At 66.6% G+C, this 111,912-nt stretch carries 110 protein-coding genes and 1 riboswitch (1 of these 111 cut by a window edge); of the genes, 60 read left to right on the top strand and 50 right to left on the bottom strand.

All coding sequences use genetic code 11. The annotated features are described in order from the left end of the window. Nucleotides 1–10: 10 nt before the first annotated feature. Nucleotides 11–337 carry a DUF732 domain-containing protein gene (locus ACX12F_RS21970; RefSeq protein ID WP_459366447.1) on the top strand — a complete coding sequence of 109 codons (327 nt, stop codon included), beginning with the start codon at nucleotides 11–13 and terminating at the stop codon, nucleotides 335–337. A 6-nt stretch (nucleotides 338–343) separates the two neighbouring features. Then, the gene (locus ACX12F_RS21965; protein WP_459366446.1) at nucleotides 344–1,093 is read left to right on the top strand and encodes a hypothetical protein; all 750 of its coding nucleotides are present in this window, start codon (nucleotides 344–346) and stop codon (nucleotides 1,091–1,093) included. Nucleotides 1,094–1,160: 67 nt separating this feature from the next. On the opposite strand, the gene ACX12F_RS21960 is transcribed toward ACX12F_RS21965, so the two are convergent. After that, nucleotides 1,161–2,249: an NADH:flavin oxidoreductase/NADH oxidase gene (locus ACX12F_RS21960; RefSeq protein ID WP_459366445.1), complete on the bottom strand. Its 1,089-nt coding sequence runs from the start codon at nucleotides 2,247–2,249 to the stop codon at nucleotides 1,161–1,163. Nucleotides 2,250–2,444: 195 nt separating this feature from the next. Then, entirely contained in the window at nucleotides 2,445–2,690 is a 246-nt protein-coding gene (gene mbp1, locus ACX12F_RS21955; RefSeq protein WP_459370460.1) for a microaggregate-binding protein 1, read from the bottom strand. A gap of 498 nt (nucleotides 2,691–3,188) precedes the next feature. Here mbp1 (ACX12F_RS21955) and ACX12F_RS21950 point away from each other — a divergent pair, with 498 nt between their 5' ends. Next, nucleotides 3,189–3,935: a TetR/AcrR family transcriptional regulator gene (locus tag ACX12F_RS21950; protein ID WP_459366444.1), complete on the top strand. Its 747-nt coding sequence runs from the start codon at nucleotides 3,189–3,191 to the stop codon at nucleotides 3,933–3,935. Nucleotides 3,936–4,134: 199 nt separating this feature from the next. Beyond that, nucleotides 4,135–4,581: a response regulator gene (locus tag ACX12F_RS21945; RefSeq protein WP_459366443.1), complete on the top strand. Its 447-nt coding sequence runs from the start codon at nucleotides 4,135–4,137 to the stop codon at nucleotides 4,579–4,581. Nucleotides 4,582–4,622: 41 nt separating this feature from the next. Here ACX12F_RS21945 and ACX12F_RS21940 read toward each other — a convergent pair whose 3' ends face one another. Together ACX12F_RS21940 and mbp1 (ACX12F_RS21935) are read right to left on the bottom strand one after the other, a co-directional pair. Then, the gene (locus ACX12F_RS21940; RefSeq protein WP_459366442.1) at nucleotides 4,623–5,300 is read right to left on the bottom strand and encodes a hypothetical protein; all 678 of its coding nucleotides are present in this window, start codon (nucleotides 5,298–5,300) and stop codon (nucleotides 4,623–4,625) included. Nucleotides 5,301–5,524: 224 nt separating this feature from the next. Continuing rightward, nucleotides 5,525–5,770 carry a microaggregate-binding protein 1 gene (gene mbp1, locus ACX12F_RS21935; RefSeq protein ID WP_459366441.1) on the bottom strand — a complete coding sequence of 82 codons (246 nt, stop codon included), beginning with the start codon at nucleotides 5,768–5,770 and terminating at the stop codon, nucleotides 5,525–5,527. 276 nt (nucleotides 5,771–6,046) lie between these two features. Between mbp1 (ACX12F_RS21935) and ACX12F_RS21930 the strand changes: the two genes are divergently transcribed. The 6 genes from ACX12F_RS21930 (at nucleotide 6,047) to ACX12F_RS21905 (ending at nucleotide 11,023) form a co-directional block, all read left to right on the top strand. Further along, on the top strand, nucleotides 6,047–6,202 hold the full coding sequence (locus ACX12F_RS21930; RefSeq protein WP_459366440.1) for a hypothetical protein: 156 nt from the start codon (nucleotides 6,047–6,049) through the stop codon (nucleotides 6,200–6,202). Between the two features lie 278 nt (nucleotides 6,203–6,480). Beyond that, nucleotides 6,481–6,900: an ATP-binding protein gene (locus tag ACX12F_RS21925; protein ID WP_459370459.1), complete on the top strand. Its 420-nt coding sequence runs from the start codon at nucleotides 6,481–6,483 to the stop codon at nucleotides 6,898–6,900. Beyond that, nucleotides 6,897–7,646, top strand: a complete 750-nt coding sequence (locus ACX12F_RS21920; RefSeq protein WP_459366439.1) for a SigB/SigF/SigG family RNA polymerase sigma factor — start codon at nucleotides 6,897–6,899, stop codon at nucleotides 7,644–7,646. Before ACX12F_RS21925 ends, ACX12F_RS21920 begins: the two co-directional genes overlap by 4 nt. Before the next feature lie 148 nt (nucleotides 7,647–7,794). Then, nucleotides 7,795–9,006, top strand: a complete 1,212-nt coding sequence (locus tag ACX12F_RS21915) for a PP2C family protein-serine/threonine phosphatase (RefSeq protein ID WP_459366438.1) — start codon at nucleotides 7,795–7,797, stop codon at nucleotides 9,004–9,006. After that, nucleotides 9,003–10,580: a sensor histidine kinase gene (locus tag ACX12F_RS21910; RefSeq protein WP_459366437.1), complete on the top strand. Its 1,578-nt coding sequence runs from the start codon at nucleotides 9,003–9,005 to the stop codon at nucleotides 10,578–10,580. Before ACX12F_RS21915 ends, ACX12F_RS21910 begins: the two co-directional genes overlap by 4 nt. Beyond that, nucleotides 10,577–11,023 carry a response regulator gene (locus ACX12F_RS21905; RefSeq protein ID WP_459366436.1) on the top strand — a complete coding sequence of 149 codons (447 nt, stop codon included), beginning with the start codon at nucleotides 10,577–10,579 and terminating at the stop codon, nucleotides 11,021–11,023. Before ACX12F_RS21910 ends, ACX12F_RS21905 begins: the two co-directional genes overlap by 4 nt. Before the next feature lie 3 nt (nucleotides 11,024–11,026). On the opposite strand, the gene ACX12F_RS21900 is transcribed toward ACX12F_RS21905, so the two are convergent. Both ACX12F_RS21900 and ACX12F_RS21895 read right to left on the bottom strand, forming a co-directional pair. Continuing rightward, nucleotides 11,027–11,485: an ATP-binding protein gene (locus ACX12F_RS21900; RefSeq protein ID WP_459366435.1), complete on the bottom strand. Its 459-nt coding sequence runs from the start codon at nucleotides 11,483–11,485 to the stop codon at nucleotides 11,027–11,029. Between the two features lie 41 nt (nucleotides 11,486–11,526). Then, on the bottom strand, nucleotides 11,527–11,910 hold the full coding sequence (locus tag ACX12F_RS21895) for an STAS domain-containing protein (protein WP_459366434.1): 384 nt from the start codon (nucleotides 11,908–11,910) through the stop codon (nucleotides 11,527–11,529). A 417-nt stretch (nucleotides 11,911–12,327) separates the two neighbouring features. Here ACX12F_RS21895 and ACX12F_RS21890 point away from each other — a divergent pair, with 417 nt between their 5' ends. Beyond that, nucleotides 12,328–12,495 carry a hypothetical protein gene (locus tag ACX12F_RS21890; RefSeq protein WP_459366433.1) on the top strand — a complete coding sequence of 56 codons (168 nt, stop codon included), beginning with the start codon at nucleotides 12,328–12,330 and terminating at the stop codon, nucleotides 12,493–12,495. Nucleotides 12,496–12,614: 119 nt separating this feature from the next. Here ACX12F_RS21890 and ACX12F_RS21885 read toward each other — a convergent pair whose 3' ends face one another. Next, a complete protein-coding gene (locus ACX12F_RS21885; protein WP_459370458.1) occupies nucleotides 12,615–13,982 on the bottom strand; it encodes a TIGR00366 family protein in 1,368 nt (455 codons plus the stop codon). Nucleotides 13,983–14,317: 335 nt separating this feature from the next. Here ACX12F_RS21885 and adhP point away from each other — a divergent pair, with 335 nt between their 5' ends. Next, nucleotides 14,318–15,385 carry an alcohol dehydrogenase AdhP gene (gene adhP / locus ACX12F_RS21880; protein ID WP_459366432.1) on the top strand — a complete coding sequence of 356 codons (1,068 nt, stop codon included), beginning with the start codon at nucleotides 14,318–14,320 and terminating at the stop codon, nucleotides 15,383–15,385. 48 nt (nucleotides 15,386–15,433) lie between these two features. Here the strand turns inward: adhP and ACX12F_RS21875 are convergent, their stop codons facing one another. Genes ACX12F_RS21875 through ACX12F_RS21865 form a run of 3 tightly spaced genes read right to left on the bottom strand, consistent with a single transcriptional unit; the run spans nucleotide 15,434 to nucleotide 18,677 of the window. Continuing rightward, a complete protein-coding gene (locus ACX12F_RS21875; protein WP_459366431.1) occupies nucleotides 15,434–16,090 on the bottom strand; it encodes a MadR family response regulator transcription factor in 657 nt (218 codons plus the stop codon). Continuing rightward, nucleotides 16,087–17,469, bottom strand: a complete 1,383-nt coding sequence (locus tag ACX12F_RS21870) for a MadS family sensor histidine kinase (protein WP_459366430.1) — start codon at nucleotides 17,467–17,469, stop codon at nucleotides 16,087–16,089. The genes ACX12F_RS21875 and ACX12F_RS21870 overlap by 4 nt, the downstream gene beginning before the upstream one ends. Continuing rightward, nucleotides 17,466–18,677: an iron-containing alcohol dehydrogenase gene (locus ACX12F_RS21865; RefSeq protein ID WP_459366429.1), complete on the bottom strand. Its 1,212-nt coding sequence runs from the start codon at nucleotides 18,675–18,677 to the stop codon at nucleotides 17,466–17,468. Before ACX12F_RS21865 ends, ACX12F_RS21870 begins: the two co-directional genes overlap by 4 nt. Before the next feature lie 339 nt (nucleotides 18,678–19,016). Between ACX12F_RS21865 and ACX12F_RS21860 the strand changes: the two genes are divergently transcribed. The 3 genes from ACX12F_RS21860 (at nucleotide 19,017) to ACX12F_RS21850 (ending at nucleotide 21,819) form a co-directional block, all read left to right on the top strand. Next, nucleotides 19,017–19,928: an MBL fold metallo-hydrolase gene (locus ACX12F_RS21860; protein WP_459366428.1), complete on the top strand. Its 912-nt coding sequence runs from the start codon at nucleotides 19,017–19,019 to the stop codon at nucleotides 19,926–19,928. Between the two features lie 132 nt (nucleotides 19,929–20,060). Further along, nucleotides 20,061–21,302 (top strand): GNAT family N-acetyltransferase, encoded by a 1,242-nt coding sequence (locus tag ACX12F_RS21855; RefSeq protein ID WP_459366427.1) that lies wholly within the window; start codon nucleotides 20,061–20,063, stop codon nucleotides 21,300–21,302. Nucleotides 21,303–21,426: 124 nt separating this feature from the next. Beyond that, on the top strand, nucleotides 21,427–21,819 hold the full coding sequence (locus ACX12F_RS21850) for a histone-like nucleoid-structuring protein Lsr2 (protein ID WP_459366426.1): 393 nt from the start codon (nucleotides 21,427–21,429) through the stop codon (nucleotides 21,817–21,819). A 10-nt stretch (nucleotides 21,820–21,829) separates the two neighbouring features. Here the strand turns inward: ACX12F_RS21850 and ACX12F_RS21845 are convergent, their stop codons facing one another. Further along, nucleotides 21,830–22,258, bottom strand: coding sequence for a BlaI/MecI/CopY family transcriptional regulator (locus ACX12F_RS21845; protein ID WP_459366425.1), 429 nt, complete (start codon nucleotides 22,256–22,258; stop codon nucleotides 21,830–21,832). Between the two features lie 110 nt (nucleotides 22,259–22,368). Between ACX12F_RS21845 and ACX12F_RS21840 the strand changes: the two genes are divergently transcribed. The 4 genes from ACX12F_RS21840 (at nucleotide 22,369) to ACX12F_RS21825 (ending at nucleotide 28,894) form a co-directional block, all read left to right on the top strand. Next, complete coding sequence (locus ACX12F_RS21840; RefSeq protein ID WP_459366424.1) at nucleotides 22,369–25,668, top strand: error-prone DNA polymerase; 3,300 nt, start codon at nucleotides 22,369–22,371, stop codon at nucleotides 25,666–25,668. 285 nt (nucleotides 25,669–25,953) lie between these two features. Then, nucleotides 25,954–27,507 carry a succinic semialdehyde dehydrogenase gene (locus ACX12F_RS21835; protein WP_459366423.1) on the top strand — a complete coding sequence of 518 codons (1,554 nt, stop codon included), beginning with the start codon at nucleotides 25,954–25,956 and terminating at the stop codon, nucleotides 27,505–27,507. Nucleotides 27,508–27,587: 80 nt separating this feature from the next. Continuing rightward, complete coding sequence (locus ACX12F_RS21830) at nucleotides 27,588–28,160, top strand: TetR-like C-terminal domain-containing protein (protein WP_459366422.1); 573 nt, start codon at nucleotides 27,588–27,590, stop codon at nucleotides 28,158–28,160. 92 nt (nucleotides 28,161–28,252) lie between these two features. Further along, on the top strand, nucleotides 28,253–28,894 hold the full coding sequence (locus tag ACX12F_RS21825) for a nitroreductase family protein (protein WP_459366421.1): 642 nt from the start codon (nucleotides 28,253–28,255) through the stop codon (nucleotides 28,892–28,894). Nucleotides 28,895–28,966: 72 nt separating this feature from the next. On the opposite strand, the gene ACX12F_RS21820 is transcribed toward ACX12F_RS21825, so the two are convergent. Together ACX12F_RS21820 and ACX12F_RS21815 are read right to left on the bottom strand one after the other, a co-directional pair. Continuing rightward, complete coding sequence (locus ACX12F_RS21820) at nucleotides 28,967–29,371, bottom strand: tRNA (cytidine(34)-2'-O)-methyltransferase (RefSeq protein ID WP_459370457.1); 405 nt, start codon at nucleotides 29,369–29,371, stop codon at nucleotides 28,967–28,969. A gap of 270 nt (nucleotides 29,372–29,641) precedes the next feature. Next, nucleotides 29,642–30,265, bottom strand: a complete 624-nt coding sequence (locus ACX12F_RS21815; protein ID WP_459366420.1) for a TetR/AcrR family transcriptional regulator — start codon at nucleotides 30,263–30,265, stop codon at nucleotides 29,642–29,644. An 85-nt stretch (nucleotides 30,266–30,350) separates the two neighbouring features. Here ACX12F_RS21815 and ACX12F_RS21810 point away from each other — a divergent pair, with 85 nt between their 5' ends. From ACX12F_RS21810 to ACX12F_RS21790, 5 genes are all read left to right on the top strand, one after another. Next, complete coding sequence (locus ACX12F_RS21810; RefSeq protein ID WP_459366419.1) at nucleotides 30,351–30,716, top strand: DUF4345 domain-containing protein; 366 nt, start codon at nucleotides 30,351–30,353, stop codon at nucleotides 30,714–30,716. 233 nt (nucleotides 30,717–30,949) lie between these two features. Then, complete coding sequence (locus tag ACX12F_RS21805; RefSeq protein ID WP_459366418.1) at nucleotides 30,950–33,622, top strand: HAMP domain-containing sensor histidine kinase; 2,673 nt, start codon at nucleotides 30,950–30,952, stop codon at nucleotides 33,620–33,622. Then, nucleotides 33,622–34,020 carry a roadblock/LC7 domain-containing protein gene (locus tag ACX12F_RS21800; protein ID WP_459366417.1) on the top strand — a complete coding sequence of 133 codons (399 nt, stop codon included), beginning with the start codon at nucleotides 33,622–33,624 and terminating at the stop codon, nucleotides 34,018–34,020. Before ACX12F_RS21805 ends, ACX12F_RS21800 begins: the two co-directional genes overlap by 1 nt. A gap of 12 nt (nucleotides 34,021–34,032) precedes the next feature. Beyond that, a complete protein-coding gene (locus ACX12F_RS21795; RefSeq protein WP_459366416.1) occupies nucleotides 34,033–34,419 on the top strand; it encodes a DUF742 domain-containing protein in 387 nt (128 codons plus the stop codon). Then, on the top strand, nucleotides 34,400–34,978 hold the full coding sequence (locus ACX12F_RS21790) for a GTP-binding protein (RefSeq protein WP_459366415.1): 579 nt from the start codon (nucleotides 34,400–34,402) through the stop codon (nucleotides 34,976–34,978). The genes ACX12F_RS21795 and ACX12F_RS21790 overlap by 20 nt, the downstream gene beginning before the upstream one ends. Here ACX12F_RS21790 and ACX12F_RS21785 read toward each other — a convergent pair. After that, nucleotides 34,975–35,775: a DUF1906 domain-containing protein gene (locus tag ACX12F_RS21785; RefSeq protein WP_459366414.1), complete on the bottom strand. Its 801-nt coding sequence runs from the start codon at nucleotides 35,773–35,775 to the stop codon at nucleotides 34,975–34,977. The two genes, ACX12F_RS21790 and ACX12F_RS21785, sit on opposite strands and share 4 nt — an antisense overlap. Before the next feature lie 20 nt (nucleotides 35,776–35,795). On the opposite strand from ACX12F_RS21785, the gene ACX12F_RS21780 reads away from it, so the two are divergent. The 3 genes from ACX12F_RS21780 (at nucleotide 35,796) to ACX12F_RS21770 (ending at nucleotide 38,907) form a co-directional block, all read left to right on the top strand. Beyond that, complete coding sequence (locus ACX12F_RS21780; RefSeq protein WP_459366413.1) at nucleotides 35,796–36,365, top strand: pentapeptide repeat-containing protein; 570 nt, start codon at nucleotides 35,796–35,798, stop codon at nucleotides 36,363–36,365. Between the two features lie 216 nt (nucleotides 36,366–36,581). After that, nucleotides 36,582–37,127: a hypothetical protein gene (locus ACX12F_RS21775; RefSeq protein WP_459366412.1), complete on the top strand. Its 546-nt coding sequence runs from the start codon at nucleotides 36,582–36,584 to the stop codon at nucleotides 37,125–37,127. Between the two features lie 109 nt (nucleotides 37,128–37,236). Next, nucleotides 37,237–38,907, top strand: coding sequence for a S15 peptidase family protein (locus tag ACX12F_RS21770; protein WP_459366411.1), 1,671 nt, complete (start codon nucleotides 37,237–37,239; stop codon nucleotides 38,905–38,907). A gap of 21 nt (nucleotides 38,908–38,928) precedes the next feature. Here the strand turns inward: ACX12F_RS21770 and ACX12F_RS21765 are convergent, their stop codons facing one another. Both ACX12F_RS21765 and ACX12F_RS21760 read right to left on the bottom strand, forming a co-directional pair. Then, nucleotides 38,929–41,631: an FHA domain-containing protein gene (locus ACX12F_RS21765; RefSeq protein WP_459366410.1), complete on the bottom strand. Its 2,703-nt coding sequence runs from the start codon at nucleotides 41,629–41,631 to the stop codon at nucleotides 38,929–38,931. Nucleotides 41,632–41,896: 265 nt separating this feature from the next. Next, nucleotides 41,897–42,514: a TetR/AcrR family transcriptional regulator gene (locus tag ACX12F_RS21760; RefSeq protein WP_459366409.1), complete on the bottom strand. Its 618-nt coding sequence runs from the start codon at nucleotides 42,512–42,514 to the stop codon at nucleotides 41,897–41,899. A 74-nt stretch (nucleotides 42,515–42,588) separates the two neighbouring features. Here ACX12F_RS21760 and ACX12F_RS21755 point away from each other — a divergent pair, with 74 nt between their 5' ends. The 6 genes from ACX12F_RS21755 to ACX12F_RS21730 all read left to right on the top strand — a co-directional run bounded on the left by ACX12F_RS21755 (nucleotide 42,589) and on the right by ACX12F_RS21730 (nucleotide 47,376). Continuing rightward, entirely contained in the window at nucleotides 42,589–43,125 is a 537-nt protein-coding gene (locus tag ACX12F_RS21755; RefSeq protein ID WP_459370456.1) for a peroxiredoxin-like family protein, read from the top strand. Nucleotides 43,126–43,349: 224 nt separating this feature from the next. Then, on the top strand, nucleotides 43,350–44,201 hold the full coding sequence (locus tag ACX12F_RS21750) for a bifunctional methylenetetrahydrofolate dehydrogenase/methenyltetrahydrofolate cyclohydrolase (RefSeq protein WP_459366408.1): 852 nt from the start codon (nucleotides 43,350–43,352) through the stop codon (nucleotides 44,199–44,201). Beyond that, nucleotides 44,198–44,521 (top strand): DUF3017 domain-containing protein, encoded by a 324-nt coding sequence (locus ACX12F_RS21745; protein WP_459366407.1) that lies wholly within the window; start codon nucleotides 44,198–44,200, stop codon nucleotides 44,519–44,521. Before ACX12F_RS21750 ends, ACX12F_RS21745 begins: the two co-directional genes overlap by 4 nt. Before the next feature lie 147 nt (nucleotides 44,522–44,668). Beyond that, nucleotides 44,669–45,043 (top strand): DoxX family protein, encoded by a 375-nt coding sequence (locus tag ACX12F_RS21740; protein ID WP_459366406.1) that lies wholly within the window; start codon nucleotides 44,669–44,671, stop codon nucleotides 45,041–45,043. Nucleotides 45,044–45,208: 165 nt separating this feature from the next. After that, nucleotides 45,209–45,844, top strand: coding sequence for a TetR/AcrR family transcriptional regulator (locus tag ACX12F_RS21735; protein WP_459366405.1), 636 nt, complete (start codon nucleotides 45,209–45,211; stop codon nucleotides 45,842–45,844). Nucleotides 45,845–45,846: 2 nt separating this feature from the next. Next, the gene (locus ACX12F_RS21730; RefSeq protein ID WP_459366404.1) at nucleotides 45,847–47,376 is read left to right on the top strand and encodes an FAD-dependent monooxygenase; all 1,530 of its coding nucleotides are present in this window, start codon (nucleotides 45,847–45,849) and stop codon (nucleotides 47,374–47,376) included. 82 nt (nucleotides 47,377–47,458) lie between these two features. Here the strand turns inward: ACX12F_RS21730 and ACX12F_RS21725 are convergent, their stop codons facing one another. From ACX12F_RS21725 to ACX12F_RS21715, 3 genes are read right to left on the bottom strand one after another with little or no spacing between them, the layout of a single operon-like run. After that, complete coding sequence (locus tag ACX12F_RS21725) at nucleotides 47,459–48,175, bottom strand: class I SAM-dependent methyltransferase (protein WP_459366403.1); 717 nt, start codon at nucleotides 48,173–48,175, stop codon at nucleotides 47,459–47,461. After that, on the bottom strand, nucleotides 48,172–49,311 hold the full coding sequence (gene metX / locus ACX12F_RS21720) for a homoserine O-acetyltransferase MetX (protein ID WP_459366402.1): 1,140 nt from the start codon (nucleotides 49,309–49,311) through the stop codon (nucleotides 48,172–48,174). The genes ACX12F_RS21725 and metX overlap by 4 nt, the downstream gene beginning before the upstream one ends. After that, nucleotides 49,308–50,645, bottom strand: coding sequence for a bifunctional o-acetylhomoserine/o-acetylserine sulfhydrylase (locus ACX12F_RS21715; RefSeq protein WP_459366401.1), 1,338 nt, complete (start codon nucleotides 50,643–50,645; stop codon nucleotides 49,308–49,310). The genes metX and ACX12F_RS21715 overlap by 4 nt, the downstream gene beginning before the upstream one ends. A 118-nt stretch (nucleotides 50,646–50,763) precedes the next feature. Continuing rightward, nucleotides 50,764–50,884, bottom strand: a riboswitch (SAM riboswitch). Between the two features lie 262 nt (nucleotides 50,885–51,146). Here ACX12F_RS21715 and ACX12F_RS21710 point away from each other — a divergent pair. Further along, the gene (locus ACX12F_RS21710; protein ID WP_459366400.1) at nucleotides 51,147–53,384 is read left to right on the top strand and encodes an NADP-dependent isocitrate dehydrogenase; all 2,238 of its coding nucleotides are present in this window, start codon (nucleotides 51,147–51,149) and stop codon (nucleotides 53,382–53,384) included. Nucleotides 53,385–53,481: 97 nt separating this feature from the next. Beyond that, nucleotides 53,482–54,285 (top strand): exodeoxyribonuclease III, encoded by an 804-nt coding sequence (locus ACX12F_RS21705; RefSeq protein WP_459366399.1) that lies wholly within the window; start codon nucleotides 53,482–53,484, stop codon nucleotides 54,283–54,285. Nucleotides 54,286–54,314: 29 nt separating this feature from the next. On the opposite strand, the gene fdxA is transcribed toward ACX12F_RS21705, so the two are convergent. Continuing rightward, the gene (gene fdxA / locus ACX12F_RS21700) at nucleotides 54,315–54,656 is read right to left on the bottom strand and encodes a ferredoxin (protein WP_459366398.1); all 342 of its coding nucleotides are present in this window, start codon (nucleotides 54,654–54,656) and stop codon (nucleotides 54,315–54,317) included. A gap of 81 nt (nucleotides 54,657–54,737) precedes the next feature. Beyond that, complete coding sequence (locus tag ACX12F_RS21695; protein WP_459366397.1) at nucleotides 54,738–55,370, bottom strand: TIGR03086 family metal-binding protein; 633 nt, start codon at nucleotides 55,368–55,370, stop codon at nucleotides 54,738–54,740. Between the two features lie 51 nt (nucleotides 55,371–55,421). Here ACX12F_RS21695 and ACX12F_RS21690 point away from each other — a divergent pair, with 51 nt between their 5' ends. Continuing rightward, complete coding sequence (locus ACX12F_RS21690) at nucleotides 55,422–55,844, top strand: MarR family winged helix-turn-helix transcriptional regulator (protein ID WP_459366396.1); 423 nt, start codon at nucleotides 55,422–55,424, stop codon at nucleotides 55,842–55,844. Between the two features lie 16 nt (nucleotides 55,845–55,860). On the opposite strand, the gene ACX12F_RS21685 is transcribed toward ACX12F_RS21690, so the two are convergent. Then, nucleotides 55,861–56,868, bottom strand: a complete 1,008-nt coding sequence (locus tag ACX12F_RS21685) for an SIS domain-containing protein (protein WP_459370455.1) — start codon at nucleotides 56,866–56,868, stop codon at nucleotides 55,861–55,863. Between the two features lie 180 nt (nucleotides 56,869–57,048). Here ACX12F_RS21685 and trpS point away from each other — a divergent pair, with 180 nt between their 5' ends. Both trpS and yhjD read left to right on the top strand, forming a co-directional pair. Next, a complete protein-coding gene (gene trpS / locus ACX12F_RS21680) occupies nucleotides 57,049–58,077 on the top strand; it encodes a tryptophan--tRNA ligase (protein WP_459366395.1) in 1,029 nt (342 codons plus the stop codon). A gap of 75 nt (nucleotides 58,078–58,152) precedes the next feature. After that, nucleotides 58,153–59,175, top strand: a complete 1,023-nt coding sequence (gene yhjD / locus ACX12F_RS21675; RefSeq protein WP_459366394.1) for an inner membrane protein YhjD — start codon at nucleotides 58,153–58,155, stop codon at nucleotides 59,173–59,175. On the opposite strand, the gene ACX12F_RS21670 is transcribed toward yhjD, so the two are convergent. After that, nucleotides 59,073–59,651, bottom strand: a complete 579-nt coding sequence (locus ACX12F_RS21670; RefSeq protein ID WP_459366393.1) for a hypothetical protein — start codon at nucleotides 59,649–59,651, stop codon at nucleotides 59,073–59,075. The two genes, yhjD and ACX12F_RS21670, sit on opposite strands and share 103 nt — an antisense overlap. Further along, nucleotides 59,651–60,100: a DM13 domain-containing protein gene (locus ACX12F_RS21665; protein ID WP_459366392.1), complete on the bottom strand. Its 450-nt coding sequence runs from the start codon at nucleotides 60,098–60,100 to the stop codon at nucleotides 59,651–59,653. The genes ACX12F_RS21670 and ACX12F_RS21665 overlap by 1 nt, the downstream gene beginning before the upstream one ends. 165 nt (nucleotides 60,101–60,265) lie before the next feature. Here ACX12F_RS21665 and ACX12F_RS21660 point away from each other — a divergent pair, with 165 nt between their 5' ends. Further along, nucleotides 60,266–60,976 (top strand): response regulator transcription factor, encoded by a 711-nt coding sequence (locus tag ACX12F_RS21660; protein WP_459366391.1) that lies wholly within the window; start codon nucleotides 60,266–60,268, stop codon nucleotides 60,974–60,976. Next, nucleotides 60,973–62,100 (top strand): sensor histidine kinase, encoded by a 1,128-nt coding sequence (locus tag ACX12F_RS21655; RefSeq protein ID WP_459366390.1) that lies wholly within the window; start codon nucleotides 60,973–60,975, stop codon nucleotides 62,098–62,100. The genes ACX12F_RS21660 and ACX12F_RS21655 overlap by 4 nt, the downstream gene beginning before the upstream one ends. A gap of 3 nt (nucleotides 62,101–62,103) precedes the next feature. Here the strand turns inward: ACX12F_RS21655 and ACX12F_RS21650 are convergent, their stop codons facing one another. Further along, nucleotides 62,104–63,363, bottom strand: a complete 1,260-nt coding sequence (locus ACX12F_RS21650; RefSeq protein WP_459366389.1) for a PucR family transcriptional regulator — start codon at nucleotides 63,361–63,363, stop codon at nucleotides 62,104–62,106. Between the two features lie 139 nt (nucleotides 63,364–63,502). Between ACX12F_RS21650 and ACX12F_RS21645 the strand changes: the two genes are divergently transcribed. The 6 genes from ACX12F_RS21645 to ACX12F_RS21620 are packed head-to-tail and all read left to right on the top strand — an operon-like array spanning nucleotide 63,503 to nucleotide 69,865. Next, the gene (locus ACX12F_RS21645; protein WP_459370454.1) at nucleotides 63,503–64,984 is read left to right on the top strand and encodes a flavin-containing monooxygenase; all 1,482 of its coding nucleotides are present in this window, start codon (nucleotides 63,503–63,505) and stop codon (nucleotides 64,982–64,984) included. Between the two features lie 9 nt (nucleotides 64,985–64,993). Beyond that, nucleotides 64,994–65,929, top strand: coding sequence for an alpha/beta hydrolase (locus ACX12F_RS21640; RefSeq protein ID WP_459366388.1), 936 nt, complete (start codon nucleotides 64,994–64,996; stop codon nucleotides 65,927–65,929). Nucleotides 65,930–65,942: 13 nt separating this feature from the next. Next, nucleotides 65,943–67,049 (top strand): NDMA-dependent alcohol dehydrogenase, encoded by a 1,107-nt coding sequence (locus ACX12F_RS21635; RefSeq protein WP_459366387.1) that lies wholly within the window; start codon nucleotides 65,943–65,945, stop codon nucleotides 67,047–67,049. Between the two features lie 26 nt (nucleotides 67,050–67,075). Then, nucleotides 67,076–67,885 (top strand): prolipoprotein diacylglyceryl transferase, encoded by an 810-nt coding sequence (locus ACX12F_RS21630; RefSeq protein WP_459366386.1) that lies wholly within the window; start codon nucleotides 67,076–67,078, stop codon nucleotides 67,883–67,885. Beyond that, the gene (locus ACX12F_RS21625) at nucleotides 67,866–68,303 is read left to right on the top strand and encodes a hypothetical protein (RefSeq protein WP_459366385.1); all 438 of its coding nucleotides are present in this window, start codon (nucleotides 67,866–67,868) and stop codon (nucleotides 68,301–68,303) included. Before ACX12F_RS21630 ends, ACX12F_RS21625 begins: the two co-directional genes overlap by 20 nt. After that, nucleotides 68,300–69,865 carry a radical SAM protein gene (locus tag ACX12F_RS21620; protein WP_459366384.1) on the top strand — a complete coding sequence of 522 codons (1,566 nt, stop codon included), beginning with the start codon at nucleotides 68,300–68,302 and terminating at the stop codon, nucleotides 69,863–69,865. The genes ACX12F_RS21625 and ACX12F_RS21620 overlap by 4 nt, the downstream gene beginning before the upstream one ends. A 220-nt stretch (nucleotides 69,866–70,085) precedes the next feature. Here the strand turns inward: ACX12F_RS21620 and nagA are convergent, their stop codons facing one another. The 4 genes from nagA to ACX12F_RS21600 all read right to left on the bottom strand — a co-directional run bounded on the left by nagA (nucleotide 70,086) and on the right by ACX12F_RS21600 (nucleotide 75,456). Then, a complete protein-coding gene (gene nagA, locus ACX12F_RS21615) occupies nucleotides 70,086–71,246 on the bottom strand; it encodes an N-acetylglucosamine-6-phosphate deacetylase (protein ID WP_459366383.1) in 1,161 nt (386 codons plus the stop codon). Nucleotides 71,247–71,259: 13 nt separating this feature from the next. Next, nucleotides 71,260–72,507, bottom strand: a complete 1,248-nt coding sequence (locus ACX12F_RS21610) for a D-alanyl-D-alanine carboxypeptidase family protein (protein WP_459366382.1) — start codon at nucleotides 72,505–72,507, stop codon at nucleotides 71,260–71,262. Between the two features lie 162 nt (nucleotides 72,508–72,669). Next, on the bottom strand, nucleotides 72,670–73,659 hold the full coding sequence (locus tag ACX12F_RS21605; protein WP_459366381.1) for an SMP-30/gluconolactonase/LRE family protein: 990 nt from the start codon (nucleotides 73,657–73,659) through the stop codon (nucleotides 72,670–72,672). A gap of 51 nt (nucleotides 73,660–73,710) precedes the next feature. Beyond that, nucleotides 73,711–75,456 carry an APC family permease gene (locus ACX12F_RS21600; protein WP_459366380.1) on the bottom strand — a complete coding sequence of 582 codons (1,746 nt, stop codon included), beginning with the start codon at nucleotides 75,454–75,456 and terminating at the stop codon, nucleotides 73,711–73,713. 81 nt (nucleotides 75,457–75,537) lie between these two features. Between ACX12F_RS21600 and ACX12F_RS21595 the strand changes: the two genes are divergently transcribed. Further along, a complete protein-coding gene (locus ACX12F_RS21595; RefSeq protein WP_459366379.1) occupies nucleotides 75,538–76,443 on the top strand; it encodes a sigma-70 family RNA polymerase sigma factor in 906 nt (301 codons plus the stop codon). Nucleotides 76,444–76,473: 30 nt separating this feature from the next. Here the strand turns inward: ACX12F_RS21595 and ACX12F_RS21590 are convergent, their stop codons facing one another. Next, on the bottom strand, nucleotides 76,474–77,298 hold the full coding sequence (locus tag ACX12F_RS21590) for a phosphatidylethanolamine N-methyltransferase family domain-containing protein (RefSeq protein WP_459366378.1): 825 nt from the start codon (nucleotides 77,296–77,298) through the stop codon (nucleotides 76,474–76,476). A gap of 97 nt (nucleotides 77,299–77,395) precedes the next feature. Next, the gene (locus tag ACX12F_RS21585; protein WP_459366377.1) at nucleotides 77,396–77,983 is read right to left on the bottom strand and encodes a carboxymuconolactone decarboxylase family protein; all 588 of its coding nucleotides are present in this window, start codon (nucleotides 77,981–77,983) and stop codon (nucleotides 77,396–77,398) included. A gap of 75 nt (nucleotides 77,984–78,058) precedes the next feature. Here ACX12F_RS21585 and ACX12F_RS21580 point away from each other — a divergent pair, with 75 nt between their 5' ends. Further along, entirely contained in the window at nucleotides 78,059–78,793 is a 735-nt protein-coding gene (locus ACX12F_RS21580) for a TetR/AcrR family transcriptional regulator (RefSeq protein WP_459366376.1), read from the top strand. Here ACX12F_RS21580 and ACX12F_RS21575 read toward each other — a convergent pair. After that, nucleotides 78,769–80,199, bottom strand: coding sequence for an FAD-dependent oxidoreductase (locus tag ACX12F_RS21575; RefSeq protein WP_459366375.1), 1,431 nt, complete (start codon nucleotides 80,197–80,199; stop codon nucleotides 78,769–78,771). The two genes, ACX12F_RS21580 and ACX12F_RS21575, sit on opposite strands and share 25 nt — an antisense overlap. Continuing rightward, entirely contained in the window at nucleotides 80,199–81,191 is a 993-nt protein-coding gene (locus tag ACX12F_RS21570) for an AurF N-oxygenase family protein (RefSeq protein ID WP_459366374.1), read from the bottom strand. The genes ACX12F_RS21575 and ACX12F_RS21570 overlap by 1 nt, the downstream gene beginning before the upstream one ends. Nucleotides 81,192–81,333: 142 nt before the next feature. Between ACX12F_RS21570 and ACX12F_RS21565 the strand changes: the two genes are divergently transcribed. Further along, nucleotides 81,334–82,191 (top strand): hypothetical protein, encoded by an 858-nt coding sequence (locus tag ACX12F_RS21565; protein WP_459366373.1) that lies wholly within the window; start codon nucleotides 81,334–81,336, stop codon nucleotides 82,189–82,191. A gap of 61 nt (nucleotides 82,192–82,252) precedes the next feature. Here ACX12F_RS21565 and ACX12F_RS21560 read toward each other — a convergent pair whose 3' ends face one another. The 4 genes from ACX12F_RS21560 to sdhC are packed head-to-tail and all read right to left on the bottom strand — an operon-like array spanning nucleotide 82,253 to nucleotide 85,710. Further along, nucleotides 82,253–83,029 (bottom strand): succinate dehydrogenase iron-sulfur subunit, encoded by a 777-nt coding sequence (locus ACX12F_RS21560; protein ID WP_455980183.1) that lies wholly within the window; start codon nucleotides 83,027–83,029, stop codon nucleotides 82,253–82,255. 1 nt (nucleotide 83,030) lies between these two features. Then, entirely contained in the window at nucleotides 83,031–84,785 is a 1,755-nt protein-coding gene (sdhA, locus tag ACX12F_RS21555; RefSeq protein WP_459366372.1) for a succinate dehydrogenase flavoprotein subunit, read from the bottom strand. A gap of 8 nt (nucleotides 84,786–84,793) precedes the next feature. Then, on the bottom strand, nucleotides 84,794–85,213 hold the full coding sequence (locus tag ACX12F_RS21550; RefSeq protein ID WP_459370453.1) for a succinate dehydrogenase hydrophobic membrane anchor subunit: 420 nt from the start codon (nucleotides 85,211–85,213) through the stop codon (nucleotides 84,794–84,796). Nucleotides 85,214–85,272: 59 nt separating this feature from the next. Further along, nucleotides 85,273–85,710, bottom strand: coding sequence for a succinate dehydrogenase, cytochrome b556 subunit (gene sdhC, locus ACX12F_RS21545; protein ID WP_138231865.1), 438 nt, complete (start codon nucleotides 85,708–85,710; stop codon nucleotides 85,273–85,275). Nucleotides 85,711–85,935: 225 nt separating this feature from the next. Here sdhC and ACX12F_RS21540 point away from each other — a divergent pair, with 225 nt between their 5' ends. Further along, nucleotides 85,936–86,331, top strand: a complete 396-nt coding sequence (locus tag ACX12F_RS21540) for a cytidine deaminase (protein WP_459366371.1) — start codon at nucleotides 85,936–85,938, stop codon at nucleotides 86,329–86,331. 83 nt (nucleotides 86,332–86,414) lie between these two features. Next, nucleotides 86,415–87,731 (top strand): thymidine phosphorylase, encoded by a 1,317-nt coding sequence (locus ACX12F_RS21535; protein ID WP_459366370.1) that lies wholly within the window; start codon nucleotides 86,415–86,417, stop codon nucleotides 87,729–87,731. On the opposite strand, the gene ACX12F_RS21530 is transcribed toward ACX12F_RS21535, so the two are convergent. Next, nucleotides 87,732–89,783, bottom strand: a complete 2,052-nt coding sequence (locus ACX12F_RS21530) for a hypothetical protein (protein WP_459366369.1) — start codon at nucleotides 89,781–89,783, stop codon at nucleotides 87,732–87,734. Between the two features lie 190 nt (nucleotides 89,784–89,973). Between ACX12F_RS21530 and ACX12F_RS21525 the strand changes: the two genes are divergently transcribed. Together ACX12F_RS21525 and ACX12F_RS21520 are read left to right on the top strand one after the other, a co-directional pair. Further along, nucleotides 89,974–90,795, top strand: a complete 822-nt coding sequence (locus ACX12F_RS21525; protein ID WP_459366368.1) for a dienelactone hydrolase family protein — start codon at nucleotides 89,974–89,976, stop codon at nucleotides 90,793–90,795. Nucleotides 90,796–90,823: 28 nt separating this feature from the next. After that, the gene (locus ACX12F_RS21520) at nucleotides 90,824–91,909 is read left to right on the top strand and encodes an adenosine deaminase (protein WP_459366367.1); all 1,086 of its coding nucleotides are present in this window, start codon (nucleotides 90,824–90,826) and stop codon (nucleotides 91,907–91,909) included. Here ACX12F_RS21520 and ACX12F_RS21515 read toward each other — a convergent pair. The 7 genes from ACX12F_RS21515 to ACX12F_RS21485 form a co-directional block, all read right to left on the bottom strand. After that, nucleotides 91,888–94,848, bottom strand: coding sequence for an MMPL/RND family transporter (locus tag ACX12F_RS21515; protein WP_459366366.1), 2,961 nt, complete (start codon nucleotides 94,846–94,848; stop codon nucleotides 91,888–91,890). The genes ACX12F_RS21520 and ACX12F_RS21515 overlap by 22 nt on opposite strands. Continuing rightward, nucleotides 94,845–95,273, bottom strand: a complete 429-nt coding sequence (locus tag ACX12F_RS21510; RefSeq protein ID WP_459370452.1) for an MmpS family transport accessory protein — start codon at nucleotides 95,271–95,273, stop codon at nucleotides 94,845–94,847. Before ACX12F_RS21510 ends, ACX12F_RS21515 begins: the two co-directional genes overlap by 4 nt. A 235-nt stretch (nucleotides 95,274–95,508) precedes the next feature. Then, nucleotides 95,509–96,348 (bottom strand): alpha/beta fold hydrolase, encoded by an 840-nt coding sequence (locus tag ACX12F_RS21505; RefSeq protein ID WP_459366365.1) that lies wholly within the window; start codon nucleotides 96,346–96,348, stop codon nucleotides 95,509–95,511. 58 nt (nucleotides 96,349–96,406) lie between these two features. Next, a complete protein-coding gene (satS, locus tag ACX12F_RS21500; protein ID WP_459366364.1) occupies nucleotides 96,407–97,696 on the bottom strand; it encodes a protein export chaperone SatS in 1,290 nt (429 codons plus the stop codon). 10 nt (nucleotides 97,697–97,706) lie between these two features. After that, nucleotides 97,707–97,916 (bottom strand): hypothetical protein, encoded by a 210-nt coding sequence (locus ACX12F_RS21495; protein WP_459366363.1) that lies wholly within the window; start codon nucleotides 97,914–97,916, stop codon nucleotides 97,707–97,709. Then, entirely contained in the window at nucleotides 97,913–99,013 is a 1,101-nt protein-coding gene (locus ACX12F_RS21490; protein WP_459366362.1) for a C40 family peptidase, read from the bottom strand. Before ACX12F_RS21490 ends, ACX12F_RS21495 begins: the two co-directional genes overlap by 4 nt. Next, the gene (locus tag ACX12F_RS21485; protein ID WP_459366361.1) at nucleotides 99,013–99,315 is read right to left on the bottom strand and encodes a type VII secretion target; all 303 of its coding nucleotides are present in this window, start codon (nucleotides 99,313–99,315) and stop codon (nucleotides 99,013–99,015) included. Before ACX12F_RS21485 ends, ACX12F_RS21490 begins: the two co-directional genes overlap by 1 nt. A 50-nt stretch (nucleotides 99,316–99,365) precedes the next feature. Between ACX12F_RS21485 and upp the strand changes: the two genes are divergently transcribed. Continuing rightward, nucleotides 99,366–99,989 carry a uracil phosphoribosyltransferase gene (gene upp / locus ACX12F_RS21480; RefSeq protein WP_459366360.1) on the top strand — a complete coding sequence of 208 codons (624 nt, stop codon included), beginning with the start codon at nucleotides 99,366–99,368 and terminating at the stop codon, nucleotides 99,987–99,989. 122 nt (nucleotides 99,990–100,111) lie between these two features. On the opposite strand, the gene ACX12F_RS21475 is transcribed toward upp, so the two are convergent. Continuing rightward, complete coding sequence (locus tag ACX12F_RS21475; protein ID WP_459370451.1) at nucleotides 100,112–101,581, bottom strand: phospho-sugar mutase; 1,470 nt, start codon at nucleotides 101,579–101,581, stop codon at nucleotides 100,112–100,114. A 52-nt stretch (nucleotides 101,582–101,633) separates the two neighbouring features. After that, nucleotides 101,634–102,449, bottom strand: a complete 816-nt coding sequence (locus ACX12F_RS21470) for a purine-nucleoside phosphorylase (protein WP_459366359.1) — start codon at nucleotides 102,447–102,449, stop codon at nucleotides 101,634–101,636. A gap of 77 nt (nucleotides 102,450–102,526) precedes the next feature. Here ACX12F_RS21470 and ACX12F_RS21465 point away from each other — a divergent pair, with 77 nt between their 5' ends. Both ACX12F_RS21465 and ACX12F_RS21460 read left to right on the top strand, forming a co-directional pair. Next, a complete protein-coding gene (locus ACX12F_RS21465; RefSeq protein ID WP_459370450.1) occupies nucleotides 102,527–103,738 on the top strand; it encodes a M20 family metallopeptidase in 1,212 nt (403 codons plus the stop codon). Beyond that, on the top strand, nucleotides 103,735–104,904 hold the full coding sequence (locus ACX12F_RS21460) for a M20 family metallopeptidase (RefSeq protein ID WP_459366358.1): 1,170 nt from the start codon (nucleotides 103,735–103,737) through the stop codon (nucleotides 104,902–104,904). The genes ACX12F_RS21465 and ACX12F_RS21460 overlap by 4 nt, the downstream gene beginning before the upstream one ends. A gap of 58 nt (nucleotides 104,905–104,962) precedes the next feature. Here ACX12F_RS21460 and ACX12F_RS21455 read toward each other — a convergent pair whose 3' ends face one another. Both ACX12F_RS21455 and ACX12F_RS21450 read right to left on the bottom strand, forming a co-directional pair. Further along, complete coding sequence (locus ACX12F_RS21455) at nucleotides 104,963–105,850, bottom strand: type IV toxin-antitoxin system AbiEi family antitoxin (RefSeq protein WP_459366357.1); 888 nt, start codon at nucleotides 105,848–105,850, stop codon at nucleotides 104,963–104,965. Nucleotides 105,851–106,048: 198 nt separating this feature from the next. Further along, nucleotides 106,049–106,516: a gamma-glutamylcyclotransferase family protein gene (locus ACX12F_RS21450; protein WP_459366356.1), complete on the bottom strand. Its 468-nt coding sequence runs from the start codon at nucleotides 106,514–106,516 to the stop codon at nucleotides 106,049–106,051. Nucleotides 106,517–106,576: 60 nt separating this feature from the next. On the opposite strand from ACX12F_RS21450, the gene ACX12F_RS21445 reads away from it, so the two are divergent. The 4 genes from ACX12F_RS21445 to ACX12F_RS21430 all read left to right on the top strand — a co-directional run bounded on the left by ACX12F_RS21445 (nucleotide 106,577) and on the right by ACX12F_RS21430 (nucleotide 111,658). After that, a complete protein-coding gene (locus ACX12F_RS21445) occupies nucleotides 106,577–107,992 on the top strand; it encodes an NAD(P)H-quinone dehydrogenase (protein WP_459366355.1) in 1,416 nt (471 codons plus the stop codon). Nucleotides 107,993–108,065: 73 nt separating this feature from the next. Beyond that, nucleotides 108,066–109,823, top strand: a complete 1,758-nt coding sequence (locus tag ACX12F_RS21440; RefSeq protein ID WP_459366354.1) for a glycerol-3-phosphate dehydrogenase/oxidase — start codon at nucleotides 108,066–108,068, stop codon at nucleotides 109,821–109,823. Continuing rightward, nucleotides 109,820–110,677: a pseudouridine synthase gene (locus ACX12F_RS21435; protein ID WP_459366353.1), complete on the top strand. Its 858-nt coding sequence runs from the start codon at nucleotides 109,820–109,822 to the stop codon at nucleotides 110,675–110,677. Before ACX12F_RS21440 ends, ACX12F_RS21435 begins: the two co-directional genes overlap by 4 nt. Nucleotides 110,678–110,887: 210 nt before the next feature. Beyond that, nucleotides 110,888–111,658, top strand: coding sequence for an SDR family NAD(P)-dependent oxidoreductase (locus ACX12F_RS21430; protein WP_459366352.1), 771 nt, complete (start codon nucleotides 110,888–110,890; stop codon nucleotides 111,656–111,658). Between the two features lie 12 nt (nucleotides 111,659–111,670). Here the strand turns inward: ACX12F_RS21430 and ACX12F_RS21425 are convergent, their stop codons facing one another. After that, nucleotides 111,671–111,912, bottom strand: partial view of a geranylgeranyl reductase family protein gene (locus ACX12F_RS21425; RefSeq protein WP_459366351.1) — the end only. 940 nt of this gene lie beyond the right edge of the window; only the last 242 of its 1,182 coding nucleotides appear in the window; its start codon lies off the right edge, out of view; its stop codon occupies nucleotides 111,671–111,673.

Genomic DNA, 111,912 nt, shown 5'->3' with positions numbered 1-111,912 from the left:
TGGGGGAGAGATGATCGCAAAAATTCGTCTGGCGGCCGGTGCTGTTGCCGCGGCCGCCGCGCTGTCCGTGGCCGCTGCGGGTCCCGCGTCGGCGTGGCCAATGCCGTTTACGCCGGAACAGCAGCGGTTCATCAACCAGGCCCGCAATGCGGGCTTCCCCGGCGATGACGACGCGGTTATGCAGGCCGGTTTGCAGGCTTGTCAGATGGCGTTCAGCGGGCAGGCGCGACCCGACGTCGTCGGTGCGCTGGCCGGGCAGTACGGGGCCGACGCGGGCCCCACCGGGGCGCTCGTCAAGGCGGCGCACGGCATCCTGTGCACCTCGGCCCCGAACTGACCGCCCGTGACGCAACCACCACCGCACCAAGGCCCGTGGGGCGATCCGCAGCAGGGACCGTCGGTCGGCCCACCGAGCCCACCGAACCCAGCACCGGCGTGGCAACCGCAGCCCGGTTGGCCGGCGCCGACCCCGCAACCCTGGGCCGGCCAGCAGCCGTACTACGGTCCGTCGACCCCGCTGCCGGGTTATCCGCCGCCGCGCAAGTCAGGGCTCAAGCCGTGGATGTGGATTGTGGGTGTAGTGCTGTTGCTGGCGCTGGTCGGTGGGGTATTCAATGTGGTCCGTAAAGGACTGCACACCAACGCCTTCGGCGCCCAGCTGAAGTCGGGGCAGTGCGTCACCACCACCGACTACGAGAAGTTCCACTTCACCTCGACCAGCTGCGAATCATCGGATGCCGTCTACGAATTGGCGGGCGAGACGTCGAAGGGTCTGTGTCCGGATGGCAAGGCGCCGTCGGACGGCCCGTACTTCTACGCCACCAGCAATCAGGATGACCCCAAGGCCGCGACCTTGTGCTTCGCGCTGAACCTGCATGAGGGGGACTGCTACGCGCTGGACCTCACGGGCAAGAGCATCAGGAACATCGATTGCGCGCAGGCTCCGACTATCGCGAACTCCCACACGGGCGTGTTCAAAGTGACCCAGCGCCTCGACGGCAGCGTCGATGAAACGGCCTGCGCCACTGCGGCGAAGGCGATGGTGTTCACGTCACCGCAGCGGGTGTACTGCTTGACCAAGCTTGTCGACTGACGCTCCGGTCGGCACCTGGGAAGGTTGGCTCACTGTGCCGGCAGCTGAGCCTGGCCGCCTCGGGGTGTCATCGGAATGCCCGTGAGTACTGGGGCGGGTATGGCAGCGAGACCCCGACGTGTTGAGCGGCATCGCGAACCCAGTTGGGATTGCGCAGCAGGGCACGGGCCACGAAGACGGCATCAGCCTCGCCGCCGGAGACGATCGCTTCGGCTTGTTCGGCCTCTGTGATCAATCCGACCGCGGCGGTTGGGATGTCTGCCTCAGCGCGGACCCGTTTCGCGAATGGCACCTGATAACCGGGGGCCACCGGAATCCGTGCGTCGGGGACGGCTCCGCCGGTGGAGACGTCAATGAGGTCGACACCGGCCTGCTTCAAACGGGTGGCGAGAGCGACCGTATCGGCGACGGTCCAGCCGGGGCGCGGGTCGTCGGTGTCTCCGGCGAGCCAGTCAGTGGCTGAAACCCGAAAGAACAACGGCAGGTGCTCAGGCCACGCGGCGCGCACAGCTTCGGTGACCTGCAGCGCGAATCGCATTCGGTTATCGAGCGAACCGCCGTACGCATCGGTCCGCGTGTTCGACTGCGGAGACAGGAACTGGTGGATGAGATAGCCATGCGCGCCGTGGATCTCGAGGACCTGGAAGCCGGCTGCTGCAGCGCGTTGGGCGGAGTCGGCGAAGCTTGCCACGACTCGTTCGATGTGGTTGACGTCGAGCTCGGCGGGAACGGGCCGATAACCGAACGGAATTGCGCTGGGGCCCAGCGTCATCCAGGACTCGGGGGTCCGGATGGGGTCAGGCCAGGGTCGACCGGTGGATGCCTTGCGGCCGCCATGCACGATCTGAATGCCCGGCACCGAGCCATGGGAAGTGATGAAGCGGGTCAAGCGCTGGAACGCCGGGATCTGCTGGTCGTTCCACAAACCGAGGTCGTAGATACTGCTCCGGCCGACGGGGTCCACGGACGTGGCTTCGACCATCGCCAGCGCGACGCCGCCGACGACCCGCGAACCGAAGTGCTGCAGGTGCCAGTCGGTCGGGGTACCGGCTTCCGGTCCCTCGGCAACGGCGGAGAATTGCATCATGGGCGACATCCACGCCCGGTGAGCGAACGTTACCTCGCGCAGCGTGAGCGGTGTGAAGAGCGTTGACATCGGTTCACTCCCAAGAATATTCGGGCCGGACGGGCAATGGTCCGCATAGCGTCCGATCCGGACTTCTGAAGGGTAGCTGCTGCCGCAGGCTCGCGCCTCAGGTCCATTGGCGGCGATGCCGTCCCCACATCTGGGCTCCGACGCGCAAGACGCCCAGCCCGGATGAACCGGGCTGGGCGTCTCGTCGGTACACAGTCAGCGCCGCTGTTCGGCCTGCTGTCGCCGCTCGGCACCTTCGGCGCCGGCGCGCGCTGCATCGGCCTCTGCTTCCTTTTTTGTGGCGTCGCGCTGCGCGTCGGCCTTGTCCTGCTGGGCCTGGCCCTCGCGCACGACGTCGTCGCGACCTGTCACGGTGCCGATGACTTCTTTCGCTTTACCCTTCACACCTTCCACCACGCCACGCACGGCTTCCTCGGGTCCGGTGTTCTTTTTCTCGGTCATGCCTGCCTTTCCGCTACTCATGAATGGACGGATTGCCTCAGGAGCGGCGTCTGTGCCACGCCCTGCTGTCAGAATTTCCGGCCTGGACGGCGACGAAACGCGGCAGAACTGTGACCTGCCGGACATGGGATCTACCTCAATGGACGAGGCATCCCGGATCTGGACGAACGCGGGCAGCGGGTCGTCGACGACTCGTTTGAGTTGTGTTTCAACGCTCACCATGAAGCCATCGAATTCACGCTGCCGCCAGGGCAATTCGGTTCGAGATGGCAGCTACTTCTCGATACCGCCAGTGGTCTGGCGACCGCTGATGACGAGGCAACGCCGCTGGCGGCGGAGGCCACCGTCACGGTCGACGGCCGTGCCCTGAAGGTATTTCGGACCTCTTCCTGAAACCAGCACGCTGCACGCGGTGACGCTCCGCCGTTTCGTCGCCTTCTGCGGCTAGCGTTGGGGCGGTATGTCACGAGTGCTGGGAGGTCGGGCGAGTTGTCGGAATTGAATGACTCTGATGTCGCCTCAGCGGGCTCGGGCGGCTCTGATGGAGTGCCCGGCCATGCGGTGCGCGACGGCCACTCCGCCTCGTTGACCCGCGAGTACATCTTGGACACCGCGATCGCGTTCATTGACCAGCATGGGCTGGAGAAGCTCACCATGCGCCGGTTGGGCGCCGCGTGCGGTGTCGAGGCGATGGCGCTGTACCGGTACGTGCACAGCAGAGGGGATCTGCTGACCGGCGTGGTCGACCATGTCATCGACCGCTTGTACGCCGACCAGCTGGCGGCTCGTAGGCAGGAAGACGGCTGGCAGGACTATCTGATCCGCCTTGGCCACGGCGTGCGTCAGATCGCGCTGCAGCATCCCGAGGTCTTTCCGCTGGTGGCCACGCAGGCGCCTGAGGCGCCGTGGGTGCGCCCACCGCTGCGCAGTATGCGCTGGATGGAGAGCTTCCTCGACACCCTGCTCTCGTATGGGTTCGATGACGTCGCGGCCGTGGCGGCGTATCGGGCGTACACCACGTTCCTGCTGGGACAGCTCTTGCTGGAGGTGTCTGCCCGCGGCGCCCGGTTGAGCCCCGCCGAGGCGATCCTTGACGAAGTCGAACATCCAAAGGCCAGGCTGTCGGACTATCCGCAGCTGCAGCGACTGCAAACCCTGCTGTCGGAAGATCACGGCGAAGCCGAGTTCGAGGAAGCTCTCGAAGCGCTGCTGGATCGGCTCGAATCGTATTTGCCGCGGCGCTGACCAGGCGAGCCACCGTAACCTGGCGGACAGCACCCCTGTTTACAATGTAAACTGACTGTGGTCGGGGGTCGCATGCCATGGCAGGAGACTGTCGGCAGGCGCCGTAGAAGGAAGGCCGAACCCGCCGTGTATTCATATTCCCGGCGCGGCCGGACGATGGATCGAACGTCGTCTACGTATGGGTTGGGAAGGTGTGCACGTGACAGTGCCGCGCGACAGCAGGGCGATCGACATCTTGTTGATCGAGGATGATCCGGGGGACGAATTGATCACCCGGGAAGCCTTTGCGGACAACAAGATCAAGAGCATTCTGCATGTCGCCCGCGATGGCGAGGAGGGCTTGGACTTCCTGTATCGACGCGGTGCCCATGCAGGTGCGCCGCGACCGGACTTGATCCTGCTCGACTTGAATCTACCGAAGTATGACGGACGGCAGTTGCTCGAGAAGGTCAAGTCGGACATCGAACTGTGCGACATACCCATCGTCGTGCTGACCACGTCATCGGCGCAGGACGACATCTTGCGCAGTTACAAACTGCATGCCAACGCCTACGTGACCAAGCCGGTCGATCTCGAGCAGTTCTTGAGTGCGGTGCGCCAGATCGATGACTTCTTTGTCCAGGTGGTGCGGCTGCCGCGGGGCTGAGGCCTGCTGGTTCGTCCTGTGCCGGACGCTGCGGCCCCGCGCTAGACCTGCATCGTCAGACACAGCTCGGTGCCGGTGGCCGCGATGGTTGTCGGACCACCGAAGCGGTCCATCCAGTGCACGCCACCGGCATCGTCGGGTGATTGTTCGCTGCCCTGTTCGGCAGCGCTCATGGCCGCCTGTCGCTGCAGGTCCATGGCGCTCACGGCGTTGACGACGGGGGCGGGTCGCGCCGGTCCGAATGGTGAGGCGGTGCAGTCCTCGAGGTATTGCGCGCGATGGCGAACAACCGCGCTTCGCAACGTCGGATGGGCCGGCCGCGCCAAGGTCAGCACGTAGAACGATCCTGCCGCGACGGAGTTGATGGCAAGAACCTCTTCGCCCATGCCCTCGAGCAGATCGATGAAGTCAGCCGCCTCGTGGCCCCCGATTGCGTCGCCGGCGATGCCGGTGGTCACCGCTATGCCCAGGGCCGCCCGGCCGTCGCGGTCCGCGGGGATGAACCGGAAAGCCCGCCCGCCCACCGAAGGCAAGCTGTCGCCGGCGGGACACTGCACTGCACCGGCTGGTTGTTCGGTATCGAACAACCAGCGCAGCCCCACCAGCAGTACCGGCAAATGGGCGGTCACGCCGGGCGTCACGGCCCTGTCGGTCACTCGCTCACCGGCTATCGCCTTCTCGTCTGCACTTCGTGGCGCCGCCATCGGTTCGAGTGCCATCCCTAATTCCTTCGAGTCGGGCGACGCTCGAGTGCGTCAGCTAGCTTCCCGGTTACCCACTCCGTCGGCCCGCAAAACAACTTGTCGGAGCGACGCAGAATGCGCGACTGTCAGTCACGTGATTGCCGAAATGCATTGCAGTGCATTAGGTTTCAGCATCGGTCCTCTAAAGAGGACGGCCCAGTCCAGCATGTCGCTGGACTGGGCCGTGCCCTTGCTGTGCGCTATTTCTGCTGCTCTGCCCGCTCACGGGCCTCAGCCGCCTTCACCCCGGCGCGCGCCGCTTCGGCCTCGGCTTCCTTCCTGGCCGCCGCGCGCTGCCCGTCTGCTTTGTCCTGCTGGGCCTGACCTTCGCGAACCAGGTCGTCACGGCCAACCACGGTGCCGATGACTTCCTTGGCCTTGCCCTTGACCCCTTCGACGACTCCCTGAATGGCTTCCTCGGGTCCGGTCTTGTTGTTCTCGCTCATGGCTACCCTTCCGCTGGCGGATCGGATTTGATGCACGGAGAACCGTTCCCCACGCCTGCCGAGAATTCCCGGCTTTGGCGAAGGTCAAACCGCGACTATTGCGATCTACGCCACACGGATACGGCTGCCCCACAGCACATTCCGGTGGTCGTGACCCGAAATGTTTGAGCAGACGATGGTTGTGGGTATGGAAAGGACTGCTGGCTGGCCGACGGGGTCAGACGGGGCAGGCACCGCGACGAGGCGCGTGCGCTGCCCGCAACGGAAAGAGGCACCATGATTCTGGTCGGAGCTGCATTGCTCGCTCTTGGGCTGATCTTCAACATCTACCCCTTGTGGGTAGCCGGCGTTGTTGTGCTGGTGGTGGGTGCGGTTTTTTGGCTGCTGGGGGCGACCGGACGGCCGGTCGCCGGCCGCCGCTACTGGTATTAGCCGAGCGTGTGGCAATGAGGTCACCTTGGTGCTCGAGAATCGTTGCCGGTAAGCGAAATAGACTGCGACGCAGGATGAATCGAACGGCCGTGCAGACTGCGAGGCGTGCTGATGCGGTCGTGTATCTGCGGGCATCGGCGTCGTCACGAAGGGGCGGCGGCGGGCGATGCACGTTCGGTTGAGCAGCCATGGACAATGGGTACACAAAGTGCGACGTGGAGTGGCCTGCACGGGAACGCTGGAGGATATACGTGGTTGAGGCAGTGGGGCGGGGCGACATGGCGTCGAGCGATCGGTCGGTTGAGTTGATCGTTGCGGCGTCTCCGGAAAGCCTGGCCGTCCTGCGGACGCTCGTGGCAGCGGTTGCCGCCTTCGAGGATTTCGATCTGGACGCCATCTCCGATATCCGGCTGGCGGTCGATGAAGCGTGTACCGGCCTGATCCGCGCCGCGGTGCCGGGGTCGAGCCTTCGGGTGGTCGTCGATCCGGCGAATGATGCTGTCGTGATTCGCGCTTCGGCGCGCTGTGCGGCTGATGCCGATCGCGGCAGTGCGGTGGTCAAGCCGGACACCTTCAGTTGGCATGTGCTCAACTCGCTGACTGATGAGGTATCGACTTTCGCCGACGAGCAGGCTATCGACGGCACCCAGGTGCTGGGTGTTTCGTTGACCTCGAGACGAGTGAGTCTGCAGCGGTGACGGCGGAGTATGCGGACGTTCTCGAGATGTTCCGTCAGCTCCGGAACTCCACCGAGGACTCAGCTGAATACCTCGAGCAGCGGGACGCGATCATCGAGCGCTGTTTGCCGTTGGCCGACCACATTGCGCGGCGCTTTGAGGGCAAAGGCGAAGCCCGCGATGACTTGCTGCAGGTCGCGCGCATCGGCCTCATCAACGCCGTGAAGCGATTCGACGTCGAGATGGGTTCGGACTTCGCGTCTTTCGCGGTCCCTACGATCATGGGAGAGCTCCGCCGCCACTTCCGTGACAATAGCTGGTCGGTAAAGGTCCCGCGGCGGATGAAAGAGCTGCATCTGCAGATCGGGTCGGCTACGGCCGAGATGTCGCAACGCCTCGGGCGCGCGCCCACTGCGTCCGAACTGGCCGCAGAGCTGAATATCGATCGGGACGAGGTGTTGGACGGTCTGATGGCCGGGAGCTCCTACAAGACCACCTCGATCGACGGTGCCGCGGGTAGCGAGGAGCGCCCATCTCTTGCTGAGACGCTGGGCGACGTCGACCCCGGCCTGGAGAAGGTCGAGTATCGCGAGGCGCTCCGGCCGCTGCTGGCCGAACTGCCCGAGCGTGAGCGGACCGTGCTGGTGCTGCGATTCTTCGAGTCGATGACGCAGTCACAGATCGCGGCGAAGGTGGGCATCTCCCAGATGCACGTGTCACGGCTACTGGCGAAAACCCTGGCGCAGCTACGAGAGAAGTTGGAGTAGGTCGGGGCAGGGGCCGGCGACGTGCGGCGCGCATCAATGGTCCAAGCGGCGTGGGACCAACTGGTAACGTCCGCAGCGGTAAACACACGAAACAAGAAGGTCAGCGCGACGTAGGTGGCCCCTTGGTGAAGGATGTGACCACTTGTCCATGCCGGCAGAGCCGCGGATGAACCGCTCCATTCCTCCCAGAGTGGGACCCACCGCGGAGCGGCCGCTGTCGCTGCTGTTGGTCGAAGACGATCGTGGCGATGCCCTCCTGGTCGAAGAGCTGATCGCCGATGCCGCGATCGAGATCGACTTTCACTGGGCCCCTACGCTGACCCAGGCGGCGACCGCGCTCGAAACCATCCGTCCGGATTGCGTGCTGCTCGACCTGCACCTGCCCGATGCCGGCGGGGTCGACGCCCTCGATCGCTTGGGCGCGCTGGCCCCGAGCCTGCCGATCGTCGTTCTCACCGGTCTGAACGACGAGCATTTCGGCGTTTCTGCCATGGCGTCCGGTGCCCAGGACTACCTGGTGAAGGGCCGCGTGGACCCCGACACGCTGCGTCGCGCGGTGCTCTATGCGATCGAACGCAAGCGTGCCGAGGTCACCGCGGTGGACCTGCGCGCCAGCCGACTGCGCGCTCAGGAGAATGCCCGCCTGGAACGTGGCCTGCTGCCCTCTCCGCTGCTTCTGGACAGTCCCGGCGTCGAGATCGTCACGCAGTCGTTGCCTAGCCGGCGTGACGCTCTGATCGGCGGCGACTTCTACGACGTCGTACAGACAGCGGATCGCACCGTACACGTCATGATCGGTGACGTGGCCGGACACGGGCCCGATGAAGCCGCGTTGGGGGTGGCGCTCCGAATCGGTTGGCGCGCACTGACTTTCGCCGGTCTGCGCGGTAACGAGCGGATGCGTCAGCTCGACCGCATCCTGACCACCGAGCGTCCCAGCCGCGGCACTTTCGCGACCCTGCTCAGTGTGGCACTGGCACCCGATACGGGGCAGTTCGACGTGGTGCGGGCGGGACATCCCGGGCTGCTCATGCACGGCGCAGGTACCGTCGACTGGCTGGAGCCGGCCGCCGGCCCGGCACTGGGACTCGGCGCCACCGAATGGCCGGTCAACCGGCTGCAGTTGCGACCGGGCGACGGTTTGATGTTGCTGACGGACGGACTGTTCGAGGGACCCGCAGGGGCCGCCGGCGAACGTCTCGGGGAACCCGGACTGCTGGCGACGGCCCGCTCACTGGCCCACCTGCCCGGGGTCGAGTTCGTCAAAGCGCTGATCGGCGAGGCGGCGACGCGAGCCGAGCCCTTCGGCGGTCTCACCGACGACATCGCCGTCATTCGAGTGGAGCGCTCGGCATCATGAAGTTGACAGTGCAGGGCTGGCAGAACCTGGTTCTCTCGGCGATGGGCGTGGTGGTCGTCTCCGGCGCCGTCGGTGGTGCCCTCCTGATGAACCAGACCGACAGGGTTTCGAGCGAACTGATCGAGCACCTGCAACCCGCGCGCGTGGCGGCCTACCGGTTGCAAGCCGGACTGCGCGACCAAGAGACCGCGGTCCGCGGCTACGCGAGCGCCGCCGACAGCCAATTCCTGGCGCCGTATACGGCCGGACAACACGCTGAAACTGTTGCAGCGCAGGATATGCGGAAAATGCTCGGCGGTCGCGATGCTCTGATCGCCGACCTTGATGCGATCGAACGAGCCGCTGCCACCTGGCGCAGCGCCTATGCCCAGCCGTTGATCGCCAGCGTTGTCGTGGGACATCCAGCCGTCGTCGACAGCGGTACCAACGAGGACGGCAAGAAAGCGTTCGACAACCTGCGCGTGCTGTTCGATGCACAGAACCGGCACCTGGAACAGGCGCGCGATGCCGACACCGCGCGGTTGGCGTCGATACGCCAGTGGCGCGACCGAGTGCTGGCCACCATGGTCGGTGCGTTCGTCGTCATGGCGGTGGTTCTGGCCATGCTGGTGCGCAGTTCGGTAACCCGCCCTTTGGGGGCCCTCGCCGCGGCATGCCGCCGGATCACGCAGGGTAACTTCGACGAGCGCATAGTTCCCCAGGGGCCCAGTGACATTCGAGCTATCGCCGTCGATGTCGAGGAGATGCGGCAGCGCATCGTCGAGGAACTCGAGGCTTCCCAGTTCGCCCGCCTTGCCCTCGACGAACAAGCCGAGGAGCTGCGTCGATCGAACGCCGAACTCGAGCAGTTCGCCTACGTCGCTTCGCACGATCTGCAAGAGCCGCTACGCAAGGTTGCGTCCTTCTGCCAGCTGCTCGAGAAGCGGTACGGCGATCAGCTCGACGAGCGCGGGATCGAATACATCAACTTCGCCGTCGACGGCGCGAAGCGCATGCAGGTGCTGATCAACGACCTGCTCACCTTCTCCCGCGTCGGCCGGATGAACGCCACGCACACCGAGGTCGATCTGGGCGAAACTGTCGCGTCGGCCATGCAAAACCTCACGACTTCGATCACCGAGTCGGGAGCTCAGGTGCTGATGCCGCCCGCCGGCCTGCCGCGCGTCGACGGCGACCCCACCCTGCTCACGATGCTGTGGCAGAACCTCATCGGTAACGCGGTGAAGTTCCGGCGAGAGGGCCAAGCGCCTCGCATTGTCATCGACTGCAAGCCCGGAACGGGTGAGGACGCCGACAACTGGGTATTCACGATGACGGACAACGGGATCGGGATTGCCGAGGAGTTTGTGGACAAGGTGTTCGTCATCTTTCAGCGATTGCACGGCCGCGATGCCTACAGCGGTACCGGCATCGGCTTGGCGCTGTGCAAGAAGATCGTCGAACATCACGGCGGCACCATCAGGATCGACACGTCGTACACCGACGGCACCCGGTTCGTGTTCACGTTGCCGGCCACGCCGACCACCGAACCGAACGTCATCGCGTCAGACCAACCGGAGGGAAGTCACCCATGAGCGCGTCGTCAGCCGGCCGAGTGGTCGACATCCTGCTGGTCGAGGATGATCCGGGGGACGAGTTGATAACCCGTGAAGCGTTCGCCGACAACAAGATCAAGAACACTTTGCATGTCGCCCGCGACGGTCAGGAAGGTCTGGATTTTCTCTACCGGCGCGGTATCCATGCGAATGCGCCGACTCCGGACCTCATCCTGCTCGACTTGAATCTGCCGAGGTACGACGGCCGGCAGTTGCTGGAGGCGATCAAGTCCGATGCCGACCTGTGTCACATACCGGTCGTCGTCCTCACCACGTCCGCCGCCGAGGAGGACATCCTGCGCAGCTACAAGCTGCATGCGAACGCCTACGTGACCAAGCCGGTCGATCTCGATCAGTTCATGAAGGCGGTGCGGGAGATCGACGAGTTCTTCGTTCAGGTGGTGCGGCTGCCGCAGCGCTGAAGGTCACCCGCCGGCGGCGTCGGCGGCTGCGGCTTCCACGGCATCCCATTGCAGGCGCACCTGGGTGCCGGCAGCGGTCGGTTCGATCGACGCGTGGTCCGTCAGCGCCCGCATCAACGGGATGCCGCGGCCCCGGGCAGAGTTCGCGACCTGTGCTGCGGCTGGGCGCCATGTGCCTTCGTCGGTCACAGTGACCGTCAGCAGACCTGACTCGCGGTCGAAGTTGGCTCGAACGTGCATCAAACCGGGGGCGGCCGCATCGGCATACGCGGCCTCCACGGCGTTGGCCAACGCCTCGTTGACAGCGAGCACGATATCGCTGGCTTTCACTCGGTCCAGTGCGAAGTGCCCCGTCAACCAGGTGGAGAACTCCTGACGGACGGATGCGGCATGTTCGGGGATTGCCACCACGTCCGTTTTGCTGAAACGCGCCCCGCTGCTCGACTGGTCCGGCTCCGTCATATCGACCTGCTCGACCTACCTTCCGATTGACAACGACCGCTCTAGGCGGTGACGGCCGCGAGGGCCTCGTCTCGTGTGGCGAACAGCTCGATCAGGTCGGCGATCCCGACCAGCTTGAGCGGCCGACTGGTGGTGGGGCCATCGGCGACGATGACGAGCCGCACCGCAGGTGCCAGTTCCGCATGCGCCGCCACCAGCACACCCATCCCGGCCGAGGCCAGGAAGTCCACGGCGCTCAAATCCACGACGACCGCCTGGGCCGCGCCGATGGCCGCCGTGCTGAGCGCGGATTCGAGCTGCCCAGCGGTGAGCATGTCCACCGTTCCGGATACTGCTACCACGCTGACAGCGCCGATCTGGCTCTGTTCGACCGCGCAGCTCGTCGCGGCAGGATCGCCGCTTCCGTGGACTGGCTGGCTTGTCATTGTCACCTCCGAGGGGCTCACACACATGAGCCGACAGTCCAAATACTATCGGCGCTTCCGCTGCCCGCCGCACCAAACCTAGTAGGACGGCGCTGGTCCGTCGGTGTGGCAAATAACATGTTTCGCCCGGTTCATCTGGGGGTATTCATAGCGGCCGATTTTGCGGGCCTGCGCCGTGCATGACTCAACCGCGACCGCTGCGCCGGTGTTCAATCCGATTGTGCCGCAAATCGATTGCATGGGGGAGTGCGATCCTGCGCCGTCCGTCGCCGATGGTCTACCGCACTGGCCGTCGTCGGCCGTCGCTTCGCTCGCTGTGCCCCGGCGTGGCGCCGAGATATTCACCTCGCACTCGATCCATAACGGTGTTATTAAACTTGACATGCTTGGCCGACGCACCGCCGGGTATTGCCATGGATGAACGACGCGCCGCCACTTGCCGACCCGGCGATTCCCGACCGGCACACCGTGGTAGCCAGCACCGAGACCGAGACGTATCGGTCGTTGCTGCGGACGCCGGCCACGCGCGGTGAGCGATATGCGTTGGGTAAGGCGCTGCGCAAGAAGGTAGACCGGGTGAGATAAGCGCTGTGCGGCTTCGCCCGCCGGTACGCCGATCAGACGGAGTCCGACCACGGCTTACTGGTCAGTGCCGTAGAACGAGGCGCGCTGCCCGTCGGATACGAGTGAGCACTTCCCGCGCGTCAGATCACATGGGGCGCAATGAGAGTGGTGGCGCCGAGCACGACCACGCCGACGAGGAACGCGACGACGGTGAAACCCATCACCTGACGGACGTTCAGCTTCGCGATCGCCAGCAACGGCAGCAGCCAGAACGGCTGGATCATGTTCGCGACACCCTCGCCGACCGCGACCGCCATGGAGATCAGTCCCAGATATGCCGGCGAATGCTGGCCGATCGCCAGCGCCGAGTCGACCGCGACGGGACCCTGCACCGCCCAGTGCCCGCCACCGGACGGGACGAACAGGCTGATGATCAACGAGCCGACGAAGGTCAGGAACGGCAGCGTGTGCTCCGTCGCGCCGTTGACGACAGCCTCGGCCAGTAGCGTCTGCAGCGGCTTGTCGGCCTTCGTCGCCTGATAACCGAGCAGGCCGACCAGGCCGCCGTACAGCGGATACTGCAGCAGCAGCGGGCCGGATACCTTGGCGGCGCCGGTGAACGCTCGGATGAATCGGATCGGCGTGCCATGTAGTAGCGCACTGGTGACCGTGAACAGCATGATCATCGAAGAAATGTTCAGCGCAAAACCACTGAGCACGAAGTAGGCCATGCCTGCCGCGAACACGAGGATGTTGAGGATCCAGAGGTTCTCCAGCCACTCGGCGAAGGTCTTCCCTCCTTCGGTAGCCGAAGGAGGGGCAGTCTCGTCCTCGAAGACCGCGGGGTCGGGCGCGAGGCTCTGGGTCGGTGCCATGCGCCAGACCGCGAGCGCGAGCAGAGCCAGCACCGCGATCACCGATAGCCAGCTGTAGGGCTGGAAGATGGTCTGGCTCAACGGAACAGTGATGCCGGTCAGTTTGTGTATCACGTTGATCGGGCTGCTGCTGTCGGTGTTCGCCAGCGCGATGGACGACGACAACCCCTGTGTCCAGACGATGAAACCCATGAAAGCAGCCGCGATCAGATAGCCGAAATGCGCGTCGGTGAAACGCTTCGCGACCTGCCTCGCCACCAGCGCACCGGCGACCAGGCCGAGTCCCCAGTTCAACAGCGACAGAACGGCGCTGACGCCGAAACACAGAAGTGCACCCTGGACTTGGTTGTTCGGCTTACTCGCGATGCGGACGATGGCCCGCTTGAGGACAGGCGCTTCCGCCAGCGTGTAGCCCGTCACGAGGATCAGCACCATCTGGAAGGCGAACGTGAAGATGTTCTGCGATCCCCACACGCCGCTGTACCAAGCTTTGAGCATGCCGGCGGGCGTGGCGCCGTGCACCAGAAGGGCAACCATCGCGGCGACGAGGACCGTCAGGATGACGGCGAACAGGTAAGGGTCCGGCATCAGGCGTTCGACGTAGCGGACACACAGTGCGGTGAGGGACTGCATGATGCCACGGCGTTCGGGCTCGGTTTCCGTGTTCGTGCCCTTCGGATGTTCGCTCGTTGCCACGTGCTCCACCTTCACAGTCTCTGGTTACGGCACTCATCATGGCGGGTGAGTGGCGTCAGGGTGATGTCTTTGCGCAAGGGCTACGTGCGTCCGGGATCCTTCGGTCATCGCGTGAAGCGGCCCTGCCCGAATGGGTAGTTCGTACCCGCCCGGGCGGGTCCGGTACTCGGGCCGATCGGGGCATGTGGCGGCACATGGTTGTCAATAGTGTTGTGCGATACGAGCTTCGCACCCCTCATCCCGGAACAGTTCTCACGAAATGGAGTGAATCAATGACACAGACACTGGCTACCGACACCGTGGCAGGGCACACCGACACCATGCGGGCTGCCGTCGTCGCCGACTTCGGCATGCCGCTGCAGGTGCAAGACATGCAATTGCCGACACCAGGCTTTGGCGAAGCCCTGGTCAAGCTCGAGACGTCCGGTGTCTGTCACACGGATTTGCATGCTGCACACGGTGATTGGCCGGTGAAGCCACAGCCGCCGTTTGTGCCGGGGCACGAAGGCTATGGCACGGTCGTAGCGCTTGGCGAGGGCGTCGTCGACCTGGCGGTCGGAGACAAAGTCGGCAACGCCTGGTTGTGGTCGGCGTGTGGCCGCTGCGAATACTGCCGGACGGGGTGGGAGACCTTGTGCGAAAGTCAGCGCAACGGTGGATATTCCGTGAACGGAAGCTTCGGCACGTACATGCTGGTCAACGCTGACTATGCCGCGCGGATCCCCGATGGCGCCGACCCGCTGGAGATCGCGCCGATCCTGTGCGCCGGTGTCACCGTCTACAAGGGTCTGAAGGTCACCGACACCCGGCCCGGCCAGTGGGTGGCGATCTCAGGTATCGGCGGGCTGGGCCACATCGCGGTTCAGTATGCCCGTGCGATGGGGCTGCGTGTTGTCGCGATCGATGTCGATGACGCCAAACTCGCACTCGCCACCAAACTCGGCGCCGAGGTCGCCGTCAACGCCCGTACCGCTGACGTTGTCGAATCAGTACAGCAGGCCACCGGCGGAGTGCACGGTGTCCTGGTCACGGCCGTGCACCCGCAGGCGTTCGGTCAGGCCATCGGCCTGGCCCGTCGTGGTGGCACGATCGTGTTCAACGGACTTCCCCCGGGCGACTTCCCGGCACCGATCTTCGACATCGTCCTCAAGGGACTCACCATCCGCGGGTCGATCGTCGGAACCCGGCAAGACATGGCCGAAGCGCTGGACTTCTACGCCCGCGGGCTGATCAAACCAACCGTCTCCAGCGCGCGTCTCGATGACATCAATGATGTGTTCGAGCGTATGGAGCGCGGACAGATCGACGGCCGTATCGTCATCGACTACCGAAATTCATAGCAGCGCAGGGCGTTCTAGGCCGACGATGCCGGTAGCGGCAGCGCCGGCCTAGATCAGACCTCGCTTGCTGGCCGCGTATACGGCTTCGGCCCGCCGGCTGACCTCGAGTTTGCGCATGATGTTGCTGACGTGAAACTTGGCGGTGGTCGCCGAGATGAACAGCTGCTCACCGATCTTGTGATTCGACAGCCCTGCCGCAAGCAGTCGCAACACCTCGATCTCTCGGTCGGTGAGCTTGTCGCGTTGCTCGCCGCGTCCGCTGAGCGAGCGCACCACGGCGGCTGCGCTGCGTGAGTCGAACGCGCTCTGCCCGGCGGAGATGGCACGGATCGCCCGCACCAGTTCCGTGGTGTCGACGTCCTTGACCACGTATCCGCGTGCTCCGGCATGCACTGCACGTACCACCAGGTCCTCATCGAGAAATGTGGTGAGCACGAGCAAACCGACGTCAGGGTGGGCGCCGGAAAGCTTGGCGCACAAAGACAATCCTTCGAAGTCCGAACCCGCCGAGAGTTTGAGATCGACCAGCACCACGTCGGGTAGCGTCGCCGCGACCACGGCCACCGCTTCCGGTTCGCTGGACGCCTCGCCAACCACGACGAGATCGTCCTCGCGTTCCAGTAAGGAACGCAGCCCTTGGCGGAGGATGGCGTGGTCGTCCACCAGCGCCAGCCGGATGGTCCCGGTCCTGGTGTCAACGGTCATGAAACGACTCCTTCGCCTGAAGCTTCTTCTGGTGCCTGCGGGATTGTCGCGACGACCCGCACGCCGCCGATGCGAGACCGGCCGACGGTGAAGGTGCCACCGTATTCGCGACACCGTGCCAGCATGTTCGCCAATCCTCGGTGGTGTCCGTCGAGGTCGGCGACATCGGCCAGCCGAAGCATCAGCCGGAGTTTGTCCGGGTCGCCGATGCCGTCGTCGGACACCGACAGGGCGACCGCTCCGGAGCGGTAGCTCAACCGCACGATGGCTCGGGTGGCGCGACCGTGCATGGCAGTGTTGAACAGCGCCTCGCCGGCGATCCGAAGCAGGCTCCGTTCGACGGCGCTGGGCAGCTCGGCGACCACGCCGTCGACCCGCAGCGTCACCCGCAGATCTTTTGGCATGTGTACCGTGGCGAGCTGTTCGAGCAGCTCGGGGAGGCTGGATCGGTCAGCGTCGGAGGAATGGTTGAGTGCGTAGATGGCCGACCGGAGCTGGTCGATCGCCGATCGGGTCAACGTTTTGGCCGTATTCAGCCGTTCGACCAGACCTGCTGGGCCGGAACGTGATTCGACCTCGCTGCGGCACACCTCGATCTGCATGCCCGCCGACAGGACGGTTTGCGTGACGCTGTCGTGCAGTTCCCTGGCAATCCGGTGCCGCTCGGAGTCCAGTACCTGGTGGCGTTGTGCCGCACCGAGTTCGCGCTGGGTGGCCAGCAGCTGCGCGTTGCGTGCCTCGGACTGAGCGAGCAGGGTTTGCGAACGCTGAAACAGTTCACAGTTCTGTAGCGCCACCGCGGTCTGGCTGGCCAGGATTCGCATCACCGCTTCGTCGATACCGTCGAGCAGGCGGTGTGGTGGCGTCCAGGCCGCGAATGCCCCGACGACGCCGCCGTCGAGTTCGATCGGGACGTGTGAATGGTGGCTTTCGATCACTGGTATCCGGAACTGGGCAAGCCGACCGCGAAGGACGTCGTTGAGCCGGTTCAGGACCGCGTCCGGAAGGTGCGGTACCGGATGTTTGGTGCCCGAAAGCCCTTCGAAGGAGTACGCGTGCCCGTCGGCGTCGAGGATGAGGTGACGCGGTCGTGCCTCCGGCAAGGCGCCGTCGGCCAGCGCCAACAGCACCCATTCGGCACCGAGATGCGTGCGGGCCGCCTCCGCAACGGCCCGCACGAGATTCTCGGGCCCGTTGACGGTCTGCACCAGAGCTCGGGAGATGGCGTCGAGAGCTGCGACCACCCGTTCGGTGCGTTGCGCGGCCACCCGGAATTCCGGATAGAACGTGCCTTTGCCGGATCGCACTCCCGTGAGTTGGTCCAGATCCGGCGCAGCCGCTCGTTGCGGCGCCACCGGATTGCCGGGCAGGGCGGTCACAACGCCGCCCGGAACAGGGCGCGCAGCTGCGTATCGTCGATGGGTCGGGGGTTGGTGGTCAGGCACGCATCCTGAAGTGCGTTGTGGGCCAACACGGGAACGTCGGCGTCACGCACTCCCAACTCGGCGAGCCCGCGCGGCACGCCGACCTGCCTGGCCAGCTCTTGGAGTCGATCGGCAAGTGCCAGTGCGGATTCCAGTTCCGGAGCGCGTTTGTCGGCGATTCCGAGGCAGGTGGCGATGGTGGCGAAGGGCGCCGGATCGGCCTCGGCGTTGAACCGCACCACGTGGGGCAGCAGCACGCCGTTGATGACGCCATGTGGCAGGTCCAGGAGCCCACCGACCTGATGGCTCATGGCGTGCGCGGCCCCCAGGATGGCATTGGTGAAGGCGAGACCCGCTTCCAGCGCGGCTTGGGCCATCAGTACCCGGGCCGGCATGTCCTGCGGCCACTCGATCGTCGTGACCAGGTTTTCGGTGACCATCACGACCGACCGCAGGGCATGGTGGTCGGTCAGCTGGTTGTGTCCCAAAGATACGAACGCCTCGATGCCGTGCGTCAGCGCGTCCAGACCCGTTGCCGCATTGAGCCATTCGGGCATGGTGGTGAGGAGGCGGGGGTCGATCACGGTGATGTCGGGGACCAGGGCCCGGCCCAGGATCGTGATCTTGGTGTTGTGCGTCGTATCGGTGACGATGCAGAACTGGGAGACGTCGGCGCCGGTGCCCGATGTGGACGGCAACACCACCAAGGGCGGGATGGGCGCGGTCGCCTTGTCGACTCCGGCGTAGTCGAGGATGTGGCCGCCGTTGGCCGCGAGGATCGCAATACCTTTGGCCGCGTCGATCACCGACCCGCCGCCCAGCGCGATGAGTACGTCGCAACCATGCGACCGATAGAACTCGTGGCCGGCGGCGACCTCGTGGTCTTTGGGGTTCGGAGTCAGAGCGCTCCAGACGTGCGCTTCGACGCACTGGGCACGTAGATGTCCGACCAGCTCGGCTGCCCAACCGGCCTCGATCAGGCCGGGGTCGGTGACCAGCATCGGCCGCAGTCCGCCCAGACGGACCGCCGCGTGCGCTGCTTCTGCCATCGAGTCGATGCCGAAGACGATCTCAGGGGCATGGAACTTCAACAGCCGGGTCGGCAGGGCCGTCGCCGCCGTCGTCGCCGCGATCTGAGCGGGCGCCGTCACATCGAGTCTCACAGACCCATTCCTCATCCTGTGATCCAGGTAATACACCTAGCCTACGGCGTGCCGCCGTCTGGGCCAATGTGCGCGTGGGTAGGGTCACTACCTACCCGATCGGGTAGGTAGCCATACATGGTCGGCAATGCCGCGGCGCCTCGCGCTACGAGCTGGGCAACTTCGGGCCGATGCAGACCCGGCTCACCTCGGCGACTACGTCGCTACAGTCCTCAACGGGATTTCGGTGCAGGCTCGCGACGGGGTGCAGATCGCTGTCGGTCGTCGAGCCCCGCGCTCGGTGTGCTGCCGGAGTAAAGAGACGGAATAGGCCGCCTGCTGTCCGCGTTCCCTAGTGCCGTGACCACATTTGCCGTTGGGGCCGCGTCGATCACCCAATTGACAGAGCTGGACGTGTGGCCAATTGCGCCGCGCCTGTGGTACCCGCTCATCAGCGACGACCAGCAGGCGTTCGCCCGGGAAACGTATGCGCCGGTGGCCGTCTCGGCCGACGGTACCGAGCTGATCTTCTCCATCCACAACTACATCGTCGAACTCGACGGCACCGTAATCGTCATCGACACCTGCTCGGGTAACCATAAGAACCGACCCTTGTTTCCGGACCTGCACATGCTCGACACCGACTATCTGATTCGTCTCGAACAGGCCGGATACGAGCCCGGGGACGTCGACATCGTGGTGAATACCCACCTGCATGCCGACCACTGCGGGTGGAACACCTGCCTGAGCGACGGCGTGTGGTCGCCCACGTTCCCGAATGCCACATACCTGTTCCGTTCAACTGAACTCGATTACCTTGCGGACCAATGGAAATCGTCTCCCGTGGAACGCTGGGCCGAAGACGGGGGATGGGTGTACCACGACAGCGTGCTACCGGTCCTGGAGCGCGAACAGTACAAGATCATCGAAGCCGGTCATGAGATCTGCGTCAGCGGCTCGACGCGCGTAACCGCCATCGACGCCGGTGGCCACACGCCGGGACATCTCGCGATCGAGATCAGCGCACCGGAGAACTCCGTACTGGTCGTCGGCGACACACTCCATCACCCGATGCAGGCGCAGTTTCCCGACCTACCCTTCTTCGCCGACGCTGACCCTGTGCAAGCGATCGTGACTCGCCGTGCGCTGCTCGGCCGGTGCGCCGACGAGGGCCTCAAGGTCCTGACCGCTCATTTTCCGGTCCACGCTCCACTGGGTGTCCGCCGAAACCGCGACGGCTTTGTGTGGGAGAACTTCCCAGTGGAGACATAGACGCTTCACGTAATACTCAGAGCAAACACCCAAGCGGTGCATTCGGCCGTCGGCGCCAGAGGCGGACCAGGGCTCGCCGACGCCGCGAAATTCAGATGACTCGTCCTGCGGCTTCGTGATATCCGTTGGGGCATGACTGATTTGACGCTGCATGCTGTCAGCGATGGCGATGACTACGATGCGTTCGCAGCCTCGTCGTACGAGGTGTTCTTGCAGGATCCGCGGCGGGACGAGATCGACCTCGCCCGCGCCTTTACCGAGTACGACCGCATGTTCGGCTTCCACGACGGCACCCGTTGGGTTGCCACCGCCGGAGCTTTCAGCAAGCACGTCGCGCTGCCCGGAGGTGGCATCACCCCAGTAGCGGCCGTCACTGCTGTCACGGTGTCACCCAGCCATCGACGCCGCGGCCTGCTCACGGCGATGATGCGTCACCAACTCGACGACATCCGAGCACGCGGTACCGAGGCGCTCGCCATGCTGTACGCATCGGAGGGCGCTATTTATGGGCGCTTCGGCTACGGGATGGCGGTGCCGATTGCGGAGCTCTCCGGCCAGGTCCGGGAACTGGGCTTCCGCCGGGAGGTCCAGTTCGGTGACGGTTCGGTGACTCACGTCGACGCCGAGGCGTTACTGGCGAGTGCCCCGGAGATTCATCAGCGAGCCATGGTGCAGCGGCCCGGCTTGATGGAGCGTCCGGGTCCCTGGTGGGACCATTGGATCCACGACAGCGAGGAACGGCGCAAGGAAGCCAGCAAGATTCGCTTCCTCCTGCATCGCGAGGCCGACGGTACCGCCGGCGGATTCGCCATCTACCGGCCCAAGAACAACTGGACGGATCGTGGCCAGCCCAACGGTGGACTGCAGATTCAGGAAGTGCTGGCTACCAATCACTATGCGTACGCCAGCATTTGGCGCTATCTCCTCGATATGGATCTGGTCAGGACGGTCGAGTACGACGGTGCCGCCGTCGATGAGCCGCTGCTCAGCTTGGTGGCCGACCGGCGTGCCCTGGCGTGCCAAGTCAGAGACGGCATCTACGTACGGCTCGTCGACGTGCGTCGTGCACTGACGTTGCGCAGCTACGCTGCCCCGGTCGACGTGGTGCTGGATGTCACCGACGAGTTCTGCCCGTGGAACAGCTGCCGGTGGCGTCTATCTGGCGGACCCGACGGAGCTGAATGCGAAACTTCCACGGCACCAGCCGATATCGCTATCTCGGCGCGGGATCTGGGCGCCATCTACCTGGGCGGTGTGAACCTGCAGGCGCTGGCGAACGCGGGTCTCCTCGAAGAGATGACCCCGGGTTCGGTGCACCGGACTGCAGTGGCGTTCAGCTGGCCCGTCGCACCGGGCGTGCCTGACGACTTCTAGGGACAGCGTCCCGACCCTCGGTTGATACCACGCGCCCGGCTGAAATAAAAGAGGCCAAAGCGCATAGCCCCGACTCCGGCCGCTCCGCTACCTTTTTTGAGGAAACTTCGCAGGGCGCCGTGGCGTGGAGGTGGATGTCCCAGTGGTGAAACTGTATTCAACTGCGTGGACCGACGATCTGGATGGCTCACTCGCTGCCACGACACTCGAGTTTTCCTTCGACGGGATCACGTATGCGATCGATCTGTCCGAGGCGAACGCGATGCGGATGCGGGACTGCTTGGAGCCGTATATGCGGGCGGCCAGCAAGGCGAGCCGTCGGTCCGAGCGTAAGACCTGGCCTGTCGAACAGTCGCCGGCCGACAAGGCGCAATCACCCCACCAGCGAGCACGTGAGTGGCTGCGGATGAACGGCCATGAGGTCGGTAGTCGCGGGCGCCTCCCGCAAGAATTGCTGCAGAGGTATGAGTTGGCTCAGGGTGGGGCCGAACAATGCCTGGTCGGCGACCTGAGATGAATTCGATCCGCTAGGCGCTGAGCTTGGGTGTCAAATTCATTGCGGGGTTGTTGGTTCCGGATGAATAGCGGTCCACGGCGGCGAGCGCTCGCCGAAGAACATCGATCTCGTCGGCCGCGACCTGCGTGACGAAGTGGACCAACGCTGCATGCCGGTCGCTCTGATCGGCAGCTTGCCCGAGCGCGTCGACCATGAGGCCGGCGACCAGCTGATCGCGGCTGTGCGATGCGACGTAGCGGTGCGCACGAGCCTCGCGCAGTTGCCGGACCACGCCCTTGCCGGCAAGTCTGCGCAGGACTGTCATGACGGTGGTGTACGCGAGTTTGCGCTCCGCGCAGATGGCTCGGTGGACCTCGCGAACGGTCTGTGGGCCATCCGCGTCCCAGAGGTGATCCATCACCTCGCGTTCCAGATTGCCCAGGTGCCTCAGCGTGGCCATCTTCTGTCCCTCTCCGACGTCCTCGGAGATCTAGTCGGATGGGGGTCGCCCGAGTTCCCGCCGATTCCGCACTCTTGGCGTTCGAACAAAATTTCGAATATTCTGAGGTGGTGGGTTGGTACAACGGTCCGCCGAGCTGGGCGGAGATGCAGCGGGTGCTCGAGGGTAAACCTCGGGTTGCCGGCGCTTTTCCGGAGTCACCGGCCGACGGTGGCGACAGCCCGGCGTGGTCGCGCAAACGTGGTGACTATCAACCGGTGAACCGTCCGGCCCGGCCGGGAACGTCGGTGCCATATGCCGAGCTACATGCCCATTCCGCGTACAGCTTTCTCGACGGCGCCAGCACGCCGGAGGAATTGGTGGAGGAGGCCGTCCGGCTGGATCTGCGGGCCATCGCACTGACCGACCACGACGGGCTCTACGGCGTCGTGCGGTTCGCCGAGGCTGCCAAAGAACTCGACATGGCAACGGTTTTCGGTGCGGAACTCTCGCTCAGTAACACCCCGCGCACCGAGCTGCCGGACCCGCCCGGTCCGCATCTGCTGGTCCTGGCCCGCGGGCCCGAAGGGTACCGGCGGCTGTCCCGGGAGCTGGCCCGGGCGCATCTGGCCGGCGGCGAGAAGGGCGTGCTCAGTTATGACCTGAATACCCTCACCGAGGCCGCTGGCGGGCACTGGCAGATCCTCACCGGCTGTCGTAAAGGACATGTGCGCCGGGCCTTGTCTGCGGGTGGCGCGGACGCTGCGGACAAGGCGCTGGCCGACCTGGTGGACAGGTTCGGAGCGGACCGGGTGACCATTGAACTGACCCGCCACGGACACCCATTCGACGACGAACGCAATGCGACGCTGGCGGGCCTGGCGCCGCGGTTCGGCCTCGATGTGGTCGCCACCACCGCCGCACATTTCGCTGCGCCATCGCGGGGGAAGCTGGCGATGGCAATGGGGGCCATCCGCGCCCGCAATTCGATGGATGAGGCCGAAGGCTGGCTGGCTCCGCTGGGTGGGTCGCACCTGCGGTCCGGGCGGGAGATGGCCCGGCTGTTCGCCCACCACCCGGGGGTGGTCACGAAGGCCGCCGAGCTGGGGGAGCAGTGCGCATTCGAATTGCGTTTGATCGCACCGAAATTGCCACCGTTCGACGTGCCGGAAGGACATACCGAGATCAGTTGGCTGCGCGAGCTGGTGGCGGACGGGGCGGCCCGTCGCTACGGCTGGAAGCCGGACGCGGACAGGGAGAAGGCGTACCGCCAGATCGAGCACGAGCTGAAAATCATTGAGCAGCTGGAGTTCCCGGGCTACTTCCTGGTGGTGCACAGCATCACCGAGTTCTGTCGAAACAGTGACATCCTGTGCCAGGGCCGGGGGTCGGCCGCCAACTCGGCGGTCTGCTACGCGCTGGGTATCACGAACGTCGACCCGGTGGCCAACGAGCTGCTGTTCGAGCGGTTCCTGTCCCCGGCGCGCGACGGTCCGCCGGACATCGACATCGACATCGAATCGGACTTGCGCGAGAAGGTCATCCAGTTCGTCTACGAGAAGTATGGCCGGGACTACGCGGCGCAGGTGGCCAACGTCATCACCTACCGCGGCCGTAGCGCGGTGCGGGACATGGCCCGGGCCCTGGGTTTTTCGCAGGGACAGCAGGATGCCTGGAGCAAGCAGATCAGCCGGTGGAACGGACTGGCCGACTCTCCCGACGTCGAGGAGATTCCCGAGGCAGTGATCGACTTGGCGCTGCAGATCAGAAATCTGCCGCGGCACATGGGAATTCACTCTGGTGGCATGGTGATCTGCGACCGGCCGATCGCCGATGTGTGCCCGGTGGAGTGGGCGCGGATGGAGAACCGCAGTGTGCTGCAGTGGGATAAGGACGACTGTGCGGCAATCGGTTTGGTCAAGTTCGACCTGCTGGGGCTGGGCATGCTCTCGGCTCTGCATTACATGATCGACCTGGCCAGGGAACACATGGGCCTCGAGGTGGATCTGGCCAAGCTCGACCTCACCGAGCCCGCGGTGTACGAGATGCTGCAGCGCGCCGATTCGGTGGGGGTGTTCCAGGTCGAGTCCCGGGCTCAGATGGCCACGCTGCCGCGGCTGAAACCAAAGAGGTTCTACGACCTGGTGGTCGAGGTGGCGCTGATCCGCCCCGGTCCGATACAGGGTGGCTCGGTGCACCCGTATATCCGGCGGCACAACGGATTGGAAAAGCCGGACTGCGAACACGAGTCGATGAAGCCCGCGCTGGACCGGACGCTCGGGGTGCCACTGTTCCAGGAACAGCTCATGCAGCTGGCCGTCGACTGCGCCGGTTTCACTCCGGCCGAGGCCGACCAGCTGCGCCGGGCCATGGGGTCCAAACGGTCAACCGAACGGATGCGGCAACTGCGCGGACGATTCTTCGACGGTATGCGGGAACTGCACGGCATCACCGGCCCGACCGCCGAACGGATCTACGAAAAGCTTGAAGCCTTCGCCAATTTCGGTTTCCCGGAGAGCCATGCGTTGAGCTTCGCGGCGCTGGTGTTCTCCTCGTCGTGGTTCAAGCTGCACCACCCCGCGGTGTTCTGTGCGGCATTGCTGCGGGCCCAGCCGATGGGCTTCTATTCGCCGCAGTCGCTGGTGGCCGACGCGCGACGGCACGGGGTGCTGGTGCACGGACCGGACGTGAACGCCAGCCTGGCGTATGCGACGTGCGAGAACCGCGGAACCGAGGTGCGGCTGGGGTTGGGGACGGTCCGGCATATCGGAGATGAGCTGGCACAGCGCATCGTCGACGAGCGAGAAGCGGGCGGGCCGTTTACTTCTCTGCTCGACCTGACCGGGCGGGTGCAACTGTCGGTGCCGCAGGCCGAGGCGTTGGCGACCGCGGGCGCGCTGGGTGGTTTCGGCATCACCAGGCGGGAGGGGCTGTGGGCGGCCGGTGCGGCGGCTGCGGAACGCCCCGACCGGTTGCCTGGTGTCGGGTCGGCCGGGGGTATTCCGGCGCTGCCCGGCATGACGGAATTGGAACTGGCGGCTGCCGACGTGTGGGCCACGGGCATTTCGCCGGACAGTTACCCGACTCAGTTCCTGCGGGAGGACCTCGACGCACTGGATGTGGTGCCTGCCAACCGGCTGCTGGAGGTGCCCGACGGCACCCGCATCGTGGTGGCCGGCGCGGTGACGCACCGGCAGCGTCCCGCCACCGCGCAGGGGGTGACGTTCATCAACCTGGAGGACGAGACCGGCATGGTCAATGTGTTGTGCGCACCGGGTGTGTGGTCCAGACATCGTAAATTGGCGCAGACCGCACCGGCGCTGCTGGTGCGCGGCATCGTGCAGAACGCCAGCGGGGCGGTCACCGTGATCGCGGACCGGATGGGCCGGCTGGAGCTGCGGGTGGCGGCCAAATCCCGGGACTTCCGGTGAGGCGGGGCGTCTGATGCCTGTGTCGTGTCGAGATTGACGAAATGGTTGCTCTTGAGGCGCATCGGCGACCATTTCGTCGATCTCGGTGGCACAGCGCCAGCCGAATCACTCTGATGACTGTCCCAGGACCAGACGAAGTGGGTAAATTTGCCAATCTCATTGACATAATGCCCGATTTGTAAAAAGCTGGATCTATGGCAGCCGCACGCTGTCGCGTAGTGTTACCGAGACCGCCGGTACCGCAAAATTGCCGCGCATCCTCGACCGAACCAGGAGAGAGCCAGTATGCCCGCACCGTCAGCGCAGGTTTTCGATCGTCTCCGTCAACTGGCCGCCATCGAAGACCTCGATGCTCGACCGACCCGCACCATCGACGAGGTGTTCACCGGGAAAGCGCTGACCACCATCCCGATCGCGACCGCCGAGGATGCCGAGAAGGCCTTCGCCAAAGCCCGTGCCGCCCAGCGTGATTGGGTCAAGCGGCCGGTTGCTGAGCGGGCCGCGGTGATCGCGCGCTACCGCGACCTGGTGCTCGAGAACCGCGAATTCCTGATGGACCTGCTGCAGGCCGAGGCCGGCAAGGCGCGGTGGGCGGCCCAGGAAGAGATCATCGACCTGTTCGCCAATGCGGACTACTATGCCAAGGTCGCGGCCAAGCTGCTCAAGCCTCGCCGGGCCGCGCCGCTGCTGCCGGGGCTGAACCGGACCACCGTCGCCTACCAGCCCAAGGGCGTCGTCGGCGTCATCTCGCCGTGGAACTATCCGATGACTCTGACCGCGTCCGATGCTGTGCCCGCCCTGCTCGCGGGTAACGCGGTGGTGCTCAAGCCGGACAGTCAGACCCCCTACTGCGCGCTGGCCTGCGCCGAGTTGCTCTACCGCGCCGGCCTGCCGCGCGCCCTGTACGCAGTGGTGCCCGGGCCGGGCTCGGTGGTCGGCACCGCGATCGCCGACAACTGCGACTACCTGATGTTCACCGGCTCCTCGGCCACCGGCAGCCACCTCGCCGAGCGCGCCGGCCGTCGCCTCATCGGGTTCTCCGCCGAACTCGGTGGCAAGAACGCCATGATCGTCGCTCGCGGCGCCAACCTCGACAAGGTGGCCAAGGCCGCCACTCGGGCCTGCTTCTCCAACGCCGGTCAGCTGTGCATCTCGATCGAGCGCATCTACGTTGAGCGCGACATCGCCGATGAGTTCACCCGCAAGTTCGGTGACCAGGTACGCAAGATGCAGCTCGGCACCGCCTACGACTTCAGTGTCGACATGGGCAGCCTCATCTCCGAAGGCCAGCTCAAGACGGTCTCCGGCCACGTCGACGACGCGAAGGTCAAGGGCGCCAAGGTGATTGCCGGTGGCAACGCCCGCCCCGACATCGGTCCGCTGTTCTATGAGCCGACCGTGCTCACCGACGTCACCTCCGACATGGAATGCGCCAACAACGAGACCTTCGGTCCGCTGGTGTCGATCTACCCAGTCGCCGACGTCGACGAGGCCATCGCCAAGGCTAATGACACCGAGTACGGGCTCAACGCCAGTGTGTGGGCCGCCTCCATCGAGGAGGGCGAGCAGATCGCCTCCCGCCTGCGGTCCGGCACGGTCAACGTCGACGAGGGCTACGCCCTGGCCTGGGGGAGCCTCGGCGCACCCATGGGTGGCATGGGAATTTCGGGTGTCGGGCGCCGGCACGGCGCCGAAGGCCTGCTGAAATACACCGAATCCCAGACCATTTCGACGTCCAAGGTGCTCAACCTGGACCCGCCGTTCGGTCTGTCGAAGTCGCTGTGGCAGAAGTCGCTGGTGCCGATCGTGCGTGCGGTGACCAAGCTGCCTCGGCACTAGGCGCGCAACAACGTCGGCGCGGTCGCGACGCGTTGTGGTATCACTGTGTCGATTATTGACGCACGTGTCGGGGAGGCGCTGTGGACGATTCGGGGGCCGTCTCGGATGCGACGCGTGAGCAGATCCTTGCCGCTGCATTGGATGAGGTGGCCCAGTGGGGCATCGAGCGCTTCAGCGTGGAAAGCCTTTTGGCCCGAAGCGGTATCGATCGAACGGCCATTGCGGCACATTGGCCCGACGATGAAGAGCTGCTACTTGACGTGCTGCTCGATTGGCCGGGACGTACGGTAGGGCCACCCGATACCGGGTCTCTCGCCGGCGATCTGACGATCCTGGTGATGGCCATGGCCGCGTACCTCAATTCGGAGTCGGGGCGCCGGATTCAGGGCGCGCTGGTGATTCCGAATCGCTCGGGGATGCGGATCGACATCCGCCAGAAGGTATGGCAACGCCGGGCGTCGACGATGCAAGACGTATTCGCTCGGGCCGTCGCCCGTAACGAAATGCGCGCCGAACTTGATTCGCGGATAGTCCTGCAGATGTTGATGGCGCCCATCAACATGCGGTTGCTGCTCACTCACGAGCCGGTGGACGAGCAGTTTTGCCGAACCCTGGTCGGCATGGTGTGCCGCGCCGTCGCGCCTGGAGACTGAAAATCGTTGCGCCATAAGCTGTTCGGTGATCATCGCCGCCGGCCCGGCCGCGGTGCGAATCGCTGGATTTCTGATGGCGGTACTGTGCGGCTATGACGCTGAACCTCACCGCTGACGAAGTGCTGACCTCCACCCGCTCGGTGCGCAAACGACTCGACTTCGAGAAGCCCGTGCCGCGCGAGGTGATCATGGAGTGCCTGGATCTGGCGCTGCAGGCGCCGACCGGCTCCAACAGCCAGGGTTGGCAGTTCGTCTTCGTCGAGGACGAGGCCAAGAAGAAGGCGCTGGCCGAAATCTACCGGACCAACGCCACCCCGTATCTGGCGATGGAGGCTCCGCAGCGCGGCGATATGCGCGACGACCGGGCCGGCGCGGTGAAGAGTTCGGCGGAGTACCTCAACGAGAACTTCGAGATGGCCCCCGTGCTGATGATCCCGTGCCTCGAGGGGCGGCCTGATGGCGCCGAAGCCGGCATGCAGGCCTCGTATTGGGGCTCGCTGCTGCCGGCCGTCTGGAGCTTCATGCTCGCACTGCGCTCGCGCGGTCTCGGTTCGGCATGGACGACACTGCACCTGCTGGGCGACGGAGAGCGGCAGGCCGCCGAGCTCCTGGGCATTCCGTTCGAGCGATACACGCAGGGCGGACTGTTCCCAATCGCCTACACCAAGGGCACCGATTTCAAGAAGGCCCAGCGGCTGCCGGCCGACCAGCTCGCGCACTGGGACTCCTGGTGAGTTTCACCCGTCGAACTATGGCTCAGCATGTGATTTCGACGAATTCCCGCCAAGAATCGTAGTTTCGGCGGCCTAGATGCCTTCGGCGAAGCCGAGCTGACGCCATGCCTCGTACACGGCGACAGCGGCGGCGTTGGACAGGTTCAGGGACCGCCGGCCCGGGATCATCGGGATCCGGACCTGCCGGGTGATGTGTGGGTCAGCGAGCGTCTCGGCGTCCAGGCCGGTGGGCTCGGGTCCGAACATCAAGACGTCGTCAGCGTGGTAGGTCACGTCGGCGAACGATGAATTGGCACGCGCGGTAAAGGCGAACACCCGCGCCGGCATGAGTGCGTGCCATGCGGTCGGCAGGTCGGGGTGGACCGTCACCGACGCCAGATCGTGGTAGTCCAGCCCGGCACGACGGAGTTTCGGCTCGGACAGGTCGAAGCCGAGCGGCTCGACCAGATGCAGCTCGGCGCCGGTGGCGGCGACCATCCGGATCGCGTTGCCGGTGTTCGGCGCGATCCGCGGTGAGTAGAACAGCACTTTCAGTGCCACCCAACGGCCTCCCTGCCCTGTACCTGCCGGCTCGATGCCGGTTTCACCGGGAGAGTCAACCAGCACGACCCGATACGGCAAATTCCGTGGGCGTCTCGTGCCGTCGAACATTGAACGCCGACCGACTCGGGGCTCGTGCCACTGAGGTAGGCACTCGATGATGCGCGCCTCGGCGTGATGTCGCATACCGGCAACGGACGCAAGTAGTCAGCGCGCCGCCGCTGGATCGGTGACCCCGCGGGGTAGCTGGTTCAGGTCGGCGTGCGGGCCCACCAGGCCGTCAAGTGCCGACATGCAGAGGTCGACGGCGGCATCGCGAGAGATTTGTTGTAGCCCAAGCCATTCCAGTGCGACCTCGCGGACCAGCGCGAGCCAGCCGGACAGCGCGATGGCCATCACGTCGCGGCCATTTGCGGTCAGGTACAGCGAGTCCACGATGCGGTCACGCAGGCCGTTGAGTTCCATGGTGATCGGGTCGCGCACCACCGGATCGGCCGCAATGGCGCTGCGGTTGGCAATCATGACCAAGGTCAAGTTTCGTTCGTAGAACGAGTAGTAGGTGACGAGCGCGGCGCGGACCTGGTCTCGCACCGCGGCGGTCGGGGTGAAACGCGACCCCGCGGACAGTTGCTCGTGGGCCCTGGTCCACAGCGCGGCGAACAGCTCCTTCTTGCTGGGAAAGTAGTGGTAGATGAGGGCCCGTGAGATCTCGGCCTGGGCCGCGATGTCCTCCATCGATACCTGTTCGAAAGGGGTGACCGAGAACGCCGCCATTCCGAGATCGAGGATCTGATCTCGGCGTTGGTCGGGGGTCAACCGACTCCGTGCCATTTAGGCACTGTAATTCACCTGTTGACCGTGGCTGTGCGGGGCCGATAGCCTTCTATTAGATAGAGTCTAATAGCGGTGGTGGGGCATGGTGACGAAGTGGTGGTTGAGAGTCTTCGGTGCCGCATGTATAGCGATCGGGATCGTGCACCTCGTGCTCGGGCCACCATCGATCATCGCAGGCGGCCTGGTCAACGCCACTATTGACAGTGAACTGCGGTTTTACGCGACGCTCTTCATCGGCTTCGGTGGGGGATTCGTCTGGGCCGCCGCCGACCTTGCCCGACGGTCGGCGCTGGTGCATGTGCTGAGCGGGCTGTTCCTGGCCGGCGGCCTGGCCAGGCTGCTTGCGATCTGGCAGACCGGGGTGCCGCATGCCTTCTATGTGCTGCTGATCGTTGTCGAGATCGCGGTCCCCGTACTCAACTGGGTGCTGCTCGAGCGCATTCGCTGAGCGGGCGCGTCGGGTAGGGCGCTTTACCACACAACTGTGCAACACATCGGTCACGAACGCTGTTCGTTCGATGTGAAGCATGGAAACGGCTGCTCATCGCTGTCATACTGCGACAGATTGCCAGGCGGATTCCCGCGCCCGAGTGGGCTGAAAAATCCGGCGGGGAACACCACTATGAACCATGCGCCTTTACTTGATTGCGGTCCCATGGCCGGCGGGAAAGCCGAGCCGCGATGACTGCTGCGCAACAGTTTTCGGCAGCTGATCAGGTCACCCGCGCGCCCGCGAAACGCCCGTCCCGCTTCGCACCGTCGAATTGGCCGGTCGCCTGGAAAGTTTTCGCCATCGCCTTTGTGCCATTGGTGCTGGCCGGAACGTTCGGGGGGATGCGGATCTATTCGGGCTGGACCGACGCGGCAGATTTGCGTCGCGCGGCCGACCGCGCCGAAATGGTGCCGGCCATCGAGAACTACATGGCGACCTTCGACGCGGCGCTGCTCGCGAGTTCCACCGGCGGCGACGCGCAACAGGCGCTGAGTGCCTATGACGAGAGCAAGCGACGTCTGCAGCACCGGCTGACGGACACCGACGTCGCGACCGACGTCGGTACCGGCATCAAGACCCTGCTCGATGGTGGTCAGGGGCTGCTCAACAAGGTGGCCTCCAACGGCGTCGGGTTGCGCGAGCGCGTCACCCTGTACGCGCCCATCCTGCTGACCGCCGAAGACACCATCACCGGCTCGGTGCGCATCGATGACGAGAAGATCCGCGCGCAGACGCAGGGTCTGAGCCGGGCCGTCGGCGCCCGCGGCCAGATGATGATGCAGCAGCTGCTGGTCACCCTCGGCGGCGAACTGCCGGACAACGAACTGCGCAGCTCGATGACCACCCTGGCCGGCACCGAGCCGTCGACGTTGTTCGGCATGAGCGAAGTGCTGGGCGTCGGTTCGCCCGAGGCGCAGAAGCTGGCCCAGGAAATGGTCAAGCGGATGTCGATGATGTCCGACCCGAACGTGCAGCTGGTCAACAATCCCGATCTGAGCCAGTCGATCCAGACCACCAGCGGCATCGCCGGAAAGCTGCTGGACAGCGTGTCCGCGTCCGTCGTCTCGGCGGTCAACGATCAGGCCACCGCGAAACGCACCGAAGCCATCCGCGACTCGGTGGTCGTCGGCGCCGTGATGGTGCTGGCCCTGCTTGTCGTGTTGTACATGGCCCGGACCCTGATCCGGCCGTTGCGCCGACTGCGCACCGGCGCCCTCAAGGTCGCTCACGAGGATCTGGTCCGTGAGCTCGACGAGGTCCGCTCCGGCGCCGATGTGACGGTGCGGCCGCTGCCGGTCCACAGCACCGAAGAGATCGGTCAGGTCGCGCACGCGGTCGACGAACTGCACGAACAGGCCGTACTGCTGGCGGGGGAGCAGGCGAGGCTGCAGCTGCAGGTCAGTGACATGTTCGAGACGCTGTCCCGGCGCAGTCGGTCGCTGATCGACCAGCAGCTGACGGTCATCGACCAGCTGGAGCGCGACGAACAGGATCCGCAGCGCCTGGCCAAGCTGTTCCGGCTGGACCACCTGGCTGCCCGGATGCGGCGCAACGGCGCCAACCTCCTGGTGCTGGCCGGCACCAATGTGCCGCACGAGCAGGGCGAACCGGTGCCGGTGACCGCGGTGATCAATGCCGCGGCGTCCGAGGTCGAGGACTACACCCGGGTGGCCATCCTCGCCGCCCCCGACACCGAGATCCACGGTTCGGTCGCCGGCGATCTGGTGCACATGATGGCCGAGCTGTTGGACAACGCGTTGCGGTATTCGCCGCCGAGCTCGCAGGTGCAGGTCTCCGCGGTGCATGCGCCCAACGGTGCACTGGTCATCGAGGTCAGCGACGGCGGCCTCGGCATGACCGACGCCGATCTGCGCATGGCCAACAGCCGACTGCGCTCGGGCGGCGAGGTCAACACGTATACCGCGCGGCATATGGGCCTGTTCGTGGTCGGCCGGCTGGCCACGCAGCACGGACTGGTCGTCCGGTTGCGCGACACCGTCGAGGGCAACCCGGATTCGGGTACGACCGCCGGCATCTATGTTCCGGTCGAACTGCTGGCGGGGCTGCCTGCCATCCCGGACTTCGGTACCTACTGGGACGGCTCGTCGACCGCGGAAACCGGAGTGGCGGACCTGCCGGGCCTCGGTCCCGACACCGGGGGATTCGCGACGTTCGGCGCCGCCGAACGGCCCGTCGTGTTGCCGCCGGCGCCGGCGGAACCGCCACTTGCGGCACCGCAGCAGCGCAACGGCTTCGGCGCCCCCGCCGAGGCCGGTGACCTCAGCGGCGTCAACCTGCCGCAGCGCAACCCGGGTGCGAGCGGTATCGCTGGGCGCACGGAGCCGCCCGTCGAGCGGCCGGCGCAGGCGCCGACCGACACGTCGTCGTTCTTCGCGGCCCGGGCGCAGCCGCAGCCGCCGCAGCCGTCGGCTCCTGAGCCGGCGCGGCCGGCGCCTGCTCCCGCGCTGCCCGTCCGCCCGGCTCCGACGCCCCAGCCGAGCACCACCGCCGGAAGTGAGGACGCCATCTACCAGAAGATGCTGTCGGAATGGCTGATCGACGACCCTACGCAGCTGGCGAACAGCACCGATCTCGATTGGCAGACGGTGTGGGACCAGGGGTGGTCGGCCGCGGCCGCAGCGCAGGACGCGCCGGTCGTCGAGCACACCGAAGCGGGCCTGCCGGTGCGTCAGCCCGGTGCCCGGCTCATCCCCGGTGCTCCTGAGGAGGACGTTCATGGCGAGCCGGAAACCGAAGGGTTGCCACTGCGCGACCCGGCCGCGGTGCGCGCGAGCATCGGCGGGCATTTCGGCGGCGTGCACGCCGGTCGCTCGCAGTCCCGTGACGCGGGAGGCCGGTGATGACGCGTACGACTCAGCGCGAATCGCTGGACTGGCTGGTCACGAAATTCGCCGACGAGGTATCCGGGGTGGCACACGCCATCCTCGTCTCGGCCGACGGTCTGCTGATGGCCGCGAGCTCGCGGATGCCGACCGAACGGGCCGACCAGCTCGCCGCCGTCGCCTCGGGGCTGGCCAGCCTGGCGGCGGGTGCCTCCCAGCTGTTCGACGGCGGCCATGTCCTGCAGTCCGTGGTCGAGATGGAGCACGGCTATCTGCTGCTGATGCGTGTCGGCGATGGCTCGAACCTCGCGACGCTGGCGACCCGCTCCTGCGACATCGGCCAGATCGGATACGAGATGGCGATTCTCGTCGAACGGGTGGGCACGGTCGTTCAATCCGCACGCAGGGTTCGGTAGCGAGGACACCTCATGGAGCCGACCTCTGACGCCTGGGAGTCCGCGTTCACCGCGGAGCAGCCCAGCCTGGTGCGGCCCTACACGCTGACTGCGGGCCGGACCGCCACCGAGATCGAGCTGCCCATGGAGGCGCCGATCTACCCGCTGGCGGCCGCCCCGGCGTCGCACTGGCCCGGCAACGACGTGCGTGGTGAGATTTTCAAGCTCGGTTCCACCCGGCCCTCGGTGGCCGAGGTCGCGGCAAAGTTAGCAATACCACTCGGTGTTGCGCGTGTGCTGATCGGCGACCTCGTCACGCAGGGTTATCTTCAAGTACACGCCACGCTCGGCACAACGACGAGCATCGAGGACCGGCGTGACTTGATCGGGAGGACACTGCGTGGCCTACGGGCTCTCTGATCGGCACGCCCCCGCGTCGACGAAGATCGTCATCTCGGGTGGGTTCGGTGCCGGTAAGACGACGTTCGTCGGCGCGGTCTCCGAGATCATGCCGCTGCGGACCGAGGCCATCGTCACCAATGCTTCGGCCGGGGTCGACGCGCTCTCGGGTACTCCTGACAAGAACACCACGACGGTGGCCATGGACTTCGGCCGCATCACGCTCGCGGACGACCTGGTGCTCTACCTGTTCGGCACACCGGGGCAGCGACGGTTCTGGTTCATGTGGGACGACCTGGTACGCGGTGCCATCGGGGCGGTCATCCTGGTCGACGTGCGCCGGTTGCAGGACAGCTTCGCCGCCGTCGACTTCTTCGAAGCGCGGGGCCTGCCGTTCATCATCGCAGTGAACGAATTCGACGGTGCACCAAGGCATCCCGGCCATGCCGTGCGCAAGGCGCTGGCGCTACCTGACCACATCCCGGTCGTCACCGTCGATGCGCGGCAGCGGCAATCGGCGCGCGATGCGCTCATCACCGTCACCGAATACGCGCTGACCAGTCTGGGTGCTCCGGCTTAACGCCCCAGGTCCCACTGGCCGTAGTCGGGCGCCAGGATGTCGTCCTCATCGACGTGGATGTCGCCGATCATGGTGCCCGGGTCGGAAGCCGTCACCACCGTCGCCTGATAGAGCACCGCCATCGGCGCGCGGGCGCCGCCGGACCAGGCCTGCGTCTGCCAGGCCCAGCGGTGGCCGGGGGTGGTGGACCGGCCGATGACGCCGTCGTCGGCCGCCCAGGCGACCTGTCGGACGCCGCCATAAATCCCTGTGCGTGCCGGTCCGATTACCGAGTTGATGCCTTTGAACCATTGCAGCGCAACGTTTTTCCAAGTGTCGGCGGAGATGTCCTCGTCGACGCTGAAGAAGATCGGCGCGGTGTCCGGTCCGCCTGCTGCGCCATGCAGGTTCAGCGCGGTGCGGGCATCGGCGACGCCGCCGTCGAAGCCGCGGGTGAAGTCCGAGGGGCTGTTCACCCAGCCGGGTTTGCCGTACTGGTAGACGCTGACGACGTTCAGACCCGCGGCGCGCAGCGCATCCGTGTAGCTGCGGGCGACGGGCTTGAAGTCGAAGGTGGCGCCCGGGCGTAGCTCGGAGACGTAGACGATGACCCCGGTGTAGCCCGCGGCGACGACCTGGTCCACGGGCACCTGCCGTTCGGCGAAGTCGACCAGTTTGCCGCGATTGGCGGAGTCGACAATTTTGCCGTTGTCGGCCAGGGCAATCGGGGTTGCCAGTGTCGCGGCCAATCCGGCAGCGGTCACTGTGAGGAAACCACGTCTCGACAGATGGGCAGTGGGGCGTGCCTGGTCGGCCATCGGGCCTATCGTACGGAGCCGTGACGGTTTTCGACGAGCACTGGCAGGACACAGAATTCACCGGAGTTGTCTTTCGCGACGAACACGACGCCGACCTGAGTCGGCTGCGCACCGAGCGGGTGGTCTTCACTGACTGTGACTTCAGTGGCGTCGACCTGACCGAATCCGAACATTCCGGCTCGGCGTTCCGCAACTGCACCTTCCGCCGGACCATGCTGGCGCACAGCACCTTCCGGCACTGCACATTGCTCGGGTCGACATTCACCGAGTGCTCGATGCGGCCCATCACCATGGTCGAGGTCGACCTGCGGCTCGCCGTGCTGGCCGGCTGCGACCTGCGGTCCGTTGACCTCACCGACTGCCGCCTGGCCGAGGCCTCGCTGGTCGGTACCGACCTGCGCAAAGCGGTGTTGCGCGCCGCCGATCTGCGCGGGGCGCGGGTGCAGAACGCGAAGTTCGAGCAGGCAGATCTGCGCGCGGCCCGGACCGACGCGACGTTCTGGACCACCGCAAACGTGCGCGGTGCCCGCATCGACGTCGATCAGGCCATCGCCTACGCGGTGGCCCACGGCCTGGATTTGTCGTCCTAGCCGTCCCGTTTCCGCCGAAACGGCATTCCAGCAGAAGAAGTGCGAGTGACTGCCTGTTGGAATGCGGTTTCGGCCGAATTGGTGCGGACCCTTCCGCGTGCTGCGAGGCGGGGGTAGGAATGTACGCATGGGTGCAGCGGGGAGCATCGGGCGGATCGGCGGGCTGGCAGCGGCATTGGGGATTGGCGCGGCAGTGGTCTGGGGCGGGGGCGTGGCATGGGCCGACCAGCCGCCGAAATCCGGGGCAAGTTCCGTAGGAGCGACGAGTTCACCGTCATCGGACTCGTCGTCGCCGAAGCCGCCGGCTACGGACGGCGGTACGTCGGCACCGGGCGGCAACCACGTCGCGAAGGAACCGGAAAAACCGCCGCTGGCAACACCTTTCAGTACAAAGGTGCGCGACAACCACAAACCGACGGCATCGCCGTCGACGCCGCTCGCCAAGGTCACGTCATCGACACCGGTTACCTCAGCATCACCGGCTGCGTCACCGGCGTCGGCCACGACGCCGACGACAATCCCGTTGACCCGGCCCACACCGACAGCGCTGACCGCCATCGCCCGCACATCGACCACCCAGACAACGCCCCTGCCGACGACTTCGCCGACACCGACAGCGAGCACAACTCAGATCACGGCGGTGGCGACCGTTGCGCGGACGTCCGCGCCGTCGACCATCACGTCTTCCTCAGGTCCGGTTGCCGTCGTTGCCACCGCCGTCTCGCACGTGGCCGGCTCACGCGCGAGTCCTTTCGCCGGTAGCAACCCAGCCGCACCGGCAGATTCGCCGCTGGCATGGACCATGCTCGCGGCCACCAGTAAAGAGACTTTCGCGCCCACGGCCGCCGTTGCTCCGGGGGTTATCGACCCGGTGACACACGCACGTGTCGTCGCTACCGTGCAGACGCCGCTGCTGGCGCCATTGCAGCAGATACCGATCATCGGACCGCTGTTCGTGACGCCGGTGGTCGCGCTGATCAGTCAGATTCCGATCATCAGCGACGTTCTCCATCCGATCATCGGGTACCCGCTACAGCAGGGGCTACCAGCCGGCACCCCGGCGCCGACCGACGTGATGGTGACGTCGTTCGACGGCACCAAGATTTATGTCCATTTCATGCCCGCGGCGGGACTTCAGGCCGGGCAGACGGCGCCGACCATCCTTGATGGTCCAGGCTTGGGCATGCCGGGAGCAACAAACATCAACGGCACCTTTCTCGACGGAGTGCTGACCGACAACCTTGGCGCGGTAGGCGTCGCGGCCCTGCGCAGTGCCGGCTATAACGTCGTGACCTGGGACCCGCGCGGTGAGTGGCAGTCGGGTGGGGTCCTGCAGGTGGACTCTCCGGATTTCGAGGCCAAAGACGTTTCCTCGATCATCACCTGGTTGGCGACCCGGCCCGATGTCCAGCTCGACGGCAGCCCGGCACTTCTTGATCCACGGATCGGCATGGTCGGCGCATCGTATGGTGGCGGCATCCAACTGGTGGCCGCCGCGACCGACCCCCGGATCGACGCCATCGTGCCGACCATTGCCTGGCACAGCCTGAACACCGCGCTTTACAAGAACGATGCGTTCAAGAGCGGCTGGGGAACACTGCTCGAGGTCGCTCTCCTCGGCACCGTCGCGCGCACCAACCCCGCCCTGCTGCCGGCCGCGATCTACGGCGACCTGACCGGCTTGATCACCCCGAGCGACCAAGCGCTGCTCGCCAGCCGAGGTCCCGCGGATTTGGTCAGCAAGATCACGGCGCCGACCATGCTGATTCAGGGCACGGTCGACACGCTGTTCACCTTGCAGGAGGCCGATGCCAACGCGAAAATGCTTATCGCCGACGGTGTTCCAACGAAGGTGATCTGGTTCTGCGGTGGGCACGGGGTATGTACCAATGACCTGCTCGACCCCACCGACGGCAGGCTGATCGAGCAGCGGACCCTACAGTGGCTCGACCGGTACGTAAAAGGTGACACCACGGTGTCGACGGGCCCGAAGTTCGAATTCGTCGACCAACACGGCCAGTACTACTCGTCGGACCTCTATCCGATTCCCACGGGCAACCCGATCATCGCGTCGAGCAGCGGTGGCCAGCTGCCGCTGGTCCCGTTCATCGGCGGCTCGGCGCTGCTCGGCGTATTGCCGATCGGCGGTGGCCCGGCGTTCAACGCTGTGAATCTCAGGACTCCCGCAAGCACGGCTACCACCTACGTTGTCGGCGCACCGCAGCTGACGCTGACCTATTCCGGCACCGGGATCGCCAGCCACGTGTACGGCCAACTCGTCGACAACGCAACAGGTCTCGTGCTGGGCAATCAGGTCACGCCCATCCCCGTGACATTGGATGGGCAGACGCACACGATCACCGTTGCACTGGAAGACGTCGCACAAACACTTCGTCCCGGACAGACACTGACGCTGCAACTGGTCGCGGGCGCCGCCGACTACGAAAACATCGGCACGCTGGGCGTTTTGAACGTATCGACCATGCAACTCACGCTGCCCACGGCGGATCCGGCGGCGATCAAACCCGAAACTGTGGTGTAACCCAGTTTCGGCCAAGCCACGTCAGTCGGCTTTGAGGCGGATCCGCCAGCGCACGAAGCCGAGATAGCACGCCGAGAGCAGTAGCAAGGCGCCGATGTCGGTCCACCAGGCGCCGGTGGTGTGGTGCCAGAACTTGTCGTTGGGCAGTACCGGCTCGGGCACCAATCGGGTCAGATCGATGGTCGACGCCGACGACGCGAAGCCCCAGCGCGCCGGGGTGAGCCACGACAACTGATCCAGCACTACCCGGCCGGTGACCGGAATCAAGCCGCCGGAGAACACCAACTGGCTCATCACCGCCACGACGAGCAACGGCATGATCTGCTCGGCGGACTTGGCCAAACCGGACAACGCCAGACCGGTCATGGCGGCAGCCACACATGTCATCGAGATGTCGACGAACATCTCGAGGCTGCGGCCGGGGATCACCGCACCGTTGGTGACCGAGCCCGGACCCCAGCCTTTGCCGATGATCGTGATGGCCACCACGATGGAGGACTGCACGACCGCGAATGCGGTGAACACCGCGACCTTGGCCGCCAGGTACGCGGTGGTCGAGAGGCCGACGGCCTGTTCCCGACGGAAGATCGCCCGCTCACCGATCAGAGCGCGGATGGTCAGCGCGGTGCCCATGAAGATGGCGCCGACGTTCATCATCACCAGGATCTGGCCCGGTTCGCTCGGCGCGGCGCCGAAATCAGGTGGGCCTGCCGCGAGCGGTTTACCGAAGCCCACACCGGACTTGTTCGGGCCGCCGCCGGGCACCGAAAGTGACAGCACACCCATGATGAACGGCAAGAACAGCAGGAACGCCGTGTAGGCGCGGTCGGCCACGACCAGCCGCACCTGTCGCCGGGCGATGGTGGAGAACTGTCGCAGCAGCGAAGTCTTCGCCGGCTCACCCAGATCAGCCGGCGTTGCTGCCGGTGGCTGCGGCGGCGGCGGGCCGGAGCGTTCCAGGAACTGCTGGTGGGCCGCCTGCGGATCTCCGGCCACCGACGAGAAGATGTCGGCCCAGTTGGTGGTGCCCAGTTCCGGACCGATCTGGCTCGGCTGGCCGCAGAATGCCGTCATGCCGCCCGGTGCCAACAGCAGCACCTGATCGCAGACGTCCAGATAGGTCAGTGAGTGCGTGACCACCAAAACCACACGGCCGGCGTCGGCCAGGTCGCGCAGCATCGTCATCACCTGGCGGTCCAGCGCCGGGTCAAGGCCTGATGTCGGCTCATCCAGGATCAGCAACGACGGCCCGGTCAGCAGCTCGAGAGCCACCGAAGCACGCTTGCGCTGACCACCGGAAAGCTTTTCCACCCGGGTGTCCAGGTGTTGCGTCATCTCGAGCTCTTCGAGCACCTGCATGACGACCTGCTCGCGGTCTTCCTTCGTGGTATCCGGTGGCAGCCGCAGCTCGGCGGCGTACATCAGGGCTTGCCGGACGGTCAGATCACCGTGCACCACATCGTCCTGCGGCACCATGCCGATTCGGGACCGCAGCGATGCGTACTCGGCGTGGATGTCGTGGCCCTCGAACGTGACGGTGCCGCTGGTCGGGTGCGTCAGGCCGGCAACCTGCTTGGAGAACGTCGACTTGCCGGCGCCGGACGGGCCGATCACCGCGGTCAGCGTGCCGGGGCGGGCGTCGAGCGAGATGTTGTTCAGCAGGGTCTTGTTGCCCTCGATGGTCCACGTCAGGCCGTGGACCTCGAGACCGCCCGTGCGGGTATCGGCTGTCGTGACCGTGCGGCGGGCCAGGGTGCCGCCGCTGTAGACGAGGTCGACGTTACCGATGGTGACGGTGTCGCCATCCCGGAGCAGCGCTTCGTCGACCCGCTGGCCGTTGACGAAAGTGCCGTTGATGCTCCGGTTGTCGATGATCTGGGCGCCGCCGGCCGCCGACGGAACCAAGGTCGCGTGGTGTCGCGATGCCAGGACGTCCGGGATGACGATGTCGTTGTCGGTGCCGCGACCGATCTTGATGGCTCCGGCCGGCACGTCGGCGTTGCGGCCGGGCCGCAGGATCTTGAGCATCGTCGTGCCGAGATTGTTCTCGCTGCCACGCGCGACGGCAGTCGGCCCGAACTGCGTGGCCGGCGAGCTCGACTCTTCAGGAGGTGCGACTCGCGCCGGCGCCGGTCGGGACATCGGTGCAGACGGCGGCGCGGCGTACTGCTGGGGTGCGGTCGGATAGCGCGGCTGCTGCGGCTGGCTGTACTGCGGCTGCGGCCCGCTCGGATACTGCGGCTGCGGACCCGACGGGCTGAAGGTCTGCGGGCTGCTCGGGTAGCGCTGCTGTGCCGCTGACGGTGGGGTGTACGGCTGCTGGCTGGGCCAGGTGGCGCTAGGCCGGTGATTGGTCGTCGGCGCCGGGGTGGCGGGCATGGACGTCGTCGGCGGCGTGCCGGCCGGGCCCAGGTGCTGGCCGACCTCGAAGGTCAGCAGCGGGCCGTCGGGGTTACCGATGTTCAGCGCCGAACCGTTGTACAGATCGGCGGCGGGGACACGTTGCCCGTTGACGTACATGCCGTTGAGGCTGCCATTGTCGACCGCGACCCAGCGGCCGTGATCGAAGCGCAGCATCAGGTGTGCGCGTGAGATCAGCGGGTGCGCGACACGGAAGTCGGCGCGCAGATCGCGCCCGACGACGACGTCGTTTCCCGGGGCGAACGTACGCGTGGCGGCATCATGGCGAACGGTGAGCGCTGGCAGTGCGGCTGGTCCAGTCATCGAAGGCAACTCTATCGGTATCTGTGGGCAGTTCCACGGATGCTGCCAAGGCGGGTGTTAGGCCGTCGAGACGTTCTCAAAACGCCATGTGGTGCGTTAATTCATTGGTCGGCACCGGGCGAGCATGTGCCAGACGCGCATGGTGAGCCGGCGCGGTCCGAGCTCGACGATGTCGGTGGCTGCAGTGCCGGCTGCATACCGGTGAACCGCAAATGGCGGGTGATGGACCGACGGGGCTGGACGGCGGTCAACATGTTGGGACTTTTCAGAGGTCGTCTCGGACCAGCAGTGCGCGCAGCCCGTCGAGCATTGCGACCGCATCGGCGGTGTCGCCGGCGCGCCCGCGAACCTGCACGCCGATTATGCCGGCGCGCAGTATGTCGGCTAGATATCGCGGTGCCGAGGGTGGCAATTCACCGGCGTCGGCGGCCCGCTGCAGCGCGGCGGTAAGGCCCATGCGCAGGCGCCGCATGTGTTGCTCGGTCAGCGCATTGATGCGGGAATCACCGTTTACCGAGTTCTGCATCGTGTTCCACACCAGGCATCCTGCGTTGCTCAGCGGGCCGTCGAATTGTGCCTGCAGGTGGTCGAAGAATGCCTGCACGTCCGCCACACCTCGGCTGCCGTGTTCGAGCGACGCGAATATCACATCGGCCCACGCTAGATATCGCGTCAATGCCGCTTCGAGGATGTCGGCCTTGGTGCCGAATGTGCGGTACAGCGACGAGGATGAAAGCCCAGTCGCGGCCAGCATCTCTTCCTGGGTGGCCGCGTCGTAGCCCCTGTTCCAAAACAACAGACACAGTGCGCTGAGCGCGTTGTCGCGATCGAATTGCGCGGGGCGTCCAGGCCGCCGAGCCTTGGTGTCTGGGGTGCTTGACATTTGAAGTGAGTCTACTCAATACTCGGGAACCATCAAATGGAGTTGTTCGACTCAATATTGGAGGATGTGCCGTGTTGAACGCAGGCGACAGCGTCAGGGCGCAGACGTTGACGACGATCGGAGGTGTCGATATCGCGTTGCCGGCTGCCGATCGGCTGATGCATCTGCAATTCCGGAGGTTCGCCGGCTGCCCCATCTGCAACCTGCACATGCGCCAGGTGGCTAGCCGAATCGACGACATCACGGCCGCTGGAGTGACCGAGGTCGTCCTTTTCCATTCGTCGGCCGAGCGGCTGCGCCGCTACCAGGCCGACTTGCCGTTTGCCGTGGTGGCCGATCCCCAGCGCGTGCTCTACTCCGAGTTCGGCGTAGGCAACTCGGTACGCGGCTTGCTCAACCGCGATGTCGCCCAGGCCGTAGGCCGCGGTGTTCGGCAGATGCGATCGGCTCGATCCCTTGTTGCCAGCCTCGGGCCGACAGAGAACCACCTGGGCATGCCAGCCGACTTTCTCATTGCCCCTGACGGCGTAGTGCTCGCGCGCAAGTACGGCGAGCATGCCGACGACCAGTGGTCGGTCGACGAATTGCTCGAACTGACTGCCGAGCGGTGAACCTGACTGCGGCGAACAGGCCTCGCCTTTTCGGGGCGGCGCCGCACCTTTGGCCCCCGGATACACTCGCCGCCGACGGGTGCAACCTTGTCATTGGCGCTCGGCGTGGGCTTCACCGAAGACATCAATGAACACATTGGGCTGTGTGTTTCATCGACGCAGTTGACCACGCTGTGCTGGGTAGTGTCAGCGGCGGTTCCTGCGGGCCTGACACAATGTTCGTCGTGGGTGCAATCACGCTGGACGGCAAGGCCACACGCGACGAGATCTTCACGGACCTGACGAAGCGGGTGGCGGCGCTGACCGCTGCCGGCCGGACGCCGGGTCTGGGCACAGTGCTGGTCGGCGACGACCCGGGCTCGCATGCCTACGTGCGGGGCAAGCACGCCGACTGCGCCAAGGTCGGCATCAACTCGATCCGCCGGGATCTGCCCGCCGACATCAGCCAGGCCGAGCTGAACGCCGTCATCGACGAGCTGAACGCGAACCCGGAGTGCACGGGCTACATCGTGCAGCTGCCACTGCCCAAACACCTCGATGAGAACGCCGCGCTGGAGCGCATCGATCCCAACAAGGATGCCGACGGGCTGCACCCGACCAACCTGGGCCGGCTGGTGCTGAACGAGCCCGCGCCGCTGCCGTGCACGCCGCGCGGCATCGTGCATCTGCTGCGTCGCTTCGAGGTCCCGATCGCCGGTGCGCACGTCGTGGTGATCGGCCGCGGTGTCACCGTCGGCCGGCCGATGGGCCTGCTGCTCACGCGGCGTTCGGAGAACGCGACAGTGACGTTGTGCCACACCGGAACTCGTGATCTGCCGGCGCTGACCCGGCAGGCCGACATCATCATCGCCGCGGTCGGGGTGCCGCACATGCTGACTGCCGACATGGTCAAGCCGGGCGCGGCCGTCGTCGACGTGGGCGTCAGCCGTGTCGACGGCAAGCTCGCCGGCGACGTACACCCCGATGTGTGGGAGGTGGCCGGCCATGTATCGCCCAACCCCGGTGGTGTCGGACCGCTGACCCGCGCTTTCCTGCTGGCCAACGTGGTCGAGGCGGAAGAGGCGAAACTGTCTTGACCGCAAAGGAATTCGCCCGCAAGGTGGTCGTGGCGAGCGGAGCGACGGGAAAAGTGCTCCGCGGTCAATGGCCGATCCTGTCGGTGGGCGTGTTCTTCGTGGTCGCTTTCGCGCTGGTGATCGGCGGCTACTGGCGCCGCGGTGCGCTGGTGATGGCGATCGGCGTCGGCATCGCCGCCGCCATGCGGCTGTTGTTGACCGATGACCGGGCCGGCCTGCTCGTGGTGCGCAGCCGGATCATCGATGTGGCGACGACGGCGTCCGTCAGTGCCGCCATGTTGTATGTGGCGTGGACCATCAACCCGTTGGGTACTGCTTAGGTTTCATCCGCCGAGTGGCCAGCTGTCGCACGCATCTTCGCGAAAAGCGCGCGACAGGCGGCCACTCGGCGTTGAGTGGTGGAATAATTCGGACTACAGTCCGCTTAATGGTGGAGACTTGCTACCACTTCACCTGAGGAGCTCAACATGAACACGGCACTGTGGATCGTTGCCGGCGTACTCGCCTTGGTCTTCGTCGGCAGCGGCGTGATGAAGCTGGTCGTCCCCAAGGAAAAGCTCGTTGCCCAGGGTCTGGGTGGGCTTGCCGACGTGGACCCGAACGCCATCCGCGGGATCGGCGTGGCCGAGATTCTCGGTGCGATCGGCCTGATCGTGCCGCCGCTGGTGCACATCCTCCCGGTGCTCACCCCGCTGGCCGCCGTCGGCCTGGCGCTGGTCATGGTCGGCGCCGTCGTCACGCATGGGCGACGCAAGGAGTATCCGAACGTGGCGGTCAACGTGATGCTGCTCGGTCTGGCGTTGTTCGTCGCCTGGGGCCGATTCGGCGCCTACGCCTTCTGATTCCCCGGGATTTGTGCACGATTTTCCGCGTCGACCGCGGAAAATCGGGAACGAATCGCTGCGGATCTCTCTGAGCGGCAGTGGCCTTCGAGTCGGTCCTGCATTGGGAAAGCTGCATAACAGGCAAAGTTGCCTAGTGGGCAAAATTATCTGTATGGTGCGGGCATGCCTGAATCGGCTGAGACTGGTCTGCGCGAACGCAAGAAGGCTGACACCCGTCGTGCGCTCAGCGACGCGGCGCTGCAACTGGCCTTCGACCGCGGTGGACTGGACACCGTCACTCGAGAGGACATCGCGGCGCTGGCCGGAGTGTCCTTGCGGACGTTCAACAACTATTTCACCGGCAAGTACGAGGCGCTGGCCTACCGCATCGCTGAGCGGATGCGGCGCAGTGTCGCGGTGTTTCGGTCGCGGCCGGTCGATGAACCGCTGTGGACCTCGATCGTCGAGGCCGTGACGGGAACCCTCGAACAGGAAATGGCCGACATCACGGGTGCCGATCTCGTCCCGGATCGCCGCGAACTCGTCGAAGTGCGAAAACTGCTGATGCGAACCGAAGTTCGTAATGCGGTGCCGCATGACCTCTACGAAGACTGGGTGGCGGCCATCGCCGACCGAACCGGTCTCGGCCCTGATGACATGTACCCGCGTCTGGTGGCGGCCGTGGTGCGCGCTGTCGGGGACACTGCGATGGAGGCGTACGCGAACGCCGATCCGCCGGTGGCCATCACCGGTCTGATGCGTGCGGGTTTCGATGCGGTCGTCGCCGGATTGCCGGAACCGAACGGAACGAAGGAGTGACCATGCCCGCTGATGTCGTGATATCCGGCGCCGGACCCAACGGACTGATGATGGCCTGCGAACTCGCGCTCGCCGGCATCAAATCCGTCATCGTCGACGCGCTGCCCGGGCCTGGCGACGAGCCCAAGGCGAACGGCCTTGTGGGGCAGGTGATCCGGCAGCTCGATATGCGCGGCCTCTACCAGGCATTCACGGGCGATCCCAACCCGCCGCAGCCCGCTTACGGCTGGGTGTTTTCCGGCTTGCCGCTGGATTTTGCTGGCGTTGAGGACAATCCGATGCGTGCGGTGCTGATGAAGCAGCCGCGTCTGGTCCAGCTGCTGTATGAGCGGGCCCAGTCCCTCGGGGTCGAGGTGCGATGGGGTCATGCCGTGACCGCCTTGTCGGCCGGGCCTGACGGCGTCGCCGTCGATGTGGCCGGGCCTGACGGCGCGTACGTGCTGGAGGCCGATTGGCTGGTCGGAGCCGATGGTGGCCGCAGCACCGTCCGCAAGAATTCGGGGATCGGCTTCCCCGGGTACACGTCGCCGACGGTGGCCCGCTTGGCGCATGTGCACATTGCTGACGAGTTCCGGACTCCGAACGGCGAATTCGACGTGCCCGGATTCGGGCGAATTCCGTTCGGGCACAACCGATACGACACCGGCATGGTGATCTTCTTCGAGGCTCACGGTGATCCGCCGATGTTGGGCACCCTCGAGTTCGGTTCGCTGCCCGATGACGTACCGGGGGAGTTGACCTATGACGAACTCCGGCAGAGCCTGCGTCGAGTACTCGGGGTCGACGTACCGTTCGAACCGCCGGCCGGTCCGGGCCCGTTTGCGATGCGCCGCATCGACGGCCAGAACACCCGGCAGGCCGACGCCTACCGGTCCGGCCGCATTCTGCTGATCGGCGATGCCGCACATGTGCATTCGGCGATGGGCGGTCCGGGGCTCAACCTGGGTCTGCAGGACACGTTGAATCTGGGCTGGAAGCTGGCTGCCGTCGTAAATGGCTGGGCGCCTGCGGACTTGCTCGATACCTATGAGTCCGAACGCTTTCCGGTCGGCGAACGCGTCATGATGCACTCATTGGCCCAGATCGCGCTCACCGCGCCGGGGCCCGAGGTGCGCGCCCTTCGCGCGCTTCTTGGTGAACTCTTCCAGCGGCCCGATGCGACCGCCCACATGGCCGGACTGCTGGCCGGTGCGGATGTTCGCTACGACATGGGTGGCGTCCCGCACCGGTTGACCGGATACATGGTGCCGGAGGCGGAGCTGGACGACGGACGTCGTCTCACCGGTCTGCTGCACAGCGGCCGGGGCGTGCTGCTCGACCTCGCCGGCGGTGGGGCAGCCGAGGTCGCCGCACCGTGGGATCGCCGCGTGGACACGGTGGTCGCGGCCATGGCCGACGGTCCCGCTGCCATGCTGGTCCGGCCCGACGGCTATGTCGCCTGGGCCGCAGACACTTTCGCTGCCGACGACGCAGAGCGCCTGCGGGCTGCACTGCAGCGCTGGTTCGGCCCCGGCGAGGTCGTCAGCGCCTGAGTGCACGCCGCGCGACACGCCGGGTGCGCGGCGAGCTTGGGCCCGAGCGCCAAGGCGAAGGCCGTCACCGCGAACCGGGCGACTAGGCCAGGGTCGCGCGCACGCAGTGCGTGACGTACGGCAGGGCCAGGCCGTTGCTGTTGGCCAGCGCCGGATGCGTGTTCAGTAGCTCTCGCACTTCATCCAGGACCCGCCGGCGCACGTCGGCGGGTGAGGTGATGCAGTAGCTCCGCGACGCGACGAGGTCCAGCAGCGCTTGCGGCGTAAGGTAACTCGTCCACTCGAACCGGTGGCTCTCGATGTTCGTGAAGTCGCCGCACAGCGAATCGGCGGACGGATCGTGCTCGCAGCCGATGATCTGGTTCAACTCTTTGACCCAGCCCAGCCGCTCGTCGCGGATGTTCCACACCAGACCCAACCGGCCGCCCGGCCGCAGCACCCGCGCCACTTCCGCGGCAGCGCGCTCCGGGTCGAACCAGTGCCAGGCTTGCGCGACCAGGACCGCGTCAACACTTTTGTCGGGCAAGGGGATTTCCTCGGCCGTGCCGAGCAGGGCGGGCACCGACGGCAATGACCGGCTGAGCACCTCGAGCATCTCGGGGATGGGGTCGACGGCGGTGACCGCCAGACCGCGTTCGGCCAGCCGGACGGTCAGCTTGCCGGTACCGGCGCCGAGGTCGAGCACGTCGACGGCTCCGGCGGGCAGCAGCCAGTTGATGGACTCCGGCGGGTACGACGGACGTCCGCGTTCGTAGGCAGCAGCCTGCTCCCCGAAGGACAGCGAGCGTTCGCCCGTCACCGGGAGGCCAAGTCCAGCGTCTGGCGGATCAGCAGACCGACCTTGTCGGTCTCGACCAGGAAACCGTCGTGGCCGTAGTCGGACTCGATGACCTCGAGACCCGGGCAGCCCGGCAGCAACGAGGCCAGTTCCTCTTGCAGCCGAATGGGATACAGCCGGTCGGAGGTGATGCCCCCGACGATCACCGGCACCGGACAAGACCGCAGGGCCGCCGTGACCCCACCCCGTCCACGACCGACGTCGTGACTGCTCAGCGCATCCGTCAGTGTCACGTAGGTACCCGCGTCGAACCGCGCGGCCAGCTTGCGGCCCTGATACTGGAGGTAACTCTCGACCGCGTAAAGGCCGTCGGCAGAACTATTTTCATGGTTCTGCGCCGTGTTGCGGAACCGGTCGTCGAGTTCCTTCTCGCCACGGTAGGTCAGATGCGCGAACCGGCGGGCGATCTGGATGCCGGCGTCCGGGGTGCGGCCCGTCCGGTAGTAGTCGCCGCCGGCCCAATTCGGGTCGGCCTTGATGGCCGCGACCTGTGCGCACTGGGTGCCGATCTGGTCGGCGGTGGCCCGGGCGCCGACCGCCAGGACGAGGCCGGCCCGCACCGTATCGGGATGTCCCACAAGCCATTCCAGTGCGCGGGCGCCGCCCATCGAGCCGCCGACGACCGCGGCCACCTGCGTGATGCCCAGGGCCGCCAGCGCCGCCAGGTCGGCGTTCACCTGGTCGCGGATGGTGATGGCGGGAAACCTTGAGCCCCAGGGCTTTCCGTCGGGAGCGAGCGAGCCGGGGCCGGTCGAACCGCGGCAGCCGCCGAGCACATTGGTGGCGACGGCGCACCAGCGGTCGGTGTCGATCGGCGCACCCGGGCCGGCGACGCCGTCCCACCAACCGCCGGTCGGATGGTCGGGCCCGGCCGGACCGGTGACGTGGGAGTCACCGGTCAGCGCGTGCAGGACCATCACGACGTTGTCGGCAGTTGGGGACAGCTCACCCCAGCGCTGCACCGCGATGGAGACGTCGGGCAGCACGACGCCGCTCTCCAGCGTCAGCGAGCCGATGTTCACCACACCGATCTCGCCTTCTGCAGGCAGCAGCGGCGCTGCGGAGATGTCAGACACGGGCACGTCGATGATCGTCACACCAAGGCCGCCTTTCGGTCGGCACCCCCCACCGATCCGGCGGCAGCGAAACCCTGCTCCAGGTCGGCGAGGATGTCCTCGATGCCCTCGATGCCGACAGCCAGGCGCACCAGGCCCGGGGTGACCCCGGAGGCCAGCTGTTCCTCGGCGGTCAGCTGCTGGTGCGTGGTCGACGCCGGGTGGATCACCAGCGATCGGACGTCACCGATGTTGGCGACGTGGCTGTGCAGGGTCAGCGCGTTCACGAATGCCTTGCCTGCTTCGACGCCGCCGGTCAGTTCGAACGACAGCACCGCACCAGTGCCCTTGGGGGCCAGCTTGCGGCCCAGCTCGTACCAGGGGGAGGACGGCAGCCCGGCGTAGTTCACCGAGAGCACGTCCGCGCGGCCTTCCAGGTACTCGGCGACCTTCTGTGCGTTGGACACATGGCGTTCAACGCGCAGGGACAGCGTTTCCAATCCCTGCGCGATGAGGAAGGAGTTGAACGGCGCGGCGGCGGAGCCGAGGTCGCGCAGCAGCTGCACCCGCGCCTTGAGCGCGTAGGCCGGTGCACCCAGGTCGGCGAACACCACGCCGTGGTAGCTCGGGTCCGGCTCGGTGAATCCGGGGAACTTGCCGCCCGTCCAGTCGAAGGTGCCACCGTCGACGATGACGCCGGCGATCGCCGAGCCGTGCCCGCCCAGGTACTTGGTCGCCGAGTGGATGACGATGTCGGCGCCGTGGGCCAGCGGCTGGATCAGGTACGGGGTGGCGACGGTGTTGTCGACGATCAGCGGCACGCCGTTGTCGTGCGCCACCGACGAGACGCCGGGGATGTCCAGGATGTCGATCTTCGGGTTGGAGATGGTCTCGCCGAAGAACGCCTTGGTGTTCGGCCGCACCGCGGCCTGCCATGAGTCCAAACTATCGGGGTTCTCGACGAAGCTGACGTCGACGCCGAGTTTGGGCAGCGTGTAGTGCAGCAGGTTGTAGGTGCCGCCGTACAGCCGCGGTGAGGCCACGATGTGGTCTCCGGTGCCGGCGATGTTCAGGATCGAGAAGGTCGCGGCGGCCTGCCCGGACGACAGGAACAGCGCGGCCACACCACCCTCGAGAGCGGCGACGCGCTGCTCGACCACGTCGGTGGTCGGGTTCATGATGCGGGTGTAGATGTTGCCCGGCTCGGCCAATCCGAACAGCGCGGCGGCGTGGTCGGTGTCGCGGAACGTGTAGGACGTCGTCTGGTAGATCGGCAACGCCCGGGCATTGGTCGCGCTATCGGGGCTCTGACCTGCGTGGATCTGCTTCGTCTCGAAGCTCCAGCGCGCAGTGGGGTCGATGGCCTCAGTGGTCATGTTAGGGGTGTCTCCTGTGAGTTTTTAGGTACGACGAATGGGCTCGCGAACTCTGCGAATCACGGACAGCGACACATATGAAGCCTCCACTCACCCAGTCATCCGGGTCCGTGTGGCGGACCCGCGCTTGCCTCGCAGCCCATGTGTGGCTGCTCAACCTGGTCGTCTCCCGGGGCACCCCACCGCGGATGGAGGGTTGCCGGCCAGCAAGCCGGGGCTTGACGCTGGCACTCATGACCGGTTCCGAGGGTATCTCAAGAGGTGCGGCAACTGCTAGCTGGTGCCTTCGGCGTGTGCGGGACACGGTGCGCGGCGGTCGCTCCGCTTTCGCGTAGCCCGTCGGTATCGATCCAGTTCGGTGCGCAGATAGTGGTCCACCGGAAGCCTGCCGCGCCGGTCACGGTAACTTCGTAACCGTCGTGCGACGGGGTAGTCATGTGCAGACGCCGGACTCGACATAGATTTTCGTTTCGTACCGTCCGTGACGCCGGGAGAGTGACCATGAGTGGCGAGAAACCATCCATCATCTACACGCTGACCGATGAGGCGCCGCTGCTCGCGACGTACGCCTTTCTTCCGGTCGTGCGCACCTTCGCCGGCGCCGCCGGCATCGACGTCCAGACCAGTGATATCTCGGTGGCGGCCCGCATCCTCGCCGAGTTCGGTGACTACCTGACCGATGAGCAGAAGGTCCCCGACAACCTCGGCGAGCTGGGCCGGCTGACCCAGCTCCCGGACACCAACATCATCAAGCTGCCCAACGTCAGCGCCTCGGTGCCGCAGCTCGTCGCGGCCATCAAGGAGCTGAAGGAGAAGGGCTACAACCTGCCCGACTACCCGGGTGACCCGAAGACCGACGAAGAGAAGGCGATCAAGGATCGCTACGGCAAGTGTCTCGGTAGCGCGGTGAACCCGGTACTGCGCGAAGGCAACTCGGACCGTCGGGCGCCGAAGGCCGTCAAGGAGTACGCCCGCAAGCACCCGCACAGCATGGGCGAATGGTCGCAGGCCTCGCGCACGCACGTCGCCACCATGAAGACCGGCGACTTCTACCACGGCGAGCAGTCCATCACGCTCGACAAGGCGCGCCGGGTGAAGATGGTGCTGAAGACCAAGACGGGCAAGACAATTGAGCTCAAGTCCGAGGTCAAGCTCGACGCCGGCGACATCATCGACTCGATGTACATGAGCAAGAAGGCGCTCATCAAGTTCTACGAGGAGCAGATGGACGACGCCTACAAGACCGGCGTCATGTTCTCCCTGCACGTCAAGGCGACCATGATGAAGGTCAGCCACCCGATCGTGTTCGGCCATGCGGTACGCATCTTCTACAAGGACGCATTCGCCAAGCACCAGAAGCTCTTTGACGAGTTGGGTGTCAACGTCAACAACGGGCTCTCGGACCTGTACGACAAGATTTCGACGCTGCCCAAGTCGTTGCACGACGAGATCGTCGACGACCTGCACAAGTGCCATGAGCACCGTCCCGAGCTGGCCATGGTCGACTCGGCCCGCGGTATCAGCAACTTCCACTCGCCGTCCGACGTCATCGTCGACGCCTCGATGCCGGCCATGATCCGGCTCGGCGGCAAGATGTACGGCGCCGACGGAAAGCTCAAGGACACCAAGGCCGTCAACCCCGAGTCGACGTTCTCCCGGATGTACCAGGAGATGATCAACTTCTGTAAGACGCACGGCCAGTTCGATCCGAGGACCATGGGCACCGTGCCCAACGTCGGTCTCATGGCGCAGCAGGCCGAGGAGTACGGCAGCCACGACAAGACGTTCGAGATTCCCGAGGATGGCATTGCCAACATCGTCGACATCGACAGCGGTGAGGTGCTGCTGACGACCGCGGTGGAGGAGGGCGACATCTGGCGCATGCCGGTCGTGAAGGACGCGCCGATCCGCGACTGGGTCAAGCTGGCCGTCACCCGGGCCCGGCTTTCGGGTATGCCCGTCGTGTTCTGGCTGGACCAGGAGCGTCCGCACGAGGCCGAACTGCGCAAGAAGGTCGCGACCTATCTCAAGGATCACGACACCGAGGGCCTGGACATCCAGGTCATGTCGCAGGAACGTGCCATGCGGCACACCATCGAACGCCTGATCCGCGGCCAGGACACCATCGCCGCGACCGGCAACATCCTGCGTGACTACCTCACCGACCTGTTCCCGATCCTGGAGCTGGGCACCAGCGCCAAGATGCTGTCGATCGTGCCGCTGATGGCCGGTGGCGGCCTGTACGAGACCGGCGCCGGCGGTTCGGCACCCAAGCACGTGCAGCAGCTGGTCGAGGAGAACCACCTGCGCTGGGACTCGCTGGGCGAGTTCCTGGCCCTGGGCGCCAGCCTGGAGGACCTGGGCAACAAGACCGACGACGCCCGGGCCCTGCTGCTGGCCAAGACGCTGGACTCCGCCACCGGAAAGCTGTTGGACGAGAACAAGAGCCCGTCGCGGCGCACGGGCGAGCTGGACAACCGTGGCAGCCAGTTCTACCTCGCCATGTACTGGGCGCAGGCCCTCGCCGAGCAGACCGAAGACAAGGCGCTCGCCGATCACTTCGCTCCGCTGGCCAAGACGCTGGCCGCCAACGAGGAGAAGATCGTCGCGGAACTGGCTGCGGCACAAGGCAGCCCGGCCGATATCGGCGGCTACTATGCGCCGGACCCGGAGAAGACCGAGGCGGTGATGCGGCCGAGCGCCACGTTCAACGCGGCACTGGCTGCGGCCCAGGAGTAATCCCCTTCCAACGTGAGCTTGGGTGCGCGATTTCTCGCACCCAAGCTCACGTTCGGCGTTTCAGGCCTGTCGTACCCGGACGTTAGGGTTCTGCTTCGTGATCGTCACCACCATCAACGTCAACGGCATCCGCGCTGCGGTCAAAGAGCGTTCCGAGGAGAACCTCGGACTGCTGCCGTGGCTGAAGGACACCGCGTCGGACGTCATCTGCCTGCAGGAGACCCGGGCCGACGATGCGCAGTTGGCGCAGGCGCTGGCGCCGGCGCTGGACGCCGGTTGGCACCTGGCGTCGGCCGAACCGCACGCGAAGGGCCGCAACGGGGTTGCGGTGCTGTCGAGGGCGCCGATCTCGGCGGTGCGGGTGGGGCTGAGCCCGGACTGCGAATTCGTCGCGCACGGCCGGTATCTGGAGGCCGACACCGACGGCGTCACGATCGCCAGCGTGTACGTGCCCACCGGCGAGGCCGAGACCGACAAGCAGGTGGAGAAGGAACGCTTCATGGTGGCGCTGGCCGGCCGGATGGCCGAGCTCAGCCGCAAGCGCCGCGACGTGGTGATCTGCGGCGACTGGAACATCTGCGCCACGGAGCTGGACCTCAAGGCCTGGAAGGCCAACGTCAAGAAGTCGGGGTTCCTGCCCAGCGAGCGGCGGTGGCTGGCCGAGCTGATGGCCGCCGGCTGGACCGACGTGGTGCGTGAGCTGCACCCCGAGGTCTCCGGGCCGTACAGCTGGTGGTCCTGGCGCGGCAAGGCTTTCGACAACGACGCCGGGTGGCGCATCGACTACCACCTGGCCAACGCCAAGCTGGCACCCAAGGCCGTGGCGGCCCGGGTCGAGCGGGCCGCGGCGTATGCGTTGCGCTGGTCGGACCACGCGCCGGTGACGGTCGAGTACAGCTGATCGAACTCGGCCGACGATTATCCGATTCGCTAGCTCCGAACGGGCAGGGCCGACACCAGTGGCGTGTCCACCCCGATGCGACCGATCGCGCTGGCGCCGCCGGGGGAGCCCAGCGGCGCGTCGCGTCCCGGGAGTACCTCATCGAAGAACGCGGCATTGTCAGCGCGGAACGCGAGCTGGTCTCCGCGCAGATCGTCGTCGTAGTAGATCGCATCGACCCGGCAAATCAGCTTGCAGGCACCGCAATCCACACATTCCCGCGGATTGATGTAGAGCGCCCGATCGCCTTGGTAGATGCAGTCGACCGGGCACTCCTGCACGCAAGACATGTCCGTGACATCAACGCATTCCCGTCCGATAACGTAAGTCATACGACGGACGGTATCGATGACGTAGCGCCTGACCTCAGTGGCCGAAAGTTACTGACAATAGGGCCGGAAGTCCCCAATCTGTTACTGGACGGGATGGAGTGACTCGTGGTCTAACGCACCGCCCCAGCGTGGGTCACGGCCCAGATGGCGCAGCAGCCGGTCGAAGTCCGTTGTGCTGTCACCGGTTCGGGCGGGTCCGAATGGCGCATTGGGCATGTTGCGGAAGTCGCCGTCGGGCACGGCGAGGGCCAGCGGGAGTGCTGCGGCGACGACGTCGTCGGGCAGCGTGAATGGCGTGCCGAGGCTCGCCGCGACGTCCCAACCGTGCACCGCGTAGTCGATCAGATGGAAGCCGATGGCCATCTCGGCCGGCACCGACGTACCCAATTCCGGTAGTGCGAACTGGCTTTCGGGATCGGCGCCGGCGAATGCGTCCAGCACATCGTGGGCAGCCGCGGCGTAATCGCCGACCGGATCGCGCGTGTCGCGCACGGTGGCCGCATCCCAGACGGCGACGTCCTGTCCACCGCCGCGGGCGGCTGCCGCGAAACCGCGATGCTGGACCGTCATGTGTGCCAAGAGGTCGGCCAAATCCCAACCGGCGCAAGGGGTTGGGCGGTTCAGGTCGCTCTCGTCGATGGTCTTCGCGGCGTCGACCGACGCCAGGATCGCGACGCGATGGGCGTTGAGAAGATCGGTAGATAAAGTGTGCATGAGCATATCGTATGCATGCGCATACGATATGGCAATGCCTACGATGACGGCATGCCGGCCAAGCGTCCTGACCTCGCCGCGCTGCTCGCGCCGCTGCTACGCGAGCTGATGGCTGCTGAGCAGCCCGTGCTCGACGAGCACGGGGTGTCGATGTGGGGCTACGTCGTGCTGCTGGCACTCGATGAGACCCCGATGCGTTCGCAAGCTGCGCTGGCGCAGGCCATCGGCGCCGACAAGACCCGCATCATCCGCACACTCGACGACCTGCAGGCCGACGGCTATATCGAGCGCACTCCCGATCCCGACGATCGCCGGGTTCGGCTCCTGTCGATCACGTCGGCCGGTCGCCGACTCAAAGATGCAGTGCAGGTGGATATTCAGCGCGGTGAAGAGCAATGGCTCGGCGAGCTGAGTGCTGACGAGCGACGCGTTTTCCTCAGCGTGCTGCAACGCCTGGCGCCGGCGCCCGACTGAACACGAGCGCTGCGCGTCATAGCGTCTGCGTGACCTTCCGCAGGCCTCGCGGCTGGTCCGGGTCGCCACCGCGGGCGAGTGCCAGATGCAGTGCAAGCTGTTGCAGCGGGAGGATTTCCAGCAGCGGGGAGAGCGCGTCGCTCACCCCGCTGGGCAGCGCGATACCGCCGGCGAGGCCGGCCAGTGCCGCGGGAGCTCCGACCCCGAAGACGTCGGCATTGCGCTCGGCCAGCCGGTCCAGCACCGGCGCCATGGCCTGTCCGCCGGCGCCTTCGGGCACCACTGCGAGCACCGGCACCTGAGGGTCGACGGTGGCGAGCGGGCCGTGCAGCAGATCAGCGCCCGAAAATGCCTGTGCGGAAAGGTAAGACGTTTCCATCAGCTTGAGGGCGGCTTCGCGGGCAGTGGGGTAGGAGTAGCCGCGCGCGGTGGTGACGAGCCGTTGCGCGAACCGGTACCGCTGCGCGACTTCACGTACGAGATCGCCGGACGCGAGCACCTGCTCGCCGAGATCGGGTAGCGCGTCGACGCCGTTGGCGTCGTGGCCGAGCAACAGCTGCAGCGCGAGCAACTCAGCGGTGTAGGACTTCGTCGCCGCCACCGATCGCTCGGCACCCGCCAGCACGTCGATGTGCACCTGTGCCGCCACCGCCAGATCCGACGCGGCGTTGTTGGTGACGGCCACGGTGAGCGCGCCGCGGTCGCGGGCCACCTCCACCGAGCGCACCAGGTCCGGTGACCCGCCGGATTGGCTCACCGCGATGAAGAGCACATCGCGCAGGTCGGGTCGGGCGCCATAGACCGTCATGGTCGAGGGGGAGACCAGGCCTGCGGGTAGGCCGTGGGTGATCTCCACCAGGTATTTCGCATACAGCGCGGCGTGGTCGCTGGTGCCACGTGCCACGAACAGGACGAATCGTGGTGCGGCCGCGTCGATCCGGGCGGCGACGGCGCTGATCGGTTCGCGGCCCTCGTCGAGCAGCCGGCGCCATACCTGCGGCTGTTCGACGATTTCGGCGGCCATCAGGCGGCCGGGGGTTATCTGATCGGGACGCACTGTCTTCTCCTTGTCCGGCTCACCATCCAGTAGTAGTCCTTGAACCGGCTCGACGGTGCCGCGCACCGGGGTCGACCGCGTGATTCGCCCGTTGTCGGCCAGCCCCGGACAAAACCGGATGACAGCAGTGCGAAAATCGAAGCCATCATGAGCAACAGCGGTGCAGGCGCGGACAAGCGCGTCGTCTTTTCCGGGGCACAGCCCACCTCCGACTCGCTTCACCTGGGCAATGCCCTCGGCGCGGTGCAGAACTGGGCCGACCTGCAGGACGGCTACGACGCGTTCTTCTGTGTCGTCGACCTGCACGCCATCACCGTTCCGCAGGACCCCGAGACCCTGCGCCGCCGCACGCTGGTGACCGCGGCGCAGTACCTGGCGCTCGGCATCGACCCGGCCCGCAGCACGGTCTTCGTCCAGAGTCACGTCGCTGAACACACCCAGCTGGCCTGGTTGCTGGGCTGCTTCACCGGCTTCGGCCAGGCGTCCCGCATGACGCAGTTCAAGGACAAGTCGCAGAAGCAGGGTGCCGACGCCACCACGATCGGTCTGTTCACCTACCCGGTGCTGATGGCCGCCGACATCCTGCTCTACGACACCGACCTGGTGCCCGTCGGCGAAGACCAGCGTCAGCACCTGGAACTGGCCCGTGACCTCGCCCAGCGGTTCAACGCGCGCTTCCCGGACACCTTCGTGGTCCCCGAGGCGATGATCCCCAAGGCCACCGCCAAGATCTATGACCTGCAGGACCCGACCGCGAAGATGAGCAAGTCGGCCGCCACCGACGCGGGGTTGATCAACCTGCTCGACGACCCGGCCAAGAGCGCCAAGAAGATTCGCTCGGCCGTCACCGACAGCGAGCGCGAGATCCGGTTCGACACCGAGGCCAAGCCCGGCGTCTCCAACCTGCTGACCATCCAGTCAGCGGTCACCGGCACCGCCATCGACGCGCTGGTGGCGGGGTACGAGGGGCGCGGCTACGGCGATCTGAAGAAGGAAACCGCCGACGCGGTCGTCGAGTACGTCACCCCCGTCAAGAACCGGGTCGACGAGCTGCTGGCCGACCCGGCCGAACTGGAATCAGTGCTGGCCGCCGGTGCCGAGCGCGCCGAGCAGGTGGCGTTCAAGACACTGCAGCGCGCCAACGACCGGCTGGGCTTCCTGCCGCGGCTGCGGTGACGCCACGGGCGAGGTGTCAGGACACCGACGGCGACGCACACTAGGCTTTCCGGCAAACAAGGGGGTTTGCCGAAAATGACCGACTCGGACCAGCCGGGCTTGCTCGAACGGCTGCGTCAGCGGCATCCGTGGCTGGATCGGATCATGCGGGCCCAGGACCGCTACCAGACCTGCAACGGCGACTTCTACGCCGCCGGAATCACCTACTTCACGGTGTTCGCGCTGTTCCCGCTGCTCATGGTCGGTTTTGCGGTCGGTGGGTTCGTGCTGGCGTCCCGTCCTGACCTGTTGGCCGAGCTCGAGACGCACATCCGGTCCGCAGTTGCCGGAGATTTCGGCAATCAGCTGGTCGGTTTGATGGACTCCGCCGTGAAATCACGCACGTCGGTCGGGATCATCGGTCTGGCCACCGCGGCCTGGGCCGGCCTGGGCTGGATGGCCAACCTCCGCAATGCCCTCACCGAGATGTGGGAACAGCAGAGCGAGCCCGACGGCTGGGTGCGTACCAAGGTGTCGGATCTGTTGGCGCTCTTCTCGGCCTTCGTGGCGACCGTCATCACGATCGGTCTGACCGCACTGGGCGACTCCGAATTGATGACGACACTGCTGCACTGGTTGGGCATCGGGCACGTGCCGGGCCTCGGCATGCTCCTGCGGGCGGTGTCGTTCGTCGTGTCGTTCGGGGTGGCGTGGTTGATGTTCACCTGGATCATTGCCCGCTTGCCGCGCGAGGCGGTCAGTCTGCGCAGCTCGGCCCGCGCCGCGCTGATTGCGGCGGTGGGCTTCGAGCTCTTCAAGCAGATCGCGTCGATCTACCTGCGCATCGTCATGCACGGACCGGCGGGTGCGACGTTCGGTCCCGTGCTGGGATTGATGGTGTTCGCCTACATCACCGCACGGCTGATCCTCTTCTCGACCGCGTGGGCGGCGACCGCCCCGGAGACCGTCGCGCTGGCCTCGGTGCCGCCGCCCGGTCCGACCACGATCGTCACCCGCTATCGCGAACGAGAAGGCGTCGACGCGGGCAGCGTCGCCGTCGGCGCGGCGGTGGGTCTGCTCGGTGGGCTGGGACTTTCGCGTTTGACGCGACGCCGGTAGCGCGCCCGTTTCACGAACGCCGTGACCGACCACCGGTCTGAATAGGACTGTCCGGCAAGGACACCCACGCTCAATACCGCCATGACGGGGTATTGCGCGATGAGCTGGTCCGAACTCCAATACACCGCAAGCAGTCCCGCCGAGACGACGGCGGCCGGCATGCTCACGATCCCGAGGATCAGAACCAGCCCCAAGGCCACCTCGGTCAGCGGCGTCATGATTCCGGCCAGGTGCGCCGTCGGCCGCAGCAGGTGCTCGGCCACGAAGCGAAAGTATTCCGGCACACGCGAGTTCGCTGATGCTCCGTCGGCAACGAGCAAGATGTCGGCACTCCCGAAGTGGGCCCGCAACTTGACGTAGCCCTCGTGGAGCCACAGCAGTCCGAGCGCGACCCGTGCCGCGCCGAAGAGTATCGACGCGGCCAGGCCGGCGCGGTCGCGCGGGGTCAGGGCGCGGGTGGTCATCAGATCAGACATCACATGAGTGAGGCAGCGCCGAAGACTGCCTTCGCCTTGTCGCAGTGGATGACGACGGTGGTGTAACCCATGGTGTCGATGCCGGTGAGCGGGAACGATTGCATCGCCTGATCGAACTTGATGGCGGCGATCTCCTTACCCGCGGCAACATCCGACTCGGCGGACCCCTTCGTCAAGTACACGTGCAGGTCCGGGCCCTCGTCCGACGAGAAGTCGGTGAACTCCAGATTCGTTCCGGCGACCGTCGCCGTGCCGCCGACGTGCTTGCCGTTCAGGCCGGTGAAGTGGCCCATCCGAGCGGCAGAATTCGCGGTGCTCATCGCGGAGGTCATGGTGGACGACATGGCGGGGCTGGAAGAACCAGCCGACTTCATCTCATTCGCGCCGCACGCGGTGAGCGTCAGGGCGAACACCGCAGCAGCTGCCGCCGCGATCGGTTTGATGACCATGTGGATCTCCTTCGACTGTGGTGGGGTGCCGGTCACCCCGTCACAGATGAAGTTAGGAAGCGGCCCCGCCGCGTTCGACAAACATTTCAGAACCGTAAGAACCGAACTGGCGCCGCGTCGGCTGTCTAGGCTCACCAGCATGAGAGGTGCGATGTGGATGCGCCCGTGACTTCCGACGACGGCGGCGGAGCGCACGTCGTGCTGGTCGAAGACGACCGGCGGGTGCGTACTGCGGTGGCGGCGTACCTGCGTGCCAAGGGCTTTCGGATCGATGAGTACGCCGACGGGGAGACCGCGCGCGACGCGGTGCTCGGTTCGACGCCTGATGTGCTGGTCCTCGATCGCATGTTGCCCGGGCTGTCCGGTGACGACCTGCTGCGCGAGGTCCGCACCCGCTCGGATGTTCCGGTGATCATGCTCACCGCACTCGGAGCGAGCGGGCACCGCATCGACGGACTCGAACTCGGCGCCGACGATTACCTGGCCAAACCGTTCGCGCTCCGTGAGCTGCAACTGCGCATTTCGAAGCTGTTGCGGCACAGGGTGTCCCGGCAGTCGCCGCTGGCGCCGTTTGTGGTCGGCAGATTCCGAATCGACCCGACGATGCGCCGGATCACCTGCGACAGCACCGATGTCGAACTGACCGGACGCGAATACGAGCTCTTGCTCTTCCTCCTCAAGAACCCCGACCGGGTGATCTCCCGTGACGAGATGCTGCGCGAGGTGTGGGGCTGGAGCACCGGCGACGCGTCGACGGTGACCGTACACATCCGGCGGTTGCGCGAGAAGATCGAAGTCGACCCGCGTGACCCCGTCTACCTGCGCACCGAGTGGGGCACCGGGTACCGGTTCACGCCGTCGGGGAAGTCGTCATGATCCTGAGCGCCGCGGACCTCGCCGTCATCGCGGTGACGGCGCTGATCTGCACGTCGGTGGCGGCGGGTGCGGCGGCCGTCGTCATGCAGCTGAATCGACGGGGCTCGATCGGCACCCACGTGGCGGTGTTGATCTGCGCGACCATCGTCGCCATCGTCGCGTCCACCGTGGCCATTTCGGTCGAGATGTACCTGTCGTCTCACGATCTGCAGGTCTTGCTGTCGGTCATCGTCATCTCCGCATTGATGGCTGCGCTCGCCGCATGGTTCATGCTGAGTCGGCTGCGTCGGTCACTGGCGCGGCTGCAACGTGCCGCACAACAGATCGGCAGCGGTGAGATCGTCACGGCAGATGTCGAGAGTTCCAGGGAATTCGCCGAGCTGTCCAGGCAGCTCGCGCAGTCGTCGGCGCAGTTGGCTGCCGCCCGCGCGGAAGTCGAGCAGCTCGATCAGTCCCGTCGTCAGTTGGTCGCCTGGGTTTCGCATGATCTGCGGACGCCGCTGGCCGGGATGCGGGCGATGGCCGAAGCCCTGGAGGAAGGCGTGGTCGACGACCCTGCTGAATACATCCGGCAGATCCGCGACCAGGTGGATGCGGTCAACGGCATGGTCGACGGGTTGTTCGAGTTGTCCAAGATCCAGAGTGGGATGTTGAAGCTCAGCAAGGAGCCGGTGGTGCTGCTGGATCTCGTTTCCGACGTCGTGTCCGACATGCGGGCGCTCGCGGCGACCCGCGGCATCACCATCACCCACGCGGAAATGACCGACCAGGTGCTGCATGCCGACGCCGGCGAACTGTCCCGCGTGGTAGCGAATCTGCTGGTCAACAGCATTCGACATGCGCCGGAGAATTCCGAGATACAGGTCTCGGCGCACCGGCTCGACGACGACCGGGTCGTGCTCACGGTGCTGGACCAGGGCCCCGGTGTGCAGTCGCAGGACCTCGGCCGGATGTTCGAGATGGGTTGGCGTGGAACCGTAGCCCGTACTCCGGAGGACGGCGGGGCGGGCGCCGGCATCGGTCTTGCCATCGTGCGGGGCATCGTCGAAGCCCACGGCGGACAGGTTTCGGCCGCCCACGTGCCCGGCGGATTCCGGCTGGACGTGACGCTGCCGACGGCGTGATGGTTACGTGCCCGGTGGTCCCGCGATCAGCACCCGGGGACCGAGTTGGTGCGCCAGTTCCAGCGCGAGTTCCATGGCGAGCCGTCGTTCACCCGGCTGGTAACCGAGTAATTCGGTAGCCCGCGCCACCCGCTGCAGGACGGTGTTGCGGTGGGTGTGCAGCCGGGTGGCGGCGCGGGGCGCGTTCTCGGCCTCGTCGAGGAAGACCCGCAGGGTGTCACGCAGGCGGGCTGCCGCCGGCGTGTCCTCGGCGAGAGGCCCCAGCGTCGCGGTGACGAATTCTGCTGCACGGTTGGTGTTTTGGGCCGCCAGCGCGGTGACTTCGAGGTCGCGGAAGAGGGCCACCCGCGCGCCGCCGGGATGTCCGGCGAGCAGGCTCTGAATTGACAACGCAGCGTCGTGGGAGCGGCGAAAGCCGGAGATCCCCGACCGCGTAGGACCCACGGCGACGCGAATGTGATTCTGCGCCTGCTCGATTGCCTCCGGCAGCGCGTCCAGCGCCGGTTCGGAGCTGCCGCCCAGCCACGCCCATAGCGTCGATGGGCCGACGGACAGTGTCAAGGGCGGGCGGGTGCCCGCAGCCCGGGCCAGCACCGCGGCGGCGGATTCGAGTGCGCCCTGCACATCACCGTGCGGGGGCGTCCACAGCACCAACGCGGTGTGAAGCTGGCGCAGGTCGTAGCTCAGGCGCTCAGTGGCCCGCACCGCGTCGATCGCGGCGCCGTCGAGGATGAGGCGAATCGTCTCGGCGCGGCGGGCGATCGCGCCGCCGAGCACTTCCTCGCGTTCGCGCTGCGCCGCGGCGATCACGCCCGCGACCACATGGTCGACGTACTCGAACAAGCGCCCCGACGCCACTTCGAGCAGTTCGAACAGCAGCGGGCCGGTCGACACCAACTGGGCGGCGTGCTTCATGTACCGACTCCACGCGACGTTCTGCCCACGCCGGTAGGACTGGAAGATCAGGTCGAGGTCCAACCCCCGCCGGGCCACTGTGCGGGCCACGTCGAGGGCTTCGGGCGGGATGTCGATGGGCGCCACTTTCGCCTCGCGCCGAGCGAACATCGACAGCACCCGTGCCGCGTTCGCGCGGTTGCTCGCCGAGGTATCCGCCAGCACCGCGGCGTCGGACCCCGCGGCCGGCGAGAGCTCGACCTCGGCGGCGTCCATCTCGGCGACCAGGTCATCGAGTTCGGCCAGCATCAGCTCGGCGACGTCGCCCATGAGGTTGATGACCTCAGGCGATGGTGTCTCAGCGGCCATCAACGAAGTATGCGCCCGCACATATCCCAGGTCGAGTACTGGGCTGCCGCACCTGTCCTGCGCCCCGTGGCTTCCATAACGTAAGTGCCGTCACACCAGCACCCCCAGACGTTCAGGAGTCACAGTGTCCACCACCTCAATGACGCGGTCCGAGACGCGCGATGTCGACGTGTTGATCATCGGAGCGGGTATCTCCGGCATCGGCGCGGCGTACCACCTCAAGGCGAACCGACCGGGCGCGTCGTTCCTGATCATCGAGGGGCGCGACGCCATCGGCGGCACCTGGAGCCTGCACAAGTACCCCGGTATCCGCTCGGATTCCGACATGCCGACCTTCGGCTTCGGCTTCAAGCCGTGGACGCACCGCAAGTCCATCGCCGACGGCCACATCATCGTGGACTACCTGCAGCAGGCCGTCGACGAGAACGGGTTGGGCGAGCACATCCGGTTCGGCCACCGCGTGCAGAACGCGAACTTCGAATCGGACACGGGGCGGTGGACGGTCACGACCATGCAGGGCGGTGAGACGACGACGTTCACCGGCCGATTCCTGTTCCTGGGCACCGGGTACTACGACTATGAGAATCCGTTCATCCCGGACTTTCCCGGCAAGGAGGACTTCGTGGGTCAGGTGATCCATCCGCAGCTGTGGCCGGAGGACCTGGACTACGCCGGCAAGAAGGTCGTCGTGATCGGTAGTGGCGCAACGGCGGTCACGCTGATCCCGTCGATGGCCGACAAAGCCGGCCACATCACCATGCTGCAACGGTCCCCGAGCTACGTGCTGTCGGTCCCGGCGGCCGACCCGATCACCAACGCGCTCAACAAGGTACTGGGTCACGAACGCGCCTTCCCGATCGTGCGACGCAAGAACATCGCCACGGCGCGCGGGCTGTACAAACTCTGCACCAAGTACCCAAAGACGATGCGAAAGTTGTTGATCGCCAACGTTGCACGTCAGCTGCCCAAGGGATTCGACGTCGATACCCACTTCACCCCGCGCTACAACCCGTGGGAGCAGCGGCTGGCGATGGTGCCCGACGGCGATCTGTTCAAGACGTTCCGGACCGGCAAGGCATCGGTGGTCACCGATCAGATCGAGCGGTTCACCAAGCACGGCATCCTGCTGAAGTCGGGGCAGGAGCTCGAGGCCGACATCATCGTCACCGCAACGGGTTTGAACTTGTCGCTGTTCGGCAAGATCGCGCTGAGCGTCGATGGTCAGGTGCTCAACATGCCCGACCACACGGTCTACAAGGCCATGATGGTCTCCGACGTACCCAACATGGCGTTTGCGATGGGGTACACCAACATCGCCTGGACCCTGAAGGTCGACCTGGTCTGCGAGCATTTCTGCCGAATGCTGGACCACATGGACGCCCATGGACACGACATCGTCGTCCCGGTGGTCGAGAACCCAGACATGGCCCGCGGTCCGCTGATGGACCTGTCTTCGGGCTATGTCCAGCGCGGCATCCAGCAGTTCCCCCGCAGCGGCGACAGCGGTTCGTGGCTGGTCAAGCACGCTTACGAGATGGATGCCGAGCGACTGCGCAACGGACCCATCGAGGACTCGGGCCTGCGGTTCGCGTCCGTCGCGTCCGCCGCATACGCCTCGTAAAGGATCGTCATGAAACAGCTCTACTTCTCCAGCCGCGGAGTCCGTTGCGCCGCTTGGCATCTGCCCGCCGAGACCGATGCGCTCACCGGTGAGTCCGGCCGGCCGTGTGTGGTAATGGCGCACGGCTTCAGCGGCACCAAAGACACCGCGCTACTCGGCTTCGCCGGGCCTTTCGCCGCTGCCGGCCTGGACGTTCTGATGTTCGACTACCGGGGTTTCGGTGAATCCGAAGGCATTTCCCGGCAGGAGGTTTCGGTTTCCCGCCAACGGCAGGATTACCACGCCGCCGTCGCCGCCGCACGGCACTTGCCCGGAGTGAACCCGGAGCGGATCGTGCTCTGGGGCACCTCCTACGCCGGCGGCCACGTCATCGCCGTCGCCGCGCGAGACCAGCGCATCGCGGCCGTCATCTCGATGAACCCTGCGGTCGACGGGGTGGCTACTCTGGCTCATCTGGTTCGCACGTGCGGTGCTGGATACCTGGTGCGTGCCACCGCGAATGCCGTCCGCGACGTGGTCGGCAGCACGCTCGGGCGTCCCGCGCACATGGTGCCGGTGGTGGGACAGCCCGGATCGTCCGCGGTGATCGCCACGTCGGGTTCCGAAGAGGCGTGGCTCCCGGTCGCCGGCGCGACGTGGCGTAACGAGGTGCGGGGCCGGCACGCCCTGAGTGCTGCGTTCAACCGCCCGATCCGGAAAGCGGGCAAGCTGACGTGCCCGATCCTCGTGCAGCCCGGCGACGATGACCGCATCGCCCCGCCGGCCGCGGCCCGCAAGGCAGCCCGTCGCGCCGGGTACTGGGCGCAGCTGCGGGAGTACCCCGCAGATCACCTCGACTTCTACAACGGGCCTTGGCAACAGCGCGCTTTGGCCGACCAGCTCGACTTCCTCAAGCGTGATCTCGCGCCGACGCAGGGACACCTACACGAAACCCACTCAGCCTAAAAGGAACCCATTGATGAAGACCACCGCCGCCGTCCTTCTGGAACCGGGCAAGCCCTTCGAGATCATGGAACTCGACCTCGACGGTCCCGGGCCGGGTGAAGTGTTGATCAACTACACCGCCGCGGGACTGTGCCATTCCGATCTGCACCTGTCCGACGGCGACCTTCCACCTCGCTATCCCATCGTCGGTGGGCACGAGGGCGCCGGGATCATCGAGGACGTCGGTCCCGGCGTCACCAAGGTCAAGCCGGGTGACCACGTCGTCTGCAGCTTCATTCCGAGCTGCGGCCACTGCCGGTACTGCTCGACGGGCCGGCAGGCCCTGTGCGACATGGGCGCCACCATTCTCGAGGGTTCCATGCCGGACGGCTCGTTCCGATTCCACAAGGGTGGTGCCGATTTCGGCGCCATGTGCATGCTGGGAACATTCGCCAAGAAGGCCACCATCTCGCAGCATTCGGTGGTCAAGGTCGACGACTGGTTGCCACTTGAGACCGCGGTGCTGGTCGGCTGTGGCGTCCCGACCGGCTGGGGCGGCGCCACCTACGCCGGCAACGTGCGGCCGGGCGACATCACCGTTGTGTACGGCATCGGCGGCATCGGCATCAACGCCGTGCAGGGTGCCGCGCACGCCGGAGCGAAATACATTGTGGCCGTGGACCCGGTGGCCTTCAAACGTGACACCGCGCTGAAATTCGGTGCGACGCATGTGTTTGCGAGCGCCGAGGCAGCGGCCGAGAAGATCACCGAATTGTCCTGGGGGCAGGGCGCGGACCAGGCGATCATCTGCGTCGGCACGGTGGACGAGGACGTCGTCTCGTCGGCATTCAGCGCCATCGGCAAGGGCGGGACCGTCGTCGTCATCGGTATGGCCAACCCCGAGAAGCTGACGATTCATGTCTCGGGCCTGGAGCTCACCTTGTTCGAGAAGACCATTCGCGGCTCGTTGTTCGGGTCCGCCAACCCGCAGTACGACATCATCCGGCTGCTGCGCCTCTACAACGACGGACAACTTCAGCTCGACGACCTCGTGACCACGCGGTACACGCTCGAGGAGGTCAACCAGGGTTATCAGGACCTGCGCGAGGGCAAGAACATTCGCGGGATCATCGTGCACTGACCGAACTGGGTTGTAGCTTTGACCGTGTGATCTCAGTGATCCCGCAGTGGCAGATCGGGCCGGTGCAGGTGCCGGTACATGGTTTGTTCGTGGGTCTGGGCGTGCTGGCCGCGGTGATCGTGTTCGTCCACGAAGCGCGCCGCCGCGGCGCGGTGAACGAACAATCGCTGGTCGCTGTCACCGGTGCGCTGGTGGGCGGGGCGATCGGGATGCGTGCGTCGGGTTTGGCACGCCATCTGGATTTCAATGCCAACCCGACCCTCGCGCAGGCGTGGGAATACGGCTCCAAGAGCATCCTGGGCGGCCTGCTCGGCGCATACCTCGGTGTCTTGATCGCGAAGCGACTCGGGGGCTATCGGGGTAAGACCGGCGACCTGTTCGCGCCGGCGGTCGCGTTGGGAATGGCGGTCGGCAGGATCGGGTGCCTGCTGACAGAGGCGCCCGGACGTCCGACGACGCTGCCGTGGGGCGTGCACGCGGCGGCGAGCACCCCGGAGTGCCCGGGATGTGTGGCCGGGCTGGCCATGCACCCGTCCTTCGCCTACGAAATCGTGTTCCAGCTGGCGGCTTTCGGCGTGCTCATGTGGTTGCGGCCCCGCATCACGCATCCCGGCGAGTTGTTCGTCATCTACGTCGCGGCCTACGCGGTGTTCCGGTTCTTCGTGGAGTTCGTGCGTGCGAACGAGACGGTGTGGCTGGATCTGACCCGCCCGCAATGGGTTCTGCTGCCATCAATGGGGCTGCTGGCGCTTCGGGTCTGGCGCGGCTATCGCCATGGCTACTACCGGATTTCGTCTGCAGACAGGGAGGCCGCGCATGTCCCAGCCGCCGGGTGAGCATCCCGACGATCAGCCCGGAAACGGCATGCCGCCGGGGCAGCATCCGCAGTACCCCCAGTACCCGCAATATCCCCAATATCCGCCGCAGTACCCCCAACCCCCGCAGTACGGCTATCCGCCGCCCAACCCCAATGCGGTATCGGTCGGAGCCGTCATCGGCGGAGTTTTCCTCTTCCCGGTGCTGAACATCGTCGTCGGCTTCATCACGGTGATGGTCGCCGACCAGCAAAAGGTGCTGCTGGCGTTCGGTGCGGCGCTGCTGGCTCTCATCGCCTTCGGGGGCGGCTTCACGTTGTGGAAGTCCGGTAACCCCGTGCCCAAGGGGCTCGGTCTCGGCTTGATGATCGGCTGGGCGCTCACCTCGATCCTCACCGTCGGCTACTGCACCGGCCTGAACCCCGCCATGTATACATGACGTCCGGCATGGGTCTGCGCGGTGACCGCATACTGCGTTACGTGACGGCGTACTGTCCGCACTGCCATCACGACGCGCCGGAGCGGCCGCTGACGGACGTGGCGCGCCTGGCCGGCCGGCTCGTCGACCGCGGCGGCCGGGTGTGGCTGGAGCGGGGCTGCCCGGCGCACGGGCTGGTGCGCACGCTCTACGACGAGAGCCCCGCGATTCTGTCCTATCTGGAGGAGTGGACCGCACCGACCAAGGCGCACATCCCCGATGTGGCAGGCAATTTCGATCCGATCCCGTCCGCCTATCTGCGTGGGCTCCCCGAGATGCAGACCCAGCACACCTGCATCCTGCTCGAAGACATCGCCGAGGTCTGCAATCTGCGGTGCCCCACCTGCTTCACCGATTCGTCACCCGATCTGCGCAACGTGGTGCCCGTGTCCGAGGTGCTCGCCAACGTCGACCAGCGACTGGCCCGGGAGAACGGGCGGCTGGACGTGCTGATGCTCTCGGGCGGGGAACCGACCCTGCATCCCGAGCTGGCGAAACTGCTGGATGAACTCATCAGGCGGCCCATCACTCGAATTCTGGTCAACACCAACGGTATCCGGCTCGCGACCGACGACGTCTTGCTCGAGCTGCTCAGCACCCACCGGCACCGGGTCGAGGTGTACCTGCAGTACGACGGATTGTCCGAGACCGCCCACCGGCATCACCGCGGCGGCGACCTGCGCAGGCTGAAACAGCAGGTTTTGCAGCGGCTTTCGGAACACCAGATCTTCACGACGCTGGTGATGGCTGCCGCGCTCGGCGTCAACGACGATGAGATCGGCGACATGGTGCAACTGGCACTCGACACTCCGTACGTCGGTGGCATCACCATCCAGCCCCAGTTCGGCTCGGGGCGCTCGGGCAGTCTGGACGCGCTCGATCGGCTGACCCACACCGGGGTGCTGGGCAGGCTCGGCCCGCAGACCCTTGGCTTGGTGACGTGGCGCGACCTCACCGCGCTGCCATGCTCGCATCCGCACTGCTGCTCGGTCGGCTACCTGCTCCGCGATGATTCCGGGCAGTGGCGGTCGCTGGTGTCGCTGGTGGGCCACGACGTGCTCAAGGACCGACTCGGCCTGGTGTCCAACAGGATCGCTGACCGCGAGCTGCCGCAGGAACTGCAGCTGGCGGTGCGGGAATCGCTGCTCGGCCTGCTCTCCGAGCAGTCCTCGTTGTCGCACCCCGGGATCGGCGATGTCTGGCGCACCATCTGCCAGAACTGCGATCTGGGCATGCCGACCCTACTGGCCCTTGCCTCGTCGGCCCTGCCCGGTGGAAAGAACCGGGTGCGGAAGCTGTTGGGGGAGCGCGTGGTCCGCATCACCGTCAAGCCGTTCATGGACATCTCGACCATGATCGAAGAGCGGCTGGTGCAGTGCTGCGTGCACGTCGGCACCCGGTCGAGTCAGGATCAGTGCGCGCCGTTCTGTGCGGTCCAGGCGTGGCCGGCGCTGGGGCGCCAGCGGATGTCGATCGCCGCGGGCCGCGATGCGGGAAAGGCATTGCCGCTCACGGTGATCTAGCCCCGACTCGCTGTCCTGCCGTTGACTGCGAATCTGTGCACCTGCTCGCTCGCACTTTGTCTCCGTGGATGAACACTCAACGCCGCGCTGCTGACCGTTGCGGGGAGCGCGCCTACGCCGAGCGTGCAGCTTGTGTCGCTCAAAGCCGAAAATTCCGTACCAAAGCTGCACGTTCGACGTAGTGCTCCGGGGATGTTGCATGCGCGCCGCGCGCCGGCACCTAGCCGCGGCTCGCCGCCCACACGCCACGCCGCACCACCGCACGGACCTGAAGTTTGCGGTCCAGGACCACCAGGTCAGCAGACATGCCCGGCCGCAGCGTGCCGGCCTCGTCGAACCCCAGTGTGCGCGCCGGCGTCGTCGCCGTCATCGCCACCGCGTGTGCCAATGCCGCATCCGAGGCGGGCTCCAAACCCGTTGCCGCCGTGCGGAACAGCGCGTCCATGGTCGCGGTACTGCCAGCGATGGTGGTTCGCTCGCGCAGCCGCGCCACCGAGCCGGTGACCTCGACGTCGAGCCCGCCCAGTTGGTACGTCCCGTCCGGCATACCGGCTGCCGCCATCGCATCGGTGATCAGTGCGACGCGGTCCGAGCCCGCGGTGACCGCCACCTGATGGACGAGCGCCGGGTGCAGATGCACGCCGTCGGCGATGAGTTCCACCGTCACCCGGGCGTCCTCCAGCAACGCCAGCGCCGGGCCCGGATCGCGGTGGTGCAATGGACGCATTCCGTTGAACACGTGCGTGCCGACGGTGGCACCGAGTTGCAGCGCCCGCTTGGTCTCTTCGTAGCTGGCGTCGGTATGGCCAACGGCCACAATGACTCCCGCGTCGACGAACCGTTCTATCGCGACGTCGGCGCCGGGCAGCTCCGGGGCGATGGTCACCATCGCGATGGCGCCGTCGGCCGCGGCGAGCACGGAGTCGATCTCCGCGGGGTCGGGATCTCGCAGCTGCGTCACGTCGTGCGCCCCGCAGCGTACGGAGCTGAGCCACGGGCCCTCGAGGTGGATTCCCGCGACGATGCCGTCTTGCGTGGCGTCGGCCAGGGCACGGACCTGGGACAGCAGGACTTCCGGCGCCGCGGTGACCAGGCTGGCCAGCGTGGTGGTGGTGCCATGGGCGCGGTGAAATTCGGCGGCCCGCGCGATCTCGTCGGGATCGTCAGTGCTGTAGGAGGATCCGCCGCCACCGTGCACGTGCATGTCCACGAAGCCCGGCACCACGACCTCGTCCGGAAAATCGACGTCGACAGTGCGGGGCGGGGCACCGCTGCCGCACGCCGCGATGCGGTCGCCACTGATCTGCAGCCAGCCGGGCCGGGACACAGCGTCGAGCGCTGAGCCTCCGAAAACAACGGTCCCGGCCGAGATGAGCGTCATCGCTCGTCAGTCTCTACCGATTGGAGTGCTGTGGGCGTCGATTGATCGAACGGGCGGCCATCATCAGCGAGAGCACGATCGCGGCCCCGACCACGCCGACGCCGACGCGGATCGGCAGGGCGTCCACCGACGTTAGCGCGTCCATGGCCTGGGCGGCCGCGGGATGCTTCGCGTCGGGTTTGTGCTGGGTGAGCGACGGGTCCGGCTCGATGAGCTTGCCGACCTTGGTGCCGGGCGGGGTGGCGAATCCGTAGTCCAGCAGGCGTGCCGCCTGCTCCCACGGAGCGATCGGCACCCGGGTGCCGTGCAGCAGGATCGCGACCAGGCGGCGTCCGTCGTGATCAGCGGCGCCGACGAACGTCTGCCCGGCGTCGTCGGTGTACCCGGTCTTGCCGCCGAGTGCGCCCGGGTAGTTGTAGAGCAGCTTGTTGTCGTTCTCGAGCTCGTAACTCGGGTGGTCACCGGGTTCGCCCGGCTTGGCCGGATGTCCGGGGAATTCGTACTTCTGCGTCGCGACAATCGAGGCGAATGTGGGGTTCTGCCAGGCGTAGCGGTAGAACAGACCCAGGTCGTAGGCCGAGGTGCTCATGCCGGGACCGTCGAGGCCCGACGGGGTGGCCGCCCGGGTGTCGCGGCCGCCGAGCTTGGCGGCCAGGTCGTTGATCTTGGTGAGCGCGGTGTCCATGCCGCCGACCTGCATCGCCAGCGCGTGCGCCGCGTCGTTGCCGGAGTGCATGAGCAGCCCGTGTAGCAGATCGTTGACGGTGTAGATGCCGCCGTCGTCGACGCCGACGCGGGTGCCCTCGGCCGCCGCATCTTCCGGGGTGCCGGTGACGCGCTTGTTGACGGGCAGTTCACGCAGGGCCTGGGTCGCGATCAGCACCTTGATGATGCTGGCCGGGCGGTGCCGGCCGTGCGGGTCCTTCGCGGCAATGATGTCGCCGCTGTCCAGGTCGGCGAGGATCCAGGCGTCAGCTGAGACGTCGCCGGGCAGCGGCGGCGTGTCGGGCGCGGCGACGACGCCGCAGCTGCCCATCAGGTCGCCGCCGAGCGGCGTGGCCGGCACCGGGATGGGGGCCGGTGGGTCACCGGCCTTCGGCACCTCGGACTGGTCGACCGCGGGCGGTGTAGTGACCCGGTACGGGCAGGGATCAGCGGCCGGCGGGTCGGGTTCGGCGTAGGCCAGCGCCGGTGCGGCCGTCAGGAAAAACGCTGCTGCCAGGGCTGCAGCGCGTTGTGCCGTGGATCGGATGGTCGCCATGGTGTCGCCAGATTAGGCGACGGCAAACCGGTTTCCAGGTTGCCGCGCTGTGACAAATGGGGTTGATGTTGCGTGAGTGATTTCACCGCCCGGCGTCGAGCGTGGGGGTTGGCGCGATTTTCGGGCCGGTTTTCCTCGTTTTGCCACGCGCTCGGCGGCGGTTCAGGGCAGCGCGCAGTGGGCCAGTGCCGGGACCCCGATGGAGCTCATCCACAACCGGCCGCCGTGCTCGACGACCCCGGTGACCTGACCGAACTGCCGGTGCCGCATGCGGACCCCGGCGACCGCGGCGCCGCTGTCGGGATCGAAGGCGACGGCCCAGACCTCCAACGGCATCTGGGGTTGCAGTGCCTCCGGCAGCCGCCAGACCAGCTGCCGCAGGATCGTCGGCCGCGGTGCCAGCCACTCCGCGGCGGCATTGATCGGGGTGACGAACGCGACCCAGATCCGGCCGTCGGCGCCCGTCGAGATGTTGTCGGGCATGCCGGGCAGATTGACCGCGAGTGGGGTGACGGTCCCGGCCTGCGGTCCCGACAGCCAGTACTTCGACAGCCGGCGGCCCTGTGTCTCGGCGAACACCAGCGCCGTGCCGTCCGCGGTGACGGTGACGCCGTTGGCGAAGTACAGGCCGTCGCGCAGCGTGCTCACCGTGCCGTCGGTCGCCAGCTTGTACAGGCCGCCGTCCCCGCGCGCCTCGAGGATGGCCGCGCGGAAATGCTCATAGTGGAACGAGCTGGTGGACTCGGTGAAATAGATTGTGCCGTCGTCGGTTTCCGTCACATTCGAGCAGAACCGAAGGGGCCGGCCGTCGATGTCGGGGACCAGGACCTCCAGGGCACCGGTGCCGGGGTCCAGGGACAGCAGCCCGCGGTAGCTGTCGCAGACCAGGAGCCGTCCGTCCCGTGCCGCGTGCAGCCCGAGCGGACGGCCGCCGGTGTCGGCCACGACATCCGTACTGCCGTCGGGCGAGACCCGCACGATCCGCCCGTCGACCAGGCCCGTCCACAGCGCACCGTCGGCGCCGACAACCACGTCCTCGGGGCCATCGCCCGGCATCGGCACGATGGTGAGCTCGGCGGACGGAAAATCGGGGAGGGCGTCGACCGGCGGCGGGGTCCAGCGCGCCGGATTGATGGACGGCTTGTTCGACACGGGTAGACGTTAACTTTCTCCGCGCGAGTAGACGTGAAAACCCTCAAAATGTCATTGATTTTGGGTGTTTTCACGTGCGCTCGCGGGTCGGCGGCGACGGAATTCCTCACCTGTGGCCGTGTCCACCGCAACCTCACCCGGTGGCAGGTTAGACAGGTCGGGCGCGATGACCGTCGGCATGTCGCCGGAGTCGGGCAGCCCGAAATGGGCCGGACCGGAATGTACAGCGGCCGGTGTTTCCAACACCAGATCATGCCGCCGCGGCAACGTCAGCCCATGGAAGTAGTCCGGTTGCGCTACGCGCCAGGCGAACATCAGCACCACCCCGAGCAGCAGCCCGACGACACCGACCACGCCCACCGCGCCGAAGCCGAAAATCGTGACGTCATGATGGTTTTGATCCTTGAGCCAGTCGGGCTTGCTGTACTCGACCAGACCGTATCCGAACACCACCGACAGCGTGATGCCGCCGAGCAGTGGCAGCAGGCCCCGCATCATGAAGTCACGGGCGTTGCGGGTCAACGTCTTTCGGTAGAACCACGTGCAGGCAAATCCGGTCAGTGCGTAGTAGAACGCGATCATCAGGCCGACCGAACCGATGAGGGCCGTCAACAGGTCGGCGCTGATCGCGGTGAACAGCACGTAGCACAGCACCGACACCACGCCCATCACGATGGTCGAGGTGGTGGGCGTCAGGTACTGCCGATGAATCTTCGCGAAACTCTTTGGTAGTGCGCGGTATACGCCCATCGACAGGGTGGTGCGCGCGGTCGGCATGATGGTCGTCTGCGTGGAGGCGGCCGCAGAGGTCAGGATCGATGCCGACAGCAGCAGCATGCCGATCTTGCCGATCACGCTGTCGCCGAACAACGATGGCCCGATTGCCGTGAACACGTCCTTGGCGTTCTCCTGGTTGCCCAACCCGATGCCTGCGGTGCCCACACCGGCGAAGGCGATGGTCGAGACCGTCACCAGCGCATAGGTGGCGAGCAGCAGGAACGTCGAGATGACGGCGGCCCGGCCCGGGGTGCGGCCCGGGTCATCAGACTCCTCATTACACGCCACCGCGGTGTCCCAGCCCCAGTAGATGAAGATGGTGGCCAGCACCGCCGGGGCGATAACCGTGCCGAAATCCATTCCGCCGGGCCAGAACCAGGACCACGAGGGCATGATCGAGTAGGCGTGCCCGTGGTGCGTGTACACCTTCACCAGCGCGACGACCGACACCACGACCAGCACGACGACCTCGACGGTCAGCAACACGTACTGCAGCCGGGCCGACACCTCGATGCCTCGATAACAGATGTAGGTCATGAGGACGATCCAGATGACGCCCGCCACCGTCGACCACAGGGTGCTGCCGGCCATTGCCGCGGCCGAATGCCAGCCCAGGTCCCCGGCGAACGTGAACGAGTACGACCCGGCGATCTGCGCCAGATTCGCCATCACGATGACGTCGGAGGCGATGATGCCCCAGCCGCCGAGCCAGCCGACCACGGGCCCGAATGCCCTTGCGGCCCAGGTGAATGTGGTGCCGCAGTCCGGCTCGGCCTTGTTCAGCTCCTGATAGGCGATGGCGATGAGATACATCGGCACGAACGAGATGAGCATGATGGCAGGCGCTTTCACCCCGGCGAGCAGCGTGCCGCCGGCGGCGATGACCAGGCCGAGTGTCGCGGCCAGACTGTATGCGGGCGCCGTGGACGCCAGCCCGACCACCACGCTGGACACCAGACCGAGGGCGCCCCGCTTGAGACCCTTGTCCCGGGCGACGATGTCTGGCGTTGTCGTAGTCATCTGCTCCCTGCTCATCCGGTCGATTGCCGATGAGATGCTACGGTCCCTCGCCCTGGAACACTTCAGTCGTAGGTTGGTGGGGTGACCACTGCGCAGGACACCGACGAGTTCGAGCGGCTGCGCCCGCACCTGCTGTCGGTCGCGTACCGGCTGACCGGCGTGTACGCCGACGCCGAGGACATTGTGCAGGACGCCTGGTTGCGCTGGCATGGCGCAGATGTCGACGCCATCGCCGAACCGCGCGCCTGGCTGACGACCGTCGTCAGCCGTCTGGGCCTGGACCGGCTACGGTCCGCCGCGCACCGCCGTGAGGCGTATTTCGGTGAGTGGCTGCCCGAACCGGTGGTGACGGGATTCGACGCCGCTGATCCGCTGGCCGCCGTGGTCGCGGGGGAGGATGCCCGCTTCGCCGCGATGGTGGTGCTGGAGCGGCTGACGCCCGATCAGCGAGTGGCCTTCGTGCTGCATGACGGTTTCGCGGTGCCGTTCTCCGAGATCGCATCGGTGCTGGGGGTGAGCGACGCCGGAGCGCGTCAACTCGCGTCACGCGCCCGGCGCGCGGTCGCCGCGGCCCCCGCACCGCCGCCGGACGCCGGGCACAACGAGACCGTCGGCAAGCTGATGGCCGCGCTGGCTGCCGGCGATATGGCAGCGGTCGTCGAACTACTGCACCCCGAAGCCACGTTCACCGGCGACTCCAACCGTCGGGCCCCGACCGCGCCCCGCACCATCGTCGGCGCGGACAAGGTGGCGCGGTTCCTGTTCGGCTTGGCCAGACGCTATGGACCGCAATGGCTTTCGACGTCCCAGCTGGCGCTGATCAACGGCGAGCTCGGCGCCTACACCCCGGGCCTGCCCGCCGACGGCGGCCACCCGGAGATGCTGCCCCGCGTCACCGCGATGACGGTGCGCGACGGCAAGGTCGTCGCGCTGTGGGACATCGCGAACCCGGACAAGTTCACGGCGTCGCCGCTGAAGTGTGATTAGCGGCTCGCCGCTGGAGTCTGACTAGCGGTCTCACAGGACGTAAGGAATCAACGCTTTTCGGTCGGTGGGGTACTCGGGGAACTTCTTCTGATACCAGGTGTGGGTGGCCAGTGCCCGGGGAATCAGATTGCCCGCGGTGATCAACAGGATGACGACGCCTGGGAGCGCCCAGGTCAGGAGCGCGAAGCCGGACCACGCGATGAGCTCGCCAAGGTACGCCGGACTGGTGACGAACCGGAAGCCGCCGCCGTACGGGATGCGGTATTCGGAGGAGGAGCCGCTTGCGCGAAGACCAGAGGCCGATGCGCCCGGGCTGCCTTTTTCCCGCAGGTTCCGCACGATCGATTCGGAGTTGACCAGCAGTGCGAAGCCGCACAGGTAGACCACCAGGCCCACCAGGAATCGGGGGTCGGTCAGCCATGCGGTGGTGTACTGCCCGAAGAAGTCGTGGCTGAACAAGGTCCCGTTGAGATAGCCGTGCATCGACGTGACGAGCATGCCCATCACGATGACCGACACGTTGAAGGTGCCACGCTTTCCCGGCACCTGGCGGATCGCGAGCGGAAAGAACCAACCCCGGTTGGCGTAGTGCAGCATCCAAATCCCGGCGAGCACCAGCGATGTCGGCTCGAATCGGTGCGGTCCGGCCAGGTAGCAGATCAGGAACACCACGGTCGCCGGGAGCTCCATCAGCCACCAGCCGAGCTTCGGGTTGAGGTTCAAGCCGAGTTTCGTCGTCGAGAACCGCCCGTACGAACTCTGCGCGAAGAAGCCGCCGATGATCACGAAGGCCGCGAACGCGAAGGCCGCGGTCAGCACCGTGTCATAGAACCCGCTGCCGGTGTACCAGTGCATGGAAGCTCCTCGCTGAACAGGCGGTTTCAGCGACTGCGGCCGCTATTTCTGTAACGTGTTCTACCATCTGACCGGGTCGCGGAGCCAGCGCGCCTTGCTACTGCGTTGGAGTCTCCCAAGGCACCCGGCACGCCTCGCCCGAGCTGAAGCCCTGCTCGGTGATCCCGAGCGCGGCGTACATGCGGGACCGCATGTTCTCCACCCCGATCTGGTACGTCAGCTCGATGACACCCGCCTCGCCGAATCGGCGCTTGAGGTCGTCGACCTGTTCGTCGGTCACGGTGTGGGGATCGGTGGTCATCGCATCGGCGTACGCGATGGCGGCCCGCTCGTCGTCGGTGAACAGTGGTGAGGTCGCATAGGCGTCGATGTGCTTGAGCCGCTCCACATCCAGGCTCTCCAGGCGCATCAGCATGGTGCCGAAGTCGACGCACCAGGAGCAGCCGACCGTGCGGGCGGTCCAGAACACGGCGAGGTCGCGGACCGCGCCGGGCAGCGTCTTCGAGCCGCTCTTCAGCAGGCCCTCGTGCACGGCGTTGGCGACCAGCAGCCGGGGGTGATGCGCCGCGACCGCGAACGGTTCGGGCACCTCGCCGAACTCACGCTTGGCGTAGCGGTACATGAGCCGGGTCAGCAGGCCGGCACGTTGCGGGGGCAGGGGCGCGATGCGTGGTGTTGTCGTCATATCCATTGGACGAGACAGCGCGGCGACGTGTGACGGCGCGTGGCGTGCGTCACGGCAGCGGCTACGGTAGAGCCCATGTCTGTGGCCCCGAACCCTGCCTCGGTGAGTGGTTACGAGGCGCGGTGGGAGCAGCACAACGCCGAGCGCCGGTCCCAGATCCTGCTGGCGATGATCGAGCTGCTGGAGGAGAGCCCGGCCGGCGCCGACATCTCGGTCGCGGCCATCGCCAAGCGCGCGGGCGTCGCCAAGTCGGTGATCTACCGGCAGACCTCCGGCAAGGATGAGCTCGAACGCCGGGTGCGGTCGTACCTGATCGACGACTTCGGGTCCGTCCTGGTCGGCAAGCTCGACATCACCGACGGCTCACTGCGAGAGATTCTGACCCGGACCATCGAAGCGGTCGCGGACTGGATGATCGACCATCCGCGGCTGAACGAATTCGCACGCAACGGCCCGTCGTTCGAGGGCGACCAGACGCTCGACGCCGTGGGCGAGCTGAAGCTACGCATCATCGAACGTGCGGACGGCATCATCGCCGCCATCCAGTTGGCCATCGGCGTCGAGGACAGCGCGTTCAAACTGGTTCCGCTGGCGATCGTGACCATGGTCGAGGAGACGCTGTTCGCATGGGTGCGCAGTCCGGCGCCGACGCACACCCGCGAAGAGATGATCGCGCACCTGGCCGACTTCACCTGGTACGTCATCGACGGCGCCGCGCGGGCGATCGGGTTCGAGGTGAGCCGGGACGAGCCGCTCGTCGCCGTGGTCGCCGCGCTGGCGAACCGTCAGGCCAGCAACCCCGCGTTGTAGTCGGCCACCAGAGCGCGCACGGTCTCCTGCGCGCAGGACTTGTTGGTGCCGATGAATCCCGTCGGGCCGCGCTTGATCCAGCCGGTCACGTAGGTGGCGACAACGCCGTCGACCCGGCCTTCGTTGTGCGGGACGGTTCCGCGCGCGTCGTCGAATGGCAGGTCCGCGACCGGCCGTCCCCGGTATCCGATGGACGTCAGCACGAGTCCGGCAGAGACACTGTGCACGTCACCGGTCGGCTTCACCTTGGCGGTGCCGTCGGGCGCGGCCACGAGTTCGTTGCGCGCGAATTCGATGTCCAGTCCGGCCGCGGTGCGTGCGATGGCGGTGGGTGACTGCAAGTACTCCAGCACGATCCGGCGGTTGCCGGGCCGTCGCGGCAGATCGCGCAGGAAGCGGGCGCGCGGATCGGTATCCGGCAGTGACGCCAGGTCCTGTGGTGAGACGACGACGTCGACGTCGGGCATGGACGTCAGGCCGACAAGCTCCGGCACCGTGAATGCCGACTGCGCTAGCCCCCGCCGGCCGACGACAAACACTTCCTCGATCTGGCTCTGCTGCAAGGCCTTCAACGCGTATGGCGCGATGTCGGTGGCGGCCAGCCGGTCGGGATCGGTGGTGAGGATCCGGGCGACGTCGAGCGCGACGTTGCCGTTGCCGATGACCACGGCGCGCGGCTGTGACAGATCGAAGGCGGCGTCGGCGAAATCGGGATGGCCGTTGTACCACGCTACGAACCGGGTGGCCGAGCTGACGCCCGGTAGCCCGGCGCCGGGGACGTCGAGCGGACGGTCGCTGGACGCGCCCACGGCGTAGATGACCGCGTCGTGATCGGCGAGCAGCTGCTGATGGGTGATGTCGGTACCCACCTCGATGCCGGTGACCAACTCCAGCCGCGGATCGGCGCAGATGGTGTCGAACTGGCTTGACACGCCGCGGGTGCGCCCGTGGTCGGGCGCGACCCCGAAGCGGGCGAGGCCGCCGCGCTGGGGGAGTCGCTCGTACATCCGGACCCGGGCTGCCGGGATGGTCAGCACTTCGTCGGCGGCGTACATGGCGGCGGGGCCGGAGCCGACGATGGCGACGTTGACAGTCCCGGGAGCGCGGACTTGCAGCGGCGGGACGACCGGCGCCAGCAGCGCCCGGGGTCGTGGTTCTTTGTAGAAATCAGCGTTGAGCTCGAGGAAGACCCTCTCAGTGGGCTCCAGGGAACCGTCGTGCTTGATGGCGTCGACCGGACAGGCCGTCACGCACGCGCCGCAGTCGACGCACTCCACCGGGTCGATGTAGAGCATCTGTGCGGTGTGGAAGTCCGGCTCGTCGGGCGTGGGGTGAATGCAGTTGACCGGGCAGGCGTAGACGCACGAGGCGTCGCTGCAGCAGGACTGCGTGATGACGTGGGGCATCAGGAGATCAGCTGTGCCTCGCGGTTGGGGGCACTGCGGTAGCGGGCCGTCTCACCGGCGATGCCACAGCGCTCCCACATCCAGCGCCCGACACGGTTCATCAGGCCGATCTCCTCGGCGAGCGCACGGGTCTCGTCGAAGAAGCTCGCCATGATCTTCCGCGACTGCGGACTGCGCCAGAAAGCCTGCCGCATAACGTCTTCCGGGATATCGAACTGCTTGCCGAACGACTTCGACGATCCCATGATCTCGTGCGCCAGCCAACGCAGCGTCAGCGGGAACGCGACGGTGGCGAAGGCCTTGAACCGCCACGACCGGTCGGGCATGCGGGTCTTGAGGAACTCGTTGGCCCACGAGATGTGCCGAGCTTCCTCGGCGATGTGGATCTGCATGGTGCGCAACACCGCCGGTGGCAGATTGGCGCCCTCGCGGATCATGCCCTTCTGGAAGTGGTCGATGGGCTCTTCGCCGGCGAGGATGCCGGCCATGAACGCCGTCGGTGAGTACTGCCCCACCAGGCCGATGTACGGCGACAGCTTGAAGAACAGCTTCCGCATGCCGGGCACGTCCGTCCCGGAGCGGTTGACGAGCTCCTGGAACATCTGGATGTGGTTGCACTCTTCGGTCATCTCGTGGAGCGCGTACCGGAACTCGGGGGAGTTGTTGGGCAGCTTCATGATGAAGGCCATCAGCCCGCGGATCAGGATGCTCTCGAACGCCGCACCCACCTTGACGGTGTTGAGCGTCCGCCACCGGCCGATCTCGATCTGCCGCTCGAGCGGCTGGCTCTGGTACCACTCGGTGGCGCCCAGCGGGTCGATGGTCGGGGACAGCGCCCACCGCGGATCGTTCAGGTCGATCTGCATGTCGGGGGCATCCCACTCGATGTCGAGGTAGGGATCGAAGCGGCGCCGTACCGAGCCCTCGGACAACACGTCCAACAGGTTCTGGTAGCTGGGCTCCACAGCGTTGGGGATCGTCATGGGATCCAATTTACCGGGAACGTGGGTCCCAGTAAATACCTGTGCCGAACGTGAAGTAGATCATGAGATTTCCGCAGATTCTCGCAATCGACTTCACGTTGGGCGGAATGTGGAACCAGTCGCATCACGCGAGAGTCCAATACACGTGGCGATGGATTGGCCCTTCCTGGGCTCAGAGGCACTTGCTGCGGGATTGGTCAGCCGGTACCGGCTGGACACCCGGCACGACATGATCCACCGTGATGTCTACGTCCCCCAGGGCGCGGTCATGACTCCCGTCGACAGAGCCGTCGCGGCCTGGCTGTGGTCAGGGCGGCGCGGTGTTGCCGCGGGTTTGTCTGCCGCTGCATTGCATGGCTCGAAGTGGATTGATGTCAGGGAGCCTGCTGAAATCAATCACCCCAGCAGGTACAAAGCCGCGGGTGTGCTGCTGCACAGCGACCAGCTCGCCGAGGACGAGATCAGCCTGGTCCGCGAGATTCGGGCGACGACACCTGCCAGGACCGCTTTCGATCTGGGCCGACGTCGCGGGCTCACCGCGGCGGTTATCCGGATTGACGCGCTGCTGCAGGCATGTGATCTGAAACTCGTTGAGGTACAAGCGCTTATCGATCGGCACCGGGGTGCGCGTGGGCTGGTCCAATTGCGTCGGGTATTGGATCTCGCCGACTGCGGTGCGGAGTCACCCCAGGAGACCCGCACGCGGCTGCTGCTCACCGATGCTGGAATGAGGCCGACTGACACTCAGATCGAGGTATTCGGCGAGTACGGGGAGTTGGTCGGGCGGATCGACATGGGTTGGCGGCGATGGAAGGTCGGCGTGCAGTACGACGGCATCCAACATTGGGAGGACCCGCGGCAGCGCGCCAAAGACATCGATCAGGACGTCGAGTACCGGGACCTCGGTTGGCGGATGGTTCGGGTTGGCGCCAACCTGCTGAACCACCGCCCACGCACCGTTATCGAGCGTGTCTGGGCGGCGCTGGCCGCCGCAGGCTGCCCAACGTGAAGAAGATCGCGAGAATTTGGTGAATTCTCGCGATCTTCTTCACGTTGGAGCTAGAAAACCTCTAGCGGGCAAACATCAAGGCGCGCTTGACTTCCTGGATCGCCTTCGTCACCTGGATGCCGCGGGGGCACGCCTCGGTGCAGTTGAAGGTGGTGCGGCAGCGCCACACCCCATCGACCTCGTTGAGGATGTCCAGCCGCTCGGCGGCTGCCTCGTCACGCGAGTCGAAGATGAACCGGTGCGCGTTGACGATCGCGGCGGGGCCGAAGTACGAACCCTCGCTCCAGTACACCGGGCACGACGTGGTGCAGCAGGCGCACAGGATGCACTTGGTGGTGTCGTCGAAGCGCGCACGGTCGGTCTGCGACTGGATGCGCTCACGGGTCGGGGGGTTACCCGAGGTGATGAGGAACGGCTTCACGGCGCGGTAGGCGTCGAAGAACGGCTCCATGTCCACCACCAGATCCTTCTCCACGGGCAGGCCGCGGATGGGCTCGATGGTGATGGTGAGGTCCTTGCCGGCCTTCTTCGGCAGCAGGTCACGCATGAGGACCTTGCAGGCCAGCCGGTTCACGCCGTTGATCCGCATGGCGTCCGAGCCGCACACGCCGTGCGCGCAGGACCGACGGAACGTCAGCGTGCCGTCCAGGTAGCCCTTCACGTACAGCAGCAGGTTGAGCAACCGGTCCGAAGGCAGGCACGGCACGCGGAAGCTCTGGAAGCCGGCGGCGTCCGGGTTCTCCGGGTTGAACCGGGCGATCTTCAGCGTGACCATGACGGCGCCGTCCGGCACCGGGGGCAGGGCCTGGTCGGTCCCTTTGTCCAGAACAGCAGTCATGTCAGTACTTCCGTTCCATCGGCTCGTACCGGGTCTGGACGACGGGCTTGTAGTCCAACCGGATATCGGACAGGAGGTCGGCGCCCTGCTTGTAGGCCATGGTGTGGCGCATGTAGTTGGTGTCGTCGCGGTCCGGGTAGTCCTCGCGGGCGTGGCCGCCACGCGATTCCTTGCGGTTCAGCGCACCGACGACGGTGACTTCGGCCAGCTCGAGCAGGAAGCCCAGCTCGATGGCCTCGAGCAGGTCGCTGTTGTAGCGCTTGCCCTTGTCGTGCACCGTGATTCGGCTGTACCGCTCCTTCAGCGCATGGATGTCCGTCAGCGCCTGCTTGAGGGTTTCCTCGGTGCGGAACACCGCGGCGTTGTTGTCCATGGACTGCTGCAGCGCGGTGCGGATGTCGGCGACGCGCTCATTGCCGTGGTCGGACAGGATGTCGCCGACCCAGCCCACGACCATGTCGGCCGGGTTGTCCGGCAGCTCGACGTAGTTGTGGTTCTGCGCGTACTCGGCGGCGGCGATACCGGCGCGACGGCCGAACACGTTGATATCCAGCAGCGAGTTGGTGCCCAGGCGGTTGGCGCCGTGCACAGAGACACAGGCACATTCACCGGCGGCGTACAGGCCCGGAACCACGTTGACGTTGTCGCGCAGCACCTGGCCGTTGATCGTGGTCGGGATACCGCCCATGACGTAGTGGCAGGTCGGGTACACCGGCACCAGTTCGGTGACGGGGTCGACGCCGAGGTAGGTGCGAGCGAACTCGGTGATGTCCGGAAGCTTGGCCTCCAGCACCTCCGCGCCGAGGTGGCGCACGTCGATGTAGACGTAGTCCTTGTGCGGTCCGGCGCCGCGGCCCTCGAGGACCTCGAGCACCATGGAGCGGGCGACGATGTCGCGGGGCGCCAGGTCGACGATGGTGGGGGCGTAGCGCTCCATGAAGCGCTCGCCTTCGCCGTTGAGCAGACGTCCACCCTCACCACGCACGGCTTCCGAGATCAGGATGCCCAGGCCGGCCAGGCCTGTCGGGTGGAACTGGTGGAACTCCATGTCCTCCAAGGGAAGTCCCTTGCGGAAGATGATGCCCAGGCCGTCACCGGTGAGGGTGTGGGCGTTGGAGGTGGTCTTGTACATCCGGCCCGACCCGCCGGTGGCGAAGACGATGGCCTTGGCGTGGAAGATGTGGATGTCGCCGGTGGCCAGCTCGTAGGCGATGATGCCGGTGGCGACGGGGCCGCCCGGGGTGTCGGTGAGGACCACGTCGAGCGCGTAGAACTCGTTGAAGAACTGGACGTCGTGCTTGACGCAGTTTTGGTACAGCGTCTGCAGGATCATGTGGCCGGTGCGGTCGGCGGCGTAGCAGGCGCGGCGGACCGGAGCCTTGCCGTGGTCACGGGTGTGACCGCCGAAGCGACGCTGGTCGATGCGGCCCTCGGGCGTCCGGTTGAACGGCATGCCCATCTTCTCGAGGTCCAGCACCGCGTCGATGGCTTCCTTGCACATGACCTCGACGGCGTCCTGGTCAGCGAGGTAGTCGCCACCCTTGACGGTATCGAAGGTGTGCCACTCCCAGTTGTCGTCCTCGACATTGGCGAGTGCGGCACACATGCCGCCCTGGGCGGCACCGGTGTGCGAACGCGTCGGGTACAGCTTGGTCAGCACTGCGGTGCGCACGCGCGGGCCGGCTTCCACAGCCGCGCGCATACCTGCGCCACCGGCACCGACGATGACGACGTCGTAGCGATGTTCCTGAATCATGGGCGTCCCTATTTGATGTTCGCGTCGAAGGTGACGAGCACGTAGCTGCCCAGCACCAGGGTGAATCCGGTGGCCAGCAACAGAATCGAGTTCAGCCAGAACTTGGTGGTGTTCTTGCGGGCGTAGTCACCGATGATGGTGCGCATGCCATTGGCGCCGTGCACCAGCGCCAGCCACAGCAGGGCCATGTCCCAGATCTGCCAGAACGGCGAGGCCCAGCGCTGTGCGACGTAGTTGAAGTCGATTCGGTAGACGCCGTTCTGCCAGATCAGCCCGATGAACAGGTGACCGAGGGCGAGCAGCACCAGGGCTGCGCCGGAGAATCGCATGAACAGCCAGGCGTACTTCTCGAAGTACGGGATGCCGCGGGGGCGGCGGGGAGCACGGGGATGGTCGAGGGCGGCGGGGCGGTCGTGCTCGCGCTCCATGACCGGGGCCGGACGGCCTCCGCGACGCGCCTCAGCGGCGCCGGAATCGGTATGAGTGGTCACTTGAGCCACCCGTAATGCTCAACCATGTGCATGCCCTCAACCCCAACTGCGGCAATGACGACCGCGATCCAGATAGCCAGGATGGTCCACAACATGACCCGCTGGTATTTGGGGCCCTGTTGCCAGAAGTCGATCAAGATGACTCGCACGCCGTTGAGGGCGTGGTAGAGCACCGCCGCGACCAGGCCCATCTCCATGAACCCGATGATCGGCGTCTTGTAGGTGTTGATCACCTCGTTGTAGGCCTCGGGGCTGACCCGGACCAGCGCCGTGTCCAGAACATGGACCAGCAAGAAGAAGAAGATGGTGGCACCGGTGATGCGGTGTAGTACCCAGGACCACATGCCCGGGTCTCCGCGATACAGGGTCCGCCGCTTCTGCGGGGATGAACGCGGCGCGGGTATGGCGGAATCCGCGGCTGCCGCTGTACTCATTTCGACCTCCAACGCCATCGGTGGACGCATGACCCGGCAGCAACTTTTTCGCGTGCCGAGCCCAAACCTCGGGGCGACTCTAATCCCAATTTGCGCACAGTCAGAACTAGCGTGTGGGGGGAATGGTGAACCAGCGGCAGAAATTAGGTTTGCCTACGTTAACTTACTGGGTGGTCGGGTCAGGTCTCGACGTGGTGTCGGGGTGCCGGGAACGGGGTGTCGGTGATGCCGGAAATTGACTGGAAGTTATTGCGGGACAAGGCAATATCTGTATCCAGCGGCGCCTATGCGCCCTATTCGAAGTTCCCGGTGGGCGCCGCGGCGCTGGTTGACGACGGCCGAATCGTGGTGGGCTGCAATGTGGAAAATGTCTCATATGGCCTTGGCCTCTGCGCGGAGTGTGCTGTGGTCTGCGCCCTACATTCCAGCGGGGGTGGACGGCTGCTGGCGCTGGCGTGTGTGGACGGCTCCGGCGCGGTGCTGACGCCGTGCGGCCGCTGCCGGCAAGTGCTGCTCGAGCACGGTGGACCGGCCATGCTGATCGACCACGCCTCGGGTCCGCGCCCTCTGGGCGAACTACTGCCCGACGCCTTCGGGCCGGATGACCTGAACCGCCGGTAACGCCAAGCGGGGCAACACTTCTGATTACCGACCGGTAACCAGCTCGATGGGCCGACCTGCGGCCCCGACAGGAGGATTCGATCGTGCCGTCGGACGCACCACATCATGGGGCGCATCTCGATGCTCCGACCGTCATCCGCACCAAGCGGGACGGCGGCGCCCTGTCCGACGCCGCAATCGACTGGGTGATCGACGGCTATACCCACGGGCGCGTCGCTGACGCGCAGATGTCGGCCTTGCTGATGGCGATCTTCCTGCGCGGTATGACCGCAGCCGAGATCGCTCGCTGGACGGCGGCCATGGTCGACTCGGGGGAGCGTTTCGACTTCACCGACCTGCGGCGCGGCGGCCGGCCGCTCGCCCTGGTGGACAAGCACTCCACGGGCGGTGTCGGCGACAAGCTCACCATTCCGTTGGTGCCCGTCGTGCTGGCGTGCGGCGGCGCCGTGCCGCAGGCGGCGGGCCGCGGCCTCGGGCATACCGGCGGCACCCTTGACAAGCTGGAAGCGATCCCCGGATTCACCGCCGAACTGTCCAAAGATCGTATCCGCCAACAGCTTTCCGAAATCGGAGCGGCCATCTTCGCGGCCGGAGACCTGGCGCCGGCCGACCGTAAGATCTACGCCCTGCGTGACGTCACCGGCACGACGGAGTCCCTGCCGCTCATCGCCAGCTCGATCATGAGCAAGAAACTGGCCGAGGGGGCCCGCTCGCTGGTGCTGGATGTCAAGGTCGGTCGCGGCGCGTTTCTCAAGACCGAGGCCGAGTCGCGCGAGCTGGCGCGCACCATGGTCGACCTCGGCATCGCCTACGGCGTACCGACCAGGGCACTGCTCACCGACATGGACCGGCCGTTGGGTCGCGCTGTCGGCAACGCCGTCGAGGTCGCCGAGTCGCTGGAGGTGCTGGCCGGAGGCGGCCCGGACGACGTCGTCGCGCTGACCGTGGCGCTCGCCCGGGAGATGCTCGACGTGGCCGGTATCGACGGCGTCGACCCGGCACAGACCCTGACCGACGGCACCGCGATGGACTGTTTCCGGCAGTTGATCGCCGCCCAGGGCGGCGATCCCGACGCGCCGTTGCCGATGGGTGCGCACACAGAGACGGTGGTGGCCGCCCGCAGCGGGGTGATGGGCGACATCGATGCCATGGCCGTGGCGATGGCCGTGTGGCGGCTCGGCGCGGGGCGGGCCCAGCCCGGTGACCCGGTGCAGGCCGGGGCGGGGCTGTATATCCACCGCCGTAGCGGAGAGCCGGTCGCTGCCGGGGAGACGCTGTTCACGCTGTATACCGAGACGCCCGAGCGGCTGCCGTCAGCTCTGACCGAGCTCGAAGGCGGCTGGTCCGTCAGCGACGTCCAGCCACCCTCGAGGCCGCTTGTGATCGACCGAATTGTCTAGCTAGCTCTGGGCGCCCGGCTGGCCGTCGGCGCCCTTGGTGCCGTCGGAGCCCTTCGTGCCCTTGGGCGCAGCGCCTCCGGTGCCGAGGGCTCCGCCCGTGCCGGCGTCGCCGGCGGTGGCGCCGGCAGACCCGTTGCCACCGCTACCGCCGCTGCCACCGTTACCCCCATTGCCGCCGTCACCGACGATGGACCCGCCGGCACCGCCGTTGCCCGCATCGCCGCCGGTGCCCCCGTCACCCGCGAATTGGCCGGCGCCCGAGTTGCCGGACCCGGAGTCGGCATTGCCGCCGTTACCGCCCTTACCGCCGTTGCCGTACTTGCCGCCGTTCCCGCCGGCACCGCCCTTACCGCCGTCAGAGCCGGTACCGGTGCCATTGAAGCTGTAGCCGTTTCCGCCGTTCCCGCCGCTGCCGTTGCCCTTCGCGACGGTCGCGGTACCGACCGCCCCGTTGGTGCCCCGGTTGCCGGCGAGGCCGCCGCCGAATCCCTCGTAGCCAAGGGCGCCACCGGCTCCGTTCAGACCCGCCGTGCCGCCGTCGCCGCCGTTGCCGCCGTCGCCGTTGGTGCCGGTTCCGTTCGCGCCGTCTGCGCCGTTCCCCGCCAGGCCAGCGTCGCCGCCCTTGCCGCCGTTGCCGCCACTGCCGTTGCGGCCCAAGTAGATAGACGAGTCGCCACCCCAACCGGCTGCGCCGCCCGCACCGCCGTTGCTGCCGTCGCCGCCCTTGCCGCCATTGCCGTTGTTGATGGGGTTGCCGTTCGTGTCGACTTGGCCGGCAGCGGTCGCGCCGGCACCGCCCGCCGCCCCGGCTCCACCGTTGCCGCCGTTGCCGCCATTACCACCGCTGGAGGCGTAGCTGTTGCGTCCGGCGCTGCCGCCGTGGCCAGCCGCACCGCCATCGCCGCCCTTGGTGGCGTTCCCGCCATTGCTGGCCGCGGCGGTGCCCCCGCCGACGCCGGCCGCACCGGCCGTGCCGGCGGCCCCGTTGCCACCGTGACCGCCGTTGCCGCCGGTGCTCAACCAGGCCCATTGGCCGGTGTTGCCGCCGTCGCCGCCCGCGCCACCATTTCCGCCTGGCGCCGTCGCGGAAGCGCCGTTACCGCCGTGTCCGCCATTGCCCCAGAACACACCACCATTGCCGCCACGGCCGCCGTCGGCGCCCGCGGCCACGCCGTTGCTGCCGTTACCGCCGTGTCCGATGAGCTGTGCGCTCGCCCCTCTGCCGCCGCCAAAACCGTTGCCGCCGTTGCCGATCAGACCGCTGCGCCCGCCGTTGCAGATGGTGAGGCACGTAGCGGCGGTGTAGCTGAACCCGTTGCCCAGCAGGATGCCCGCGTTGGGATGGTCGGCGGTGCCGTTGCCGATGAAGAACGCCACCACGCGGCCGCCCTCGGTGCCGATGGTGTGGGCGGAATTGCGAAGATCGCGCCCGATAGAGGTCAGCAAGCCGGTGGTCATTGCGATCATCGGCGCCAACGGATTCGGTGCGGTGTTCGGGGTGGCGGCCAGGGACGTCGCGGTGCGCGTCGCGAAGTTCGCTGTGGCGCCCGCAGGTTGACCCGAGAACACTGCGGCGATCGGAGCCGCTGCCGCCGCGGCCGGAACGGCAGCCGCTGTCGGCGAGACTGGCGAAGCCTTTGCCGGAGTGGAGTTTTCGGCCTTGCGCGCGGGTTTGGTCTTCGGGGTGGATGTCGTCGGTTCGCTCGGCTTGGCCGCCGCCGAGCTGCGCGGCTGCCGCGCGGACGCTGCGGGGGAGTTGGCTTTGGCGGGCGAGTTCTTGTTCGCCTGGGTGCGCTTGTCGGGCTTGGGCTTTGACGAGCCGGAGGATTCGGAGCCGCCGTTGGACTTGGTCGGCGTGCCGGCTGAGCCTGATGCCTGACCGGACGGCGTGGACGACGCGGAGTGGCCGGTGCCGTCACCGGTCTGTGCCGATGCCACGGCTGCGGGAGCCAGCAGTGCTGCCCCGATGCCGACTGCCGCGGCACCGGCGCTCAACCAGCCCGATACCGGCAACGTCCGCGTTTCGCGCTGCTTCCGATGTGCACCTGCCACAACTGCCCCCTCAGTTTGAAAAATCGCGATTGTCCGCTGCGTTGATCAGCTCGGCTAAATTTACGCACAGGAAACATACAGGAATGGGCATATCCGTAAATTTCTCGGATCGGCCTGTGCCGCGGCCGATTCGCGGTGGGCGAAAAGACATCCATGGTTCTGGCACATGTGCGCGGCTAGGGTCATGCGCATGGCTGACGACGCTCTGCTCGACTTCGAACGCTCCGAGTTCACCTACAACGGCACGACCCGCACCGTATTTCGTCGCGGTAGCGGACCGGCCGTCATCGTGATCGCCGAAATACCGGGCATCACGCCGAAGGTCCTCGACTTCGCCCGCAAGGTTGCCGACCTGGGTTGTACCGCTGTACTGCCGCACCTTTTCGGCATCCCGGGCCTTGACCCCAACGCCAGCAACATGGCCGCGCTCAAAGGCATGGCGTCAGTGGTGCCGTCGTGCATCAGCAAGGAGTTCACCATCCTCGCCACGGGCAAGACATCGCCGGTGGTCGACTGGCTACGGGCGCTGGCGCGCGCCGAGCACGAACGCTGTGGCGGGCCCGGCGTCGGCGCGATCGGCATGTGCTTCACCGGTGGCTACGCCTTGGCGATGGCCACGGATGACGTCATCCTGGCGCCGGTGCTGTCGCAGCCGTCGATGCCCGTGGGGCTGACCGCCAAACAGCGCCACAACATCGACATCTCGCCGGCGGACCTTGAGGTCGTCAAAGGCCGCTGCGCCCGCGGGCTCAACGTCATCGGGATGCGATTCAAGGGCGACAAGCTGGTGCCGGCAGAACGTTTCGACTTCCTGCGCGAGCAACTCGGTGACGCGTTCATCGCCGTCGAACTCGAGGACGCCGACGCCAACCCCGACGCCCGCCTACCACCGCACTCGGTGGTCACCGAGCATCTGATCGACGAGCCGGGCCAGCCCACCCGAGCCGCGCTGGATCAGGTGCTGGACCTGTTCCGGACCCGGCTGCTGCCGGCGGCGGAACCCGCGGGCTAAAAGCCACCATCCGGCGCAAGATGGACACATGACCACCCTGACGCTGGATCAGATCAAGCAGGCACCGAAAGCCCTGTTGCACGATCACCTGGACGGCGGCCTGCGCCCCGCCACCGTGGTGGAGCTCGCCGAGCAGAGCGGCTACGGCGACCTACCCACCATGGACGTGGGTGAACTGGCGATGTGGTTCCGTACCCAGGCGCACAGCGGATCGCTGGTCCGCTATCTGGAGCCGTTCGCGCACACCGTCGGCGTCATGCAGACCACCGACGCGCTGTACCGCGTCGCATACGAATGCGTCGAGGACCTGGCCGCCGACAACGTCGTCTACGCCGAGGTGCGGTTCGCGCCCGAGCTGCACATCGCCGGCGGTCTGGTGCTCGACGAGGTTGTCGACGCGGTGCTGGCCGGATTCGCCGACGGGGAGAAGGCCGCGGCAGCGGCGGGGCATACGACGACGGTCCGGTGCCTGGTGACCGCGATGCGGCACGCCGCCCGGTCCCGGGAGATCGCCGAGTTGGCCATTCGGTTCCGCGACCTGGGTGTGGTCGGATTCGACATCGCCGGTGCCGAGGCCGGCTACCCTCCGACCCGCCACCTCGATGCCTTCGAGTACATGCGGGGCAACAACGCGCGCTTCACGATTCACGCCGGCGAGGCCTTCGGGCTGCCGTCGATCCACGAGGCCATCGCCTACTGCGGCGCCGATCGGCTGGGGCACGGCGTGCGTATCGTCGACGACATCGAGACCGGACGCGACGGTGCCTACCGGCTCGGGCGAGTGGCGAACATTGTGCGGGACAAGCGGATTCCGCTGGAGATGTGCCCGAGCAGCAATGTGCAGACCGGCGCCGCGGCCAGCATCGCCGAGCACCCGTTCGACCAGTTGGCGCGGCTGCGCTTCCGCGTCACCGTGAACACCGACAACCGCCTGATGAGCGACACCACCATGACGCAGGAGATGGCGCACCTGGTGAACGAGTTCGGCTACGGCTGGGCCGATCTGCAACGGTTCACGATCAACGCCATGAAGTCGGCCTTCATCCCGTTCGACGAGCGGCTCGCGATCATCGACGACATCATCAAACCGCGCTACGCCGTGCTGGTCGGATAGCTGTCCGTCGGGGCGTCGTCAACGAAACCTGCCCGACCGCCTCCGGCGCCCGCGGTGGCAGGCTCCTGCTGCCGCGGCTGCTGGAATGCCTTGGGCACGTACTTCTCGGTGTTGTACCTGCCCCGCGGGTGCACCACCTGCGGCCACCAGAACCAGCGGCCGAGCAGCACCGCGATGGACGGCATCAGCAGTGACCGCACGATGAAGGTGTCGATCAGCAGACCGATGGCGATGGTCGAGCCCATCTGCGCCAGCACGATCAGCTTGCTTGCCATCATGCCGGCCATGGTGGCCGCGAACACCAGTCCGGCCGACGTCACGACGCCGCCGGTGCCCGCCATGGACCGGATGATGCCGGTCTTCAGGCCGGCGTGGATCTCGTCCTGGAACCGGGAGACCAGCAGCAGGTTGTAGTCCGAGCCGACCGCCAACAGGATGATGACCGACATCAGCATGACCAGCCACTGCACCTGGATGCCGAACAGGTCCTGCCAGAGCAGCACCGAGATGCCGAACGACGCGGCGATGGAGCTGCCCGCCGTGCCGACGATCGTCAGCGCCGCGACCGCGCTGCGGGTCAGGATGAGCATGATCATGAAGATCAGCGTCAGCGAGGACACCACGGCGATCATCAGGTCGTAGCGCGCGCCGTCGGCCATGTCCTTGTAGGTCGCCGCGACGCCGCCGAGGTAGATCTTGGCGTCCGACAGCGACGACATCTTCAAGGCCTCCTGCGCGGCCTTGCGTTCGGATTCCACTCGGGCGATGCCGTCGACGGTCGCCGGGTCACTCTGGTGGGTGATGAACATGCGCGCCGACTTGCCGTCCGGTGACATGAACATCTTCAGCCCGCGCTGGAAGTCCGGGTTCTGGAAGGCCTCGGGCGGCAGGTAGAACAGGTCGTCGTTCTTGGCGCCGTCGAAGGCGGCACCCATCGCCAGCGCGGTGTCGTTCATCGCCTGCATCTGGTCGATGAGGGCCTTCTGCGAGTTGTACGACGCCAGCGACAGGTCCCGGCTGGTCTTCATCGACGCGATGGTCTGGGGGAGCAGCGCCGTCAGCTTCGGTGCGAGGTCGGCCAGTTTGTCGGTGTTGACCTGGACGTCGCTGGTCCGGTCGGTCAGTTCATCGATGCCGTCCAAGGAGTCGAACACCGACCGGATGGCCGCGCACATCGGGATGTCGAAGCAGTGCGGCTCCCAGTAGAAGTAGTTGCGCATCGGGCGGAACTGGTCGTCGAAGTTCGCGATGTTGTCGCGCATCTGCTCGGTCACCTTGAGCAGCTCCTGGGACTTGCGGTCCGAGTCCTGGGTCAGCCTGGTCTGCTCGAGAGAAAGTGCGTACTGCTTCTCCAGGATGTCGATCGAGACGTTGGTCGCGTCGATCATCCTGAGCTGGTCTTCCAGTTGCTTGCGCTGGAACGGCAGGTTCATGTTGCTGGTCTGGCCCGAGATACTCGTCTGGAACGGAATCGAGCTGTGCTGGATGGGGATTCCGAGCGGCCGGGTGATGCTCTGCACCATCGCGATGCCCTCGGTGTGCATAACGTTGCTCGCAATCTTGTTCAGCACCAGCATGTCGGCGGGATTGCGCATGTCGTGGCCGGACTCGACCATCAGGATGTCGGGGTTCATCCGGGCCTGCGTGAAGTGCCTGTCGGCGGCCGCGAAGCCGATGTTGACCTTGGCGTCCGCGGGCAGGTAGTAGCGGTCGTTGTAGGCGGGTTTGTAGCCGGGGATGGCCACGATCCCGATCAGCACGACGAAGAGGCTGGCCACCAGAATCGGTGCGGGCCAACGCACCACGGACGTGCCGATGCGGCGCCAGAACCTGCTCTGCGGCGGCCGCTTGGATTCGTACATCCCGACCCGGCTGCCGAGGAACAGGACGGCCGGCCCGAGCGTGACCGAGATCGCCACCACCACGAGCATGCCGATCGCGACGGGCGCGCCCATGGTGGTGAAGTAGGGCAAACGGCAGAAGCTCAGGCAGTACGTGGCGCCGGCGATGGTCAGCCCGGAACCCACGATCACGGGCGCGACGGACTTGAAGGTGGCGTAGTACGAGTCGTCGCGGTCCAGACCCATGCCGCGGTCTTCGCGGTACCGGCCGAAGATGAAGATGCCGTAGTCGGTGGCCGCGGCGATCGCCAGCATCGTCAGGATGTTGCCCGCGAAGGTCGTCAGCCCGAAAACATCGTGAGTGGCGAGCACCGAGACCACACCGCGTGCGGTCAGCAGCGCCAGGAACGTCAGGAACAGCTGGACCAGGGTGGTCCTGACCGAGCGGTAGACCACCAGCAGCATGCCCGCGATCGCGGCGAGGGTGATCAGGGTGATCATCACCAGGCTCGCGTTGCCGATGACGTGCAGATCATCGGTCAGTGCGGCGGGCCCGGCGACGTACGCCTGCACGCCCGGCGGGGCTTTGGTCTCCTCGATGACCTTGCGGACCGCGTCCACGCCTTCGTTGGCAAGCGTCATGCCCTGTTCGCCGGCGAGGTTGAGCATCACGTACGACGCCTTGCCGTCGGCGCTCTGGGCTCCCGCCGCCGTCAGCGTGTCGCCCCAGAAGTCCTGGATGTGCTGGATGTGCTCGGGATCGCGCTGCAGTTTGCGGATGATCTCGTCGTAGTACGCGTGGGCGTCCGGGCCCAGCGGTTCCTTGCCCTCGACGACGACCATGATGGTGCTGTTGGAGTTGAACTCCTTGAAGTTGGCGCCCATCAACTTCATCGCGTGCATCGATGGGGCGTCTTCGGGCGCCATGGGCGCGGCGTGCAGCTCGCCGACGACTTCGAGCGGCGGTGCGATCACGTTCACCAGTACGGCGATCGCGATCCAGAACAGGATGATCGGCACCGACAGGATACGCAGCGCGTGTGCGAACTTGGGCCGCTTGCCTGCTGTGTCGTGTTGTGTCTCAAGTGTTTCGGTCATGCGGACTTCACCAGGCAGTAGGTCTGGGCGTTGACGCCATTGGCGGATTGCTCCTCGCGGACGGTGCCGTTGACGGTGACGCGGCAACCGATGTGGTCGCTGCTGCGCTCACTGTCGCTGCGCGCCATCAGGTTCGCGCTGACGGTCGGCAGGGTGGTGGACAGGGTGACGGACCAGGGCAGCGGGGCGCTGACCGAGTGCACGTTGGCGTCGGGATCGAAGTAGCTGATCTCGGCTGAGCTTCCAGGCGGTCCGTAGACCTCATACACCAGCACCTTGGGGTTGAACTGGACGATCTCGATGCCCGCACCGGCATGCGCGTTGAGGTTCTCCGACCCGAACTTCGCGTGCAGGCGGGACACCACGAGACCCGACACCGCCAATACGGCCACCAGAAGAAGAGGTATCCAGATCTTCTTCAGCAGCCCTATCGACCCCTGCTTCAATCGTCGACCCGCCGACACCGACCGCACTCGACCACCTTCCGCTCAACGCGTTGACCGACCCCGACGATCAAGCTGCTGCCCTCGCCCGCACCCGGCAGGCGACTCCGCTTACTCAGCGGATTCTTGGGAAATTCTTACGCCTTGCTAACTAATTTTGCAATGCGAATTCCTGAGGGCTGGAACCGGGGTCCTGTTGCGGCAGGTAAACGGGGTTTCAATCGGAGAGGGCGGCCCGCAGCGCGTCGGCGAACTCGGCGGGCGCGGCCATGAACCCACCGTGATCGCCAGGGAAGACGACGGGCTCGACGCCCAGCCGGCGGCACAGTGCCAACGAGGTGCCGTGGGTGATGAGGTGCTCGGATTCGGCGCCGATGCCGACTACGATCCGGGCTGATTTCAGGGCCTGGACGTCCGGCACATACGTTGTGGTGCAGAGCAATTCATGGTTGAAGAAGCGGGACAGGTCGGCGAGCTGCTTGGCCATCTCGCTCGGTGCGGGCGGCGGTCCCTGCTGAACCGGCGTGCCGTCCTCGGACTGGTCGAAGCCCGCCGTGGCCATGAACTTCGCCATCGCCGCGCCGGGTCCGTCGCTGTGGAAGGTGGCGATGATGTCCCGCGTCGCCGCGCGCTGTCTGGCGGCGTCGGACGCGGGCAGCAACTCCAACAGCGGCGGCTCGTGCGCGACCAACGTTCGCACCCAGCCCGGATACTTGGCCGCCAGCGCCAGGCCGGTCACCGCGCCGCCACTGGAGCCAAAGACGTCGGCCGGGCCGGCGCCCAGGTCTTCGAGGATTGCGGCGACGTCGTCGGCCCGCAGTTCCGGCGTGGAGTCCTGCGCGGGGTCGTCGATGCGACTAGCTCCCAGACCGCGGGGGTCGTACGTCACGACCGTGTGGTCGACGGCCAGGGCGTCGGCCACCGAAGCGAACTCGGACGCCGTCATCGGCGAACCGATGACGGCGAGCGCCGGCCCGCTGCCGCGCACCTCGTAGTGCAGGGTGGCGCCGGGGATGGCGAGGCTTCGAATGACGGGCTGGGCGCTGGTCTGGGTCATGTCAGTGCAGACCGGGCCAGGCGCCTCAACTCATCGCGCGCTCGTCTTTTCCGGGGCGTTACTCCTGGCGCAGGCGTGACTCGACGAAGCGCTCCAGGGTCTCCCACTGGGCGACGGCCTCGGCGTATGGCTTCGACGGGGCGCCGACGGTCTCGGGCTCCAGCACATGACCGACGAACTTGCCCAGCGGCTGGCTGGTGGTCAGGTACTTGTCGGCGGTGCCGTCGTCGGCGTAGTCACACACGTCGCGGACGAACTCGACCGCCAGGTCCAGCTGCTCGCGGTCGACGGCGTCGGGGCCGTCGGAGATGTCGTCCGACAGGCCGCTGAGCACGTAGACGTTGTCCTCGGTGACGCGGATCTGCAACGAGCCGTCGGTGGCCGCGGTGCGGATGTCGCTGTAGGCCTCGAAGCTGGACAGGTCGCTCTCGTGCTCGTCGGCCAGGTAGCGGGCCAGGGCGCGCTCCGAGCCGAACACACTGATGCGGCCGTTGCGGCCGAGGAACCGTGGCTGGTCGTTGTAGTAGCAGCGCAGCGTGTAGAAGGTGCCGCCCTTGGTCATGATGCGGATCGGGTCGATGCCGACGCGCTCCCAGAAGTCCTCGTCGCCGCCGAGCAGCTGGCGCTCGGCCTGTGCGGTCAGGGTCGCCTCCTCGGAGTCGGTGTCCACCTCGTCCTCGATGACCACATCGTCGGAGTCTTCGGCTGCGGCCTCGGTCTCGTCGAGTTCGTCTTCCTCGGGCTCGGGCGCGGGCTCGTCGAGCTCTGCCTGGGCCTTCTCGGCGGCCTTGGCGTCGACCTCGGGGGTGGTCACCAGCGCGTCGATGGCGTCGAGCACATGGTCCCAGCTGCGGCCGACGGCGGCCTCGATGTCGGCCCAGCGCTTGCGGCCGGCTCGGCCCGAGTAGGCCTCGGCCCCGCCGCCGAGCGTCGACAGCACGGGGTTGCCGTTGAAGAACTTCGCCACGGCGATCAGGTCGCACACCGAGCCGAGCGCGCCGACGACCTGCAGCGTCCGCCGCAGTGCGGTGACGGACTCCTCGGTGGGCTTCTCGGCGACCAGTTCCGGAACGCCGACCAGGTCGTGCAGGTGGCTCTCGTCCGGGTTCAGGCGGTGGGCGTTGGCCTCGCCGAGTGCCTTCCACTTCGGGTGGTCGGCGAGGTCGTTGTCGGTGTTGGTCCGCACAAAAGCGGCCAGGTCAGCGACGGATTCGAAGGCGTAGAGATCGTCCTCGTGGCCGAGGAACGCTTCCCACTCGTCGTCCGAGTCGCGCCACAGCGGCGCCCACAGGGTGTACAGATCGCCTTTGGTCAACCCGAGCCGAACCGGCACGATGTCAGCAGCCATGCGGCACAGCCTATCGGCGCTCAGGTTGGTCGACGCTGGGGGCATCGGGTCGCCGGGTGGTGGGTGATCCGTGTTGGTACAGATCGTCGCGCAGGTGGTCCAGCGCCGCGGTGATATCGGCGGCGGCGTCCGCTCTCGACAGTTCGGCAGCCGCACGCCTCAGCACCGCCAGCGCCGCGCGGGCGCGGGCCATCGCGTCGTCGTATTCGGCAGCGGTCATGCGGTCGGGCGGAAGAAGCCGTGGAAACCCTGGTTCAGGTTGGTGGTTCGGATCGGGGACAGCTGAACGGGGTCGCCGGCTTCCACCATGAGGCCATTGCCGACGATCATCGCGACGTGGCCGTCCCACACCGCGAGGTCTCCGGGGCGTAGCGAGCCGCGGTCGACGGCGGCGCCGATGTCCTGCTCCTGCGCCAGCCGAGGTAGGTCGAGGCCGGCCTCGCGATACGCCCACTGCGTCAGGCCGCTGCAGTCCAGTCCGACGCCGGGCGTCGTCCCGCCCCACACGTACGGCACACCCAGTTGTGTCAGGGCGTGCCGCACCGCGTCGGCCGCGACCTTGTTCGGTGCAGTGGCGGTGCTGCCGTCGGGCAGCGTGACGGCTTCGCCGGCACCGAACTTTGCCGGGTCGGGCGGTCGGCGGTGGGTGAGCGCGGCCTGCGCGGCCTGGGCCGCGGGGGCCGCGAGCCCACTCGCCCAATTGGCGCCAAGCCCGCCGGCTGAACCCGGGCTCGGCAGGCCCATGCCGGGTCCTGGTCCGGCGGAGGTTCCCGTGCCCAATCCGCTAGTGGGCCAAGACGATCCGTGACTTGCCGGCGGAGGCGCGCTCGCTGCCGCGGTGACCTGCTCGGCTTGGCCGGCGAGTTCGGTGTGCAGCTCGTCCACCACGGCGATGGCCTCGTCGAGAGCGCGGCTGGCTTCGTCGATGAGTGCCGCGGCATCGGCGGGCGATTCGAGGGTGGGTTCGAGCTCGGCGGCTCTGGTCTCGAAATTCCGCAGGATGGCGTCGAGACGTTCGCGGGCCCGTGCCACTGCGGCAGCGGCGCGTTCGGTGTGGGTGCTGAGCTGCCCGGCGGTCATCGCCATCGCCACGATGGCCGTGACGGCCGCGTTCGCGAACTGGCCCGCACCGCCCGCTGCGGCGCCGGTCCACTGCCCGCCCGCCTGCTGCCACGTGCCGTCGGCAGCGGCGGCGACGTCGTCCAGCCCGGACTGCACCGCGCGCAGGGCATCGGACGGATCAGCTCCGCCGGGGCCGACCAACGCCTGCACCTCGCGGATCGGCGCCGTGAGGGCGGTTGTCAACGAACCCGTCATCACCAGACTCCGATCCGGCCGCCGGCGCTGTGGTCGGCGTCGATGAAGCCGGTCGCGGTGCCGAGGGCCGCTTCGCTGCCGGTGTCCAGGTGCGCGCTGAGGCGGTGCGCCAACTGAGCCTGGTGGTGCGTTGCTTGTGCCAGTGCGGTGGCGAAGGCCGCACCGACCGGGCCGAACACGTCGAACTGTCGCGTGAGGGCGGTCAGGCTCGCCGCATGCGCGGCCAGTTCGGTGCTCTGAGCGCGGTAATCGGCGGCCAGAGCGTGCAGGGCTGACGGGTCCACGGTCAGGTTTCGGGTCATGTGGATAAGACGGCCGTCATGCCCGTTCGGTTCCATTAATCTTGGCGCCCATGGACGTCCGGGTCGTCGACCACCCCCTGGCCGCCGCGCGGCTGACCACCTTGCGCGACGAGCGCACCGACAATGCGGGGTTTCGCGCTGCGCTGCGTGACCTGACGCTGATGCTGGTCTACGAGGCCACCCGCTCCCTGGCGTGTGAAGAGTTGCCGGTCCAGACCCCGGTGGCGGCCACCACCGGGTCACGGCTGTCGAACCCGCCTCTGTTGGTGCCGGTGCTGCGCGCCGGTCTGGGCATGGTCGACCAGGCGCACGCGTTGATTCCGGAGGCTCAGGTCGGCTTCGTCGGCATGGCCCGCGACGAGACGACCCATCAACCGACGCCGTACCTGGAGTCGCTGCCGGCAGATCTGAGCGGACGGCCGGTCATGGTGCTGGACCCGATGCTCGCCACCGGTGGGTCGCTGGCACACACCCTGCGCCTGCTTCTCGACCGCGGGGCTGACGACATCACCGCCGTGTGCGTGGTGTGTGCTCCCGACGGAATTGCCTTGGTGGAGAAGGTGGTTCCTTCGCTGAAGTTGGTCACCGCGACCATCGACGAGAGCCTGAACGCCGACGCGTACATCGTGCCGGGCCTGGGCGATGCGGGCGATCGGCAGTTCGGTCCACGCTGAGGATGGCATTGGGCGTGTCGCTTGTGTCGGCGTGTCGTCTGCTCTTGCAACACTTGCGATCTGGAGTCGTCAGCATCAGCTGACGATGTCAACACACGCTGACGGGTTCTGTCGCGAAGGTGTCAGGGACACTCAGGCCGGGCCAGGAGCCCGGCTACCGCGTCCCGGATCTTCGCCAGTTCTGACTCGGCGATGGTCCGGCTGGCAGTCACATCGGCGGCCGGTAGCCTGCTGATCTCGAGATAGCCCTTGACCTTTGGCTCGGTGCCCGACGGACGGACCGCGACCCGTAGGCCCTCGCCGGTGAAGACGAGGGCGTCGGTGCGCCGTTGTCCGCGCAGCTGCGCCAGGTCCTGCGTGTGGACCGGGGTACCGGCGATCTCGGTCGGCGGTTCGGCCCGCAGCCGGGACATCACCGCGTCGGCGTCGGTATGTACCGAAACCGCGCCGGTGACGTGGACTCCGTACTTTGCGGCGAGATAGTCCAATCGCTGCTCGACCGTCTGGCCTTGATTCCGCAGTGCCACAACCAGATCGCAGAACACCACTGCCGCGCTGATGCCGTCTTTGTCACGCACCGCCTCGGGGTCGACGCAGTGCCCGATGGCCTCTTCGTAGGCGTAGCGCAGGGTGGCACCCGGAATGTCGTTGTCGGCGCGGGCCAGCCACTTGAAGCCGGTGAGGGTTTCGACATGGTGGGCACCGTAGTCGGCAGCGATCGAGCCAAGCAGCTGCGACGACACGAGTGAGCTGGCGACGACGGTGTCTCTGGCTTCGTTCGGGCGCAGGCGCGACAACAGGTAATCGCCCAGCAGCCAACCGGTTTCGTTGCCGGACAGCATGCGCCAGCCACTGGTGGTCGGGATGCCCACGGCGCAGCGGTCCGCATCGGGATCGAGGGCGATCGCGACTTCGGCGCCGGTCTCGGCGGCCAAAGCCAGCAGCAGGTCGGTGGCGCCGGGCTCCTCGGGATTCGGGAACGTCACGGTGGGGAAGTCCGGGTCGGGGTCGAATTGTGTTGCCACCGCGCGAATATCGGCGATGCCGGCTCGGTTCAGCACATCAACCGCCAGTGCGCCACCGACTCCGTGCATCGCGGTCAGCGCCACCCGGACGCCACCTTCGGTCGTGCGCAGTGCCCCGGTGTGCCGCGCGTACTGCTCGACAAGCGTCTCATCGGCGGGCGTCACGGGCTGCCGGGCGACGTCGGTCGGCGCCTGGCGCATGGCGGTCTCGATGTCCCGATCGGTCGGCGGGACGATCTGGATGCCGCCGTCGAAGTACACCTTGTAGCCGTTGTCGGCCGGCGGATTGTGCGACGCCGTGATCTGCACGCCGGCCACGGCATTGAGATGTCGCACCGCATAGGCCACGACGGGTGTCGGCGCCGGGTGGGGGAGCAACACTACGGAAAATCCCTGGGCGGCAAAGATTTCTGCCGTCGCGGTGGCGAATTCGTCAGAGTGGTGCCGCGCGTCGCGACCGACCACGATCGTCGACCCGCCCCGGCAGCGGTCTTTGAGCACCTGGGCCACCGCCCACGTCGCGCGACTGACGGTGGTCACGTTCATGGCGTCGAGACCCTCACGCATGGGCCCTCGGAGGCCGGCGGTGCCGAAGGTCAGAGGTGCGGAAGCCACGGGCTCACATCCGCACGAGTAACTCGGCCAGCAGCGTCCCCATCCGGGTCGCGGACTGGCGTCCTGCCGCCAAGACCTCAGCGTGGCTGAGCGGCTCGCCCGTCATACCGGCCGCCAGATTGGTCACCATCGAAATGCCGAGCACCTCGGCCCCGCCGGCGCGCGCCGCGATGGTCTCGTGCACCGTCGACATGCCGACCAGATCGGCACCGAGGGTCCGCAGCATCCGGATCTCGGCGGGCGTCTCGTAATGCGGGCCGGGCAACCCGGCGTACACGCCTTCGGCCAGCGATGGGTCGACCGCGCGGGCCAGCCCCCGCAGCCGCGGCGAGTAGGCGTCGACCAGGTCGACGAACTGCGCACCGACCAGAGGCGAGCGGGCCGTCAGGTTCAGGTGGTCGCTGATCAGCACCGGCTGGCCCACCGAGTACTCCTCGCGCAGGCCGCCGGCCGCGTTGGTGAGCACCACGGTTTGTGCGCCCGCTGCGATGGCGGTGCGCACGGGATGGACGACATGACGCAGGTCATGGCCTTCGTAGGCGTGGATGCGACCCAGCATGACCAGCACTCTCCGGCCGCCGACCTGCAGTGCCAGCACCTGCCCGCCGTGTCCGGACGCGGTCGGCGGGGAGAATCCGGGGAGGTCACCCATCGCGATGGCGGCTGAGGGCTCGCCCAGCGCGGCGGCGGCCGGGGCCCAGCCCGAACCGAGCACGACGGCCACGTCAAAGCCGGCGATTCCGGTGCGGTCACGGATGGCGGCGGCGGCCTCGGCGGCCGCGAAGTCAGGGGTGGCCTGCGGATCGGTCACGGCGTCCACCTTAGGTCTATCCCGTCGCTTCGCTCGCCCCGACAGTTGCCAGCTGCGGCCAAACGGGCCGGTGCGATACTTCCATGATGCTCACGGGAGACGCACTGCAGACGGTGACCGATGCCGTCGCGCGTCGCCGCGCCGATCTGATCGAGCTGTCGCACTCGATTCACGCCGAGCCGGAACTGGCTTTCGCGGAGCATCGGAGCTGTGCCAAGACCCAGGCGCTCGTGGCCGAACGTGGCTTCCAGGTCACCACGGCCGCCGGCGGTCTGGACACCGCGTTCCGTGCCGACTACGGCAGCGGCGATTTGGTGATCGGCATCTGTGCCGAGTACGACGCGCTGCCCGGCATCGGACATGCCTGCGGACACAACATCATTGCCGCGTCGGCGGTCGGCACGGCGCTGGCGCTGGCCGAGGTCGCCGACCAACTCGGTATCACCGTGGCGCTCATCGGAACCCCGGCCGAAGAGGCCGGCGGCGGAAAAGCGTTGCTGCTGAACGCTGGTGTGTTCGACGACGTCGCGGCGACGGTGATGCTGCATCCCGGCCCGGTGGACATCGCGGGTGCGCGTTCCCTGGCACTGTCCGAGGTGTCGGTGGCTTATCGCGGGCGCGAGTCGCACGCCGCGGTCGCTCCGTATTTGGGTATCAATGCGGCCGACGCGGTGACGGTCGCTCAGGTGGCGATCGGTCTGTTGCGTCAGCAGCTGGTGCCTGGCCAGATGATGCACGGCATCGTCACCGACGGCGGTCAGGCGCCGAATGTCATTCCGGCGCATGCGGAATTGCTGTACACGATGCGCGCAACCGACTCGGCGGCGCTGGACGAGCTGGAAGTGCGGATGTTCTCGTGCTTCGCCGCGGGGGCACTGGCGGCCGGCTGCACGCACGAGGTGACCGAGGTGTCGCCGCGATACGATGCGCTGACCCCCGACCCGTGGCTGACGGCGGTCTTCCGGGCCGAGATGGAGCGGCTGGGCCGCAGTCCGCTGCCGGTGGACCTGGAAGTATCTGTACCTCTTGGCAGTACCGACATGGGCAACGTCACGCAGGTGATGCCGGGTATCCATCCGGTGGTCGGGATCGAGGCCAACGGGGCGTCGATCCACCAACCCGAGTTCACCGCGGCGGCGGCGGGGCCGAGTGCGGACAAGGCCGTCACCGAGGGGGCGATCATGTTGGCGCGCACGGTGGTTGCGTTGGCGCAGGCCCCTGACGAGCGGGCCCGGGTTGTGCAGAAGATGGCGGACCGGGCGGCGGTTCAGCGACAAGTGAAGGCAGGGCGCGGATGACCCTCTCGGACCACGCCGAGCGCTGGCTGGCCACGAACTACGGTGACCTGGTCGGGTGGCGGCGGCATCTGCACGCCAACCCGGAGTTGGGTCGGCAGGAGTTCGAGACCACCAAATTCGTCGCGACGCGGCTCGCCGAGGCCGGGTTGAACCCGAAGATTCTGCCCGGCGGCACCGGCTTGACCTGTGATTTCGGCCCCGAAGACCGGCCACGGATTGCCCTGCGCGCCGACATGGACGCGCTGCCGATGGACGAGCGAACCGGCCTGCCGTTCGCCTCGACGGTCCCCAACGTGGCACACGCCTGCGGACACGACGGCCACACGGCGGTGCTTTTGGGCGCCGGGTTGGCTCTCGCGTCGGCGCCGACGCTGCCGGTTGGTGTGCGCCTGGTGTTCCAGGCCGCCGAGGAACTGATGCCTGGTGGCGCGCTGGACGCGATCTCCGCCGGTGCGCTGGCAGGCGTATCGAGAATCTTTGCGCTGCACTGTGATCCGCGGCTGGAGGTGGGTAAGGTTGCCACGATTCCGGGGCCCATCACGTCGGCGGCCGACCAGATGGAGATCACCCTGCACTCGCCGGGTGGGCACACGTCCCGCCCGCACCTGACGGGTGACCTGGTCTACGCGCTCGGCACGCTGATCACGGGGGTGCCCGGCATCCTGTCCCGTCGCGTGGACCCGAGGCACAGCACCGTGATGGTGTGGGGCGCGGTCAACGCCGGGTTCGCCTCGAACGCCATTCCGCAGACCGGAACCCTGGGTGGGACCATCCGCACCGCCAGCCGCGATGCCTGGGTGGAGATGGAATCGATTGTCCGCGAGATCGTTTCCTCACTACTGGCGCCGCTCAACGTCGATCACACGGTGCTGTACCGGCGCGGCGTCCCGCCGGTGGTCAACGAGGAGCTGTCGACGCGGATCATGACCCACGCCATCGAGGCGCTCGGCCCGGACTCCCTGGCCGACACCAAGCAATCCGGTGGCGGAGAAGACTTCTCGTGGTACCTCGAAGAGGTGCCGGGAGCCATGGCGCGACTCGGCGTGTGGCCCGGCGTCGGCCCGCAGCTCGACCTGCACCAGCCGAACTTCGACCTCGACGAACGCGCCCTCGGTGTCGGCGTCCGGGTGCTGGTCAACATCATCGAGCAGGCCGCCGCCTTTTAACCGCGAGCGTGCGTGTTTGCGGGCGAGACGCCGTGTTTTCCGTGCACTTTCGCGTCTCTCATGCGGCACGAGCGAGGCGTATTTGCGCATCGATCCGCGATACCAACTCGTCGGGCCGGCGCCGGACGTCGTCGTAGACGATCGGCACCACCGTCCACCGAATGTCCATCAGTGCTGACGTCCGGTACCGGTCGGACAACATCGCCTCGGGGCCGCTGTGCCAGTCCATTCCGTCGTACTCGGCCGCGACCCGGTACTGGGGCCAGGCAAAGTCCAGGCGTCGCAACTGTCCACGGCCATCAAGGATTTCGAATTGGAGTTCCGGTGCCGGCAATCCACCGTCGAGCATTATCAGTCGGGCCTCGCTTTCCATCGGCGATTCCGCGCGCGGATCTGCCAGCGGCAGCAACTCCCGCACTGCGACGATGCCTCGACGACCAGCTTGCTTCGTCATAGCCCGTGACAGTTCGACCCGGTCGCAGCAGCGGGAGCGCAACGCCGCATCCAGAGTGGCCAGCGCACGCGGTCGACGCAGTGACCGGGCCACCTCGATTGCTGTCCAGGCTGCGGCCGTGGCCGGGCGACCGCTCACCTCCGCCATCGGCGCACCATGGCGCCGGTGCACTATCAAACCGTCGGCATTCCGCAGCTGATGTCGCGAAGGGTTGAGCACATGCAGGTCCTTCGGGTTCTCCGTGTCGAAGCCGTAGAGCGCGGCCGCGGTACCGAGGCAGACGGGAACGAGCGTGCCTGCCGCGAGGTCGAGCCCACGCAGCCGGATCCAGTCATCGGGTTCGCCGCGGCAGTAGATTCCTTGCCAGATACGTTGCAGAACTCCAGTTCTCAGATCCGCGTTGAATGACAGGCGGGACTGCAGAGTCAGGATCTGGCCGCTGGTAGCCACGGCGCCCTGGGCTTCGAACAACGCTTCGAGGTCGGCATTCATGACCCCGATCCTCAAGTCGTTTCGCGTTCGTCAACAGTGCTCGCGGGCAATCTGTGGATGAATCGCGAACTGTGGACGACGGATCCGGGCGTTCCTCGCTGACGGTTCGGTCGCGCTTATCAACGGTGAGTGCGACGGAAATGCACGCAAATGACGGCGTGTTGCCGGCAAACACGCACGCTCGCGGAGGAGGAAGCGCTACGGCCCGATGTTGCGGGACGGGCGGGTGCGGAGGTGGTGGACGTAGTCCGCGGGGGCGCCGGCGATCTCGGCGGCCTCGGCCATGACCCCGAGGTACCGAGCCGAGGGCAGCCCGCCCTCCCAGGCGTCGACCACATACAGCCAGGCGAGCACCGGTTCGGTCGAGGTATCCGACGACACTCGGTGCACCCGGCACCGGATTTTCTTGTGGATCCCCAGCTCGGAGCCTTCCCAGCGGTCCAGGCGTTCCTCGTCCTCGCGGGTCATGTCGTAGAGCACGACGAAGACCTTCTCGAGCGGATCCTCGACCAGCGTCGCCAGCGCGCCCTCCCAGCCGATGTCGGCGCCGGCGAACGTCAGCCGCCAGCCATGCAGCCACCCCGTGGCCGCCATCGGGGAATGAGGGGCCCGCTGAAGCATCTGCTCCGGATGCATGTTCGATCCGTAAGCGGCGTAGAGCGGCACTCGGCAAGCCTACGGCTTGTTGTCGGGCGTCGGGCACCCAACTCAGGGTTAGATGTAGCCGTGGTTTCGCGCATCGTGATTATCGGAGGCGGTCCCGCCGGGTATGAGGCAGCCCTGGTTGCCGCCGGTTACGGCCCTGAGGCAACGCAGGTCACGGTCATCGACCGTGACGGTATCGGTGGCGCGTGTGTGCTGTGGGACTGCGTGCCGTCCAAGACGTTCATCGCTTCCAGCGGCGTGCGAACCGAGCTGCGCAGGGCCGACGGGCTGGGCTTCGACATCAAGATCGAGGACGCCAAGATCTCGTTGCCGCAGATCAACAACCGTGTCAAGACACTGGCGCGCAGTCAGTCGGTCGACATCGGCGGTCAGCTGCTGCGGGCCGGGGTCAATGTGGTGGCCGGCTGCGGTGAGCTGGTCGACAGCATCCCCGGTATGGCCCATCACCGGGTCAAGGTCACGACGCCCGACGGCCGAACCGGAGTTCTGAAGGCCGACGTCGTGCTGATCGCCACCGGCGCAAGCCCCCGGGTGCTGCCCAACGCCAAGCCCGACGGCGAACGCATCCTGAACTGGCGGCAGCTGTACGACCTCACCGACCTGCCCGAGCACCTGGTCATCGTGGGCTCCGGTGTCACGGGCGCCGAGTTCTGCAATGCCTACACCGAACTCGGCGTCAAGGTCACCGTGGTGGCCAGCCGCGACCAGATCTTGCCGCACGAGGACTCTGACGCCGCCGCGGTGCTCGAGGAGGTGTTCTCCGAGCGTGGTGTGACGTTGGTCAAGAACGCCCGCGCCGATTCGGTGGTCCGTACCGAAACCGGCGTCAAGGTGAGCCTGGCCGACGGCCGCGTCGTGGAGGGCAGCCACGCGTTGATGAGCATCGGGTCGGTGCCCAACACCTCGGGCTTGGGGCTGGAGAAGGCCGGCATCGAGCTCGGCCCCGGCAACTACTTGACGGTCGACCGGGTATCGCGCACCTCGGCGTCGGGCATCTACGCGGCGGGCGACTGCACGGGTCTGCTGCCGCTGGCCTCGGTGGCCGCCATGCAGGGCCGCATCGCGATGTATCACGCGCTGGGTGAAGGGGTTTCGCCGATCAAGCTGCGGACGGTGGCGGCCGCGGTGTTCACTCGCCCGGAGATTGCCGCGGTCGGGGTGCCGCAATCGGCGATCGATGCCGGCACCGTCCCGGCCCGCACGCTGATGCTGCCGTTGACCACGAACGCGCGCGCGAAGATGTCGTTGGTGCGGCGCGGTTTTGTCAAGATTTTCTGTCGACCGGCGACGGGTGTGGTGATCGGTGGTGTCGTGGTGGCGCCGATCGCCTCCGAGCTGATCCTGCCGATCGCGCTCGCGGTGCAGAACCGGATCTCGGTGACGGACCTGGCCCAGACGTTGTCGGTGTACCCGTCATTCTCGGGCTCGATCGTCGAGACGGCACGCCGGCTCATGGCTCACGACGATCTGGACTGACACGCGAACGAGGCCGACCACGTAGGCTCGGGTTCGCAAGGCCTACCGATGAGTAACCACGAGGAGTTCCGCCGTGAGTGACCCGATTCCCGGCCCGGGCAACGGTCAGACCCTGCTGAGTCCCGCGCAGCGCGACACCGCGTGGAACCGGCTCGGTGCCGAGCAGTTCGACGTCATCGTGATCGGCGGCGGCGTCGTCGGCGCCGGTGCGGCGCTCGACGCGGCGACCCGGGGGTTGAAGGTCGCACTGGTCGAGGCGCGCGATTTCGCGTCCGGCACCTCGAGCCGCAGCAGCAAGATGTTCCACGGTGGCCTGCGCTACCTCGAACAGCTCGAATTCGGCCTGGTGCGTGAGGCGCTGCACGAACGCGAACTGTCGCTGACCACATTGGCGCCCCACCTGGTGAAGCCGCTGCCGTTCCTGTTCCCGCTGACCAAACGGCTCTGGGAGCGGCCCTACATCGCCGCGGGCATCTTCCTGTACGACCAGCTGGGCGGCGCCAAGTCGGTGCCCGCTCAGAAACACCTCCTCAAGGCCGGCGCGCTGCGGCTGGCTCCCGGGCTCAAGCGCAGTTCGCTGGTCGGCGCGATCCGTTACTACGACACCGTCGTCGACGACGCCCGGCACACGATGACCGTTGCCCGCACCGCGGCGCACTACGGCGCCGTCGTCCGCACCTCGACGCAGGTCGTGGCGCTGCTGCGGGAAGGCGACCGGGTCACCGGCGTGCGAGTTCGCGACTCCGAGACCGGCGCGGTGACCGAGGTGTGCGGCCACGTCGTGGTCAACGCCACTGGGGTGTGGACCGACGAGATTCAGGCGCTGTCGAAGCAGCGCGGCCGCTTCCGGGTCCGCGCCTCGAAAGGCGTGCACATCGTCGTGCCGCGGGACCGCATCGTCAGCGAGGTGGCGATCATCCTGCGGACCGAGAAGTCGGTGCTGTTCGTCATCCCGTGGGGTACGCACTGGATCATCGGCACCACGGACACCGATTGGAACCTCGACCTGGCGCACCCGGCGGCGACCAAGGCCGACATCGACTACATCCTCGGGCACGTCAACAAGGTGCTGGCCACCCCGCTCAACCATGACGACATCGACGGCGTCTACGCGGGGCTGCGGCCGCTGCTGGCGGGCGAGAGCGAGGAGACCTCCAAGCTGTCCCGGGAGCACGCCGTCGCGGTGCCGGCGCCGGGCCTGGTGGCCATCGCCGGCGGCAAGTACACGACCTACCGGGTCATGGGTGAAGACGCCATCGACGCGGCCAGCGAGTTCGTGCCGACGCGGGTGGCGCCGTCGATCACCGAGAAGGTGCCGCTGCTCGGGGCCGACGGCTACTTCGCGCTGATCAACCAGACCGAACACGTCGGCCAGCACTACGGCCTGCATCCCTACCGGGTGCGCCACCTGCTCGATCGCTACGGCTCGCTGATCGGCGAGGTGCTGGACATGGCCCACAAGAATGCCGCAGTCCGGCCTGACCTCTTGGAGCCCATCACCGAGGCGCCGGTGTATCTGAAGGTCGAGGCCTGGTACGCGGCCGCGGCGGAGGGTGCGCTGCACCTCGAGGACATCCTGGCCCGCCGCATGCGGATCTCCATCGAGTACCAGCACCGCGGTGTGGACTGTGCCCGTGAGGTCGCGGAAGTTGTTGCACCCGTGCTGGGTTGGAGCGCCGAGGACATCGACCGCGAGGTTGCGACGTACCTGGCCCGGGTCGAAGCCGAGGTGCTGTCCCAGACTCAGCCCGACGACGAATCGGCAGATGCGTTGCGGGCGGCGGCTCCCGAGGCCCGGTCGGAGATCCTCGAGCCGGTACCGCTCGATTGAGCCTGCCTGCCCGTCCCGGCTACGAGGGGATCGGACCTGCTCGTCTGCGGGTGCACGGCGGGCCGGTGCTGGCCGAGCTGCACACTCGGTTCGGTGCCGACGCGGCCGCGAAAGTGCTTGCCGGCGAGGTGGTTTGCGCTGATGGCTCCGTGGTCGCGGAGGCAACCGAGCTGCCGGCCGGGGCGTTCATCTATTGGTACCGGGACCTGCCCGATGAGGTCGTCGTCCCGTTTGACATGCCAGTGCTCTACCGCGACGAGAACATCGTCGTGGTGGACAAGCCGCATTTCCTGGCTACCATGCCCCGCGGTGGGCACGTCGTCCAGACGGCCCTGGTGCGCCTGCGGCGGGCCCTGGGGTTGTGGGAGCTGTCGCCGGCCCATCGGCTGGACCGGCTGACCGCGGGCGTATTGGTGTTCACCGCGCGGCGCGAGGTCCGCGGTGCCTATCAGACGATGTTCGCCTCGGGTGCGGTGTCCAAGACGTATCTGGCGCGGTCATCGGCTGGGACGCTGACCGAGACCATCGAATTGCGCAACCGGATTGTCAAGCGGCGCGGGTCTTTACAGGCTGTCGTGGAGCCGGGCGAAGTGAATGCGGTGACTCTCGTTGAGTCGGTTGGGGCTGGGCTGTTCCAGCTGACGCCGTCGACGGGTCGCACTCACCAGCTGCGGGTGCACATGAACTCGCTCGGGTTGCCGATCGATGGTGATCCGTTGTATCCCACGGTGCTTGATGTCCCTGCCGGCGATTTCTCGACGCCGCTGCAGTTGTTGGCTCACCGGCTCGCTTTTGTCGATCCGGTGACCGGGGAGCTGCGCGAGTTCGTCAGTGCGCGGACTCTGGAGGCGTAGGGGTCTCTCCCTGCATAACTCGCGCCGGGAGCTGTCAACTTTCCCTGACGGTCAATGAAAGTTGACCGCTCCAATCCGGAAGTGTCACAACAGGGCCGACACGCCATGCCCCGTTTCGCGACGACACGCCGACGCGGTCACGACGGCCGGTGCCCACTCCACGGTGCGGGCCGGGTCAGGTCAGCTGCCCCCTGTGGTCTACTGCTAGCCATGGACCGCACCACATTTGACCGCCTGTTCGACATGACCGGCCGCACCGCGATCGTGACCGGCGGGACGCGCGGCATCGGCCTCGCGATGGCAGAGGGGTTCATACTGGCCGGCGCCAATGTGGTGGTGGCGAGCCGCAAACCCGACGCCTGCGAGGCCGCCGCCGAGCACCTGCGTGGCCTGGGCGGCAAGGCGATCGGCGTGCCCACGAACATGGGCGACCTCGACGATCTGGACCGGCTGGTGGACGCCACCGTGGCGGAGTTCGGTGGCATCGACGTTCTTGTGAACAACGCGGCCAACGCACTGGCCCAGCCGCTGGGGGAGATGACGCCCGAAGCGTGGGCCAAGTCGTATGACTCCAACTTGCGCGGTCCGGTGTTCCTCGTGCAGAAAGCGTTGCCGCACTTGAAGGCCAGCCCGGCCGCGGCCGTCCTGAACATGTCATCGGTGGGGGCATTCCAGTTCGCGCCGTTCGTGTCGATGTACGCCGCGGGCAAGGCGGCACTGCTCTCGTTCACCCGGTCGATGGCGGCCGCCTACGCGGCCGACAGCATCCGGGTCAACGCCATCGCGCCCGGTCCGGTCGACACCGACATGGTGCGCAACAACCCGCAGGCGGTGATCGACGCGATGGCTTCCAACACACTGATGAAGCGCCTGGCCAACCCCGACGAAATGGTGGGTACGGCGCTGCTGTTGTGTTCGGGCGCAGGCAGTTACATCACCGGGCAGGTCATCATCGTCGACGGTGGCGGAACGCCGCGCTAGAGGCGCCGACGATCAGTACGTATGCAGGGGACCGTGCCGTTTCCCGTACATCACCCTGAGTGCGCAGTCGCGTACGAGCCCTTTGTCGAGAAGCTTGATGCCGGTGTTCGGAATGGCAGGAATACCAGCGAGCTTGTGGCCGTAGCGGCCCATTCGGTACTCCCTGCCCCAGGCCGCCTCCAGGCGCTGGGTGTAGTTGGTGAAGTCGTTTGGGCCGCCGTTCTGCAGCGCCGCGATCACGCTTTCGCCGGCGA

Source organism: Mycolicibacterium sp. HS_4_1, from assembly GCF_054515875.1.
The sequence above is the reverse complement of the archived record's forward strand: the minus strand, read 5'-3'. Positions and strand labels throughout refer to the sequence as shown.

Bases quoted from the DNA above. Each gene is read 5' to 3' on its own strand.
- ACX12F_RS21695 (WP_459366397.1), bottom strand. From the start codon at position 55,370: ATGCACACTTTATCTACCGATCTTCTCAACGCCCATCGCGTCGCGATC.
- mbp1 (WP_459370460.1), bottom strand. From the start codon at position 2,690: ATGACCGAGAAAAAGAACACCGGACCCGAGGAAGCCGTGCGTGGCGTG.
- ACX12F_RS21640 (WP_459366388.1), top strand. From the start codon at position 64,994: ATGAAACAGCTCTACTTCTCCAGCCGCGGAGTCCGTTGCGCCGCTTGG.
- ACX12F_RS21525 (WP_459366368.1), top strand. From the start codon at position 89,974: ATGGCTGACGACGCTCTGCTCGACTTCGAACGCTCCGAGTTCACCTAC.
- mbp1 (WP_459366441.1), bottom strand. From the start codon at position 5,770: ATGAGCGAGAACAACAAGACCGGACCCGAGGAAGCCATTCAGGGAGTC.
- ACX12F_RS21580 (WP_459366376.1), top strand. From the start codon at position 78,059: ATGTCTGTGGCCCCGAACCCTGCCTCGGTGAGTGGTTACGAGGCGCGG.
- ACX12F_RS21495 (WP_459366363.1), bottom strand. From the start codon at position 97,916: ATGACCGCTGCCGAATACGACGACGCGATGGCCCGCGCCCGCGCGGCG.
- sdhC (WP_138231865.1), bottom strand. From the start codon at position 85,710: ATGAGTACAGCGGCAGCCGCGGATTCCGCCATACCCGCGCCGCGTTCA.
- ACX12F_RS21795 (WP_459366416.1), top strand. From the start codon at position 34,033: ATGGAGCCGACCTCTGACGCCTGGGAGTCCGCGTTCACCGCGGAGCAG.
- ACX12F_RS21490 (WP_459366362.1), bottom strand. From the start codon at position 99,013: ATGACGGGTTCGTTGACAACCGCCCTCACGGCGCCGATCCGCGAGGTG.
- ACX12F_RS21485 (WP_459366361.1), bottom strand. From the start codon at position 99,315: ATGACCCGAAACCTGACCGTGGACCCGTCAGCCCTGCACGCTCTGGCC.
- ACX12F_RS21625 (WP_459366385.1), top strand. From the start codon at position 67,866: ATGTCCCAGCCGCCGGGTGAGCATCCCGACGATCAGCCCGGAAACGGC.
- yhjD (WP_459366394.1), top strand. From the start codon at position 58,153: ATGACCGACTCGGACCAGCCGGGCTTGCTCGAACGGCTGCGTCAGCGG.
- ACX12F_RS21910 (WP_459366437.1), top strand. From the start codon at position 9,003: ATGAAGTTGACAGTGCAGGGCTGGCAGAACCTGGTTCTCTCGGCGATG.
- satS (WP_459366364.1), bottom strand. From the start codon at position 97,696: ATGGCTGCTGACATCGTGCCGGTTCGGCTCGGGTTGACCAAAGGCGAT.
- sdhA (WP_459366372.1), bottom strand. From the start codon at position 84,785: ATGATTCAGGAACATCGCTACGACGTCGTCATCGTCGGTGCCGGTGGC.
- ACX12F_RS21940 (WP_459366442.1), bottom strand. From the start codon at position 5,300: ATGGCACTCGAACCGATGGCGGCGCCACGAAGTGCAGACGAGAAGGCG.
- ACX12F_RS21915 (WP_459366438.1), top strand. From the start codon at position 7,795: ATGCCGGCAGAGCCGCGGATGAACCGCTCCATTCCTCCCAGAGTGGGA.
- ACX12F_RS21740 (WP_459366406.1), top strand. From the start codon at position 44,669: ATGAACACGGCACTGTGGATCGTTGCCGGCGTACTCGCCTTGGTCTTC.
- ACX12F_RS21515 (WP_459366366.1), bottom strand. From the start codon at position 94,848: ATGACCGAAACACTTGAGACACAACACGACACAGCAGGCAAGCGGCCC.
- ACX12F_RS21835 (WP_459366423.1), top strand. From the start codon at position 25,954: ATGCCCGCACCGTCAGCGCAGGTTTTCGATCGTCTCCGTCAACTGGCC.
- ACX12F_RS21655 (WP_459366390.1), top strand. From the start codon at position 60,973: ATGATCCTGAGCGCCGCGGACCTCGCCGTCATCGCGGTGACGGCGCTG.
- ACX12F_RS21805 (WP_459366418.1), top strand. From the start codon at position 30,950: ATGACTGCTGCGCAACAGTTTTCGGCAGCTGATCAGGTCACCCGCGCG.
- ACX12F_RS21600 (WP_459366380.1), bottom strand. From the start codon at position 75,456: ATGACTACGACAACGCCAGACATCGTCGCCCGGGACAAGGGTCTCAAG.
- ACX12F_RS21785 (WP_459366414.1), bottom strand. From the start codon at position 35,775: ATGGCCGACCAGGCACGCCCCACTGCCCATCTGTCGAGACGTGGTTTC.
- ACX12F_RS21460 (WP_459366358.1), top strand. From the start codon at position 103,735: ATGACCCTCTCGGACCACGCCGAGCGCTGGCTGGCCACGAACTACGGT.
- ACX12F_RS21885 (WP_459370458.1), bottom strand. From the start codon at position 13,982: ATGCAGTCCCTCACCGCACTGTGTGTCCGCTACGTCGAACGCCTGATG.
- ACX12F_RS21875 (WP_459366431.1), bottom strand. From the start codon at position 16,090: ATGACCGTTGACACCAGGACCGGGACCATCCGGCTGGCGCTGGTGGAC.
- ACX12F_RS21815 (WP_459366420.1), bottom strand. From the start codon at position 30,265: ATGGCACGGAGTCGGTTGACCCCCGACCAACGCCGAGATCAGATCCTC.
- ACX12F_RS21800 (WP_459366417.1), top strand. From the start codon at position 33,622: ATGACGCGTACGACTCAGCGCGAATCGCTGGACTGGCTGGTCACGAAA.
- ACX12F_RS21765 (WP_459366410.1), bottom strand. From the start codon at position 41,631: ATGACTGGACCAGCCGCACTGCCAGCGCTCACCGTTCGCCATGATGCC.
- ACX12F_RS21620 (WP_459366384.1), top strand. From the start codon at position 68,300: ATGACGTCCGGCATGGGTCTGCGCGGTGACCGCATACTGCGTTACGTG.
- upp (WP_459366360.1), top strand. From the start codon at position 99,366: ATGGACGTCCGGGTCGTCGACCACCCCCTGGCCGCCGCGCGGCTGACC.
- ACX12F_RS21960 (WP_459366445.1), bottom strand. From the start codon at position 2,249: ATGTCAACGCTCTTCACACCGCTCACGCTGCGCGAGGTAACGTTCGCT.
- ACX12F_RS21810 (WP_459366419.1), top strand. From the start codon at position 30,351: ATGGTGACGAAGTGGTGGTTGAGAGTCTTCGGTGCCGCATGTATAGCG.
- ACX12F_RS21690 (WP_459366396.1), top strand. From the start codon at position 55,422: ATGCCGGCCAAGCGTCCTGACCTCGCCGCGCTGCTCGCGCCGCTGCTA.
- ACX12F_RS21550 (WP_459370453.1), bottom strand. From the start codon at position 85,213: ATGGAGCGCGAGCACGACCGCCCCGCCGCCCTCGACCATCCCCGTGCT.
- ACX12F_RS21585 (WP_459366377.1), bottom strand. From the start codon at position 77,983: ATGACGACAACACCACGCATCGCGCCCCTGCCCCCGCAACGTGCCGGC.
- ACX12F_RS21560 (WP_455980183.1), bottom strand. From the start codon at position 83,029: ATGACTGCTGTTCTGGACAAAGGGACCGACCAGGCCCTGCCCCCGGTG.
- ACX12F_RS21895 (WP_459366434.1), bottom strand. From the start codon at position 11,910: ATGACAAGCCAGCCAGTCCACGGAAGCGGCGATCCTGCCGCGACGAGC.
- ACX12F_RS21455 (WP_459366357.1), bottom strand. From the start codon at position 105,850: ATGAATGCCGACCTCGAAGCGTTGTTCGAAGCCCAGGGCGCCGTGGCT.
- ACX12F_RS21650 (WP_459366389.1), bottom strand. From the start codon at position 63,363: ATGGCCGCTGAGACACCATCGCCTGAGGTCATCAACCTCATGGGCGAC.
- ACX12F_RS21905 (WP_459366436.1), top strand. From the start codon at position 10,577: ATGAGCGCGTCGTCAGCCGGCCGAGTGGTCGACATCCTGCTGGTCGAG.
- ACX12F_RS21890 (WP_459366433.1), top strand. From the start codon at position 12,328: ATGAACGACGCGCCGCCACTTGCCGACCCGGCGATTCCCGACCGGCAC.
- ACX12F_RS21670 (WP_459366393.1), bottom strand. From the start codon at position 59,651: ATGTCTGATCTGATGACCACCCGCGCCCTGACCCCGCGCGACCGCGCC.
- ACX12F_RS21645 (WP_459370454.1), top strand. From the start codon at position 63,503: ATGACGCGGTCCGAGACGCGCGATGTCGACGTGTTGATCATCGGAGCG.
- ACX12F_RS21970 (WP_459366447.1), top strand. From the start codon at position 11: ATGATCGCAAAAATTCGTCTGGCGGCCGGTGCTGTTGCCGCGGCCGCC.
- ACX12F_RS21900 (WP_459366435.1), bottom strand. From the start codon at position 11,485: ATGACGGAGCCGGACCAGTCGAGCAGCGGGGCGCGTTTCAGCAAAACG.
- ACX12F_RS21430 (WP_459366352.1), top strand. From the start codon at position 110,888: ATGGACCGCACCACATTTGACCGCCTGTTCGACATGACCGGCCGCACC.
- trpS (WP_459366395.1), top strand. From the start codon at position 57,049: ATGAGCAACAGCGGTGCAGGCGCGGACAAGCGCGTCGTCTTTTCCGGG.
- ACX12F_RS21635 (WP_459366387.1), top strand. From the start codon at position 65,943: ATGAAGACCACCGCCGCCGTCCTTCTGGAACCGGGCAAGCCCTTCGAG.
- ACX12F_RS21925 (WP_459370459.1), top strand. From the start codon at position 6,481: ATGGCGTCGAGCGATCGGTCGGTTGAGTTGATCGTTGCGGCGTCTCCG.
- ACX12F_RS21760 (WP_459366409.1), bottom strand. From the start codon at position 42,514: ATGTCAAGCACCCCAGACACCAAGGCTCGGCGGCCTGGACGCCCCGCG.
- ACX12F_RS21465 (WP_459370450.1), top strand. From the start codon at position 102,527: ATGCTCACGGGAGACGCACTGCAGACGGTGACCGATGCCGTCGCGCGT.
- ACX12F_RS21685 (WP_459370455.1), bottom strand. From the start codon at position 56,868: ATGGCCGCCGAAATCGTCGAACAGCCGCAGGTATGGCGCCGGCTGCTC.
- ACX12F_RS21475 (WP_459370451.1), bottom strand. From the start codon at position 101,581: ATGCGTGAGGGTCTCGACGCCATGAACGTGACCACCGTCAGTCGCGCG.
- fdxA (WP_459366398.1), bottom strand. From the start codon at position 54,656: ATGACTTACGTTATCGGACGGGAATGCGTTGATGTCACGGACATGTCT.
- ACX12F_RS21710 (WP_459366400.1), top strand. From the start codon at position 51,147: ATGAGTGGCGAGAAACCATCCATCATCTACACGCTGACCGATGAGGCG.
- ACX12F_RS21520 (WP_459366367.1), top strand. From the start codon at position 90,824: ATGACCACCCTGACGCTGGATCAGATCAAGCAGGCACCGAAAGCCCTG.
- nagA (WP_459366383.1), bottom strand. From the start codon at position 71,246: ATGACGCTCATCTCGGCCGGGACCGTTGTTTTCGGAGGCTCAGCGCTC.
- ACX12F_RS21825 (WP_459366421.1), top strand. From the start codon at position 28,253: ATGACGCTGAACCTCACCGCTGACGAAGTGCTGACCTCCACCCGCTCG.
- ACX12F_RS21845 (WP_459366425.1), bottom strand. From the start codon at position 22,258: ATGGCCACGCTGAGGCACCTGGGCAATCTGGAACGCGAGGTGATGGAT.
- ACX12F_RS21730 (WP_459366404.1), top strand. From the start codon at position 45,847: ATGCCCGCTGATGTCGTGATATCCGGCGCCGGACCCAACGGACTGATG.
- ACX12F_RS21565 (WP_459366373.1), top strand. From the start codon at position 81,334: ATGGATTGGCCCTTCCTGGGCTCAGAGGCACTTGCTGCGGGATTGGTC.
- ACX12F_RS21610 (WP_459366382.1), bottom strand. From the start codon at position 72,507: ATGGCGACCATCCGATCCACGGCACAACGCGCTGCAGCCCTGGCAGCA.
- ACX12F_RS21855 (WP_459366427.1), top strand. From the start codon at position 20,061: ATGACTGATTTGACGCTGCATGCTGTCAGCGATGGCGATGACTACGAT.
- adhP (WP_459366432.1), top strand. From the start codon at position 14,318: ATGACACAGACACTGGCTACCGACACCGTGGCAGGGCACACCGACACC.
- ACX12F_RS21540 (WP_459366371.1), top strand. From the start codon at position 85,936: ATGCCGGAAATTGACTGGAAGTTATTGCGGGACAAGGCAATATCTGTA.
- ACX12F_RS21715 (WP_459366401.1), bottom strand. From the start codon at position 50,645: ATGACCACTGAGGCCATCGACCCCACTGCGCGCTGGAGCTTCGAGACG.
- ACX12F_RS21735 (WP_459366405.1), top strand. From the start codon at position 45,209: ATGCCTGAATCGGCTGAGACTGGTCTGCGCGAACGCAAGAAGGCTGAC.
- ACX12F_RS21775 (WP_459366412.1), top strand. From the start codon at position 36,582: ATGGGCCGACCAGCCGCCGAAATCCGGGGCAAGTTCCGTAGGAGCGAC.
- ACX12F_RS21820 (WP_459370457.1), bottom strand. From the start codon at position 29,371: ATGGTCGCCGCCACCGGCGCCGAGCTGCATCTGGTCGAGCCGCTCGGC.
- ACX12F_RS21930 (WP_459366440.1), top strand. From the start codon at position 6,047: ATGATTCTGGTCGGAGCTGCATTGCTCGCTCTTGGGCTGATCTTCAAC.
- ACX12F_RS21590 (WP_459366378.1), bottom strand. From the start codon at position 77,298: ATGCACTGGTACACCGGCAGCGGGTTCTATGACACGGTGCTGACCGCG.
- ACX12F_RS21505 (WP_459366365.1), bottom strand. From the start codon at position 96,348: ATGACCCAGACCAGCGCCCAGCCCGTCATTCGAAGCCTCGCCATCCCC.
- ACX12F_RS21665 (WP_459366392.1), bottom strand. From the start codon at position 60,100: ATGGTCATCAAACCGATCGCGGCGGCAGCTGCTGCGGTGTTCGCCCTG.
- ACX12F_RS21575 (WP_459366375.1), bottom strand. From the start codon at position 80,199: ATGCCCCACGTCATCACGCAGTCCTGCTGCAGCGACGCCTCGTGCGTC.